The 109,896-nt window shown below is 67.7% G+C and carries 112 protein-coding genes and 3 tRNA genes (1 of these 115 only partly in view); 61 read left to right on the top strand and 54 right to left on the bottom strand.

Annotated elements, in window-relative coordinates; all coding sequences use genetic code 11:
- The 6 genes from ACFFU4_RS04060 to ACFFU4_RS04035 all read right to left on the bottom strand — a co-directional run.
- Positions 1 to 377, bottom strand: partial view of a bifunctional riboflavin kinase/FAD synthetase gene (locus ACFFU4_RS04060; protein ID WP_377067313.1) — the 5' portion only. 562 nt of this gene lie to the left of the window's left edge; the window shows 377 of its 939 coding nt (coding positions 1-377); the start codon lies at positions 375 to 377; the stop codon falls past the left edge of the window.
- A gap of 20 nt (positions 378 to 397) precedes the next feature.
- Positions 398 to 3,769: an efflux RND transporter permease subunit gene (locus ACFFU4_RS04055; RefSeq protein WP_377067311.1), complete on the bottom strand. Its 3,372-nt coding sequence runs from the start codon at positions 3,767 to 3,769 to the stop codon at positions 398 to 400.
- A gap of 5 nt (positions 3,770 to 3,774) precedes the next feature.
- Positions 3,775 to 5,214, bottom strand: a complete 1,440-nt coding sequence (locus tag ACFFU4_RS04050) for an efflux RND transporter periplasmic adaptor subunit (protein WP_377067309.1) — start codon at positions 5,212 to 5,214, stop codon at positions 3,775 to 3,777.
- 105 nt (positions 5,215 to 5,319) lie between these two features.
- Positions 5,320 to 5,862: a molybdenum cofactor biosynthesis protein B gene (moaB, locus tag ACFFU4_RS04045; protein ID WP_377067307.1), complete on the bottom strand. Its 543-nt coding sequence runs from the start codon at positions 5,860 to 5,862 to the stop codon at positions 5,320 to 5,322.
- Positions 5,863 to 5,867: 5 nt separating this feature from the next.
- A complete protein-coding gene (locus ACFFU4_RS04040; RefSeq protein ID WP_377067305.1) occupies positions 5,868 to 6,488 on the bottom strand; it encodes a LysE family translocator in 621 nt (206 codons plus the stop codon).
- The gene (locus ACFFU4_RS04035) at positions 6,485 to 7,300 is read right to left on the bottom strand and encodes a uracil-DNA glycosylase (RefSeq protein ID WP_377067303.1); all 816 of its coding nucleotides are present in this window, start codon (positions 7,298 to 7,300) and stop codon (positions 6,485 to 6,487) included. The genes ACFFU4_RS04040 and ACFFU4_RS04035 overlap by 4 nt, the downstream gene beginning before the upstream one ends.
- Positions 7,301 to 7,457: 157 nt before the next feature.
- Here ACFFU4_RS04035 and ACFFU4_RS04030 point away from each other — a divergent pair, with 157 nt between their 5' ends.
- The 6 genes from ACFFU4_RS04030 (at position 7,458) to ACFFU4_RS04005 (ending at position 11,780) form a co-directional block, all read left to right on the top strand.
- Positions 7,458 to 8,399, top strand: coding sequence for an aspartate carbamoyltransferase catalytic subunit (locus ACFFU4_RS04030; RefSeq protein ID WP_377067301.1), 942 nt, complete (start codon positions 7,458 to 7,460; stop codon positions 8,397 to 8,399).
- Positions 8,396 to 8,929 carry a hypothetical protein gene (locus ACFFU4_RS04025; protein ID WP_377067299.1) on the top strand — a complete coding sequence of 178 codons (534 nt, stop codon included), beginning with the start codon at positions 8,396 to 8,398 and terminating at the stop codon, positions 8,927 to 8,929. Before ACFFU4_RS04030 ends, ACFFU4_RS04025 begins: the two co-directional genes overlap by 4 nt.
- The gene (locus tag ACFFU4_RS04020) at positions 8,926 to 9,378 is read left to right on the top strand and encodes a hypothetical protein (protein ID WP_377067297.1); all 453 of its coding nucleotides are present in this window, start codon (positions 8,926 to 8,928) and stop codon (positions 9,376 to 9,378) included. Before ACFFU4_RS04025 ends, ACFFU4_RS04020 begins: the two co-directional genes overlap by 4 nt.
- A gap of 133 nt (positions 9,379 to 9,511) precedes the next feature.
- Positions 9,512 to 10,792 (top strand): dihydroorotase, encoded by a 1,281-nt coding sequence (pyrC, locus tag ACFFU4_RS04015; RefSeq protein ID WP_377067295.1) that lies wholly within the window; start codon positions 9,512 to 9,514, stop codon positions 10,790 to 10,792.
- Positions 10,792 to 11,403: a glycerol-3-phosphate 1-O-acyltransferase PlsY gene (plsY, locus tag ACFFU4_RS04010; protein ID WP_377067293.1), complete on the top strand. Its 612-nt coding sequence runs from the start codon at positions 10,792 to 10,794 to the stop codon at positions 11,401 to 11,403. Before pyrC ends, plsY begins: the two co-directional genes overlap by 1 nt.
- Before the next feature lie 23 nt (positions 11,404 to 11,426).
- Positions 11,427 to 11,780: a DUF805 domain-containing protein gene (locus tag ACFFU4_RS04005; RefSeq protein WP_377067291.1), complete on the top strand. Its 354-nt coding sequence runs from the start codon at positions 11,427 to 11,429 to the stop codon at positions 11,778 to 11,780.
- On the opposite strand, the gene ACFFU4_RS04000 is transcribed toward ACFFU4_RS04005, so the two are convergent.
- Positions 11,771 to 13,162, bottom strand: coding sequence for a tetratricopeptide repeat protein (locus tag ACFFU4_RS04000; protein WP_377067811.1), 1,392 nt, complete (start codon positions 13,160 to 13,162; stop codon positions 11,771 to 11,773). The two genes, ACFFU4_RS04005 and ACFFU4_RS04000, sit on opposite strands and share 10 nt — an antisense overlap.
- A gap of 198 nt (positions 13,163 to 13,360) precedes the next feature.
- Here ACFFU4_RS04000 and ACFFU4_RS03995 point away from each other — a divergent pair, with 198 nt between their 5' ends.
- The 8 genes from ACFFU4_RS03995 (at position 13,361) to ACFFU4_RS03960 (ending at position 19,555) form a co-directional block, all read left to right on the top strand.
- Positions 13,361 to 13,738 carry a nuclear transport factor 2 family protein gene (locus ACFFU4_RS03995; RefSeq protein ID WP_377067289.1) on the top strand — a complete coding sequence of 126 codons (378 nt, stop codon included), beginning with the start codon at positions 13,361 to 13,363 and terminating at the stop codon, positions 13,736 to 13,738.
- A gap of 219 nt (positions 13,739 to 13,957) precedes the next feature.
- Positions 13,958 to 14,578, top strand: coding sequence for a 30S ribosomal protein S4 (rpsD, locus tag ACFFU4_RS03990; RefSeq protein ID WP_377067287.1), 621 nt, complete (start codon positions 13,958 to 13,960; stop codon positions 14,576 to 14,578).
- Between the two features lie 112 nt (positions 14,579 to 14,690).
- The gene (gene hisC, locus ACFFU4_RS03985; protein WP_377067285.1) at positions 14,691 to 15,776 is read left to right on the top strand and encodes a histidinol-phosphate transaminase; all 1,086 of its coding nucleotides are present in this window, start codon (positions 14,691 to 14,693) and stop codon (positions 15,774 to 15,776) included.
- On the top strand, positions 15,773 to 16,690 hold the full coding sequence (locus tag ACFFU4_RS03980) for a prephenate/arogenate dehydrogenase family protein (protein WP_377067283.1): 918 nt from the start codon (positions 15,773 to 15,775) through the stop codon (positions 16,688 to 16,690). The genes hisC and ACFFU4_RS03980 overlap by 4 nt, the downstream gene beginning before the upstream one ends.
- 137 nt (positions 16,691 to 16,827) lie before the next feature.
- Positions 16,828 to 17,160, top strand: a complete 333-nt coding sequence (locus ACFFU4_RS03975; protein ID WP_377067281.1) for a hypothetical protein — start codon at positions 16,828 to 16,830, stop codon at positions 17,158 to 17,160.
- A gap of 337 nt (positions 17,161 to 17,497) precedes the next feature.
- Complete coding sequence (locus tag ACFFU4_RS03970; RefSeq protein ID WP_377067279.1) at positions 17,498 to 18,202, top strand: TetR/AcrR family transcriptional regulator; 705 nt, start codon at positions 17,498 to 17,500, stop codon at positions 18,200 to 18,202.
- A gap of 10 nt (positions 18,203 to 18,212) precedes the next feature.
- Positions 18,213 to 19,088, top strand: a complete 876-nt coding sequence (locus tag ACFFU4_RS03965; RefSeq protein WP_377067277.1) for an N-acyl homoserine lactonase family protein — start codon at positions 18,213 to 18,215, stop codon at positions 19,086 to 19,088.
- Positions 19,085 to 19,555: an SRPBCC family protein gene (locus tag ACFFU4_RS03960; RefSeq protein ID WP_377067275.1), complete on the top strand. Its 471-nt coding sequence runs from the start codon at positions 19,085 to 19,087 to the stop codon at positions 19,553 to 19,555. Before ACFFU4_RS03965 ends, ACFFU4_RS03960 begins: the two co-directional genes overlap by 4 nt.
- Before the next feature lie 389 nt (positions 19,556 to 19,944).
- On the opposite strand, the gene ACFFU4_RS03955 is transcribed toward ACFFU4_RS03960, so the two are convergent.
- Complete coding sequence (locus ACFFU4_RS03955; protein WP_377067273.1) at positions 19,945 to 20,712, bottom strand: COG3904 family protein; 768 nt, start codon at positions 20,710 to 20,712, stop codon at positions 19,945 to 19,947.
- Positions 20,709 to 21,992, bottom strand: a complete 1,284-nt coding sequence (locus tag ACFFU4_RS03950; protein ID WP_377067271.1) for a hypothetical protein — start codon at positions 21,990 to 21,992, stop codon at positions 20,709 to 20,711. Before ACFFU4_RS03950 ends, ACFFU4_RS03955 begins: the two co-directional genes overlap by 4 nt.
- Positions 21,993 to 22,135: 143 nt before the next feature.
- Between ACFFU4_RS03950 and ACFFU4_RS03945 the strand changes: the two genes are divergently transcribed.
- Positions 22,136 to 22,585, top strand: a complete 450-nt coding sequence (locus ACFFU4_RS03945) for an MmcB family DNA repair protein (RefSeq protein WP_377067269.1) — start codon at positions 22,136 to 22,138, stop codon at positions 22,583 to 22,585.
- Here the strand turns inward: ACFFU4_RS03945 and ACFFU4_RS03940 are convergent.
- On the bottom strand, positions 22,580 to 22,768 hold the full coding sequence (locus ACFFU4_RS03940) for a DUF6324 family protein (RefSeq protein ID WP_377067267.1): 189 nt from the start codon (positions 22,766 to 22,768) through the stop codon (positions 22,580 to 22,582). The two genes, ACFFU4_RS03945 and ACFFU4_RS03940, sit on opposite strands and share 6 nt — an antisense overlap.
- A gap of 77 nt (positions 22,769 to 22,845) precedes the next feature.
- Between ACFFU4_RS03940 and ACFFU4_RS03935 the strand changes: the two genes are divergently transcribed.
- A complete protein-coding gene (locus ACFFU4_RS03935; RefSeq protein WP_377067265.1) occupies positions 22,846 to 23,331 on the top strand; it encodes a GNAT family N-acetyltransferase in 486 nt (161 codons plus the stop codon).
- A 41-nt stretch (positions 23,332 to 23,372) separates the two neighbouring features.
- Positions 23,373 to 23,449, top strand: a tRNA-His gene (locus ACFFU4_RS03930).
- A 6-nt stretch (positions 23,450 to 23,455) separates the two neighbouring features.
- Here ACFFU4_RS03930 and ACFFU4_RS03925 read toward each other — a convergent pair.
- The 4 genes from ACFFU4_RS03925 to ACFFU4_RS03910 all read right to left on the bottom strand — a co-directional run bounded on the left by ACFFU4_RS03925 (position 23,456) and on the right by ACFFU4_RS03910 (position 26,721).
- Positions 23,456 to 24,448, bottom strand: a complete 993-nt coding sequence (locus ACFFU4_RS03925) for a hypothetical protein (RefSeq protein WP_377067263.1) — start codon at positions 24,446 to 24,448, stop codon at positions 23,456 to 23,458.
- Positions 24,441 to 24,824, bottom strand: coding sequence for a hypothetical protein (locus ACFFU4_RS03920; protein ID WP_377067261.1), 384 nt, complete (start codon positions 24,822 to 24,824; stop codon positions 24,441 to 24,443). Before ACFFU4_RS03920 ends, ACFFU4_RS03925 begins: the two co-directional genes overlap by 8 nt.
- Positions 24,825 to 24,855: 31 nt before the next feature.
- The gene (locus ACFFU4_RS03915) at positions 24,856 to 26,130 is read right to left on the bottom strand and encodes a hypothetical protein (protein WP_377067259.1); all 1,275 of its coding nucleotides are present in this window, start codon (positions 26,128 to 26,130) and stop codon (positions 24,856 to 24,858) included.
- 288 nt (positions 26,131 to 26,418) lie between these two features.
- Positions 26,419 to 26,721, bottom strand: a complete 303-nt coding sequence (locus tag ACFFU4_RS03910; protein WP_377067257.1) for a DUF6476 family protein — start codon at positions 26,719 to 26,721, stop codon at positions 26,419 to 26,421.
- Between ACFFU4_RS03910 and ACFFU4_RS03905 the strand changes: the two genes are divergently transcribed.
- The 4 genes from ACFFU4_RS03905 (at position 26,720) to ACFFU4_RS03890 (ending at position 30,243) form a co-directional block, all read left to right on the top strand.
- The gene (locus ACFFU4_RS03905; RefSeq protein ID WP_377067255.1) at positions 26,720 to 27,766 is read left to right on the top strand and encodes an RluA family pseudouridine synthase; all 1,047 of its coding nucleotides are present in this window, start codon (positions 26,720 to 26,722) and stop codon (positions 27,764 to 27,766) included. The two genes, ACFFU4_RS03910 and ACFFU4_RS03905, sit on opposite strands and share 2 nt — an antisense overlap.
- Before the next feature lie 130 nt (positions 27,767 to 27,896).
- Positions 27,897 to 28,793 (top strand): RNA polymerase sigma factor RpoH, encoded by an 897-nt coding sequence (rpoH, locus tag ACFFU4_RS03900; protein ID WP_377067253.1) that lies wholly within the window; start codon positions 27,897 to 27,899, stop codon positions 28,791 to 28,793.
- Between the two features lie 63 nt (positions 28,794 to 28,856).
- Positions 28,857 to 29,909: an alpha/beta hydrolase gene (locus ACFFU4_RS03895; protein WP_377067251.1), complete on the top strand. Its 1,053-nt coding sequence runs from the start codon at positions 28,857 to 28,859 to the stop codon at positions 29,907 to 29,909.
- Positions 29,910 to 29,973: 64 nt separating this feature from the next.
- A complete protein-coding gene (locus tag ACFFU4_RS03890) occupies positions 29,974 to 30,243 on the top strand; it encodes a DksA/TraR family C4-type zinc finger protein (protein WP_377067249.1) in 270 nt (89 codons plus the stop codon).
- On the opposite strand, the gene ACFFU4_RS03885 is transcribed toward ACFFU4_RS03890, so the two are convergent.
- The 4 genes from ACFFU4_RS03885 to ACFFU4_RS03870 all read right to left on the bottom strand — a co-directional run bounded on the left by ACFFU4_RS03885 (position 30,221) and on the right by ACFFU4_RS03870 (position 35,129).
- A complete protein-coding gene (locus ACFFU4_RS03885) occupies positions 30,221 to 30,592 on the bottom strand; it encodes a YigZ family protein (RefSeq protein ID WP_377067247.1) in 372 nt (123 codons plus the stop codon). The two genes, ACFFU4_RS03890 and ACFFU4_RS03885, sit on opposite strands and share 23 nt — an antisense overlap.
- Positions 30,593 to 30,644: 52 nt before the next feature.
- Complete coding sequence (locus tag ACFFU4_RS03880) at positions 30,645 to 32,465, bottom strand: M3 family oligoendopeptidase (RefSeq protein ID WP_377067245.1); 1,821 nt, start codon at positions 32,463 to 32,465, stop codon at positions 30,645 to 30,647.
- A 73-nt stretch (positions 32,466 to 32,538) separates the two neighbouring features.
- The gene (locus ACFFU4_RS03875; protein ID WP_377067243.1) at positions 32,539 to 34,131 is read right to left on the bottom strand and encodes an ATP-dependent DNA ligase; all 1,593 of its coding nucleotides are present in this window, start codon (positions 34,129 to 34,131) and stop codon (positions 32,539 to 32,541) included.
- Entirely contained in the window at positions 34,128 to 35,129 is a 1,002-nt protein-coding gene (locus ACFFU4_RS03870; RefSeq protein ID WP_377067809.1) for a ligase-associated DNA damage response exonuclease, read from the bottom strand. Before ACFFU4_RS03870 ends, ACFFU4_RS03875 begins: the two co-directional genes overlap by 4 nt.
- A gap of 84 nt (positions 35,130 to 35,213) precedes the next feature.
- Between ACFFU4_RS03870 and ACFFU4_RS03865 the strand changes: the two genes are divergently transcribed.
- Positions 35,214 to 36,044, top strand: a complete 831-nt coding sequence (locus tag ACFFU4_RS03865; RefSeq protein WP_377067241.1) for a fumarylacetoacetate hydrolase family protein — start codon at positions 35,214 to 35,216, stop codon at positions 36,042 to 36,044.
- Positions 36,045 to 36,331: 287 nt separating this feature from the next.
- Here the strand turns inward: ACFFU4_RS03865 and ACFFU4_RS03860 are convergent, their stop codons facing one another.
- Positions 36,332 to 37,285, bottom strand: coding sequence for an alpha/beta fold hydrolase (locus ACFFU4_RS03860; RefSeq protein WP_377067239.1), 954 nt, complete (start codon positions 37,283 to 37,285; stop codon positions 36,332 to 36,334).
- On the bottom strand, positions 37,285 to 37,575 hold the full coding sequence (locus tag ACFFU4_RS03855; RefSeq protein ID WP_377067237.1) for an SCP2 sterol-binding domain-containing protein: 291 nt from the start codon (positions 37,573 to 37,575) through the stop codon (positions 37,285 to 37,287). The genes ACFFU4_RS03860 and ACFFU4_RS03855 overlap by 1 nt, the downstream gene beginning before the upstream one ends.
- 71 nt (positions 37,576 to 37,646) lie before the next feature.
- On the opposite strand from ACFFU4_RS03855, the gene ACFFU4_RS03850 reads away from it, so the two are divergent.
- From ACFFU4_RS03850 to ACFFU4_RS03830, 5 genes are all read left to right on the top strand, one after another.
- Positions 37,647 to 38,207, top strand: coding sequence for a tetratricopeptide repeat protein (locus ACFFU4_RS03850; protein WP_377067235.1), 561 nt, complete (start codon positions 37,647 to 37,649; stop codon positions 38,205 to 38,207).
- A gap of 32 nt (positions 38,208 to 38,239) precedes the next feature.
- Positions 38,240 to 41,083, top strand: coding sequence for a helicase-related protein (locus tag ACFFU4_RS03845; protein WP_377067233.1), 2,844 nt, complete (start codon positions 38,240 to 38,242; stop codon positions 41,081 to 41,083).
- 2 nt (positions 41,084 to 41,085) lie between these two features.
- Positions 41,086 to 41,466, top strand: a complete 381-nt coding sequence (locus ACFFU4_RS03840) for an Hsp15 family ribosome-associated heat shock protein (RefSeq protein WP_377067231.1) — start codon at positions 41,086 to 41,088, stop codon at positions 41,464 to 41,466.
- Positions 41,467 to 41,529: 63 nt separating this feature from the next.
- Entirely contained in the window at positions 41,530 to 41,868 is a 339-nt protein-coding gene (fdxA, locus tag ACFFU4_RS03835) for a ferredoxin FdxA (RefSeq protein ID WP_377067229.1), read from the top strand.
- 292 nt (positions 41,869 to 42,160) lie between these two features.
- Entirely contained in the window at positions 42,161 to 42,670 is a 510-nt protein-coding gene (locus ACFFU4_RS03830; RefSeq protein ID WP_377067227.1) for a CarD family transcriptional regulator, read from the top strand.
- A 69-nt stretch (positions 42,671 to 42,739) separates the two neighbouring features.
- Here ACFFU4_RS03830 and cobS read toward each other — a convergent pair whose 3' ends face one another.
- Positions 42,740 to 43,504 (bottom strand): adenosylcobinamide-GDP ribazoletransferase, encoded by a 765-nt coding sequence (cobS, locus tag ACFFU4_RS03825; RefSeq protein WP_377067225.1) that lies wholly within the window; start codon positions 43,502 to 43,504, stop codon positions 42,740 to 42,742.
- A 76-nt stretch (positions 43,505 to 43,580) separates the two neighbouring features.
- On the opposite strand from cobS, the gene cobT reads away from it, so the two are divergent.
- Positions 43,581 to 44,606, top strand: coding sequence for a nicotinate-nucleotide--dimethylbenzimidazole phosphoribosyltransferase (gene cobT, locus ACFFU4_RS03820; protein WP_377067223.1), 1,026 nt, complete (start codon positions 43,581 to 43,583; stop codon positions 44,604 to 44,606).
- A gap of 92 nt (positions 44,607 to 44,698) precedes the next feature.
- On the opposite strand, the gene ACFFU4_RS03815 is transcribed toward cobT, so the two are convergent.
- On the bottom strand, positions 44,699 to 45,265 hold the full coding sequence (locus tag ACFFU4_RS03815; RefSeq protein WP_377067221.1) for a TlpA family protein disulfide reductase: 567 nt from the start codon (positions 45,263 to 45,265) through the stop codon (positions 44,699 to 44,701).
- A gap of 25 nt (positions 45,266 to 45,290) precedes the next feature.
- Here ACFFU4_RS03815 and argH point away from each other — a divergent pair, with 25 nt between their 5' ends.
- The 6 genes from argH (at position 45,291) to ACFFU4_RS03785 (ending at position 52,386) form a co-directional block, all read left to right on the top strand.
- Entirely contained in the window at positions 45,291 to 46,682 is a 1,392-nt protein-coding gene (gene argH / locus ACFFU4_RS03810) for an argininosuccinate lyase (protein WP_377067219.1), read from the top strand.
- On the top strand, positions 46,679 to 46,861 hold the full coding sequence (locus ACFFU4_RS03805) for an argininosuccinate lyase (protein ID WP_377067217.1): 183 nt from the start codon (positions 46,679 to 46,681) through the stop codon (positions 46,859 to 46,861). Before argH ends, ACFFU4_RS03805 begins: the two co-directional genes overlap by 4 nt.
- Positions 46,858 to 47,166, top strand: coding sequence for a DUF2834 domain-containing protein (locus tag ACFFU4_RS03800; RefSeq protein ID WP_377067215.1), 309 nt, complete (start codon positions 46,858 to 46,860; stop codon positions 47,164 to 47,166). Before ACFFU4_RS03805 ends, ACFFU4_RS03800 begins: the two co-directional genes overlap by 4 nt.
- Positions 47,167 to 47,265: 99 nt before the next feature.
- The gene (locus ACFFU4_RS03795; RefSeq protein ID WP_377067213.1) at positions 47,266 to 48,444 is read left to right on the top strand and encodes a sugar-transfer associated ATP-grasp domain-containing protein; all 1,179 of its coding nucleotides are present in this window, start codon (positions 47,266 to 47,268) and stop codon (positions 48,442 to 48,444) included.
- 37 nt (positions 48,445 to 48,481) lie between these two features.
- Entirely contained in the window at positions 48,482 to 49,747 is a 1,266-nt protein-coding gene (gene lysA / locus ACFFU4_RS03790; RefSeq protein WP_377067211.1) for a diaminopimelate decarboxylase, read from the top strand.
- A gap of 41 nt (positions 49,748 to 49,788) precedes the next feature.
- On the top strand, positions 49,789 to 52,386 hold the full coding sequence (locus tag ACFFU4_RS03785; RefSeq protein ID WP_377067209.1) for a TIGR02302 family protein: 2,598 nt from the start codon (positions 49,789 to 49,791) through the stop codon (positions 52,384 to 52,386).
- A 6-nt stretch (positions 52,387 to 52,392) separates the two neighbouring features.
- Here ACFFU4_RS03785 and ACFFU4_RS03780 read toward each other — a convergent pair whose 3' ends face one another.
- The gene (locus ACFFU4_RS03780; protein ID WP_377067207.1) at positions 52,393 to 53,226 is read right to left on the bottom strand and encodes a zinc-ribbon domain-containing protein; all 834 of its coding nucleotides are present in this window, start codon (positions 53,224 to 53,226) and stop codon (positions 52,393 to 52,395) included.
- A gap of 171 nt (positions 53,227 to 53,397) precedes the next feature.
- Between ACFFU4_RS03780 and ACFFU4_RS03775 the strand changes: the two genes are divergently transcribed.
- The 5 genes from ACFFU4_RS03775 (at position 53,398) to ACFFU4_RS03755 (ending at position 56,939) form a co-directional block, all read left to right on the top strand.
- Positions 53,398 to 54,075, top strand: coding sequence for a cell division ATP-binding protein FtsE (locus ACFFU4_RS03775; RefSeq protein WP_377067205.1), 678 nt, complete (start codon positions 53,398 to 53,400; stop codon positions 54,073 to 54,075).
- Positions 54,072 to 54,977, top strand: coding sequence for a cell division protein FtsX (locus tag ACFFU4_RS03770; RefSeq protein ID WP_377067203.1), 906 nt, complete (start codon positions 54,072 to 54,074; stop codon positions 54,975 to 54,977). The genes ACFFU4_RS03775 and ACFFU4_RS03770 overlap by 4 nt, the downstream gene beginning before the upstream one ends.
- The gene (locus tag ACFFU4_RS03765; protein ID WP_377067201.1) at positions 54,974 to 55,711 is read left to right on the top strand and encodes a lysophospholipid acyltransferase family protein; all 738 of its coding nucleotides are present in this window, start codon (positions 54,974 to 54,976) and stop codon (positions 55,709 to 55,711) included. The genes ACFFU4_RS03770 and ACFFU4_RS03765 overlap by 4 nt, the downstream gene beginning before the upstream one ends.
- Positions 55,712 to 55,867: 156 nt before the next feature.
- Positions 55,868 to 56,020: a hypothetical protein gene (locus tag ACFFU4_RS03760; protein WP_377067199.1), complete on the top strand. Its 153-nt coding sequence runs from the start codon at positions 55,868 to 55,870 to the stop codon at positions 56,018 to 56,020.
- A gap of 178 nt (positions 56,021 to 56,198) precedes the next feature.
- Positions 56,199 to 56,939, top strand: coding sequence for a Hint domain-containing protein (locus ACFFU4_RS03755; RefSeq protein WP_377067197.1), 741 nt, complete (start codon positions 56,199 to 56,201; stop codon positions 56,937 to 56,939).
- Between the two features lie 14 nt (positions 56,940 to 56,953).
- Here ACFFU4_RS03755 and ACFFU4_RS03750 read toward each other — a convergent pair whose 3' ends face one another.
- Positions 56,954 to 57,454, bottom strand: coding sequence for an Lrp/AsnC family transcriptional regulator (locus ACFFU4_RS03750; protein ID WP_377067195.1), 501 nt, complete (start codon positions 57,452 to 57,454; stop codon positions 56,954 to 56,956).
- Between the two features lie 194 nt (positions 57,455 to 57,648).
- On the opposite strand from ACFFU4_RS03750, the gene trxB reads away from it, so the two are divergent.
- From trxB to ACFFU4_RS03735, 3 genes are all read left to right on the top strand, one after another.
- The gene (gene trxB / locus ACFFU4_RS03745; protein WP_377067193.1) at positions 57,649 to 58,593 is read left to right on the top strand and encodes a thioredoxin-disulfide reductase; all 945 of its coding nucleotides are present in this window, start codon (positions 57,649 to 57,651) and stop codon (positions 58,591 to 58,593) included.
- A 147-nt stretch (positions 58,594 to 58,740) separates the two neighbouring features.
- Complete coding sequence (locus ACFFU4_RS03740) at positions 58,741 to 59,805, top strand: flagellar motor switch protein FliG (protein WP_377067191.1); 1,065 nt, start codon at positions 58,741 to 58,743, stop codon at positions 59,803 to 59,805.
- 70 nt (positions 59,806 to 59,875) lie between these two features.
- The gene (locus ACFFU4_RS03735; RefSeq protein ID WP_377067189.1) at positions 59,876 to 60,136 is read left to right on the top strand and encodes a DUF167 domain-containing protein; all 261 of its coding nucleotides are present in this window, start codon (positions 59,876 to 59,878) and stop codon (positions 60,134 to 60,136) included.
- A gap of 15 nt (positions 60,137 to 60,151) precedes the next feature.
- Here ACFFU4_RS03735 and trhO read toward each other — a convergent pair whose 3' ends face one another.
- Positions 60,152 to 61,066 carry an oxygen-dependent tRNA uridine(34) hydroxylase TrhO gene (gene trhO / locus ACFFU4_RS03730; protein ID WP_377067187.1) on the bottom strand — a complete coding sequence of 305 codons (915 nt, stop codon included), beginning with the start codon at positions 61,064 to 61,066 and terminating at the stop codon, positions 60,152 to 60,154.
- A gap of 95 nt (positions 61,067 to 61,161) precedes the next feature.
- Between trhO and pncA the strand changes: the two genes are divergently transcribed.
- The 3 genes from pncA to ACFFU4_RS03715 are packed head-to-tail and all read left to right on the top strand — an operon-like array spanning position 61,162 to position 63,161.
- A complete protein-coding gene (gene pncA / locus ACFFU4_RS03725; RefSeq protein WP_377067185.1) occupies positions 61,162 to 61,758 on the top strand; it encodes a bifunctional nicotinamidase/pyrazinamidase in 597 nt (198 codons plus the stop codon).
- Positions 61,751 to 62,383 carry a uracil-DNA glycosylase family protein gene (locus ACFFU4_RS03720; RefSeq protein ID WP_377067183.1) on the top strand — a complete coding sequence of 211 codons (633 nt, stop codon included), beginning with the start codon at positions 61,751 to 61,753 and terminating at the stop codon, positions 62,381 to 62,383. Before pncA ends, ACFFU4_RS03720 begins: the two co-directional genes overlap by 8 nt.
- Complete coding sequence (locus tag ACFFU4_RS03715; protein WP_377067181.1) at positions 62,376 to 63,161, top strand: SseB family protein; 786 nt, start codon at positions 62,376 to 62,378, stop codon at positions 63,159 to 63,161. The genes ACFFU4_RS03720 and ACFFU4_RS03715 overlap by 8 nt, the downstream gene beginning before the upstream one ends.
- Before the next feature lie 448 nt (positions 63,162 to 63,609).
- On the opposite strand, the gene ACFFU4_RS03710 is transcribed toward ACFFU4_RS03715, so the two are convergent.
- The 10 genes from ACFFU4_RS03710 to ACFFU4_RS03665 form a co-directional block, all read right to left on the bottom strand.
- On the bottom strand, positions 63,610 to 64,542 hold the full coding sequence (locus tag ACFFU4_RS03710) for a 2-hydroxyacid dehydrogenase (protein WP_377067179.1): 933 nt from the start codon (positions 64,540 to 64,542) through the stop codon (positions 63,610 to 63,612).
- A 3-nt stretch (positions 64,543 to 64,545) separates the two neighbouring features.
- A complete protein-coding gene (gene rodA, locus ACFFU4_RS03705) occupies positions 64,546 to 65,685 on the bottom strand; it encodes a rod shape-determining protein RodA (RefSeq protein ID WP_377067177.1) in 1,140 nt (379 codons plus the stop codon).
- Positions 65,682 to 67,625 (bottom strand): penicillin-binding protein 2, encoded by a 1,944-nt coding sequence (mrdA, locus tag ACFFU4_RS03700; RefSeq protein ID WP_377067175.1) that lies wholly within the window; start codon positions 67,623 to 67,625, stop codon positions 65,682 to 65,684. Before mrdA ends, rodA begins: the two co-directional genes overlap by 4 nt.
- Positions 67,622 to 68,161: a rod shape-determining protein MreD gene (locus ACFFU4_RS03695; protein WP_377067173.1), complete on the bottom strand. Its 540-nt coding sequence runs from the start codon at positions 68,159 to 68,161 to the stop codon at positions 67,622 to 67,624. The genes mrdA and ACFFU4_RS03695 overlap by 4 nt, the downstream gene beginning before the upstream one ends.
- Positions 68,154 to 69,071 carry a rod shape-determining protein MreC gene (gene mreC, locus ACFFU4_RS03690; protein WP_377067171.1) on the bottom strand — a complete coding sequence of 306 codons (918 nt, stop codon included), beginning with the start codon at positions 69,069 to 69,071 and terminating at the stop codon, positions 68,154 to 68,156. The genes ACFFU4_RS03695 and mreC overlap by 8 nt, the downstream gene beginning before the upstream one ends.
- A gap of 32 nt (positions 69,072 to 69,103) precedes the next feature.
- Positions 69,104 to 70,150 carry a rod shape-determining protein gene (locus ACFFU4_RS03685; RefSeq protein WP_377067169.1) on the bottom strand — a complete coding sequence of 349 codons (1,047 nt, stop codon included), beginning with the start codon at positions 70,148 to 70,150 and terminating at the stop codon, positions 69,104 to 69,106.
- A 135-nt stretch (positions 70,151 to 70,285) separates the two neighbouring features.
- A complete protein-coding gene (gene hisD / locus ACFFU4_RS03680; protein ID WP_377067167.1) occupies positions 70,286 to 71,587 on the bottom strand; it encodes a histidinol dehydrogenase in 1,302 nt (433 codons plus the stop codon).
- Positions 71,588 to 71,687: 100 nt separating this feature from the next.
- Positions 71,688 to 72,158: a DUF2948 family protein gene (locus ACFFU4_RS03675; protein WP_377067165.1), complete on the bottom strand. Its 471-nt coding sequence runs from the start codon at positions 72,156 to 72,158 to the stop codon at positions 71,688 to 71,690.
- Complete coding sequence (gene murA / locus ACFFU4_RS03670; protein ID WP_377067163.1) at positions 72,155 to 73,423, bottom strand: UDP-N-acetylglucosamine 1-carboxyvinyltransferase; 1,269 nt, start codon at positions 73,421 to 73,423, stop codon at positions 72,155 to 72,157. The genes ACFFU4_RS03675 and murA overlap by 4 nt, the downstream gene beginning before the upstream one ends.
- 7 nt (positions 73,424 to 73,430) lie before the next feature.
- The gene (locus tag ACFFU4_RS03665) at positions 73,431 to 73,604 is read right to left on the bottom strand and encodes a hypothetical protein (RefSeq protein WP_377067161.1); all 174 of its coding nucleotides are present in this window, start codon (positions 73,602 to 73,604) and stop codon (positions 73,431 to 73,433) included.
- Positions 73,605 to 73,691: 87 nt separating this feature from the next.
- Between ACFFU4_RS03665 and ACFFU4_RS03660 the strand changes: the two genes are divergently transcribed.
- A tRNA-Thr gene (locus ACFFU4_RS03660) sits at positions 73,692 to 73,766 on the top strand.
- Positions 73,767 to 74,275: 509 nt separating this feature from the next.
- On the opposite strand, the gene ACFFU4_RS03655 is transcribed toward ACFFU4_RS03660, so the two are convergent.
- The 6 genes from ACFFU4_RS03655 to ACFFU4_RS03630 all read right to left on the bottom strand — a co-directional run bounded on the left by ACFFU4_RS03655 (position 74,276) and on the right by ACFFU4_RS03630 (position 79,519).
- On the bottom strand, positions 74,276 to 75,253 hold the full coding sequence (locus ACFFU4_RS03655) for an FAD:protein FMN transferase (RefSeq protein WP_377067159.1): 978 nt from the start codon (positions 75,251 to 75,253) through the stop codon (positions 74,276 to 74,278).
- Positions 75,234 to 77,441, bottom strand: a complete 2,208-nt coding sequence (locus ACFFU4_RS03650) for a PepSY domain-containing protein (protein ID WP_377067157.1) — start codon at positions 77,439 to 77,441, stop codon at positions 75,234 to 75,236. The genes ACFFU4_RS03655 and ACFFU4_RS03650 overlap by 20 nt, the downstream gene beginning before the upstream one ends.
- 12 nt (positions 77,442 to 77,453) lie before the next feature.
- Positions 77,454 to 77,924, bottom strand: a complete 471-nt coding sequence (locus ACFFU4_RS03645; protein WP_377067155.1) for a DUF2271 domain-containing protein — start codon at positions 77,922 to 77,924, stop codon at positions 77,454 to 77,456.
- 38 nt (positions 77,925 to 77,962) lie between these two features.
- On the bottom strand, positions 77,963 to 78,352 hold the full coding sequence (locus ACFFU4_RS03640; RefSeq protein WP_377067153.1) for a PepSY domain-containing protein: 390 nt from the start codon (positions 78,350 to 78,352) through the stop codon (positions 77,963 to 77,965).
- A gap of 167 nt (positions 78,353 to 78,519) precedes the next feature.
- Positions 78,520 to 79,185 (bottom strand): cytochrome b/b6 domain-containing protein, encoded by a 666-nt coding sequence (locus tag ACFFU4_RS03635; protein WP_377067151.1) that lies wholly within the window; start codon positions 79,183 to 79,185, stop codon positions 78,520 to 78,522.
- On the bottom strand, positions 79,178 to 79,519 hold the full coding sequence (locus tag ACFFU4_RS03630) for a PepSY domain-containing protein (RefSeq protein ID WP_377067149.1): 342 nt from the start codon (positions 79,517 to 79,519) through the stop codon (positions 79,178 to 79,180). The genes ACFFU4_RS03635 and ACFFU4_RS03630 overlap by 8 nt, the downstream gene beginning before the upstream one ends.
- Positions 79,520 to 79,667: 148 nt before the next feature.
- Here ACFFU4_RS03630 and ACFFU4_RS03625 point away from each other — a divergent pair, with 148 nt between their 5' ends.
- Positions 79,668 to 80,327, top strand: a complete 660-nt coding sequence (locus tag ACFFU4_RS03625; protein WP_377067147.1) for a response regulator transcription factor — start codon at positions 79,668 to 79,670, stop codon at positions 80,325 to 80,327.
- Positions 80,324 to 81,664, top strand: coding sequence for a sensor histidine kinase (locus tag ACFFU4_RS03620; protein WP_377067145.1), 1,341 nt, complete (start codon positions 80,324 to 80,326; stop codon positions 81,662 to 81,664). Before ACFFU4_RS03625 ends, ACFFU4_RS03620 begins: the two co-directional genes overlap by 4 nt.
- 128 nt (positions 81,665 to 81,792) lie before the next feature.
- On the opposite strand, the gene ACFFU4_RS03615 is transcribed toward ACFFU4_RS03620, so the two are convergent.
- The 5 genes from ACFFU4_RS03615 to ACFFU4_RS03595 all read right to left on the bottom strand — a co-directional run bounded on the left by ACFFU4_RS03615 (position 81,793) and on the right by ACFFU4_RS03595 (position 85,134).
- Positions 81,793 to 83,316, bottom strand: a complete 1,524-nt coding sequence (locus ACFFU4_RS03615; protein WP_377067143.1) for an aldehyde dehydrogenase (NADP(+)) — start codon at positions 83,314 to 83,316, stop codon at positions 81,793 to 81,795.
- Positions 83,317 to 83,368: 52 nt separating this feature from the next.
- Positions 83,369 to 83,503, bottom strand: coding sequence for a hypothetical protein (locus ACFFU4_RS03610; RefSeq protein WP_377067141.1), 135 nt, complete (start codon positions 83,501 to 83,503; stop codon positions 83,369 to 83,371).
- Positions 83,504 to 83,604: 101 nt separating this feature from the next.
- On the bottom strand, positions 83,605 to 83,814 hold the full coding sequence (locus tag ACFFU4_RS03605) for a TRAP transporter large permease subunit (protein ID WP_377067139.1): 210 nt from the start codon (positions 83,812 to 83,814) through the stop codon (positions 83,605 to 83,607).
- Entirely contained in the window at positions 83,799 to 84,623 is an 825-nt protein-coding gene (locus tag ACFFU4_RS03600) for a TRAP transporter large permease subunit (protein WP_377067137.1), read from the bottom strand. The genes ACFFU4_RS03605 and ACFFU4_RS03600 overlap by 16 nt, the downstream gene beginning before the upstream one ends.
- Positions 84,613 to 85,134 carry a TRAP transporter small permease subunit gene (locus tag ACFFU4_RS03595; RefSeq protein ID WP_377067135.1) on the bottom strand — a complete coding sequence of 174 codons (522 nt, stop codon included), beginning with the start codon at positions 85,132 to 85,134 and terminating at the stop codon, positions 84,613 to 84,615. Before ACFFU4_RS03595 ends, ACFFU4_RS03600 begins: the two co-directional genes overlap by 11 nt.
- A gap of 115 nt (positions 85,135 to 85,249) precedes the next feature.
- On the opposite strand from ACFFU4_RS03595, the gene ACFFU4_RS03590 reads away from it, so the two are divergent.
- The 10 genes from ACFFU4_RS03590 (at position 85,250) to ACFFU4_RS03545 (ending at position 95,627) form a co-directional block, all read left to right on the top strand.
- A complete protein-coding gene (locus ACFFU4_RS03590) occupies positions 85,250 to 85,696 on the top strand; it encodes a GntR family transcriptional regulator (RefSeq protein WP_377067133.1) in 447 nt (148 codons plus the stop codon).
- Positions 85,697 to 86,172: 476 nt separating this feature from the next.
- A complete protein-coding gene (locus tag ACFFU4_RS03585; protein ID WP_377067131.1) occupies positions 86,173 to 86,691 on the top strand; it encodes a MarR family winged helix-turn-helix transcriptional regulator in 519 nt (172 codons plus the stop codon).
- The gene (locus ACFFU4_RS03580) at positions 86,688 to 87,377 is read left to right on the top strand and encodes an SDR family NAD(P)-dependent oxidoreductase (RefSeq protein WP_377067129.1); all 690 of its coding nucleotides are present in this window, start codon (positions 86,688 to 86,690) and stop codon (positions 87,375 to 87,377) included. The genes ACFFU4_RS03585 and ACFFU4_RS03580 overlap by 4 nt, the downstream gene beginning before the upstream one ends.
- Positions 87,377 to 88,711, top strand: a complete 1,335-nt coding sequence (locus ACFFU4_RS03575) for an NAD(P)/FAD-dependent oxidoreductase (RefSeq protein ID WP_377067127.1) — start codon at positions 87,377 to 87,379, stop codon at positions 88,709 to 88,711. Before ACFFU4_RS03580 ends, ACFFU4_RS03575 begins: the two co-directional genes overlap by 1 nt.
- Before the next feature lie 49 nt (positions 88,712 to 88,760).
- On the top strand, positions 88,761 to 90,404 hold the full coding sequence (locus ACFFU4_RS03570) for a peptide ABC transporter substrate-binding protein (RefSeq protein WP_377067125.1): 1,644 nt from the start codon (positions 88,761 to 88,763) through the stop codon (positions 90,402 to 90,404).
- A 61-nt stretch (positions 90,405 to 90,465) separates the two neighbouring features.
- Complete coding sequence (locus ACFFU4_RS03565; protein ID WP_377067123.1) at positions 90,466 to 91,416, top strand: ABC transporter permease; 951 nt, start codon at positions 90,466 to 90,468, stop codon at positions 91,414 to 91,416.
- Positions 91,416 to 92,306, top strand: a complete 891-nt coding sequence (locus ACFFU4_RS03560; RefSeq protein ID WP_377067121.1) for an ABC transporter permease — start codon at positions 91,416 to 91,418, stop codon at positions 92,304 to 92,306. Before ACFFU4_RS03565 ends, ACFFU4_RS03560 begins: the two co-directional genes overlap by 1 nt.
- Positions 92,303 to 93,316, top strand: a complete 1,014-nt coding sequence (locus ACFFU4_RS03555; protein WP_377067119.1) for an ABC transporter ATP-binding protein — start codon at positions 92,303 to 92,305, stop codon at positions 93,314 to 93,316. Before ACFFU4_RS03560 ends, ACFFU4_RS03555 begins: the two co-directional genes overlap by 4 nt.
- Positions 93,313 to 94,317 (top strand): ABC transporter ATP-binding protein, encoded by a 1,005-nt coding sequence (locus tag ACFFU4_RS03550; RefSeq protein ID WP_377067117.1) that lies wholly within the window; start codon positions 93,313 to 93,315, stop codon positions 94,315 to 94,317. Before ACFFU4_RS03555 ends, ACFFU4_RS03550 begins: the two co-directional genes overlap by 4 nt.
- Before the next feature lie 5 nt (positions 94,318 to 94,322).
- The gene (locus tag ACFFU4_RS03545; RefSeq protein WP_377067115.1) at positions 94,323 to 95,627 is read left to right on the top strand and encodes an NAD(P)/FAD-dependent oxidoreductase; all 1,305 of its coding nucleotides are present in this window, start codon (positions 94,323 to 94,325) and stop codon (positions 95,625 to 95,627) included.
- Positions 95,628 to 95,959: 332 nt separating this feature from the next.
- On the opposite strand, the gene ACFFU4_RS03540 is transcribed toward ACFFU4_RS03545, so the two are convergent.
- The 5 genes from ACFFU4_RS03540 to hemE form a co-directional block, all read right to left on the bottom strand.
- On the bottom strand, positions 95,960 to 96,592 hold the full coding sequence (locus ACFFU4_RS03540; RefSeq protein ID WP_377067113.1) for an ABC-type transport auxiliary lipoprotein family protein: 633 nt from the start codon (positions 96,590 to 96,592) through the stop codon (positions 95,960 to 95,962).
- Positions 96,589 to 98,322, bottom strand: a complete 1,734-nt coding sequence (locus tag ACFFU4_RS03535; protein WP_377067111.1) for an MlaD family protein — start codon at positions 98,320 to 98,322, stop codon at positions 96,589 to 96,591. Before ACFFU4_RS03535 ends, ACFFU4_RS03540 begins: the two co-directional genes overlap by 4 nt.
- A gap of 4 nt (positions 98,323 to 98,326) precedes the next feature.
- Positions 98,327 to 99,106, bottom strand: a complete 780-nt coding sequence (locus ACFFU4_RS03530; RefSeq protein ID WP_377067109.1) for an ABC transporter ATP-binding protein — start codon at positions 99,104 to 99,106, stop codon at positions 98,327 to 98,329.
- A complete protein-coding gene (locus ACFFU4_RS03525) occupies positions 99,106 to 100,239 on the bottom strand; it encodes an ABC transporter permease (RefSeq protein WP_377067107.1) in 1,134 nt (377 codons plus the stop codon). The genes ACFFU4_RS03530 and ACFFU4_RS03525 overlap by 1 nt, the downstream gene beginning before the upstream one ends.
- 97 nt (positions 100,240 to 100,336) lie before the next feature.
- On the bottom strand, positions 100,337 to 101,398 hold the full coding sequence (hemE, locus tag ACFFU4_RS03520; RefSeq protein ID WP_377067105.1) for a uroporphyrinogen decarboxylase: 1,062 nt from the start codon (positions 101,396 to 101,398) through the stop codon (positions 100,337 to 100,339).
- Between the two features lie 96 nt (positions 101,399 to 101,494).
- Here hemE and hemC point away from each other — a divergent pair, with 96 nt between their 5' ends.
- Positions 101,495 to 102,442 (top strand): hydroxymethylbilane synthase, encoded by a 948-nt coding sequence (gene hemC, locus ACFFU4_RS03515; protein WP_377067103.1) that lies wholly within the window; start codon positions 101,495 to 101,497, stop codon positions 102,440 to 102,442.
- Between the two features lie 6 nt (positions 102,443 to 102,448).
- Here the strand turns inward: hemC and ACFFU4_RS03510 are convergent, their stop codons facing one another.
- The gene (locus ACFFU4_RS03510) at positions 102,449 to 103,894 is read right to left on the bottom strand and encodes an FAD-binding oxidoreductase (protein ID WP_377067101.1); all 1,446 of its coding nucleotides are present in this window, start codon (positions 103,892 to 103,894) and stop codon (positions 102,449 to 102,451) included.
- Between the two features lie 81 nt (positions 103,895 to 103,975).
- Here ACFFU4_RS03510 and ACFFU4_RS03505 point away from each other — a divergent pair.
- A tRNA-Met gene (locus ACFFU4_RS03505) sits at positions 103,976 to 104,052 on the top strand.
- Positions 104,053 to 104,239: 187 nt separating this feature from the next.
- On the opposite strand, the gene ACFFU4_RS03500 is transcribed toward ACFFU4_RS03505, so the two are convergent.
- Positions 104,240 to 106,723: an O-linked N-acetylglucosamine transferase family protein gene (locus ACFFU4_RS03500; RefSeq protein WP_377067099.1), complete on the bottom strand. Its 2,484-nt coding sequence runs from the start codon at positions 106,721 to 106,723 to the stop codon at positions 104,240 to 104,242.
- A gap of 343 nt (positions 106,724 to 107,066) precedes the next feature.
- A complete protein-coding gene (locus ACFFU4_RS03495) occupies positions 107,067 to 108,233 on the bottom strand; it encodes an NAD-dependent epimerase/dehydratase family protein (protein ID WP_377067097.1) in 1,167 nt (388 codons plus the stop codon).
- Positions 108,234 to 108,778: 545 nt separating this feature from the next.
- Here ACFFU4_RS03495 and ACFFU4_RS03490 point away from each other — a divergent pair.
- A partial coding sequence (locus ACFFU4_RS03490; protein WP_377067095.1) for a hypothetical protein occupies positions 108,779 to 109,896 on the top strand: 1,118 nt, incomplete at its 3' end.

Below are 109,896 nucleotides of genomic sequence, written 5' to 3'. Positions count from 1 at the left end.
AAATCCGCCCCCACCACGACGTGGCGCAGCCCCAGCCCGCCGGCCAGCACCTCTGCCGCGAAGGCGCGGGGGCTGAGCCCCGCAAGGGCGGCGTTGAAGGGCAGTTCATAGAGCCGCTCGACCCCGATCTTTTCCAGCCGGTGGGTGCGCGCCTCGGCGCTCATCAGGCGAAAGGGCGGGGCGTCGGGGGCAAAGAATTCACGCGGGTGCGGCTCGAAGGTCAACACGCCGAGCGGCGCGCCGATCCGCGCGCCCGCGTCGCGGGCGATGTCGATGACGTGGCGGTGGCCCAGGTGGACGCCGTCGAAATTGCCGATGGCCACCGACGCGCCCCGGTCCGCCTCGGTGGCAAAGCTATGGTCCCGCACGATCCGCATGGCGCAGGCGTAGCGCCGGATCAGGGGCGGCGCAAGCCGCTTTGGCGGTGCCTGCGTGTCGTCGCCACGGCCCCGATCCAGGCCATTGCCACGAGCGCGGCGGTCCCGCCCGCCTGCAACACCAGCGCCGCCTGCATCGGCGCGAGCGGCACCAGCCCCGCCAGCGGAGCGGGCAGCGCGCCGGTGGCCAGCACCCAGCCCATCGTGGCCGCGAACCACAGGGCCAGAGCCGCGCCCGTGCCCCGCATCAGCACCGCCACGCCGCCGCGCCGCGCCCGCCAGCCGCGCGCCAGCGCCGTGAAGGGCCGCCCCATGTCGCGCCCGATGGCCAGCAGCGCGGGCATGAGGATCAGCACCAGCACCATGCCGAAGCCGAGGCCGTAGACCAGCGTGATGACCGTGGGCTTGAGGAACTGCGCCTGTGTCGAGCGTTCGAACAGCAACGGCGCGAGGCCGAGGACGGTGGTGAGCGTGGTCAGCACCACCGCGCGCAACCGGTCCGCGGTGCCTTCGATGATTGCCGGGAGGAGGCCGCGCCCGCGCGCGTGGCCGTCGATGGCGGTCACCAGCACGATGGAATCGTTGATGATGATGCCGGTCATGCCCAACAGTCCCACCACCGAGAACATCGACAGCGGCACGTCCCAATGCGCGTGCCCCCAGATCGCGCCGACGAGGCCGAACGGGATCACCGCCATCACCGCGAGGGGCCGCGCCCAGCTTGCGAACACCAGCGCCAGCACGAGGTAGATGCCCAGCAGCGTCAGCATCAGCCCCAGCCGCGCGTCGGCGAGGAAATCGTCCTCCTGCTCGCTGAGGCCGCCCATGCGGTATTCGACGCGATACTCGCCCGCGATGCGTGGCAGGATCTCGTCCCCGAGCGCGCGGGTGATCGCGGCGGCGCGGGCGGGATCGTCGCCCGAGATGTCGCCCGTCACCGTCACCAGCCGCAGCCCGTTCTCGCGCCGCACGGTGGAAAACCCGGTGCGCGTGGTGACGGTGACGATGTCGGCCACCGGCACGTAGTGGCCGGTGGCACCGCGCACCATCGTGGTGTCGAGGAAATCCGCCGACAGGTCCGCCTCGGGCAGCTCCACCCGTATCGTGGCCGAGCGCGGGCCGTCGGGATAGGTCGCCGCCTCGATACCGCTCACCCGGTTGCGAAGGGTGCGGCCGAGCGCGTCGATGTCGAAGCCGAGTGCCTGTCCGTGGGGGGTGAGTTCGAGCACCAGTTCGGCCTTGTCCCAGGCGAGTGTGTCCTCCAGCGCCGAGACCTCGGGCTCTTGCGCCAGCCGGGTCTTGAGCGCCTCGGCGGCGGCTTTGAGCGTCTCGGCCGTGGCGCCGTAGAGGGCGATGTCGATGGCGTCGCCGCCGGGGCCCGAGCGCGACCCGCGAAAGCTCAGCGCTTCGGTCATCGGCAGACGCGGCGCGCGGTCCTGAAGGTCGGCGAGGAAGGCGAAGCTGGAATAGGGGCGCAGGTCGGCGTCGATCAGTTCGATGGAGATGCCGCCCTTGAGGTCGTCGTCGCGGGTCTCGGACCCGGCCATGCCGCGCCCGGCATGGCCGCCGACCTGTGCCAGCACATGGCTCACCGGGTTTGTCCCGTGGCGCGCGGCATAGTCCTTGCCCAGGTCCTCTACCGCCTGCTGTACCGCGCGCATCTGCGCCAGCGCATCGGCGCGGGTGGCCCCGGGGGCCATCGCGAAATTGCCGGTGACGCTGCCGCGTTCGGGCGCGTTGAAAAAGCGCCATGTCACGTCGCCGCGCACCACGCTCGCGACCTGCGTGGCCAGCAGCAGCACCGCCCCCGCCAGCACCGCGTAGCGCGCCCGGATCACCAGCGCGATCAGCGGGCGGAAGCCGCGGTCGCGAAAGGCGGTGAAGGCGCGGTTCACCACCCGGCTGGGCACGTCGTACCACCGCTCGCGCGCCGAGCGCGCCAGCGCGTGGGCCATGTGGTTGGGCAGGATGAGGAAGCATTCCACCAGGCTCGCCGCCAGCACGGCGATGACGGTGAAGGGGATGTCGTAGATCAGGTCGCCGAACCGCCCGCCGATGATCGCCAGCCCGAAGAAGGCGATGAGCGTGGTGAGCGTGGCCGAGAACACCGGCAGCGCCATGCGCCCGGCGGCGCGTTCGGCGGCGACGGCGGGCGGTTCGCCCAGCCGCCGGTGGCGGGCGTCGGCGTGTTCGCCCACGACGATGGCATCGTCCACCACGATCCCCAGCGTGATGATGATGGCGAAGAGCGAGATCATGTTGAGCGTGAGCCCCGCCGCGTACATCAGCGCCAGCGCCGCCAGCATCGCCACGGGAATGCCCGCCGCCACCCAGAAGGCGGTGCGCGCGTTGAGAAACAGGAACAGCAGCCCGACCACCAGCGCCAGGCCGGTGGCGGCGTTGTCGAGCAGCATGGTCAGCCGGCTGGAAATGGCCTCGGACCGGGTGCGCACGAGATCGAGCGTCACGCCCTCTGGCAGGTTTTGCAGCATCCCGTCCGCAATCTGTTCCACCGTGGCCTGCACGTCGAGGGCGTCGCCCTCGGCGGGGCGGTCCACCCGCACGGCGACGGCGGGGGCACCGCCCACGTAATAGGCGAGGCCACGGTCGAGACCGCCTGCCTGCACGGTGGCCAGGTCGCCGATCTCCAGCGCGGTGCCGTCGGGGCGCAGGCGCAGCGGGATGGCGGCGATCTCGGCGGGGCTGCGCGCTTCGGTGCCGGTGCGCAGGCGGGCGTTGGCCCCGGTCACGTCGCCCGCGGGGTCGGCATCGACGCGCGCGGCGATGGCGGCGGCGATGTCGGCCATGGTCAGGTCATGGGCGACGAGCGCCTGCGCGGGCACCTCGACCCGTGTTTCGGGCACCGCGACCCCCGAGACCGTGGCGCGCGTCACCCCGGCGGCGAACAGCCGGGCGACGAATTCGTCGCCGGTGCGGGCGAGTTGCCCGGCCCCGACCGGCCCGGAGATGATCACGTCGGTCACCCGGTCATGCCACGCGCCGCGGCGCACCACCGGCTCCTCGGCGTCGTCGGGCAGGTCGGTGATCTGGTCGAGCGCGGACTCGACCTCGTCGGCGGCGCGGCCCATGTCCCAGCCCGGCTCGAATTCGAGCACCATCGCGGCGCTGTTCTCGCGGCTGGTGGCGCGGGCCTCGGTCACGCCTTCGACGGCGAGCAGAGCGGGCTCGACAAGCTGCACGATGCCGGCGTCGACGTCCTCGGCGCTCGCGCCGTCCCAGGCGACCGAGACGGTGACGTTGTCGATGACGATGTCGGGAAAGAATTGCGCGCGCATGTTGGGCGCGGCCATCAGCCCGAGCGCCACCAGCAGGATCAGGAGCAGGTTGGCCGCCGTGCGGTGGCGGGTGAAGAAAGAGATAATCCCGCCCAACGGCCTCAGCCCCCGACCCGCGATTCGATCCGCGCGACGGTGCGGGCGGGCACGCGGGCGCGGTCGAGATCGGCCAGCAGGCGGCGGCGCTCGTCCTCGGGCAGCGCGGTGTCGGCCTCGACCTGCGCGCGCAGCCGCGCGCGCCGTTCGTCGCTGAGCGACATGGTTTGCCCGGCACCGTCCCGGATGCGGCGCACCTTGAGGCCGGGGCCAAGCGCCGGGCTGCGCCCGGTGACGATCTCGCGGCCCGCCACGCCGGGCGCGCGGAGCAGCACGTCGTTGCCCTGCCGCCGCAACAACGTGACCGGCAGCACCTCGAGCCGATCGCCGTCCCCCACCGCCAGCACCGTGCCATCCCCGCCCAGCGCCGAGGCGGGAAGCCGCGCTACCCTCTCCAGCGGCGTCTCTTCGACGCTGACGCGCACGAAATCGCCCGGTTTCAACGCCGGGGCCCGGTCCAGCGCGGCAAAGATCATGCGCCCGCTCTCGCCCTCGGCCAGCGCGGCGGCCTCGCGCGCGATGCGGCCCGTGGCGCGGATCGTGGTGCCGCCGCTGTCGAGCGTGGCGGTGACCGGCAGGGGCAGCAGCGCGCCGTCGGAATCCAGCAGCCGCGCGTATTGCGCCGTGGAGACGCGGAACGCCACTTCGAGCGCGCCCCCGTCCACCAGCCGGGCAATCTGCTCGCCGACCGCGACGATGCCGCCCTCGATCGCGCTCACCTCGCTCAGCCGACCGGAGAACCCGGCGGTGATGCGCGTCTCGTCCAGCCGCCGCTCGGCCTCGGCCAGCGCCAGTTCGGCGCGCGACACCGCCGTGGCGGAGCGGTCGACGCGGGCCTCGGCCACCGCCAGCGCCTGTCGGCTGGCCAGCACCGCCTGCCGCGCCTGCATGACGTTGTACTCGGCGCTCTCGATGGCGGTGAGGGTGCCGACGCCGCGCTCTTCGAGATCGCGCTGCCGCGCCAGCGCGCGGGACTGAAGCGCCACCTGATCCTTGCGCGCGGCAAGCTCGTCGCGGGCCAGCAGCAGCGCGCGGTCGGCCTCGCGCGCCTCGGCGCGGGCATCGGCAAGGTCGATCCTTGCGCGTTCGCGGGCGTCCTCGGCCTCTGCCGGGTCGATCCGCGCGAGGAATTGCGCCGCCTCGACGGTGCCGCCCTCGACAAAGCCGGGGGCCAGTTCGACGATCTCGCCGGCCACCTGCGCGCGGATATCGAGGGTGCGGCGGCTCTCGATCCGGCCGAACGCCGCGAGCCGGGGGGTAACGGTTTCGGCTTCGGGCGTGACGGTGCGCACGGCGAACACGCGCTCACGCCGCTCGGGGGCGGTGGTGTCGCGCGCCATGCGCGCCCCGACCGCGTCCCGGATCACTTGCCCGGCATAGCCGAGCAGCCCCGCCGTCAGCGACAGGATGAAAAGCCCCAGTAAACCCTGGCGCAGAAACCGCATGGCGCGCCCTCTCGTGCGACCGGTCCGGCTGGCGTGCGGACCCCGTTGAATCTAGCCATCGCCGGGCAAAAGCCAAGCCACGGGACCGTTACACGCGCGGTGCGCTCATTTCCGGCGCTGGTGCTCGTCGAGACGCGGCATGATCTCGACGAAATTGCAGGGGCGGTGGCGGTAGTCGAACTGGTGGCACAGGATCTCGTCCCAGGCGTCCTTGCAGGCGCCGGGGCTGCCGGGCAGGGCGAAGAGATAGGTGCCGCCCGCCACGCCGCCGGTGGCGCGGCTCTGGACCGCCGATGTGCCGATCTTCTGCATCGAGACGATGGTAAAGACCGTGCCGAAGGCGTCGATCTCTTTCTCATAGACGTCGCGATGCGCCTCGACGGTGACATCGCGCCCGGTGAGCCCGGTGCCGCCGGTGGAGAGCACCACGTCGATCCCGGGGTCGGCGATCCATTCGCGCAACTGCCCGGCGATCTGGTCGCGTTCGTCGCGGACCACCATGCGATCGGCCAGCGTGTGGCCCGCCGCCTCGATCCGCTCGGCCAGCACGTCGCCCGAGCGGTCCTGCGTCAGGTCGCGCGTGTCCGACACGGTCAGCAGCGCGATGCGAACGGGGATGAAATCCCTGGTCTCGTCGATGGGCGGCATGCGTGTCAGCTCCTTGGCATGAGGGCGAGGCGAGCGGCGAGGGTGGCGAAGATCCCCGCCGAGACAAGGCCCAGCCCGCGCGCGAGCCGGGGCGAGGCGGCGAGGCGGCGGCCAAGCCCGCCGGCGAACACCCCGACCGCGCCGTTGATGACGAACCCGCCCAGCGCCAGCACGAGGCCGTAGACGAGGAATTGCGGCAGGATGGCGCGGGCGGGATCGACGAATTGCGGCACGAAGGCGAGCACGAAGAGGATCACCTTGGGATTGAGCAGGTTGACCACCATCCCCTCGCGAAAGGCGCGGGCCGCGCCCATGGCGCGGGCCTCTGCCCGGACCGGCCCTTGCCGCAGCGCGCCACGGGCCAGCCACAGCAGGTAGGCCACGCCCAGCCAGCGGATCACGTCTAGCGCCAGCGGAAACGCGGCGATGGCGGCGGCGAGGCCGAGGCCCGCCGCCGTGACGTGCACCATGCCGCCCGCCGAGATGCCCGCGCTCGCGGCGGTGGCCGGTCGCGGGCCGCTGCGCAGGCCGAGGCCGAGGCAGAACATCATGTCCGCCCCCGGCGTGAGGTTGAGCGCCAGCGCGGCGGGGACGAAGGCCAAGAGCGTGAGCGGCTCGACGATCATGCGCCGCCCCCGTCGAGCCGCGCGCGGAGCGCCAGCAGGTCGGCCCATGCCTCGCGCTTGGCCGCCGGGTTGCGCAGCAGGTAGGCGGGGTGGAACATCGGCAGGGCGGGCTTGCCATACGCCTCGGCCCATTGCCCGCGCAGCCGCGTGATGCCGCGCCGCCCCAGACCGGCCTCGCAGCTAATGTTGCCCATCAGCACCACGAGATCGGGCGCGGCGAGCGCGACGTGCCGCTCCATGAAGGGGCGCAGCATGGCGATTTCCTCTCGACCGGGATCGCGGTTCTGCGGCGGGCGCCAGGGCGAGATATTGGTGATGTAGAGCGCCGAGCCGGCGTCCGCATCGCCGCGCGACAGGCCGATGGCGGCGAACATCCGGTCGAGAAGCTGCCCGGCACGGCCCACGAAGGGGCGGCCTTGCAGGTCCTCGTCGCGGCCCGGGGCCTCGCCGATGATCATCACCCGCGCCGCCGGGTCGCCATCGGCAAAGACGAGGTTGCGCGCGCCATGCCGGAGGTCGCAATGCGAATAGGCCCCGAGCGCCGCGCGCAAGCCGTCGAGCGTGGCCGCAGAGGCGGCGGCGGCCTGCGCCGCGGACACGGCATCGCCGTCGCGGGCGGGGCCGGGCGCGGCAGCCGCTTGTGCAGCGGCGGGGGTTGCCGCCGGTGCCGCCGGTGCTGCCGGGGGGCGGGCCGTCTTGTCCGGCAATTCGTAGCGGTTGACCGGCGCATCGCCGATTGCCTCGGTCGCGCCAAGCTCGATTTGCCAGGCGAGGCTTGCCAGCGCCGTCTCGGGGGTGAGTGCCGAATCCATGCGGTCAGGCTACCGTGCGGCAGTGGCGGGGGAAAGGGGCGGGCGGCGGTGCGGCGGCAAGGTCGAATGAGTATTTGTACCATGAAGAAGCCCGGTGCCGCCGCTTGCCCCTGCGACAGCGGCTTTCTATAAGCGGGGAAACGGCATCGGAGGCGGCATGGCATTTCCGCACGCGCATCTTCTCGGGATCGAGCCGCTCGCCCCCGGCGACATCACTGCCATCCTCGACCTTGCCGAGGACTATGTCGCGCTCAACCGCAGCGCGGCCAAGCACCGCGACGTGCTGGCGGGGCTGACTCAGATCAACATGTTCTTCGAGGCCTCGACCCGGACGCAGGCCAGCTTCGAGCTGGCCGGCAAGCGGCTCGGCGCGGATGTCATGAACATGGCGATGCAGGCCAGTTCCCTCAAGAAGGGCGAGACGCTGATCGACACCGCGCTGACGCTCAACGCCATGCATCCCGATCTGCTGGTGGTGCGCCACCCGCATTCCGGCGCCGTGGACCTGCTGGCGCAGAAGGTGCGCTGCGCCGTGCTCAACGCCGGCGACGGGCGTCACGAGCACCCGACGCAGGCGCTTCTGGATGCGCTGACCATCCGGTATGCCAAGGGGCGGCTGCACCGGCTCAACATCGCGATTTGCGGCGATATCGCGCATAGCCGCGTGGCGCGGTCGAACATCCTTTTGCTGGGCAAGATGGAGAATCGCGTGCGCCTGGTCGGGCCGCCGACGCTCATGCCCTCGGGGATTGCCGAATTCGGCGTCGAGGTGTTCGACGACATGAAGGCGGGGCTGGAGGGCGCGGACGTGGTGATGATGCTGCGGCTGCAGCGCGAGCGGATGGATGGCGGCTTTATCCCCAGCGAGCGCGAGTATTACCACCGGTTCGGCCTCGATGCCGGGAAGCTGGCCTATGCCAGGGAGGATGCCATCGTGATGCATCCCGGCCCGATGAACCGCGGCGTCGAGATCGACGGCGAGATCGCCGACGACATCAACCGCTCGGTGATCCGGGACCAGGTGGAGATGGGCGTGGCGGTGCGCATGGCGGCGATGGAACTGCTGGCGCAGGGCCTGCGGGCGCGCCGCGCGGCATGAGCACGCAGATTTCCATCCCGGCGCAGGAAGCGCATGTGGTGCGTGTCTTTTCGGTGATCGAGGAGGCGGGCGCTCCGATGGATGACGCGGCGGTGATGGCGGCGCTGGGGGCCGACCGCGATCTGGAGGCGGGCGAGATCGAGCTTTTCGGCCTCGGCGACCTTGGGTCGATGCCGCTGTCGGAGTATCTGGCGGAGGGGCACGGGATCGCGGAGGCGGACCTGGCCCCGATGCGCGGGCAGATCGACGGGTTGCGGGGCCGGGTGCTGATCGTGCCGTCGCGGGCCTTCGGGGGGCGGGCGACGGTGCTGCGCCCGGGGCGGGGCCTGCGCCTCGTGGCCCGGTTCGAGGAGGATGTGGCCCCGGTGAGTTTCGATCCGCTGCCCGCGGGCGGGGCGGCGGGCAGCGTCGCGCCCGCCACCCGATCCGCGCGGCCCGTGCGCCGCCCGGCGTGGCTGGCGGCGCTGGTGTTCTTTGCCGGGATTGCGGTGCTGCTGGCGCTGGCGGTCTGGCTGATGGTGACGCGATGACCGAGGGGCCCGTCCATTCCATGGTGCCGACCACACCGCTTGCTGAGGGCGAGCGCGTCGTTGTGAGCTTTCACCCCGACCGGGCGGCCTATCTGCGCGATCACGCGTGGCTTGCGGCGGGCGCGATGGCGCTGGGCATGGCAATTCTCTGGGCCATCGGCAACAGCCATGTCTGGACCGGGGCCGTGGGCGGGCTCGCGGCGGTCATGGTGCGGGGGGGCTACCTCGCCTCCGAGGAGTTGCAAGCCCGCTGGGACCTGACCGACCGCCGCCTTCTCGGCCCGTCGACGCGGGCGGTGCGGCTGGCTGAGATCGCGACGGTGCGGGGGTTGGGCAGCGCGGTGCAGGTGGTCACGCGGACCGGTGACAAGCACCTCATCAAGTATCAGGCCGACCGGGCGGGCGTGGAGGCACGCCTGCGCGCCGCCGCCGGTCTGCGGGAGGGCTGAGCCATGCAGGAGCCGAAGGACCCGCGCATGTCCGGCAGGATCGCGATGGCCGCGCTCGCGGTGATCGCGGCGCTGACGGTGGTGATGGTATGGGTGGCGGGATGAGCGACATATGAGGCAAGGACCGGATGGCATGACCACGACCCTCTTTACCAACGCCCGCCTGATCGACCCCGAGGCGGGGACGGATGCGCCCGGCTGGCTCCTGATCGACGGGGGTGTGATCGCCGGGCGGGGCTGTGGCGAGGACAGGCCGCAGGCCGAGATCGTGGTCGATTGCAGTGGGCAGTGTCTGGCCCCCGGTATCGTCGATATCGGGGTCAAGGTCTGCGAGCCGGGCGAGCGGCACAAGGAGAGCTATCGCTCTGCCGGGCTGGCGGCGGCGGCGGGGGGCGTCACCACGATGGCCACAAGGCCCGACACGGCCCCCGCGATCGACAGCCCCGAGGTGCTCGAATTCGTGGCGCGCCGCGCCAATGAGGCCGCGCCCGTCAACGTCCTGCCCATGGCCGCGCTGACCAAGGGGCGCGAGGGGCGCGAGATGGTCGAGATCGGGTTCCTGATGGATGCGGGGGCCGTGGCCTTCACCGATTGCGACCATGTGGTGCGCGACACCAAGGTGCTGGTCCGGGCGCTGAGCTATGCGCGCAGCCTCGGCGCGCTGGTGATCGGGCACTGCCAGGAGCCGGGGCTGAGCGCCGGGGCGGCGGCGACGAGCGGCAAGTTCGCCAGTCTGCGTGGTCTGCCCGCCGTGTCGCCGATGGCCGAGCGGATGGGGCTCGACCGCGACATCGCGCTGCTGGAGATGACGCAGGCGCGCTATCACGCCGACCAGATCACCACCGCGCGCGCGCTGCCCGCGCTGCAGCGGGCCAAGCGAAACGGGCTGGACATCACCGCGGGCACCTCGATCCATCACCTGACGTTGAACGAACTCGACGTGTCGGACTATCGCACCTTCTTCAAGGTCAAGCCGCCGCTCAGGTCCGAGGAGGACCGGCAGGCGGTCACGGAGGCGGTGCGCGAGGGGCTGATCGACATCATCAGTTCCATGCACACGCCGCAGGACGAGGAGAGCAAGCGCCTGCCCTTCGAGGCGGCGGCGAGCGGGGCGGTGGCGCTGGAGACGCTGTTGCCCGCCGCGCTGCGGCTCTACCATGCCGAGGCGCTGGACCTGCCGACGCTGTGGCGCGCGATGTCGCTGGGCCCGGCGCGACGGCTGGGGCTGGAGGCGGGGCGGCTTGCCACGGGCGCGCCTGCCGATCTTGTGCTGTTCGACCCCGGCAAGCCCTTCATCCTCGACCGGTTCGCGCTGCGCTCGAAATCCAAGAACACGCCGTTTGACGGGGCGCGCCTGCAAGGCAGGGTCAGCGCCACCTATGTTGCCGGCACCCGCGTCTACGAGGCCCCCTGATGCCCCATGTCGAGAGCACCGCAAGCATCCTGATCCTGTGGGCCGGGCTTGGCTACCTGCTCGGCTCCATCCCGTTCGGCATGGTGCTGGCGCGGGTGATTGGGCTGGGCAACCTGCGCGAGATCGGCTCGGGCAATATCGGGGCCACCAACGTGCTGCGCACCGGCAACAAGGCGGCCGCTGCGCTGACGCTGCTGCTCGACGGCGGCAAGGGGGCGGCGGCGGTGCTTTTGGCGCGGGCGATGGCGGGCGAGGACGCGGCGCAGGTGGCGGGTCTCGCGGCCTTTGCCGGGCATTGCTATCCGGTCTGGCTGCGGTTTCAGGGCGGCAAGGGAGTGGCGACGTTCCTCGGGCTGCTGCTGGCGCTCGCGTGGCCGGTGGGGATCGCTGCCTGCCTGACATGGCTGGCCACGGCGGTTGTGGCGCGCATCTCGTCGCTGGCCGCATTGGTGGCGGCGGTACTGGCGCCGGTCTGGGCGCTGATGCTGGGACACGGCGCGGCGGTGGTGCTGGCGGTCTGCCTCGCGGCGCTGATCCTGTGGCGGCACCGCGGCAACATGGCGCGGCTGCGCGCGGGCACCGAGCCGCGCATCGGGCAGAAGGACAGCTAACCGGAGAAACGGAGTTTCGAGACATGGATTTCATGACGGCGGTCAAGACGGTTCTCGCGGAGAACTATGTCAATTTCGAGGGGCGCGCGCAGCGCTCCGAATTCTGGTGGTTCACACTTTTCATCATCATCGTAAACGCCGTGTTGCAACTGCTCCTGGGCGAGATCGTCGCGTTGATCTTTGCGCTGGCCGTGCTGTTGCCGGGCCTCGGCGTTGCGGTGCGCCGTCTGCATGATGTGGACCGCTCGGGCTGGTGGTATCTACTGGTGCTGATCCCGGTGATCGGGGCGCTGATCCTGATCTTTGCCTTCTTCATGCATCGCGGCACGGCAGGCGACAACCGCTTCGGCCCCGATCCGCTGGCCGGTCAGGGCTGAGGCGGGGCCGCCCCGCCGCCTGGAAGCCCGGCACGCCGCAGGCACGCGCGCAGCCCCTCCATCCGCTCTGCATCGCGGTAGGGCACGCGGTCGAGATCCGCGCGCGAGAGGCCGGGGAGAACGACGCGTGCGGCGCGCACCGTGTCTGCCGCGGTCTCTTGCCGTCCGGTTTGCGCCTGGCTTGCGGCCAGCAGGAGGTGGCCCAGATACCAGCGCGGCATCCGGTGTACGGCGCGCCCGGCCCACCCGGCGGCCTCGTCGAATCGGCCGGCGGCGTAATGCGCCAGGGCGAGTCCGGTGAAGCGGAAGAAGATGCTGGGATCGCGCGGGTTGGAGCGCATGGCAATCTGCTGGCGGGCAATGGCCTCGTCGCTGCGGCCCACGAGCGCCAGGGCCGTTCCGAGACTGCCATGGGCCAGCGAACAGTTGGGGTTGAGTTCGACCGCGCGTTCGAGGGCGGCGATCGAGGCGTCGTGGCGATGCAGGCCCCATGCGCTGATGCCATAGGCCCAGTGCGCATATTCGTTGGTCCCGTCCAGTTCGGTTGCGCGGCGCGCGAGGCCATGGGCGCGGGTCATCGTCTTGCGGTAATCGGCGGCAAAGCCCATCAGCGCATCGTGATGGTGGATGAGCGACAGCACCATGGTTGCCTCGGCGCTTTCGGGATCGCGGTCGAGCGCGCGGTCCAGCAGCCATCGCGCGGTGGCAAAGCTGTCGGGTGTGAAATCGTAGAGCAGGTGCCAGCCGCGCATGGTCAGGTCCCATACCGTGAGATCGGGGCGCGCGGCGCGTTCGACAGGCTCGGCGATGGTGGTCAGGTGCAGGCGGGTCAGGATCGAGGCCACCACGTTGCGGGTGATCTCGTCCTGGAGCGTGAACACATCCGCCAGGTCGCCGTCGTAGCGCTCGGACCAGACATGTCCGCCGCTCGTCCCGTCGAGGAGTTGCGCTGTGACGCGGACCCGCGCGCCCGCGCGGCGCACGCTTCCCTGAAGAATGAAGCGCACGCCGAGATCGGCGGCGATACGCCGGGTGTCCACGGCCTGACCGCGATAGGTGAAGCTTGTGTTGCGTGCGATCACGAACAGCCAGGGCGAGCGCGACAGCGCGGTGATGATATCGTCGGTGATCCCGTCCGAGAAATACCGCTGCCCGGGATCGTCGGACATGTTGTCGAAGGCCAGCACCGCGATCGAGGGTTTCTCGGGCAGCGGCGGGGCGGAGCCGGGCGCGGGAAGCAGGTGTCGGTGCAGGTCGAGCTTCGAGGACACGCCGAGCTTGCGATAGATCGTCGAGAGATGGGTGCGCACGGTGGAGGGCGCGATGTTCAGCCGCGCGGCGATCTCCTGATAGGTCTCGCCCGCGGCATAGGCGCACGCGATCTCGGCCTCTCGCCCGCTCAGCGGCTGCGGTGTTTCGTCTGCCCCGTGCAGGATCCTGCCCCCGTTGTCGCGCCACCCGGTGCGGTGCGTGCCGCATGATACTGCATCTGGACGGGGAGAAATACAGCATCTGCCGGATGTCCCCGCACCCCCGGCGCGGCTAGTCTGATGGTACGAACTCTGGGAAGGGAGATCATAATGGACGTGACAGGGATTTCGACGGCGGCCATCGTGGCGCGCGGCTGGGACGCGGTGGCGCGCGGCGACTGGGATGCGCTGGTGGCGGACTATACCGAGGACATGGTGTTCGTGATGCCCGGGCAGGACGACGTGCTCGCCGGGCGGGCGGCGTTTCGGGCCGCGCTCGACGGGCTCGGCGCGCTGTTGCCCGGCGGGTTCGCCATCGACCGGATCCGCCAGATCGGTGACGGTGCGGAGGTGGTCTCGGTGCTCGACTGGCATTGCGACCGCCTCCCCGGCGGCAGCCAGCTTGCCGTTCTGTTCCGCTTTGATGGCGGCAAGGTGGCCGAGGAGCGCTGGTTCGTCGATACCGAGCAGTGGAAAGCGGCGTTCTGAAACCGGGGACGGGCGGGGGCGCTGCCCCCGTCGCGCGTCCGCGCGACTCCCCCGGAGGTATTTGGACCAGGAAGAAACCGGGGCTGCGCGGGTGGTTGACAGCGCGGGCGCTGGGTATATAAGCGCGGCTTCATTGGTGTTGGCGGCCCCCGCAAGGGGATGCCTGTCGGGAGCAATCCAGAGGACAACGCCCTTCGACATATCAGAAGGAGATCAGCCGTGACCAAACGCACGTCTGCCAAGTACAAGATCGACCGCCGCATGGGCGAAAACATCTGGGGCCGCCCCAAGTCGCCGGTCAACCGCCGCGAATACGGCCCCGGCCAGCATGGTCAGCGCCGCAAGCAGAAGATGTCCGATTTCGGCCTGCAACTGCGCGCCAAGCAGAAGCTCAAGGGCTATTACGGCGATCTGACCGAGAAGCAGTTTCGCCGCATCTATGCCGAGGCCGAGCGCGTGCGCGGCGACACCGGCGAGCTTCTGATCGGCCTGCTGGAGCGCCGTCTCGACGCGGTGGTGTACCGCGCCAAGTTCGTGCCCACCGTCTTTGCCGCGCGGCAATTCGTGAACCATGGCCACGTGATGGTGAACGGCAAGCGGGTCAACATCCCCTCCTACCGCGTCAGGGAGGGCGACGTGATCGAGGTGCGCGAGAAGTCCAAGCAGCTTGTCTCGGTGCTCGAAGCCGTGCAACTCGCCGAGCGCGACGTGCCCGATTACATCGAGGCCGACCATTCCAAGATGACCGCGACATTCGTGCGCACCCCGGGCCTCGGCGACGTGCCCTACCCGGTGATGATGGAACCCAACCTGGTCATCGAATTCTACGCGCAGAACTGATCGCGCCCTGACAAGAGATTCGGGCCGCGACGGGAAACCGCCGCGGCCCTTTTCGTTCTGGTCAAGCCCCGGTGCCAAAGCTAGAACCGCGCCAACAGGAAAGGCACCGGACATGACCAGGATCACGCCGCAGCCCGGCATCATGCGGATCGCCCCCTACCAGGGCGGCGCGAGCCATGTCGCGGGCGTGGCCGACGTGGTCAAGCTCAGCTCCAACGAGAACCCGTTCGGCGCGCCCGAGGCCGCCCGCGAGGCGGTGCGGCGCAGCGCGCGCGATCTGCACCGCTACCCGTCCACCGATCACGGCGCGCTGCGCACCGCAATCGGCGATGTCCACGGGCTTGATCCCGCGCGCCTCGTTTGCGGGGTGGGCAGCGACGAGATCCTGCACCTGCTGTGCCAGGCCTATGCCGGGCCGGGGGATGAGGTCATCCATACCGAGCACGGCTTTGCCATCTACCGCATCGGGGCGCTGGCCGCCGGGGCCACGCCGGTGGAGGTGCCCGAGACGCGGCGCACCACGGACGTGGACGCGATCCTCGCGGCCTGCACCCCGGCCACGCGTCTGGTGTTCATCGCCAATCCCAACAACCCCACCGGCACGATGATCGCGCCGGACGAGGTGCGGCGGCTGGCCGACGGCCTCCCCGAGGCCGCGCTGCTGGTGCTCGACGCGGCCTATATCGAGTATGTCGAGGGTCACGACGGCGGTGCCGCGCTGGTGGAGGGGCGCGACAACGTGGTGATGACGCGCACGTTCTCGAAGATTTACGGGCTGGGCGGGCTGCGCGTGGGCTGGGGCTATGCGCCCGCCCATGTGGTCGATGTGCTGAACCGCATCCGCGGGCCGTTCAACCTGTCGACCCCGGCGCTCGCCGCCGCCGAGGCGGCGGTGCGCGATGCCGACTGGCTGGCGCGCTGCCGCGACGCCAACACCCGGATGCGCGCGTGGCTGGCCGAGGCGCTTGCCGCGCATGGCGTGCCGTCGGACCCGAGCCACGGCAATTTCATCCTTGCCCGTCTCGGGGATCGTGCCGAGGCGGAAGCCTGCGATGATTACCTGAAGTCGCAGGGGCTGATCGTGCGGCGGGTGGCGGGGTACAACCTGCCGGACTGCCTGCGCATCACCGTCGGCGACGAGGCCGCCTGCCGCCGCGTGGCCCATGCCGTTGGGCAGTTCAGGGACGGCGCGCGATGAGCGTGATCTACGACCGTGTGGCCCTGATCGGCCTTGGCCTCATCGCCTCGTCGATGTTCCATGCCATCCGCCGCGCCGGGGTGGCGCGCGAGGTGACCGGCCATGCCCGCAGCCCCGAGACCCGCGCCATCGCGCGCGAGACCGGTCTCTGCGACCGGGTGTGCGACAGTGCCGCCGAGGCCGCCGAGGGCGCCGATCTGGTGGTGCTCTGTGTGCCGGTGGGGGCAATGGGGGAGGTGGCCGCCGGGATCGGCCCGGTGCTCAAACCCGGGGCCACGGTCAGCGACGTGGGGTCCGTCAAGAAGGCGGTGATCGAGGCGGTCGCGCCCAATCTGCCCGAGGGTGTGCATTTCGTCCCCGCCCATCCGCTGGCCGGGACCGAGCATTCCGGGCCGCGCTCGGGCTTTGCCGAGCTGTTCGACAACCGCTGGTGTCTGATCGTGCCGCAACCGGGCAGCGACCGCGCCGCTGTCGAGCGGCTGGAGACGTTCTGGCAGGCGCTGGGCAGCCACACCGACGAGATGGACGCCGAGCATCACGATCTGGTGCTGGCCGTGACAAGCCACGCGCCGCATCTCATCGCCTATACGATGGTGGGCGTGGCCGACGATCTGCGCCGTGTGACCGACACCGAGGTGATCAAGTACTCTGCCGCCGGGTTCCGCGATTTCACGCGAATCGCGGCATCGGACCCGACCATGTGGCGCGACGTGTTCCTCAACAATCGCGAGGCGACGCTGGAGATTCTCGGGCGGTTCACCGAGGAGCTTTTCGCGCTGCAACGCGCCATCCGCACCGGCGACGGCGATCACCTGCACGCCTATTTCACCCGCACCCGCGCCATCCGGCGCGGCATCATCGAGGCCGGGCAAGACACCGATGCGCCCGATTTCGGGCGGGTGAAGAAGGAGTGAGGCGCGCGGCGGCCCGCGCCGGCGGTGGTTGCACGCCGCAGGGGCAATTTGTCGCCGCCGCCGGACATGACCGGGCAGGGGCCTTGCAATCCGCTTCCGGCCACGTAGATTTGAGGTGACGGCAACGGAGGCTGACCATGCCCAAGCTCATCAAGCTCTACATCACGCAGGTCGCCATCGGTTTCGGTATTGCGGGCGTTTTCGTGGCGCTGCTGCTGTGGTTCGACATCGCCAACCTGTGGCACCTCGTCACCCATAGCAGCGACGGGCCGCTTGCCGTCCTGATCCTTTGGGTGGCCAACGGGATCGTCTTTGCCGGGGTGCAGTTTGCCATCGCGGTGATGCGCATGAAGGACGACGATGACGACGATCATCACGGCGGTCTGGGTCAGCACGTGATGCGGCAGGAATACGCGACGATCCCCGCGCGTGTCGACGCGACGCGCCAACCGCGCCGGCCACGGGCCTGAACGCCGCGATTGCGCCGCTCGACCGGGGAGCCGTGACCCGATCCCTGCCAGCCCGATCGTTGATGTGAACGGGGCAACCGTCGGAGACCGTCTTCGGCGGTTGTTTTCTTTTTGCGCGGGGATGTTTCGCGCGGATATTCTCCACCGACTGCCCCGGTCACGACACCGGGGCGTCTTGGCCTGACGGGACCACGTTGCGTGAAGCGGATCAGGTCGGCGTGACGCCCTGCCTCTCGGTGCTCCCTGAACGTCGCGGCTCCCGGTCTTGACAGGCGCTCGGCATGTCCGTTAAGTTAACACCGTTAAATAAAGTGAATAACGTTATACGGATGACGAGATGCAACCGGACCGACGCGACCGACGCCGCCTTGAGACCCGCGAAGAGATCAAGGACACCGCCCGCGCGCTCCTGGCCGAACAGGGGGCGGCGGGGTTGTCGCTGCGCGCCATCGCGAAGCGGATGGGCATGACCGCGCCGGGGCTCTACCACTACTTCGGCAGCATCAACGACCTGATCACGGCCCTGATCCTCGACGCCTTCACCCGGCTTGCCGAGGCGGTCGAGACAGCGGATGCGGACGCCGCCTCGCGAGGCGGGGCGGAGAGGCTGGCGGCGGTCGCCCATGCGTGGCGGCGCTGGGCGCTCGATCATCCGACCGACTTCCAGCTTCTCTACGGCAGCCCGATTCCCACCTACGAACAGCCCACCGACACCACGTACCCGGCGGCGCGGCGCAGCTTCCTCGTCACCGCCAACATCTTTGCGCAGGCGATCGAGCGCGGCGAGATCGCGCTGCCCGCGGAGTATCAGCAGTTGCCCCCGGAAATCGATCGCGCGCTCGACGCGCTGACCGGGGTGGAGGGGCACGACCTGCCGCCGCAGGCATTGTATCTCGCCGCGATTTCCTGGGCGCGGCTGCACGGGCACATCATGCTCGAGCTCTTTCACCTCATCCAGCCGGTCATCGGCGATGTCGACGCGCTCTTCGCCCACGAGGTGGGCGCGCTCATCCGGCAGGTCGGCTTCACACCAACCGAGTAGGAGGACAGCCATGAAAATCCATGCCATCGAGACAGGACGGGTCCGCGTCACCGAACGCTGGCGCGAGGGCGAGGGCGACGGACTGCGCCGCCTCTTGAACGCATGGTTCGACAAGGCGACGACCGGCTGGCTGCCGGTCCATGTCTGGGTGATCGAGCATCCCGAGGGGCTGATCGTCGTCGATACCGGCATTCCGGCGGACGCCAACAGGCCGCGCTACTTCCCGCCCTTCATGCCGCTCATCCAGCGGGCGGCCGTCTTCGACATCGCGCCGGAGGAGGAGATCGGCCCGCAGATGCGGGCGCTTGGCTTGGAGCCGAGAGACGTGCGTTGGGTCGTCATGACGCATTTGCATCAGGATCACGATGGTGGGCTGCACCACTTTCCTAGCGCCGAGGTTCTTGTCTCGCGGGATGAGTGGAGCTTCGCGTGCGGGCTCAGGGGCCGCATGAACGGCTATCTCAACCAGCGCTGGCCGCGCGGTTTCGCGCCCACGCCGGTGGATTTCGAGGACGGCCCCCTCGGGCCTTTCCCGCGCCATGCCAGCCTGACCCGTGCGGGCGACGTGACGCTTGTGCCGACGCCGGGCCATTCGCCCGGGCACCTCTCGGTGCTGCTGGAGGAGGGCGAGCCCACTATCATGTTCGCCGGCGACACATCCTATACCGAGGACCACCTCCTCCGGATGGTGGCCGACGGCATCGGCACCGACCTCGAGGCCGAGATCGAGACGCATCGCCGGATCCTGGCCCATGCCGCGCAGCGCCCGACGGTCTACCTGCCCAGCCACGATCCCGACTCCGCCGGGCGTCTGGCTCATCGGATCACGCTTGACCCGCATGGCACGGCTGCCGCGCGCGTCGGGCGGTTGGGGAAAGTCGCATGAAGTTCGAGAACCGGATCGACATCGCGGTGGCCACGGATGCCGTCTTTGCGTTCGTGGCCGACCAGCGCAACATTCCGCTGTGGAACTACTACGTGGTGGATGTGGTGCAGGAGACCGGCAACGGTCCTGCAGTTGGCGCCCGCTATCTCCAGACGCGGAAGATCGACAGTCAACATACGGCGATCACGCAGATGGAAACCGGAAAGAGCCTCACCGTGGAGACCGTGGCGGGCGCGCCGGTCGTCCGCCGGCGCATCGCGTTCCGACAGACCCGGGGCGGCACCCGTCTCTTCGACAGGTGGGGTATCGAAACCGGATACCCGCGCGTGCTCGAGCTTGTCGCTGTCCGCAGGATCAGGCGCGCCGTCGCGTCGAACCTGGAAAAGCTGAAGTGCTTGCTCGAGGAGGGCGCGGTGCAGCTTCAGGATGGTCGGGCCGTCTCGGTCAACCGACGCGCCGAGGTGTGACGGGCAGGCACCGGCCGTTCAGAGACCGGTTCGTCCCGGCACCCCGTCCGGGCGGACGCCAGGCTCTTTCCTTGCGGCTGTCGGAGGTTCGGACGGCGCGAGAGGCGTTTTGACCGGCAGGCTGACCTCTTGGGCCGACGGCTCCCGGCCACGTCTTCGGGACCGATTGCCGGGGTTGGCAGTGTGACGGGCCCGCACGCAACCGTTTGGTTCTCTCATTCCCGAGGACCTGTGTATACAGGTGGGCGCCGGGTAACCGGACCACGATCCGGACAGAGCCAGCTCCCTCGGAATTGCTTAAGGCCACCGGAATGCAACCGTTCACGGGAAGGGCAGCACCCGCCACACGCCAGAGGTAACCCCTTGCAGGGCGCGCGGCAAGGGGCGGCTCAGTCATCCGCGGAAACAAAGCCGTAGTCGCGCAGTTCGCGCGGCAGGAGGATGTAGATCTCGTCGGGCGGCGTGGTCAGGGCGTGGCGCATCACCAGCGGGTCGATGCCCATCTCGTCGAGATAGGCCATCACCGCGCCCTGACCGGCCTGAATGTCCTCCACGGCGAGGGAGGCGGGCAGGAGCGTGCTCTCGCCGAAATAGTGCTGATGCACGCCGACGAGCGCGTCATCGGCAATGTCGCGCCGCGCCCCGCCGACGAGGATATAGGGGCAGGCCGAGAAGCAGTATTCGCCCGCAAGCATGCGGGTGTCGATCCCTTCGGCACGCAGGTGCCGTCCCAGCGTCAGCGCGTCACCGACCGAGCCGCCGGATGATTGCAGGACGAGCCGTTCGGGGCGCGGGCGCGCCTCCTGCAGCAGCCTGGTGACGCGCGCGCCATCGCCCTCGGCCACGGTGCCCTCGAGCCGGTAGGTGGTGCCCTCGATGGCGGTGAGAACGAGCCGCGGCGGCAGGTCGCCGGGATCGCGGGCGGGGCGCGTCGCGGGGCGGTCACGATCGGGCCGGAAGAGGCGGCGCTGATCGCCGGGGCCGACCGGCTCGGTCAGGCGGGGGGCCTTGGGGCCGAAGCCGGGCCAGTCGAACCGGGCGTGCTGCATGTCGCCCAGCACCAGCAGGACCGCGATCCCCACCTGGAAGGCCAGCGCGCCGGTCAGTACGCGCGCCACAAGGCTACGGGCCCGCGCGGGCGGTTCCGGGTCGCTCATGGCTTGGCGTCTCCGAAGCGCTTGATGTTGCGATCCTGCGGCGGATCATCGGCGTGGTCGCCGTGCCCCTCCTCGATGTCGCGCGCGAGCGCCAGCGCGGCGCGGAACTCGGCCACGGTCATTGTCTGCTCGACCGCTGCGCCGTCGCGCATGTCGCGGATCACGCCGTGGGTGATGGCGAGGATCAGCACCAGAACCGCCGGCAACAGGTCGATGGCGATGGCCCCGGCCCAGGAGGGCACGAAATTGCCGGCGTAGAGGATCACCGCGTCCGCCGCCGAAACCGGCGTGTAGGTGACCTCGGGCGCGGGGGCCAGCGCGGCCACCTCCTGCGCCGCCTGTTCCAGCGTCGCCGCCCGCTGGCCCAGCACCTCGAGCACCGAGGTGATCGTCGCGGCCTGGTCGTTGCGCCCCTGCGCGGTGCGGCTGTCGAGCTCGGGCAGGACCACCGAGGCCGCGAGATCCTGCGCCGCGCGCGCCACCAGTGGCGCGACGGTCAGTTGCCGCATCTGCGTGATCAGCCCCTGAAGCCGCACGGCGGCCTCGGAGAACTCGACCGAGCGCGCCTCGACCGGGCCGGGCTCGACGGTGAGGGCGCGCATCCGGCTGAGGATGCCGTTGCCCTCGGAGAACGCGGCCTCGACCAGCGGGGTCTGTTCGGCGATCTGGCTCTCCAGCGCCGCAAGCTCGGCGGCCTTCTGGCGCAGCACGCGGAACACCGCGCCGCGCCCCGCGAGCCCCGACAGGTTGCCGGTGGCCTCCTGCTTGCTCAGGTCCTCGAAGGATTGCCGGACGCGGGCGACGTCACGCTCCAGCGCCTGCCCGGTGAGGGCGCGTTCATGCGCCGTCTCAAGGCTGTGCTGATAGTCCTGCACGGTCCGGGCGAGGTGTTGCTCGACCGCCGCCGACCCCGCCAGCGCCGCCGCGTTCAGCCAGCTTGACATGGCGACGATGGCCACCGAGCCGAGCGCCATCGCCCCCATGAGCCCGACCCGCGCGCGCGCCGAGGTGATAGCGGGAAAGAGCCGCAGCAGGTAGGACCAGAACACGAAGATGCCCACCGACACCGCCACCGAATAGGCCAGCGCCGCGAAGGTCGACATCGCGCCGGTATCGTCCAGCAGCGACGACACCCCGAGATAGGTATAGATGCCCGACGCCACCGCCAACACGCCGAGTGCTGTGCCCGAGAAGGTATCGAGCCAGTCGAGATGACCTTGCAGGTCGCGCGCATGGCGCAGGTTCTTGTCGTCGGAGGGCGCGCGGGGGGAGGACGTCATCGGCAGGTCCTTTCGGTTGGCAGGCCGGGGCCGCGCGCCCGAGTATGAGCCTGTGACCGGAAACATCAAGACGGGGGGTGCGGTGTGTCGCGAACTGCGCCGGGGCTTGCCAATGTTCGTGCAATGTTCGTATGATCGGGGGCATGTGGGATCACGCCGCCCCCTCTCGTCCGCTGCAGCCCGGCCAGGTTCTGGCGCGCGGCGTGTGTCGTCACCTGCTGGGGCACGATTTCGTTCCGGTGACGGAATTCTCGCCCGAGCGCGGCAAGCGCGTGGATGTCATCGCGCTGGGCCCCAAGGGCGAGATCTGGGTGGTGGAGTGCAAGTCGGGCCGCGCCGATTTCACCTCGGACGCCAAGTGGACCGGCTATCTCGATTGGTGCGACCGCTATTTCTGGGCGGTGGATGCGGGCTTTCCCATCGAATTGCTGCCCGACGACACCGGCCTCATCATCGCCGACGGCTATGACGCAGAGATCGTCCGCATGGTCCCCGAGACCCGGCTGGCGCCGGCGCGGCGCGCCGCGCTCACCCGCCGCATCGCGCGGGATGCGGCACGCCGGCTGCAGCGGATCAGCGATCCGCCGCTATGATCCGCGCGCCCGGGCCGCCGCGGCCGCGGCGCGGATTTCCTCGGCGATGTCCTCGGCCTCGTCGGGCTCGAAATCCATCGGCACCTCGATGCCCTGCGACTCGATGAACAGGCGCACCATGCCGTGCTCCGTCGGCCCGATCCGCAGATTGGCCTCGATATCGCGTTCGTCGTTGATGCCCATGACCGTCTCCTGAAACTGGCGGTCTGCTACGCTCTTCGTGGTTGATTGGCAAGCCTGCGCGCGGTTTGATAGCGCGCATGATTGAGGCCGCGATCCGCCCCTTCCGCCCCGATGACGCGCCCTGGCTGGTGGAGCGGCACGCCACGCTCTATGCGCGCGACGAGGGGTTCGACGCGACATTCGGGCCGCTGGTGGCGGGCATCCTCGACGATTTCACCGCGGAGCATGATCCGGCCTGCGAGGCGGGGTGGATCGCCCATGCAGGCGATCTGCGGCTCGGCTCGATCTTTTGCGTGCGCCAATCGAGAGGGATCGCCAAGCTGCGGCTCTTTCTGCTGGTGCCCGAGGCGCGCGGTCGGGGGCTCGGGCAGCGGCTGCTGGAGACCTGTACCGGCTTTGCCCGCGAGCGCGGTTATCGCGGCATGGCGCTCTGGACGCATGAGAGCCACCGCGCCGCCTGCGCGCTCTATTCGCGCAACGGCTGGCGGCTCGTGGGGTCGCAGCCTGTGCGTTCCTTTGGTTGCGATCTGGTCGAACAAAGCTGGGAAATCGCATTTCGTTAGGCTTGCAATCGGAAGTCGGCATAGGTAAATCCCCCGTCAGTGCCGCCTTAGCTCAGTTGGTTAGAGCGCTGGATTGTGGATCCAGAGGTCCCCTGTTCAAGCCAGGGAGGCGGTACCACCGCGATCATTCCCCCGTCACCAGCCGGTACACCTGTTGCGCGCGCCATTCGCCGCCCTCCCGGTAGACGAGGTGGAGCGATTTCTCGATCCGCTCCAGCGCGATGAGGTCGCCCTCGGCCACCGGCCAGGGCGGTTCGTCCACGTAGCCCAGCGGGCCGTGATCGCGCGGCAGGCTGCGCCACGCCTCGATCGCCGGCAGGAGACCGCCCGGCAGCGGGGCGGGGTCCAGCACATCGAGCCACGTTCCCGCCCGGCAGATCGCCAGCGCCGCCGCGCCCTCGGAATCGCGGACCATCGCCGCGTGGTCATGCGCGCCGTCGCCGTCGAAATCGCCGCCGAGGAGGCGCGGCGCGGGGGCGTCCGACAGGTGCCAGCGCCCGAGGTCGAGGCCGCAGGCCCCCATGATCTCGCGATCCTCGGGCGCGGGGGTGGCGGCGGTTGGCCATGTCAGGCAGACCTCCACCCGTGCCGCGCGCATCGCCGCCCGCGCCCCCGCCTCGGGCGGGCTGAGCACGATGTCGCCGATGCGCAGCCAGCCGCGCCCGTCCTCGGGGTCGGGGGCCGGGTACGCGGGCGCGCCGGGGGTGGGCTTGTATCCGCCGGTGCCTGCGAGCGCGGTGGAAAAGAAGAAGCGGCGCAGGTGCTGCGGCGCGTTCACGTCGCCGGTATTGGGGCCGGTATTGGCAATATTGCGGAAATGCCAGCCAAAGAGGTCGCGCGGGTTGGGCAGGCTGGCGGCATGGGGCGGGGTGACGGCGCTCAGGTCGCGGGCATCCCCCGGACCCGGGCCGTCATGGAGCCTGACCTGCCAGCCATGCGGGTGGGGCGCGAAGACGAGGTGCCAGCCGGTGCCCGTCACCGGCTGGCTGTGAGGGGCACCATCCGCGAGGGCCACCACCTCGAAGACCGCCGCGCGGGTCGCCGTTGCCGTGCAGTCCTGCGCCGCTGCCGCCATCGGCAGCAGGGCGAGGAGGGCGGCGCGCGCGAGCCTAGTCATTGGCTCCCGGCTGCACCGGCATCGCCGGGGCGGCCACCGGGCGATCCGGGTCTGGGACGTAATCGGTCGGGCCGGGCCGTTGCATGTTGGACACCACGATCACCCCCACCACCAACAGCAACAGCCCTATTGCCAGCAGCGCCGGCATCCGGCTGAGCCACCGCTGCCAGCGCGGGATGAGCGCGTTGCCCATCCACCAGACGACCACCGACACTGCGGCCGCTGCCAGTTGATACTTGAAGAATAGCTCCACACGGTTCATCCCGCGCGTGAAGCCGAAATCGGTGGGTGCCGTGAAATACGGCACGAGAAAGGACGCCGCGTAAAGCGCCGCCCATGTCCCGCTGAGAATGAAGACGCCGTGAAGGCGGCTCACCGGACCGGTCCCTTCATGGCCATACCCCTTGTCAGAACTTCAACCTGATTCCGGCGCTGATGTTCGCGGACCAGTCCCCGCCGATGTCGATCACCGGATCAAGCGCACCGTTGATGTCGGAATCGGGGCGGTGATAATCGAGCACCGGCACGCCGCCGTAATTGAGGCCAAGCGAGAAACCGCCGCTGACATTTCCGTTGGTGCGGCTGATCCCGGCCTCGATGGTGGCGGTCTCCATGCCGTCGCTCTCGTGGATCCGGTTGCTGTTGTCGATGTTGACCGCGCCGCCAAGACCGCTGGCCCGGATGCTGTCATATGCGTCGACTTCGACGTAGCTGTAGCCGACCGTGCCGCGCAGGTAGGCCGAGGTGAATGTGCCGTTGCCGTTCACCGCGTGGCGCTCGTGCTGGAGGCCGAGCTTGAGGTTGTAGTTGTTGATGTCGAAGGAGGTGTCATAGCGGATGTGCGCGCCGGAGTTTACCCCGAAGGCGGGGGTATTGGTCGTGAATTCGGTGGTTTCGTCCTGGTCCGCCGCGCCGAAATCGAGGCCCATGATAAGGCTGTTGATCCTGGCGAGTTCCACGCCGAAGATCTTCGCGCTGAGCGCCGCGCGATTTCTGTCGCTCATCCTGATTCCAAGCGGCTGCGAGTATTCAAGCCCGCCACCGAACGCGGTCCGGTCAAGGTCGAAAGTGCCGTGCTCGATATCCGTGGGCGAATTGATGAACACCCCCGGCGCATAGCCCACCCCGGTGATCCCGAGACCGTAGGGCAGCGCAATGTTCGAGACCGAGTCGGTGGCCCCGAGTTGGGAATAGTTGAAGGATGCCGAGAGCGTCGATGGGAGCAGGCGCCCGGTGTCGAGACAATACGCGACCGCGGCGTCGAAGCGCGCACCGCCGAGACGGTAGTCGAAATCGACGGCGGGGTTGACGAGATTAGCGTTAATATCGTTGCTATCCTCGGTGGCCAGCGCCCCGCGGGAGTTGTCGTCGAGAAAGCCCGTGTAGCCGACGGACAGCCCCAGCCCTTTCAAGCTGAAGGGGACATGCGCCCCGAGTTGCCCGTCCGCACCGAATTGGGCGCAGCCGCCGGCGGTGAAATCCTCAGGCCGCCGGGCATTGCGATAGCTGTCGTCGTCACTGTCCAGGAGGATCCTTCCAAAGCTGCCGCGAACAAAGAGAAACTCCTCGTCAATTACGTCGAGTTGCTCGGAGATCGGGCCATCTTCGAAATCGACACGGGAGCCGAACGTGAGGCCATTGTCGAGCGTGATGCCGTTATCCAGCGTTTGGCTGAGCGTCACATCCAAGTCGACATCCGCGTAAATGCCGCCTTCGATGCGGTCACCTGAGCCTGACGACAAAGGAGTTACGGAACTCCATGATATATCGCCTGCGGCCTGCGTCGCGAGAACAGTGGACATGAGCAGGGCAGGCAGCCCGGGTCTGATGGCAGTCATGGCGGATTTCCCCGAAGCGATGAGCAGAATTCAGTATCTCATCTTTACGCCACGTAAGGAGTGGACAAAGCGATTCGGGCCGTTTCGTGCCGAGAATGCACCGGACTGTTGCCGGATAGTGACAAAATGTCCCTATTCGCGTATAGTCACCTCCTGCCGCAGCGCCCCGCTGGCGCGATCGTAGATCAGGATGCGCCTGTCATCGGTCACCACCGCGTACCATCCCTCGCCCTGCGTGAAGGCGGTGGCGTGCGCGCCCTCGGGCAGGGTGATGGCGCCGGGCAGCGCGGGCAGGTCCGGTTCGGACCAGAAGCGGGTGACAAGCAGCCCGACGATCACTAGAAGCCCGAGGATCATCGTGGCGGTCAGCACCGTGACCAGCCGCGCGAGGAATTTCAGCGTGGCCGGGCTTACCGGCTGAGGGCTCTCGGACATGGCGCAGGACCTGCTCGGCTTTGTCATCGGGGCGGCACCGCCCCCCCGCCTTGATAAGGCGCTTGCCCGCGATGTGCCAGAGGCGGCGGCGCTGTCGCGGACGCGGCTGGCGCGGCTGATCGAGGAGGACGCGGTGCGCGTCAACGGTGAGGTGGTCCACGACGCCAAGGCGCGCGTGGTGGAGGGCGACCGCATCGACATCGCCCTGCCGGCGCCACGCGAGAGCCACATGGAGCCCGAGGCCATCGCGCTCAAGATCGCGTTCGAGGATGACGACCTCATCGTGATCGACAAGCCCGCGGGGATGGTCGTCCACCCCGCGCCTGGCACGCCGTCGGGCACGCTCGTGAACGCGCTGCTGCACCATTGCGGTGATCGGCTCTCGGGCGTCGGCGGCGCGCGGCGGCCCGGCATCGTGCACCGCATCGACAAGGACACCAGCGGCCTTCTGGTTGTGGCGAAGAGCGACGCCGCGCATCAGGGCCTTGCCGCGCAATTCGCCGCGCACACGGTCGAGCGCGCCTATCTTGCCGTGGCGCACGGTGTCCCCGATCCGGGCGATCCGCGCCTTGCCGGGCTCGCGGGGCTGCGGTTCGATGCGGGGGGCGTGCTCGTCATCCGCACGCAGCTTGCCCGCCACCGCACCGACCGGCAGCGGCAGGCGGTGGTGACCAGCGGCGGGCGGCACGCGGTGACCCGCGTGCGGCTGTGCGAGACGTTCGGGCAACCACCGGCGGCGTCGCTGGTGGAGTGCCGGCTGGAGACCGGGCGCACCCACCAGATTCGCGTGCACATGGCTTATGCGGGACTCGGGCTGATTGGCGATCCGGTCTATGGCGGGGCGCGCCGCCTGCCCGCGCGCGCCCTGCCGGAGGGCGGCTCCGAGGCCGCGCGCCGCTTTCCCCGTCAGGCGCTTCATGCGGGCGTCCTGGGCTTCACGCATCCGCTGAGCGGCACGGCGCTGCGGTTTTCCTCGCCGTTGCCCGCAGACATGACGGCGCTGCTCGACCGCCTGCGCGGAACCGACGACAGCGAAACAGGATGACGTGAAGTTTCGACATATTCGACGGAAACGCGTTGGCGATCCGTTAAGATCGACACGGTTACGGACTTGATCTCGCGCAAACGGCACTTAGATCAATGTTAAACCATTATACATGAGGAGGGACGTCCGTATGGGCAATTACGCAAATCTCCCGGCCCCCACCCCCGAAGGCGGGCTCAATCGCTACATGCAGGAGATTCGCAAATTCCCGCTGCTCGAGCCGGAAGAGGAGTACATGCTGGCCAAGCGCTGGGCCGAGAAGCAGGATACCGAGGCCGCGCATCGCATGGTCACCAGCCACCTGCGCCTCGCCGCCAAGATCGCCATGGGCTATCGGGGCTACGGCCTGCCGCAGGCCGAGGTGATTTCCGAGGCCAATGTCGGCCTGATGCAGGCCGTGAAACGCTTTGACCCGGAGCGCGGCTTTCGCCTGTCGACCTACGCGATGTGGTGGATCCGGGCGAGCATCCAGGAATACATCCTGCGCTCTTGGAGCCTGGTGAAGCTGGGCACCACCAGCGCACAGAAGAAGCTGTTCTTCAACCTGCGCAAGGCCAAGGCGCGCATCGGTGCGCTGGAAGAGGGGGACATGCGGTCCGACACGGTCAAGAAGATCGCCCACGACCTCGGCGTGACCGAGGACGAGGTGATCTCGATGAACCGCCGGATGGCCGGCTCCGACGCCTCGCTCAACGCCACCGTCGGCAGCGAGGGCGAGGGCACGATGCAATGGCAGGACTGGCTCGAGGACGAGGATGCCGACCAGGCCGGTGCCTATGAGGAACAGGACGAGCTGAAGGCCCGGCGCGAATTGCTGGCCAAGGCGATGGACGTGCTCAACGACCGCGAGCGCGACATCCTCACCCAGCGGCGCCTGAGCGACGAGGCGGTGACGCTGGAGGAGTTGAGCACGCAGTATGACGTCAGTCGCGAGCGCATCCGCCAGATCGAGGTGCGCGCCTTCGAGAAGCTCCAGAAACGGATGCGCAGCCTCGCGCAGGAGAAGGGGATGCTGCCCGCAAGCTGAACCTTGGATGACGCGTCGCGCTCGTCCAGAAAGGAGGGGGCGGAGCCAGAGGGGATTCGGGACATGGGCAGGCTGCGAAGCGGCGCTCTTCTGGCGATGGTAGCGCTGGCAGCCTGCGCGCCGCGACCCACCGCCATGCGGGCGGCCCCCGACCCGGCGGCGCAGGTGCAACCCGTCCACGTCGCGACGGGGCGGAGGTTCGACCGCACCGGGCCGATCTTCGGCTATGAGCGCGCCCGTGGACTGCGTTATTTCCGCGCCGACATCTCGGTGCCACCGACGCATGAGCCGGGCCGCATCGAATGGCCCGATGGTCCGCCCGATGCCGCCACCGATTTCGTCGTCACCGGCACCGAGGTGCATGACGGCGCGGCGGACCTCATCTCGCGGATGCGCGAGGGAGCGGCGGGGCGCGAGACGCTGCTCTACGTGCACGGCTACAACAACACGCTGTCCGAGGCGATGTTCCGGCTGGCGCAGATCCGCACGGATTTCGATGTCACCATGCCGACGCTGCTGTTCTCCTGGCCCTCGGCGGGCGATCCGCGCGGCTATGTCTATGACCGTGACAGCGTGCTCTTCGCGCGAGACGACCTCGTGGCGCTGCTCCATCGGCTCACCGCCGACCCCGGCGAGCGGGTGTTCATCCTCGGCCATTCCATGGGCTCGCAGCTTGTGATGGAGGCGCTGCGCCAGCTTGCCATCTCCGGCGACCGCCGGGCGCTTGCGCGACTGAGCGGCGTGGTGCTGATGTCGCCGGATATCGACCCGGACCTGTTCGCCCGGCAAGCCGAGGCGATCGGCGACCTGCCGCAGCCGTTCTTCATCTTCATCACCCGCGCCGACCGGGCGCTGACGCTGTCGGGCTTCATCACCGGGCGCAAGCCGCGGCTTGGGGTGATCGACGCCGCCGACGAGGTCGCGCGCCCCGACGTGCAGGTGGTGGACTTTACCGATCTGGCCAACGGCGACGACTACAATCACTATGTCCCCGTCACCTCGCCCGCCGCCATCGAAATGCTCAAGCGGTTCCTGTCGGAGACGGGCAACCCCGAAACCGGGGCGCTGGGCGCGCTGAGCCTCGACCTGCCCGCCGCAGACGCGCTGCCGCGCTGAGCCACGGGGTTGACCTGCGCCGCGCCCGTGCCAACATGGGAGCCGCAGCCGAAAGGAGCGGATCATGGCCGGCGGATGGGCGCGCGACGGCGCGGTGAGCGAACAGATCGAAGCCTCGATTTCCGACGAACTGGCGCGGCTCAAGGCCCGCGCGCAGCCACAGGGCGAGAGCCTCACGCATTGCGCCGAGTGCGACGAGCCGATCCCCGAGGCGCGGCGGGAGGCCATCCCCGGCGTCAAGCTGTGCATCGATTGTGCGTCGGATGTGCAGGCGCAGAACCAGCCACGCGGCGGCATCAACCGGCGCGGGTCTAAGGACAGTCAGTTGAAGTGAGGTCGGCCGCGTCGAGATAGGCGCGGACCGCCGTCTGCACATGGCGGAACCGATCGCCGCCCAAATGCTTTCCACCATACCAGCGGGTCACGATGACGAGGTGATCGCGGATTTCGTCGCGCTCGAGCATCCGCAGGATCACATTGCCCGCGCCGGTTTCGCCATCGTCATTCTTGATCGGACCGGACCCGAGCAGCAAGCCCCATGTATTATGCGTGGCCTTGGCGAACTTCTTTTGTTTCTTGAGGGTTTTCAATAGGCTTTTCGCCTCTGTCTCCGACGCGCAGGGCGCGCCGGAGACGGCGTATCTGGAGCCGCGATCGGTAAGGATATTGTCCAGCGTCAGCATTGCGGCGTTGTGCGGGGTTTCGGCAGTGTCCGCAATCCTCGCGACGGCACGGTCAGCCCTCCATCGCCTCCAGCTCGTCGATCATGCCCTCGATCATCGACAGTCCCTTGTTCCAGAACGCCGGGTCGCTGGCGTCGAGGCCGAAGGGGGCGAGCAGATCCTTGTGGTGTTTCGAGCCGCCCGCCTTGAGCATGTCGAAATACTTTTCCTCGAACCCGTCGGGGTTTTCCTCGTAGACGGCATAAAGCGCGTTCACCAGCCCGTCGCCGAAGGCATAGGCATAGACGTAGAAGGGCGAGTGGACGAAATGCGGGATATAGGCCCAGAAGGTCTCGTATCCGTCCATGAAATCGAACGCCGGCCCGAGGCTTTCCGCCTGCACAGACATCCACAGCGCGTTGATGTCGTCGGGGGTCAGTTCGCCCTCGCGGCGCGCGGCGTGCAGCTTGCATTCGAAATCGTAGAACGCGATCTGGCGAACCACGGTGTTGATCATGTCCTCGACCTTGCCGGCGAGCAGCACCTTGCGCTCGGCGTCGGTCTTGGCCCCGTCGAGCATCCGGCGGAAGGTGAGCATCTCGCCGAACACGCTGGCGGTCTCGGCCAATGTGAGGGGGGTGGAGGCCAGAAGCTCGCCCTGTTCCGCCGCCAGCCGCTGGTGCACGCCGTGGCCAAGCTCGTGCGCGAGCGTCATCACGTCGCGCGGCTTGCCCAGGTAGTTGAGCATCACGTAGGGGTGCGCGTCGGTCACGGTGGGGTGGGCGAAGGCACCCGGTGCCTTGCCCGGCTTCACGCCCGCGTCGATCCAGCCCTTGTCAAAGAATGGCTCGGCAAGCTCTGCCATGCGCGGATCGAAGCCGTCGTAGGCCGCCGTCACCGTCTCGCGCGCCTCGTCCCAGGGGATGGTGCGCGGCTCGGCCAGCGGCAGCGGCGCGTTGCGGTCCCAGACCTGCATGCGGTCGAGCCCCAGCCACTTGCGCTTGAGCTCGTAATAGCGGTGCGATAGCTGCGGATAGGCCGCCACCACCGCTTCGCGCAGCGCCTCGACCACCTCGGGCTCCACATCGTTGCCGAGGTGCCGCCCGGTCTGCGCCGTGGGCATCCCGCGCCAGCGATCGATCACTTCCTTTTCCTTGGCGGTGGTGTTGTGGACGCGGGCGAAGGTGCGCAGGTTCTCGCCAAGCACGCGCGCCAGTTCCCGGGCCGCCGCCTCGCGGTTGGTGCGGTCGTGATCGGTGAGCAGGGTGAGCGTGGCCTCGATCCCCATCTCCTCGCCCTCGACGGTGAAGATCAGCCCCGCGATGGTCTCGTCGAAAAGCCGCTCCCACGCGTCGCCCACCACGCCCAGATCGTGGAGGAACTTTTCCAGCTCGTCGGAGAGCTGGTACGGCTTCATCGCGCGGATACGGCGCAGCACGGGGGCGTAGCGGGCAAGCTCGGAATTGTCGGCATACATCGCCTTGAGCGCGTCCTCGTCCAGCCGGTTGAGTTCCAGCGAGAAGAACACCAGCGGCGTGGTGAAGCGGGTGATCTTCTCCTGGCAGTCGGAGAGGAACTTGGCGCGGCCCGAGTCGGTGGTCTGCTGGTAATAGCGCAGCCCGGCAAAGGACATGATGCGCCCCGCCACCCGGCTGATCGCCTCGTCGCGGCGGATGCACGCGAGCAGCCCGGCGGCGTCGAGATCGGCCAGCCGACCCTCGTAATCGGCGGCAAAGCACGCGCATTCCGATTCGAGCCACTCCAGATCGCGGGCAAGCTCGGGCGCGTCCGCGCCGGTGTAGAGATCGCTCAGGTCCCAGTCCGGCAGCGTGCCCAGATCCTCGCCTCCCGAAGAGGTCTCGGCGTCGTGGACGGGGTGGGGAAGCGTGACCATGCGGGAACCTCTTTGTTTTGCTGTCGCCCAGACATAGGCGGGCGGGCAGGCGGCCTCAAGCCTCGATCACCTCTCAGCCGTATCGCGCCAGCATGGCGCGCAGGTCGGCGAGGCTGTTGGCCTCATGGGTCGGTTTGTCGTGCCGCCAGCGGGCCATGCGGGGAAAGCGCAATGCGACGCCGGATTTGTGGCGCGGGCTGGCCTGGATGCCCTCGAAGGCGATCTCGAACACGTGTTCGGGGCGGACCTGCCGGACCGGGCCAAAGCGCTCGGTCGTGTTGCGACGCACCCAGGCGGTGATCTGGCGGAACTCGGCATCGGTGAGGCCGGAATAGGCCTTGGTGAAGGGCACGAGCGTGTCGCCGTCCCAGACCGCGAAGGTGAAATCGGTAAAGAGGTTGGCGCGCCGCCCGTGGCCCGCTTGGGCGTAGATCATCACTGCGTCGAGGGTCAGCGGATCGAGTTTCCATTTCCACCAGTCTCCCTTCTTGCGGCCCGCGTGATAGGGGCCGCTGCCGCGCTTGAGCATCAGCCCCTCGGCCCGGTGGGCGCGGGCGGTGGTGCGAGTGGTGGCCAGATCGTCCCATGTGGTGAAGGGGATCGGGGGCGAGGGTCGCAGGGGGGCGTCTGCGGGCAGGTCGGCCAACAGGGTTTCCAGCCGGGCGCGGCGCTTGGCGAAGGGGGTGTCGCGCAGGTCACAGCCGTCTTGTTCCAAGAGGTCATAGGCCATGAGGATCACCGGGGCCTCGGTCAGCAGCTTTTTCGGCACGGTCTTGCGCGTGATCCGTTTTTGCAGCGCGGCGAAGGTCAGGGGGTCATCGCCGTCATGGGCCAGCAATTCGCCGTCGATCACGGTGCCGTCGGGCAGCAGATCGCGCAGGGGGGCGAGATCCGGGAAGCGGTCGGTCATCAGTTCCTCGCCGCGTGACCAGATGAAGATCTGCCCGCCGCGCACGATCACCTGCCCGCGGATGCCGTCCCATTTCCATTCCGCCAACCAGTCGGCGGGGGAGCCGAGGCTCTCGGGGCCGTCCTCCAGCCCGTGGGCGAGGCAGAAGGGATAGGGGCGCGAGAGGGTGTCGGTGGGGTCTTGGCTCTCGATCAGGTCGGCCCATGTGGTGCTGTCGGGGGTCCAGTCGCCCATCAGGCGGTGGGCAATCTCGGCCTCGTCGCGGTTGAGGGCCTGGGCGAGCGCGCGGGTCATCAGCTTGCGGCTGATGCCGATGCGAAAGCCACCGGTGAGCAGCTTGTTTAAGACCAGCCGTTCCAGCGGCGTCAGCCCCTCCCATGCCGCCAGCACCTGTGCCTTGCGGGTGGCGTCTTTGGCGTCTTTCAAGGCGCGCAGGTGGTCGATCCAGTCCGCAAGACTGGCGTCGTGGGTGGTGGAGGGCGGCGGCAGGACGAGGGCGATGGTCTCGGCCAGATCGCCGACGATTGCGTAGCTTTCCTCGAACAGCCAGAGCGGGATGCCCGCGTGCTCGGCGGCCCATTCGCGCAGCCGGGTGGTGGTGACCGCGCGTTTCGGGCGGCGGCCCGAGAAGAGCGCGATGGTCCAAAGGCGGTCGGGTTCGGGGGCGATGCGAAAATACTCGGCCAGCGCGGCGACCTTGGTGTTGGTTCGGGTGGTCTGGTCGAGCGTGGCGAAGAGCGCGGCGAACTGCTTCATGCCTCTCCCCCGTCATCCAGCGTCTCGCCGGTGAACTCGGTGCGCAGCACGCGCGCGTCATAGCCCTGCTCGGTCAGCCAGCGGGCGAAGATCTCGGTATAGCCGTGGGTGACGTGGATTGTCTCGGCCCCGGTCCCGGCGATGGCACGGTTGAGGCCCGCCCAGTCGGCGTGATCCGACAGCACGAAACCGCGATCCGCCGCGCGCCTGCGGCGCACGCCGCGCAGGCGCATCCAGCCGCTGGCGAACCCGGTCGACGCGGGGCGGAACCGCCGCGCCCACGGCCCCGCAAGCGCGCCGGGAGGGGCGAGGACCAGCGCGCCGCGCAGCGCGCGCAGATCGGTCTCGGGGGTGACGTGGTGGGTCTCGGGCAGGGGGACGCCTTGCCCGCGCATCACCGCGTTGGTGGCCTCGATCGCGCCATGCGTCAGGATCGGGCCGATGGTCGGATCGAGCATGCCGAGCACGCGCTGCGCCTTGCCAAGCGCGTAGGCGCCGAGCAGCGAGAACCGCCCTTCGGCAGCGTTTGCAGACCACCACGTGTTGATCTCGCGCGCCACATCCTCGGGGTCGGGCCAGTCGAAAACCGGCAGGCCAAAGGTGCACTCGGTGATGAAATGGTGACAGCGCACCGGTTCGAACGGGGTGGAGAGGGGATCGGCCTCCAGCTTGTAATCGCCCGAGACGACCCAGACCTCGCCGCCCACCTCGACCCTGATCTGCGCCGAGCCGGGGACGTGGCCCGCCGGGTGGAACGACACCCGCGCGCCGCCGATCTGACGCGCCTCGCCGTAGCGGATGGTGTCGAGCGTGATCGCCCCCAGCCGGTGGCGCATCACCGGGGCGGCGAGATCGGTGGCGAGGTAGGCACCATGCCCGCCCCTCGCGTGATCGGCATGGCCGTGCGTGATGAGCGCTCGCGCGACGGGACGCCACGGGTCGATGTGGAAATCGCCCGCTGCGCAGTAGAGGCCGTTGGATGTGACGCGCAGCACCATACGGCGATGATAGGCCGCAGCGCGCCCTTGCACAGCCCCGAGCGGTGGCTATTGTGCCGGCAACGGCGAAAGGGGAGGGATGACATGCGGTTTGCACGCTTTGGGGATCGGGGGCAGGAGCGCCCCGCCGTTCTCGACGCCGGGGGACGGCTGAGGGACCTGTCGGGCGTGGTGCCCGATCTCGCGGGCGAGGTGCTCGGGTCGCTGCCCCGGCTCAATCCCGAGGCGCTGCCGCTGGTGCCGGGCGCGCCGCGGCTTGGGCCGCCGGTGGGCGGGATCGGCAAGCTCGTCGCGATCGGGCTCAACTACAGTGACCACGCCGCCGAACTTGGGGCCGAGCCGCCGGATGAGCCGGTGGTGTTTCTCAAGGCGACGACTGCACTTGGCGGGCCCAACGACCCGGTGGTGATGCCGCGCGGTTCGGTCAAGACCGATTGGGAGGTAGAGCTTGGCATCGTCATCGGGCGGCGCGCGAAATACGTGGGGGTGGCGCAGGCGCTTGGCCATGTGGCGGGTTATACCATCGTCAACGATGTCTCCGAGCGCGCACTGCAGCTCGAAGGGTCGGGGCAGTGGACCAAGGGCAAGAGCTGCGACACTTTCGCGCCGGTTGGGCCGTGGCTTGTCACCCCCGACGAGGTGGGCGACGTGCAGGCGCTTGACCTTGCCACCGAGGTGAATGGCGAGCGGGTGCAGACCGGCAGCACGTCGCGCATGATTTTCGGCGTGGCCGGGATCGTGTCCTACCTGAGCGGCATCATGACGCTGGAGCCCGGCGACGTGATTGCCACCGGCACGCCGCCGGGCGTCGGCGTGGGCCACAAGCCGCCGCGTTTCCTGCAGGCCGGCGACGAGATGGTGCTGCGCATCACCGGTCTGGGCGAGCAGCGGGTGACGGTGCAGGCGGAGGGGTAAGGCGGGGTGCGCAGGGCGTGCGATGCTGGCCTGAAGGAGACATTGGGCACAACGCTTGAGGAGCCGCGCGAGGGCCCGACCGCGGGTGGGCGCTCCGACGATGGAACGGCGCGCTTTATGGTGCCATATACTCTCACGTTATCAATAACTTGAGACGTAGAAAAGCGCCCGCCCGATGGGGCGGTCGGGCGCTCGCGCGGCGGTGCCTTGCGGCACCTTGATTCCGCGCGGGGGCCAAGCACCGAACGGCAGATATACGCCAGACTGCCGCCCCGATCATGCCCGCCTCACGCCGCTGCTGCGCCGTTTCCCGGGCCGTGGTAGAAATCGCAGATCATTGCAAACAGGCGGCTCTGCACGGCGGGCGTGTCCATCAGCGTCTCGTGCCGCCCGCCGGGAACGATCTCGAGTCGGCCGCCGGGCCAGCGCGCCATGCGGTCGTGGATGCGGGGCGGATCGACGATGTCCTCGTCACTGCCAAGGATTGTCAGGCAGGGCAGTGCGGGCGAGGGCCGCGCCGACAGCGTGCGCATTTCGCGCAACGCCTCGTGCAGCCATCGCAGGCTCGGGCCACCGATGCCCAGTTCGGGATGCGCCGCGAGTTGCCTGCTCATATAGCCCCACATCTCGCGGTCATTGGTGAGCTTGTTGGTCGCGAACGGCTCGCTCAGGACGTAATGGTCGGCGCCTGTGCTCGGGGCATAGAGATGGCCGAGGCCGAGGTTTCGCAGCCCCCAGGCCAGCGACCAAGCGAAGGGGCGCAGGCCCGCGCCCATGCGGATGCCCCACATCGGACCGGAAAACACCACGCTCGCGACGTCGAGTCCCTCCATTGCCGCGCGCAGCCCGATGCAGCCGCCCATCGAATGCGCCAGCAGGTGCCAGGGCCGCGGCAGATCAAGCGCGCGTGCCGCCTCGACCATCGCCGCCACGTCGTGCTGGTAGTCGGTGAAATGCAGCACATGCCCCGACATCGTGTCGCCGGTGAGCCGGTCGGCGAGCCCCTGTCCGCGCCAGTCCACCGCTAGGGTCGCGAACCCGCGCGCCGCGAAGTGGCGCGCCGCACGGCCGTATTTCTCGACATACTCGGTGCGCCCCGGAAACAGCAGCACCGTGCCCGCCTCTGCCTCGCGATTCCAAAGCCCGGCGCGGATGCGCACGCCGTCCCCGGTTGTCAGCCACCATGCGGCGCCGTCATCCGGGCCCTCGGCCACCTCCGCAAAGAGCGGGGCCGACTCCATCAGGCGAGGACGCTGCCGAGCTTCATCGCCATCCCCATGTCGCCATCCACCGACAGCCGCCCGGACATGAACGCGGCGGTGGGATCGAGATCGCCCGACAGGATCGATTCGAACGTGTCGGCATCGGCGCTCAGCGTCACGTCGGTGTCATCATCGGCGGCGCGCGCGCCGTCCTTGTCGATGACGATGTTACCCTCGCCCTCGATCACGAACTTGGCCGCGCCGTCGAATCCGTCGCTGCCCATCTTGTCGTTGAGGGCCTTGACCGCGGCTTCAATCACGTCGCTCATCTGGTTCATCCTTTCACGATTGCGATGACGGGGCTTTCGCCCCCGCCAATCCGCGCTACACTGGTTCCGTTATGAGAGACGCATTCCGATATCTCAACCGTACCGTTGCGGCACTGCTTGCGCTGGTCATGTTTTCCTTACCCGTGATTGCGGCCGAGACCCGGCTCGACACGCTGTTTACGCAGCTTGAAGGGGCGCCGCCCGAAGAGGCGCGGCGCATCGCCTCGGAGATAGAGATGGAGTGGGCGAAATCCGGCTCGCCCGCGATGGACCTGCTGTTGCGGCGCGGCAAGGACGCGCTCGAGGCGGGCGACATGAAGATGGCGGTCGAGCATCTGAGCGCGGCGATCGACCACGCGCCGGGCTTTGCCGAAGCCTGGCATCTGCGGTCCGTCGCATTTTTCCGGCAGGAGCGCCACGGTCTCGCCCTGAGCGACCTCGCGCAGGTGATCATCCTTGAACCGCGCCATTTCAACGCGCTTTTCGGTATGGGCCGGGTGCTGGAAGAGACCGGTCGCCTGGCGCTCGCGCACGATGCTTTCGCGCGTGCGCAGGCTATACATCCGCATCACGAGGCCGTAAGCGAGGCGCTGGAACGGGTGTCGCGCGAGATGGGCGGAACCGACCTCTGAACGGCGATCCAAGGCGATAGAACGGGGGGCGCATGTCCGGGCAGTCGAGAACCGTCGCGGTTCTGGGACCCACCAACACCGGCAAGACCCACTACGCGATCGAGCGGATGCTGGGCTACCGGACCGGGATCATCGGCCTGCCGCTGCGCCTGCTGGCGCGCGAGGTCTATGAACGAATCGTCGCCGTGCGCGGCCCGTCTGTGGTGGCGCTCGTCACCGGCGAAGAGCGCATCGTGCCGCCGCGCGCGCAATACTGGGTTTGCACGGTCGAGGCGATGCCCGAGGGGATGGGCACCGATTTCGTCGCGGTGGACGAAATCCAGCTTTGCGCCGATCCCGAGCGCGGTCATGTCTTTACCGACCGCCTTCTGCGGATGCGCGGCACCCTTGAGACGCAGTTTCTCGGCAGTCACACAATGCGCGGCGTCATCGCCGAGCTTGTGCCGGGGGTGGAATTCCTCAGCCGCTCGCGCATGTCACAGCTTGCATATACCGGTCCGCGCAAGGTTTCGCGCCTGCCTGCACGCAGCGCCATCGTCGGCTTCTCGGTTGAAAACGTCTATGCCATCGCCGAGTTGATCCGGCGGCAAAAGGGCGGCGCGGCGGTGGTGATGGGCGCACTCAGCCCCCGCACCCGCAACGCGCAGGTCGAACTCTACCAGAACGGCGATGTGGATTACCTCGTGGCCACCGACGCCATCGGCATGGGGCTCAACCTCGATATCGACCACGTCGCCTTTTCCGCACTGTCGAAATTCGACGGGCGGCGGATGCGGGCGCTGTTTCCGCACGAACTGGGTCAGATCGCCGGGCGCGCGGGGCGGGGGATGCGCGACGGCAGTTTCGGCGTCACCGGCGAGGCACCCGATCTCGAACCCGATCTCGCGGAGGCGATCACCGATCACCGCTTCGCGCCGGTGCGCCGCCTCGAATGGCGCAATGCGCGGCTGGCCTTCGGCTCGGCGCAGGCGCTTATCGGCTCGCTCGAGGCGCGCCCCGAGCACACGCTGCTGGCGCGTGGGCGCGAAGCCGATGACCTCGCGGCGCTCCGGGCGCTCGCCGAGGTGCCGGAGGTGCGCGCCCGCGCCACGGATGCGCCCGCCGTGCGGCTGCTCTGGGATGTCTGCCGCATCCCCGATTTCCGCGGCATCAGCGGGACCGAGCACGCCAGCCTACTGGAGCGCATTTTTTGCGACCTGCACGAGCTTGGCCGCGTGCCCGATGACTGGCTGGCCGCGCAGATCCGGCGAATCGACCGCACCGATGGCGATATCGACACGCTTTCCAAGCGCCTGGCGCATATCCGGACATGGACCTATGTGGCGCAGCGCAAGGGCTGGGTCGATGACGAAACCCATTGGCGCGCGGCCACTCGCGCGGTAGAAGACCGCCTGTCGGACGCGCTCCACGGCGCGCTGACGCAGAGATTCGTGGACCGGCGCACATCTGTATTGATGCGGCGGCTCAAGCAGAAGGAGGCCATGGTGGCCGAAGTGAACGATCAGGGCGCGGTCAGCGTCGAGGGTGAATTCGTCGGGCGGCTCGAAGGGTTCCGCTTCATCCGTGACAAGGCGGCCGCCGGGCAGGAGGCGCGCACGCTGCAACAGGCAAGCCTCGCGGCCCTCGCGCCGCATTTTCATCTCAAGGCGGATCAGTTCTACAACGCGCCCGATACCATGATCGACTTTACCGAGCAGGGCGGATTGATGTGGGGCAACGAGGCGGTGGGCAAACTCGCCTCCGGCTCCGACCCGCTCAAGCCGCAGGCCGTGGCCTTTGTCGATGACGAGGCGGGGCCGGACGTGGCCACCAAGGTACAGCGCCGCCTGCAGCATTTCATCGACCGCAAGGTCGCCACCCTGTTCGAGCCGCTGCTGGCCATGAGCCGCGACGAGGCGCTTACGGGGCTGGCGCGCGGCTTCGGCTTCCGGCTGGTCGAGGCGATGGGCGTGCTGCCGCGCGGCGATGTGGCCGATGAGGTCAAGGCCCTCGATCAGGAGGCGCGGGGCGCGCTGCGCAAGCACGGCGTGCGCTTCGGGCAGTTCACCGTGTTCCTGCCCGCGCTGCTCAAGCCCGCGCCGACGCGGTTGCGGCTGGTACTCTGGTCGCTCGGCAACGGGCTCGAGACCTTTCCCGAGGCGCCGCCGCCGGGGCTGGTGACGGTGCCCGCCGACACCGGCGCACCGCAGGGCTACTTTGCGATGGCGGGATACCGCGCAGCGGGCGAGCGGGCGATTCGCATCGACATGCTGGAGCGGCTCGCCGACATGCTGCGCAGCGCCGATACGCGCGGTGGCTTCGAGGCGACGGCGGACATGTTGTCGATCACCGGCATGACGCTCGAGCAGTTCGCCGGGCTGATGCAGGGGCTGGGCTATCGCGCCGAGCGTGGCGAGCGCGAGAAGGTCAAGCCGGTGGACAAGGCTGTGGCCGAGGCCCCCGCCGATGCCGCGACCGCCGCCGAGGAGGCACCGGCAGACCCCGCTGCCGATGCCGTGGAGCAGATCGCCGACGAGGGCGAGGCCCCGGTTGCCGCCGAGCCGCCGCAGCCCGAGCCCGAGGTGACCGCCGACATCGCCGAGACCCCCGAGGAAGAGATCGTGCCGGGCGAGACGCCCGAGGTCGTCGAACCGGAGATCGAGGTCTGTTACACGTTCACCTGGGCCCCGCGCGGCCGCAAGGCCGGGGCCGATGGCCGCACCCGCCCGCGTCAGGGACAGGGCAAGCCCGGCAAGCCCCGGGGTAAGGGCGGCCCCAAGGGCAAGCCCCGCGACGAGCGCGCCAAGTCCTTCAGCGCGAAGCCCGAGAAAAAGGACCGCATCGACCCTGACAACCCCTTCGCCGCGGCGCTGATGGGGCTCAAGGACAAGAGCTGAGCGTGGCCCCAAGCGCCGAGCGCATACGCCTCGACAAGTGGTTGTGGCACGCGCGGTTCTTCAAGACGCGCGGCCTTGCCGCGGGGCAGGTCACGGGCGGGCACGTCCGCGTCAACGGCAGCCGTGCCGTCAAACCCGCACAGCAGGTGGGCCCCGGTGACGTGCTCACCTTTGCCCAAGGCGCGCAGGTGCGGGTGGTGCGCGTTACCGCCATCGGCACGCGCCGCGGCCCCGCCACAGAGGCGCGCACGCTCTACGAGGACATGACGCCCCCCGCGCCGCAGGATGCACCCCCGCCCAACCCGCGCTATGAGGGCAAGGGACGCCCCACCAAGCGCGACAGGCGCAAACTCTTCCCCGGTGGCTCCGGCCCGCTTGAATGATCCCGCGCTGTGGACTAGGTCTCGTCCGAACCGCTGCACCCCCGGCTAGCACGTGAGACGCCCATGACCTATATCGTCAACGACAACTGCATCGCCTGCAAGTACACGGACTGCGTCGAGGTCTGCCCAGTGGACTGTTTCTACGAGGGCGAGAACATGCTGGTGATTCATCCCGACGAATGCATCGATTGCGGTGTGTGCGAGCCCGAATGCCCCGCCGACGCGATCCGTCCGGATACCGAGCCGGATATGGAGAAATGGGTCGAGTTCAATCGCAAGTACTCGGAGCAATGGCCGGTCATCGTCACCAAGAAGGACCCGCTGCCCGAGGCAGAGGAGCGCGATGGCGAGACCGGCAAGCTCGACAAGTATTTCTCCGAAGCCCCCGGCGAGGGCGGGTGACGGGGCGATTCGCTGTGGGTGGCGCGACCGGGACGGCGCGTTCCGGGCTCAGGCCCGGTCAAGCCTTTGACTAATAATGCCAAAACCACGCCGAGAGGCGCGCGCCCTTTCATGGGGGCGGTTTTTGTGTTATATTGTGTTCACGAAAAACAAGATGCGCTTGAAACCGGTTCCACCTCACCTGCTGCCGGGGTGGATAATCCATGACAAAGGACACATAAACCCGATCCGGGAAGGGTCGCGGCGTGTGCCCTTTGCTGTGCCGGATGGCGCGCTGCAAGGAAAGAACCGCATGTCGAAAGCCAGGAAGACCGAGTTTCGCCCCGATGATTACGTCGTCTACCCCGCGCATGGCGTGGGCCAGATCATCTCGATCGAGCAACAGGAGGTCGCGGGCCTCACGCTCGAGCTGTTCGTGATCTCCTTCGAGAAGGACAAGATGACGCTGCGGGTGCCCACCAACAAGGCCACCGAGATCGGTATGCGCAGCCTGTCGAGCCCAGATGTCATCTCCAGGGCGATGACCACACTCAGGGGCAAGGCGCGGGTCAAGCGCGCGATGTGGTCGCGCCGCGCGCAGGAATATGAGCAAAAGATCAATTCCGGCGATCTCATCGCCATCGCCGAAGTGGTGCGCGACCTGCACCGCAGCGACGATCAGCGCGAACAGAGCTATTCCGAGCGCCAGCTCTACGAGGCCGCGCTCGAGCGGCTGACCCGCGAGGTCGCGGCGGCGTCCGGCGGGGACGAGGTGCAGGCCGCCCGCCAGGTGGACGAGGTGCTCATCTCGCGCGCCGCCTGAGCGGCATCGCATCCGGGTTTTTGCCGCGTCCGCAAGGGCGCGGCCTTTTTCGTGGGCGTCAGCGCCGACTCAGGGCAGCAGGCACAGAAGCGCCGCGATCTCGGCCACCTGCTGCGCCGCGCCGAGGATGTCGCCGGTCTGGCCGCCGATCCGGGTGTGAGCCACCCATGCCACTCCCAGAGCCGCCAGCGCCGCTGCGGCCACCGCCGCGAGGCCGGACGCGCCACCCAGGCCTGCCGCCGCCGCGAGGGTCAGCGCCATCGCCAGCAGCACCGTTGCGCGGGGCGGGTGGCCCTGGGCCTGCGCCAGGCCATCGGCGCGGGCGTGGGGCAGCGTGGCCATCACCCCTGCCATCGCCGCGCGTGACACCATCGCCGCGATGACCAGCGCCGCCGCGCCCGCCAGCGCCCCGGCGGCAAATATCAGCGCCAGCGCCACGCCCCGCAGCCCGAGGACCAGCACCAGCGCGATCACCCCGTAGCTGCCGACCCGGCTGTCGCGCATGATCTCCAGCCGCCTCTGCTGCGTCCAGCCGCCCCAGAGCCCGTCGGCGGTATCGGCGACCCCGTCCTCGTGCAGCCCGCCGCTGAGCATCACCAGCGCCCCGAGCGCCAGCAGCGCCGCCACCGGCGCTGGCAGGCCCAGCATCAGCGCCGCGCCGCCCGAGAGTGCCGACAGCCCGCCCAGCACCGCGCCCGCCACGGGCCAGGCCCACGCCGCCCGCGCCCCGCGCGCGGTGTCGTGAATCTTTACCGGCAAGCGCGTGAGCAGTGCCAGCGCCAGCGTCAGGTCGCTCGGGTGCAAGAGCGCGGTGCCGCGGTCGGTCTCGGGCATGGTCGTGGCCTTTCGGGCTGGGGGCGGGGCCGCATTCGCGATACAGACACGCAAGCAGACTTGCAACGAGGCCGCCATGCCCACCCCCTTTGTCACGCTATCCGACTTTTCAGCCCTGCTGCGCGATCTGCCTGGCCCGGATGCAGGCAGCATCGCCACGGCGCGGGCACGCGACGCGACGCTGACCAAGCCGCCCGGCGCGCTCGGTCGGCTCGAGGAGGTGGCGGCGTGGTATTGCGGCTGGCGCGGCGATGCGCGCGCGCGGGTCTGTGCCCCGCAGGTGGTGGTCTTTGCCGGCAATCACGGGGTGGTGGCGCAGGGCGTCTCGGCCTTCCCGTCAGAGGTGACGGCGCAGATGGTCGCCAATTTCGAGGCGGGTGGCGCGGCGGTCAATCAACTCGCCGGTGTGGCGGGCGCGCGGCTCGACGTGCGCGCGCTCGATCTTGACCGGCCCACCGGCGATATCGCCACCGGCCCGGCGATGTCAGAGGCCGGGTGCGTCGCCGCGCTAACAGCGGGGTGGGAGGCGGTCGATCCCGGAGCGGATCTGTTCGTCGCGGGCGAGATGGGGATCGGTAACACCACCTCCGCCGCCGCCATCGCGTTGGCCATCCATGGCGGCACGGCGGCGGATTGGGTCGGGCGTGGCACCGGGCTCGACGATGCCGGGCTCGCACACAAGGCGCAGGTGGTGGCGCGCGCGGTGGCGGCCAACCCGGCGCGCGGCGGGCTCGCGGTGCTGGCGGCGCTCGGGGGGCGGGAGCTGGCGGCGATGGCCGGAGCGATCGCGCGGGCACGGAGCCAGCGCATCCCGGTGCTGCTCGACGGGTTCATCTGCACCGCCGCCGCCGCCTGCCTCGAGGCCGAGGTGCCCGGCGCGCTCGACCATGCGCTTGCCGCCCATGTCAGCGCCGAGCCGGGCCACGCGCGGCTGCTCGACCGGCTGGGCAAGGCACCGCTCCTGTCGCTTGGCCTACGGCTGGGCGAGGGTTCGGGCGCGGTGCTGGGCATCGGCGTGGTGCAATCGGCGCTGGCCTGTCATTCCGGGATGGCGAGCTTCTCGGAGGCCGGGATCAGCGGGGCACCCGGCCCCGAAGCCTGAGTGAGGGTGATCGCGGAGGCGGACCCTTTCAAAGGGTCCGGGACGTTTTCCTTTCAGGAAAACGGTGACAGCGCGATCTCCGACGGGGCCACTCAGCTTCCGGTGTCGCCCTCAATCAACGCCCCGATAATCGCCTTCGCGCTCTCGCTATCCCAATGCGCATCCCCTTGCAGGCGGGCGATCTCGTTTCCCTCGGGATCGAGGATCACCGTGATGGGCAGGCCGAAGATGCCCATCTGGCGCGCCAATGCGCTCTTGGGGTCGCGGTGGAGCGGCAGGTTGCTCACCCCGATCTCGTCGAAGAACGCCTTCATCGCCGGGGGCGGGTTGCGCCCGGTGGCGATGGTGACGACTTCGAAATCCTCGCCGCCCATCTCGGCCTGCAAATTCGACAGCATCGGCATTTCCACCCGGCAGGGTGCGCACCATGTGGCCCAGAAATTGACCACGACATGGCGGCCCTCATAGTCGGCGAGCGTGGCCGCCGATCCGTCCTCGCGCTCGAATTCCACCTGCGGGACAGGCGTGGGGGCGGAATGGAACATGAGCTTCTTCATGTCCCCCTCGCGCAGCGCCTCGAGCGCGGCGGTATCGGCCATCGCGGTATTTGCACCAAGCGCGAGGGCCATATAAAGGACGATCCCGAGACAACGTTTCATACTTCCCTCCAAAGGGCCGGATATCATGACCGACACGACCTCGAACCAGATGTGGGGCGGCCGCTTTGCCGCCGGGCCGGATGCGATCATGGAGGCAATTAATGCCTCGATCACGTTCGACAAGCGGCTCGCGGCGCAGGACATCGCCGGATCGCGCGCCCATGCCGCCATGCTGGCCGCCACGGGCATCGTCAGTGATAAGGATGCAAGCGCGATGAGGGAAGGGCTTCTCACGGTGTTGTCAGAGATCGAGGCCGGAGATTTCACCTTTTCCGCCGCGCTCGAGGATATTCACATGAATGTCGAGGCGCGGCTCAAGGAAATCGCGGGCCCCGCCGCCGGGCGTCTGCACACGGGCCGGAGCCGCAACGATCAGGTGGCGACGGATTTCCGGCTCTGGGTGCGCGATCAACTGGATGCCGCCGACGGGGCCTTGGTGGCGCTGATGCGCGCGCTGCTGGCGCAGGCCGAGGCGGGGGCGGATTGGGTGATGCCCGGCTTCACCCATCTGCAGACCGCGCAGCCGGTAACGTGGGGCCATCACATGATGGCCTATGTCGAGATGTTCGGGCGCGATCTGAGCCGGGTGCGGGATGCGCGCGCGCGGATGAACGAATGCCCGCTGGGCGCGGCGGCGCTGGCGGGCACATCCTTTCCCATCGACCGGGAGATGACGGCGGGGGCGTTGGGGTTTGACGCGCCCTGTGCCAATTCCCTTGATGCCGTCAGCGACCGGGACTTCGCGCTTGAATTCCTCGGAGCGGCAAGCATCTGTGCGATGCATCTCAGCCGCTTTGCCGAGGAATTGGTGATCTGGTCCTCGGCGCAGTTCCGGTTTGTGGCACTCAGCGACCGGTTCTCGACCGGGTCGAGCATCATGCCGCAGAAGAAGAACCCCGATGCGGCGGAGTTGATCCGCGCCAAGGTGGGGAGGATTTTCGGGGCCAACGTGGCGCTGATGATGGTGATGAAGGGGCTGCCCTTGGCCTATTCCAAGGACATGCAGGAGGACAAGGAACAGGTCTTCGACGCCGCCGACAACCTGATGCTGGCGCTCGCCGCGATGGAGGGCATGGTGCGCGACATGGCCGCGCAAAAGGCCAATCTGGAGGCCGCCGCCGGGTCGGGCTTCTCGACCGCGACGGATCTGGCCGATTGGCTGGTGCGGGTACTCGACATGCCGTTCCGCGAGGCGCATCACGTCACCGGCAGTCTTGTGGCCCGCGCCGAGGCAAAGGGCTGCGACCTGCCGGACCTGAGCCTTGAGGAGATGCAGGCGGTGCATGGCGAAATCGACGCGACGGTCTATGATGTGCTGGGCGTGCATAATTCGGTGGCGTCAAGGATGAGCTATGGCGGCACCGCCCCCGAACAGGTGCGCGCGCAGGTGGCACGGTGGAAGGAGCGTCTGGAATGACAAGAGCGGTTCTGACGGGGCTGGCGCTGATCGCGCTCGCAGGCTGTGGCGCGGATGGCGCGCCGGTGCGCCCCTCGGTCAACACCACGGTGAGCGCGGGCACCGGCGGCGTGCATACGGGCGTCAGCACGGGCGTGCGCGTCGGCGGCGTGAATATGGGCGTCGGTCTGGGCCTATGAGATGGGTCTTTGCCGCACTGGCGCTCTGGGGCGCGGTGCATCCGATGTATTACTTTCTCACGTGGTTTCGCGAGAACGGCTTTGATCTTGGCGGCATGATCGAGGCGTGGCATGCCAACGCGGCAAGTTCGGGGCTTGTCTGGGACCTGACCATCGCGGCGGTCGCGCTCACGGTCTGGGTGCTGGTCGAGGTGGTGCGACACCGGCATTGGGCGGGGCTGATCGCGATTCCCGCGACCTTCTGCATCGGGGTGAGCTGCGGCTTGCCGCTCTATCTGATGCTGCGATCTACCCCACGGCGCTGAACGTCGGGTCTGCATCTCAGACTTTCCAGAATTGGCCCCAACTTGGCCACAATCCAGAGTCAAAAACGGGATTGTTTACATTTTGAGTATGGGGCGGAGATGACCGACGCGCAGACAAAGATCCTGGTGGACCGTCGCACAATCAAATTGCCGGCGATTGCCGACCTCGTGAAGAAAGCCGCCGCCCGCGAAGGGATCGGCGCTGGGCGGATCATGAGTGAAATGTTCCGGCTTGCAGTGCGGCGCGGCGGGCTAACCCAACGCGAATATTTCGCACATCATCTTTATCGCACGTCGCTGTCATGGGACCAGAAACGCGAATTCATCGGGGAGATGGAAAGCTATCGGCTGAATCTGCGCCTTTCACCGCCCGGATTGACACGGATGCGTGGATTTCTGAACGACAAGATCACTCACACGGCGCTCTGGCGCGCCTGGGGCATTCCGACCACGCGCACCCAGGCGATGTTCTCGCGCGACCGCTGGCTGGGTCCGGTCCCGACGTTGCGCGACAGTGACGCGATCGTTGATTTTTTGAAACGCGATGCGGTCTGTCCGCTGTTCGGCAAGCCGGTCGAGGGGCTTCAGTCGCTGGGCGCGGTCTATATCGAAGCGGTGGATGCGGCGGCGGGAACCGCAACGCTGTTGACTGGCGAAACAGTCGGGATCGACGCGCTGGCGGACGAGATCGTGCGTGAATTCCCGGATGGCTACATGTTCCAGGACGCCGAGCTGCAGCATCCGGAGATTTCCGAAATCCTGGGTCCGGCGCTGAGCTGCCCGCGATTGGTCACGATCATCGAGGATGACACGCCGACAGTACTTTATGCCTACTGGAAGATCGCAGCGTATGATGGTGTTTCCGATAATTTCTGGCAAAACGATACGATGCTTGCGGGAATTGATGTCGCAACCGGAACCGTGACCAATTGCATCACCGGCAAGGGTCCGGACGAGACGGAGGTCGAGACGCATCCGGTCTCGGGTAAGCCGGTGACAGGCTATCGCATTCCGTACTGGGCCGAGGCCGTCGAGATGGTTCAAAACGCCCATGCGATCTTTCCAATCAACGGTTGCCTGGGCTGGGATGTGGCGTTCGGCCCAAAAGGTCCGGTGCTGATCGAATGCAACGACAATACCGGGCACGACACTTATCAGTTGGTCGCCGGACATGGCGCGCGGCACCCGAGCCTGAAGGCGCGCTTTGATCGGGTGATCGCGCGAAACAAGCGCATTCTGGCGGATCGAAAGGCCCGGGTCTACAAGGTGGAGACTTAAGGCTTGATTGGTCTGAACCCTTTGTTATTAGCGCCGAATGGATCATTTTCTCTATCGTGACGGTGTCTTGCACGCCGAGGATGTGCCTCTGCCCGAGATCGCGGCTGAGGTGGGCACGCCGTTCTATTGCTATTCCACCGCGACGCTCACACGGCATTTCCGGCTGTTCGACGAGGCACTCGACGGGGTGGACCACCTCGTCTGCTATGCCATGAAGGCAGCGAGCAATCAGGCGATCCTGCGCACGCTGGCGGGGCTTGGCGCGGGGATGGATGTGGTCTCGGGCGGTGAATACACGCGCGCCCGCGCGGCAGGCGTCGCGGGCGAACGGATCGTTTTTTCCGGCGTCGGCAAGACCCGGGACGAGATGCGGCTGGCTCTGGAAGGCGGCGTCCGGCAGATCAATGTCGAGAGCGAGCCGGAACTGCGCGCGCTGAGCGAGGTGGCAGCACATCTCGGGGTGGTGGCCCCGATCACCATCCGGGTGAACCCGGACGTGGACGCAAAGACCCACGCCAAGATCGCCACCGGCAAGAGCGAGAACAAGTTCGGCATCCCGATTTCGCGCGCCCGCGGCGTCTATGCCGAGGCGGCCCGCCTGCCGGGGATCGAGGTGGTGGGGATCGACGTGCATATCGGTAGCCAGCTCACCGATCTGGAGCCGTTCCGGCTGGCCTATCGCAAGGTGGCGGAGCTGACCGGCACCCTGCGCGCCGATGGCCATGATATCCGCCGGCTCGATCTGGGCGGTGGCCTCGGCATCCCCTATACCCGGTCGAACGAGGCACCACCGCTGCCGGTGGAATACGGCGCGATGATCCGCGAGGAGCTGGGGCATCTGGGCTGCGAGATCGAGATCGAGCCGGGGCGACTGATTGTCGGCAATGCCGGGATACTGGTGAGCCGGGTGATCTATCTCAAGCACGGGGAGGGGCGTGATTTCCTGATCCTCGACGCGGCGATGAACGATCTCATCCGCCCGGCGATGTATGACGCGCATCACGATATCGTGCCGGTGATCGAGCCTGCGCCGGGCGCGACGCAGGTGCCGCATGACGTGGTCGGGCCGGTCTGCGAATCGGGGGATACCTTTGCGAGGGGGCGGATGCTGCCGTCGCTGGCAGAGGGCGACCTGGTGGCGTTCCGCAGCGCCGGTGCCTATGGTGCGGTGATGTCGGGCGAGTACAACACCCGGCCCCTGATCCCCGAGGTTCTGGTCAATGAGCGTGACTTTGCCGTGATCCGCGCGCGCCCGACCTTTGACGAAATGATAAATCGCGATACCATTCCCGAATGGCTCTGACGCGACGGTCGCGTCATGGCCCGAAAGGAGCGGTTTCGCGGATGTCCCGACCCGGCGATCCCCTGGTACAGACGATGGCGCGGCTGCGCCCGGCCGTCGCGCTGACATGGGCCGGCCTTGTGGCCGAGCGGGTCACGCGGGCGTTCTGGCCGCTGTTGAGCCTGTTGGCGGCGGTGGCGGGCGCGGCGTTTCTCGGCTTGCACGACCATGCCTCGCCCGTGGTGTTGCGTGTGGCGGGGGCGGCGCTTGGGGTGATCGCTTTGGCGCTCGCGGCTCATGGTCTGTTGCGGCTGCGCTGGCCGCGCCGGGCCGATGCGGTGGCCCGGCTCGATGCGTCGCTTGACGGGCATCCGCTCGCCGCGCTCGGGGATGCGCAGGCGATCGGCACCGGAGACGACGCATCCGCCGCGGTGTGGCGCGCGCATCAGGCGCGCATGGCCACCCGCGCGGCCGGGGCGCGCCACGTGCCGCCCGACCTGCGGCTGGCGCGCCTCGACCCCTATGGCCTGCGCCATGTCGCGCTTCTGGTGCTTGTGATCGGCCTTGTTTTCGGTTCGGTCTGGCGCGCGGGGACGGTAACGCAGATGGGCGCCGGCGGCGGGGCCGGCGCGGCGCTGGCGCAGGGCCCCGCCTGGGAAGGCTGGATCGAGCCGCCGCGCCATACCGGCCTGCCGAGTCTCTACCTCGCCGATCAGGAGGGCGTGATCCGCGCCCCGGTGGGTAGCGAGGTGACGCTGCGGTTTTACGGCGCGGAGGGCGCGCTCAGCCTGTACGAGACGGCGTCGGGCGGCGGCATTGATGCACAGCATGCAACGGCCCCCGAGCAGAGCTTTGACATTATCCGCGACGGGGTGCTGCGCATCGACGGCCCCGGCGGGCGCGACTGGCAGGTCGAGGCCATGGCCGACGCCGCGCCGAGTGTGGCGGTGCTGGAGGCGGAGGCGCGGACGAGTTTTGAGGGGCAGATGAGCCAGCCCTTCGAGGTGCGTGACGACCACGGTGTGACCGGTGGGCATGCGGTGATCACGCTCGATATGGAGCGCATTGCACGCCGTCACGGCCTCGCCGCCGAGCCCGAGCCGCGCGAGCCCATCCGGCTCGATCTGCCGCTGCCGATGATGGGGGACCGAGCCGAGTTCACCGAGACGCTCATCGCCAACCTGTCGCAGCACGCTTGGGCGCATCTTCCGGTGACGCTGAGGATGACGGTGACGGACGCGATCGGGCAGGACGGAAAATCCGACCCGGTGGAGATGACTCTGCCAGCGCGACGTTTCTTCGACCCGCTCGCGGCGGCGGTGATCGAGCAGCGGCGTGACCTGCTGTGGAGCCGCGAGAACGCCACGCGCGTGACGCAAGTGCTGCGCGCGATCTCTTACAAACCGTCGGAAGGGCTGTTCCGGTCAAGCGGGGCCTACCTGCAACTGCGGACCATCCTGCGGCGGCTCGAGTCGATGGTCGCGGCGGGCGGACCGGACAAGGCCGGGCGCGACGAGATCGCAAAGGCGCTGTGGAATCTGGGCGTGCTGATCGAGGATGGCGACGTGGGCGACGCGCTCGAACGGATGCGCGCCGCGCAGGAGCGTCTGAGCGAGGCTATGAAGAACGGCGCGAGCGAAGATGAGATCGCCCGCCTGATGCAGGAATTGCGCGACGCCACGCAGGATTACCTGCGCCAGAAGATGCAGCAGGCGCAGCGCGAGGACGAAAACGGCGGCGATCAGCAGAGCGCCGAGAATTCCATGCGCATGTCCCAGCAGGACTTGCAGGACATGATGGACCGCATCCAGGAACTGATGGAGCAGGGCCGCTTTGCCGAGGCGCAGAGGGCGCTGGAGGAATTCCAGCGCATGATGGAGAACATGCAGGTCACGGAGGGGCAGAGCGGCTCGGAGGGCCAGCAGGCGATGGAAGGGCTGGCCGACACGCTGCGCGGCCAGCAGGGCCTGTCGGATCAGGCGTTCCGGGATCTGCAGGAACAATTCAACCCGAATGCGCAATCCGGTCAGTCGCAGCAGAACGAGGGCAGTTCGGGCGGCGAAGGGCGCGGCGAGAGCCATGATGGCCAACAGGGGCAGGGCGGCGGCGAGGGTGGCACGCGTCCCGGCGGTCAGGGCCAGGACGGGCGCGAGCAGGCCGGGGAGAGCGAGGGTGGATCGCTCGCCGAACGGCAGGAGGCGCTGCGCCGCCAGCTTGAGCAGCAGCGCAGGGGGCTGCCGCAGCTTGGCGGCGAGGCCGGGGATGCGGCGCGCGACTCGCTCGAACGCGCCGAGCGGTCGATGGAAGGGGCCGAGGAGGCGCTGCGCAATGACGATCTCGCCGGCGCGCTGGAGGATCAGGCCGACGCGATGGAGGCGTTGCGCGAGGGCATGCGCAGCATGGGCGAGGCGATGGCGCGGGACAGCAGTCCCGGCAGCCCCGGGGGCGCGCAGGGCGAGTCCGGTCGCGCGCAGGCCGATCCGCTGGGCCGCGAGTCGGGTCAGGGCCGCCACGCGGGAACGCAGGACAGCCTGTTGCAGGGTGAGGATGTCTATCGCCGCGCGCGCGACCTTCTCGACGAGATACGACGCCGCTCTGGCGAGGGCGCGCGCCCGGATATCGAACTCGATTACCTGCGCCGCCTGCTTGACCGCTTCTGACCTGCGTCAGATCCGGGTGATCAGATCCTTGACCGTCGCCGAAAGCATTGCGCGCATATTGTCCACGACCTGAACGTACTGCGCGAGCGGTGCCTCTGCGGCGGGCCAGATTGCCGCGATCCGCGGGGCCATCAGGTAAACCACCAGCGCCGCCACGCAGCTCACCACCGCAAGGCGGAAGCCGGCGCGGAACCCGCCGCCACCATTCCGGTCGGGCGGTGTGTGCTTGGACATCGTCGGCGCGAGCGGGCCCGTGACGTCGTCGGAGGCGCTCAGCGAGGAATTGATCTCGTCGATATCGGGAAACAGGTTGCGCCGCGACCCCGGGTCGAGACGCTCGTCTTCCTCTTCGTCGAACATGTCGTCAGGGTCATCGGTGCGGGCACCATTGCCGGGCGGCGCGGCGGAGGGGTCGGTGGACCGGTCGCCACGCAGCCGCTGCATTCGGTCGCGCGCCTCTCGTGCACGCCGCGCGTCTTCGGGTTCGGGCTCTCCGATGCCGAGATCGGGTTGCGTCTCGATCCGCCCATCGGCCTCGGCGGCGCGGGCGGCGCGCTCGCGGTCGGCTTCCTCGCGCAGGATGTCGGCCACCGACGGGTCGATCCGCCGAGCCGCCGACGGCTGTGGATCGGTTTTCGGTTCCGGGTCGGCTGCGGTTTCGGTCGCTGCCATCGGGTCCGGATCCGCAGCGGGCATGTCAGGCTCTGCGGGGGTGTGATCGGGGTGGTTCTGAAACCACGTCGTGCCGCAATTGGAACACTGCACATCGCGCCCTGGCACGGGGATCACCGCATCCGGCACCTCGTACTGCGCACCGCAGTTGGGACATGTCAGCCTCATGGGGTCACCCGCTGCCTGCTCCTTGCCACCGTTTCCCGGCTCTTGCGACCGTGTGCAAGCATAGGCCCTTATCCGGGAAGCGAAAAGAGCAAAGCGAATCATGCGGGCAGTGATTGCACATGTGTGACCTCTGGGGCATGAAGGGGGCCGCGGCAGAAAAGGGCGCTGGCGGTGATCGAACTCGAGGGCGTGGGATATTCCTATGGCGGCGGGGAGTTGCTGGGCGATGTGTCGCTCAGCCTCGCGCCGGGCTCGTTCCATTTTCTAACCGGACCGTCCGGCGCGGGCAAGACGACGCTGCTCAAGCTGTGCTACGGTGCCCTCGTTCCGACGGCGGGGCAGGTGCGGCTCTTTGGACAGGATCGGCGCGAGATGGGCCGCGACGACATCGCGATGGCGCGGCGGCGCATCGGTGTGGTGCATCAGGATTGCCAGTTTCTCGACCATCTCGATGTCGCCGAGAACATCGCCCTGCCGCTCGCGGTGTCGGGGCGCGACCTGCTGGCCGAGGAGGCCAACCTGCGCGAACTGATCGGCTGGGTCGGGCTGCGCGCGCGGGCGCAGGCGCGCCCGCCGGAGCTATCGGGCGGCGAGCGGCAGCGCGCCGCTCTGGCGCGCGCGGTCATCATGTCGCCCGACGCGGTGCTGGCGGACGAGCCCACCGGCAATATCGACTGGGAGATGTCCGAGCGCCTGATGCGCTTGCTCATTGAACTCAACCGCATGGGCAAGACGATTCTCATCGCCACCCACGATCTCGCCCTCATCCGTGCGGCCAAGACGCATGTGCAGGCCCGGGTGCTGCGCATCGCCGGGCGGCGGCTTCAGCTTGCGGGGGCGGATCTGTGACGGCCCTCTCCGGTCTGCTCTCGCAGCTTCTGCCCGGCGACACGCAGGCCGACCGGGTCGTGCCACCGAGTGGGTTCACTGCCACGCTGACGCTGTTCACTGCGGCGGCGATGGCGTTCCTCGCGGTGTTCGCGCTGGCGCTGTCGCTGGCCACCGGGCGGCTGGCGGACCGTTGGGGCAACGAGCTAGCCCGCACGGCGACGGTGCGCATCTCGGCCCCCGAGGGGCAGATGGCGGCGCAGACGGTGGCGGCGCTGCGCGTGCTCGAGACCACCACTGGTGTCGCGCGCGCTCGCGCGCTCGACGATGCCGAGCAGGCGGCGCTGCTGGCACCATGGTTCGGCCCCGACTTGCCGCTCGATCAACTGCCTGTCCCGCGGCTCATCGAAGTGACCGAGACCGGGGCGGGATTTGACGCGCAGGGGTTGCGGCTGCGGCTGGCCGCCGAGGTGCCCGGTGCCGTGCTCGACGATCACACCCGCTGGCGCCGGCCGCTGGTGCAGGCCGCCTCGCGGCTGCGGCTGCTGGGCTGGCTGTCGCTGGCGCTCATCGGGGCGGCGATGGCCGCGATGATCACACTGGCGGCACAGGCGGCGCTGGCGGCCAACGCGCAAGTCATCACCGTGCTTCGCCTCGTCGGTGCGCAGGACGGCTTTATCGTGCGCGCCTTTGTTCGCCGCTTTGCCTTGCGGGGCCTCGGGGGCGCGGCTATCGGCACCGGTCTTGGGTGCCTCGCCATCCTCGCGCTGCCCGCCGCGCGGATCGAGGGCGGGTTTCTCGCCGGACTCGGCTTTCAGGGCTGGCACTGGCTCTGGCCGCTGGCTGTTCCGCCGCTGGCAGGGCTGGTGGCCTTTGCCGCAACCCGCGCCGCCGCGCGGCGCAGATTGGAGAAGATGCCATGAGATACGCCCTGCAATGGCTTCGGTCGCTGGTATTCGTGGGTCAGATGTACCTCGCGATGGCGGTGCTGGGCATCGTTTTCCTGCCCTGGGCCCTGTTCAGCACGCGCGGCGCGCGTATGGCCTGCAAAACCTATTGCCGCTGGGTGCGCTGGACGGCCCGCTGGATGGTGGGCTTGCGCACCGAGGTGCGCGGCACGCCGCCCGCGGACGAGGTGCTGATCGCCGCCAAGCACCAGAGTTTTCTCGATATCATCCTGATCTTCGGCAGCGTGCCGGCGGGCAAGTTCATCATGAAGCGAGAGCTGATGTGGGCCCCGGTGATCGGGCAATACGCGCTGCGCATCGGCTGCGTGCCCGTGGATCGCGGCAAGCGCAGCCAGGCCATCGGCAGGATGGTGGAGGACGTGGCAAAGGGGCGGCAGGAGCCGGGGCAGCTCATTATCTACGCGCAGGGCACCCGTGTCGCGCCAGGAGTAAAGAGGCCCTACAAGGTCGGTGCCGGTGTGCTCTACAATGAGACGGGTCAGACCTGCGTGCCGGCGGCGACCAATGTCGGCGTGTTCTGGCCGCGCAAGGGCATCTATCGCAAACCTGGTCTCGCGGTCGTGGAGTTCCTGCCCGAGATCCCGCCGGGGCTGAGCAGGCAGGCGTTCATGCAGCGGCTCGAACGGGATGTCGAAGAGGCGTCCGACAGGCTGATGCGCGAGGCGGGGTTCGAGCCGGGCGGGTGCTGATCGGCAACAGCCGCGCGCTATCATATCTGTCCCCGGCATCGCCCCGGTATTGCCCGGATTTCAACCCTTTCCGCCAAAACTTGGCCGCAAACCGCGGGCATCGTTGCGAGTGAGGCAACAATGCCGCACGGCGGCACAGGCAAGAGGATGGGAAAGATGAAGGCACGTTGGCTGAAATCCGTGGTCGAGCACAGCAAGGAGGCCGCGCCCGCGCTGCCCTATCAGCGGCAGGTGCGGCGGCGGGGGCGGCGGCAGGGCCCGGGCGATGCGAACGACGTCGCATCGCCGCGCAGTCTCAAGTCCGCCTGAGCCACGCCGCATCCCGCAGTGGCGTGATCGTGTTCCCGGTCCGCATGGTGCCCCCGAGACCTCGGTCGCCGGGACCGCAAAGGCACGAATTCCACGCCAAGCGGCACATGCCATATCGCGGCTGCCGCCGACGCGTGCGCAGGCAGTCATGCCGGTCCTGATCATGAAGCAAGTTGACATGAGCCTTCCTTGTTTCGGTGCCGACCTTCCGCCCTCGATCCCGGTCGCCCGGTCGCAGTCGGCCACCCGCCTCTATTCCTGCCTGTGGCGCGATGCCGGGGGGCGGCTCATGGCACAGGAGCGCCGCTTGCCGGCGATGCCGCTGCTTGACGCGGCCCATGCCGCCTTTGCGCGGGGCGCGCTCGTCTCGACGCCGGGCGGTCCGGTGGCGGTCGAGGACCTGTCGCCGGGGGACATGATCGCCACCGCTGCGGGTGGCGCGGTCCCGGTGGTCTGGATCGGGCTGGTCACGCTCTGGCCCGGTCCGTCCGGCGAGGGGGTGCCCCTCACGCGGGTGATGGCCGACGCCTTCGGTCCCGGGCGTCCGCTTGCCGATCTCGTTGCAGGGCCGGGCGCGCGGCTCCTCAGCCGCCCGCGAAACTTGCGCGCGCGGATTGGTGCGGGTGGCGTGCTGTCCCCGGTGCACGCGATGGCCGACGGGGCGCACGCGATCCGAATGGCCGCGCGACAGCCGGCGACATTCTTCCACCTCGCCTTGCGCCGACATGCTCTCATCGTGGTGAACGGCCTGGAGACCGAGAGCTATCACCCCGGTGCCGGGTTCGAGCGCGGCCTCGACGAGGTCACCTTGCGGCAGGTCATGGCGGCCTTTCCCCATCTCGGCGCACCGCAGGACTTCGGCCCGCTGGCGCGGATGCGCCTGCCGCTCGACGCGCCCGAGACCCCGGACCTCGTCTGACCGCGCGGCACCGCTCAGGCGGGCCGCTCCAGCCGTTTTTCCAGGATGTCGAAGGGCACGCCGGGCTCGTCCTTGGCCCCGCGAATGACCAATGAGGTCTTGACGCTCGCCACGTTGTCGGCGGCGGTCAGCTCTTCCGTCAGGAACCGTTGAAAGGTCGACAGATCCGGGGCCACGCATTTGAGGATGAAATCCACCTCGCCGTTGAGCATGTGGCATTCGCGCACGAGGGGCCACGACCGGCAGCGCGCCTCGAAGGCCGACAGGTCGGCCTCGGCCTGGCTCTGCAGGCCGACCATGGCAAAGACCTGAACCTCGAACCCCAGTTCGCGCGCGTCGATATCGGCATGATAGCCGCGGATGTAGCCCTGTTCCTCAAGTACCCGCACCCGCCGCAGACAGGGCGGTGCGGAAATGCCGACGCGCTTGGCCAGTTCGACATTGGTCATCCGGCCATCGGCCTGCAATTCCGCCAGTATCCTTCGGTCGATCGGATCGAGACGCGTGCCCGCCATCGCATTCTCCTGTTGATTTTCGCGGATGTTATACCAACCCTGCGGCTGCGCGCAATTATCTTTCGTTTGCGCGCAAGATAATTTCGGATGTCCGGATTGTTCGGTGGCGCATAGCCGGTCTGCAAGGGGTTACATGCCCCGGCCCGCGCAGCTATATCTCCGCGCGATACGAGGTCTTCAGCGAAAGAGCAGCCATGTCACAGACCACCCATACCAAGTGCCTGATCATCGGCTCCGGCCCGGCGGGCTATACCGCCGGGGTCTATGCCGCGCGCGCCATGCTTGAACCGGTGCTCGTGCAGGGAATCGAGCCGGGCGGGCAGTTGACCACCACCACCGAGGTCGAGAACTGGCCCGGCGATACCGAGGTGCAGGGCCCCGACCTGATGGTGCGGATGGAGGCGCATGCCAAGGCCATGGGCTGCGCCATCGTGGGCGACATTATCACCGAGCTTGACGTGGACAGCCGCCCCTTTGTGGCGAGAGGCGACAGCGGCGCGACCTACACGGCGGATGCCGTGATCCTCGCCACCGGCGCGCGCGCCAAGTGGCTGGGGCTGGACAGCGAGGAGGCGTTCAAGGGCTTTGGCGTTTCGGCCTGCGCCACTTGCGACGGGTTCTTCTATCGCGGGCAGGAGATCGTGGTGATCGGCGGCGGCAACACCGCCGTCGAAGAGGCGCTGTTTCTGACCAATTTCGCCTCCAAGGTGACGCTGATCCACCGCCGCGACGAACTGCGCGCCGAGAAGATCCTGCAGGACCGGCTGTTCAAGAACCCGAAGATCGAACCGCTTTGGTTCCACACGCTGGAGGAGGTCACGGGCGCCGACAACCCCAAGGGCGTCGAGGGCGTGCGCGTGCGCCATGTCGAGACCGGCGAGATCACCGACATCCCCTGCAAGGGCGTGTTCATCGCCATCGGCCATGCGCCCGCGAGCGAGCTTGTGAAGGGCAAGGTCGAGATGCACCACGGCGACTATGTGCGTGTCGAGCCGGGCAGCACCCGCAGCTCGGTGCCGGGGCTGTTTGCCGCCGGCGACCTCACCGATCACGTCTATCGGCAGGCCGTGACGAGCGCCGGGATGGGCTGCATGGCGGCGCTCGACGCCGAGAAATTCCTTGCGGAGCAAGAAGCCTGACGGGGGCGGGGGCGCTGCCCCCGTCGCCCGTGCCGGGCGACTCCCCCGGAGTATTTCCGGCCAGGAAGAAATTGGGCTTTCGTTCAGGCTTTGTTGACGGGTCGTGGCCTATGGTCGTGCGAGGACCAGGGCAACGGGGATCAAGGCATGAACGCACCACCCGCACGGATCGGGCAGGCGCACCCGCGCGGCGCGGCGGCGCATCTCTCTCGCGCGCAGAAGGCGGCAATCATCGTGCGTTTCCTGATGAACGAGGGCGCGGATGTGTCGCTCTCGGAGTTACCGGACGAATTGCAGGCGCGGCTGACCACGCAAATGGGGTCGATGCGCTATGTCGACCGCGGCACGCTGGCCGAGGTGGTGGCCGAATTCGCCAATGAACTCGAGGGGATGGGCCTGACCTTTCCGCGTGGCCTGCCCGGCGCGCTGTCGGCACTCGACGGACGGATCAGCCCGCAGACCGCGGCGCGCCTGCGCAAGGAGGCGGGCGTGCGCCAATACGGCGACCCGTGGGAGCTGGTGAAAGCCACCGATCCCGATACGCTCGCCGCCATCCTCGAAGAGGAAAGCGCCGAGGTCGCCGCTGTGATCCTCTCCAAGCTCGATGTCGCGCGTGCCGCCGACCTTCTCGGGCGGCTGCCCGGTGCGGTGGCGCGGCGCATCACCTATGCCATCTCGCAGACCGGCTCGGTCTCGCCCGAGGCGGTGGACCGGATCGGCCTCGCAATCGCCGCGCAGATCCAGGACGTGCCGCAAACCGCCTTTGCCGACGGGGCCGTGGAGCGGGTGGGTGCGATCCTGAACTACTCGGCCGCCGCCATCCGCGACGAGGTGCTCGAGGGGCTGGAAGAGACCGACGAGGATTTCGCCGCGCTTGTGCGGCGCGCGATCTTTACCTTCGCGCACCTGCCTGACCGCGTCAAACCGCCGGATATGCCGCGCATCCTGCGCGAGGTGGAGCCGTCGGTGCAGGTCGATGCGCTGGCCGGGGCTCTCGATGGCGCGCTTGCACCGGTGGCCGAATTCCTTTTATCCAATATGTCCAGCAGGATGGCCGATGCACTGCGCGAGGACATCGCCGCGCGTGGCCGCGTGCGTGCCCGCGAGGCCGAGGCCGCGCAGACCGAGATCGTGAATGCCGTGCGGCGACTCGAAGCCGCGGGTGAGATCAGCCTCGTGCAACCAGAGGAGGACGATGAGGGCGGCGGGTAGGGCCTCTCGACCGCAGGGGCAGGGCGTGCCATCGTGGCCGCCTATGGCGACCGGTTGAAGGGAGGCGCGTGTGAGCAGGGACGTTCCGGACCTCGGGCATCTCGCGGTGCGGGGCACGCGCATCGCGCTTCGGGTGACGCCGCGGGCCTCAAGGGCGCGGATCGCGGTCGAGGGGGATGTCTTGCGCATCTACGTCACCGCGCCGCCCGAGGCGGGCAAGGCCAATGACGCGGTGCAGGTGCTGCTGGCAAAGGCGGTCGGGGTGCCTAAGACACGGCTCCGGCTGGTGCGCGGGCAGACCGCGCGCGACAAGGTTTTCGAGGTTTTGTGAACGAATTCAGACCGTTCAGCCCTCGGCCATCCAGCGGACATGCCGCGCGCCGCGGGCGGCAGCTAGGGTGATCTGTCTTTGGCGCTCGCGAAAGCGGGCCTTGTCCCCGGGGCTGGTCTCGTGGGCGCAGTGGTGGCAGGCGACCCCGGCCTCGTATTCGGGGCGGGCGCGGTCCGCGGGCAGGATCGGGCGGCGGCAGGCGTGGCAGAGCACGTGCGGCCCGGCGCGCAGCCCGTGTTCCACCGATACGCGCCCGTCGAAAACGAAGCACGTCCCGTGCCACAGGCTGTCTTCCTCGGGCACCTCCTCAAGGTATTTCAGGATGCCGCCCTTGAGGTGAAAGACCTCCTCCACCCCCTGGCTCAGCAGGTAATTCGTTGATTTCTCGCACCGAATCCCGCCGGTGCAGAACATCGCCACGCGCTTGCCCGTGAACCGCTCCTTGTTGGCCTGCCACCACGCGGGGAAATCGCGGAAGCTGTCGGTGCCGGGATCGACCGCGCCCTCGAAGCTGCCGATGGCGACCTCGTAGGCGTTGCGGGTGTCGATCACCGCGACGTCGGGGGCCGAGATCAGGGCGTTCCAATCGGTCGGGGCGACGTAATGACCGGTCGCGGCGCGGGGATCGGCATCCGCAACGCCCATGGTCACGATCTCGCGCTTGAGGCGCACCTTCATGCGGCCGAAGGGCGGGGTGGTGCTGTGGCTGTCCTTCCACTCCAGACCGCCGCAGCCGGGCAGGGCGCGGACGTGGTCGAGAACGCGGGCAACGCCATTGTAACCACCTGCAATCGTTCCATTAATTCCTTCGCGCGCCAGCAGGAGCGTGCCGCGCACGCCCTCGGCCTCGCACAGGTCGAGAAGCGGCGCGCGCAGGGCGTCGGGGTCGTCAAAGCGGGTGAAATGGTAGAGGGCAGCGATGCGGTACATGGGGCGGCATTTACGCGCGCGGGGGCGTGCGGGCAAGGGGCGGGATTGACGCGGCAGGGCCTGCGTCCTAGCCATGTGGCGCAAAGGAGACGGGCATGAATGCTGCATTACTGGTGATCGACGTTCAGAACGATTTCTGCCCCGGCGGCGCGCTGGCGGTGCCGGGGGGCGACGAAATCGTGCCGGAGATCAACAATTTAATGAGTGATTTCAAGGATGTAATCCTGACGCAGGATTGGCATCCCGCAGGCCATTCCTCGTTCGCGTCGGGGCATCCCGGCAAGGCGCCGTTCGAGACGGTGGAGATGGAGTACGGCACTCAGGTGCTGTGGCCGGACCATTGCGTGCAGGGCAGCCATGGCGGGGCGTTTCATCCGGGGCTGGATACGACCCCGGCGCATCTTATCATCCGCAAGGGTATGTCATTGAATATAGACAGTTATTCGGCTTTCTTCGAGAATGACCGGTCGACGGCGACGGGGCTGGATGGCTATTTGCAGAAGCGCGACGTGACCGAGCTGGTCATGGTCGGGCTGGCCACCGATTTTTGCGTGCAATTCTCGGCACTTGATGCCGCAAGGCTGGGCTACAAGGTGGTCGTGCGGCGCGATTTGTGCCGGGCGATCGACCTCGACGGGTCGCGCGCGCAGGCCGAGGCGGCGATGCGCGAGGCGGGGGTCGCACTTGAGTGAACCGCGAGGTTCGGCGCGCGAACCGCACGGTTCGGGCGAAACGGCGCTCGGTGCCGAAATCCGGTCTTGTCGTCTGTGTGCCGAGCGATTCGCCGAAACGCAGACGGCGCACGCGCCGCGCCCGGTGGTCTGGTTCCGCCCCCCGGCGCGCATCCTGATCGCGGGGCAGGCACCGGGGCTGCGGGTGCACCGCTCGGGGCGGCCCTTCGACGATCCGTCGGGCGAGCGGCTGCGCGATTGGCTGGGGATCGGTGCGGAGACGTTCTACGACCGCGAGCGGGTGGCGATCGTGCCGATGGCGTTCTGTTTCCCCGGCTATAACGCGAAAGGGTCGGATTTGCCGCCGCCGGCGATCTGCGGGCGTACATGGCATGACCGGGTAATGGCGGAGCTGGGCGCGGTGCGGCTGACGGTGCTGGTGGGGGGCCACGCGCACCGCTATCACCTGGGCACGTGCAAGGGCGTGACCGAGGTGGTGCGCGGCTGGCGCGATCATGCGCCGCGCACGTTTCCCTTGCCGCACCCGTCCTGGCGCAATAGCGCGTGGCTGAAGCGCAACCCGTGGTTCGGCGACGAGGTGCTCCCGGCGCTGAGGGCCGCGGTGAAAGAGGTGCTGGATGGCTGAGATGACCCCGCTCGATACCGCGCACGCGGCGATGGAGGCCGCGCCGGAGGACGAGGGGGCGCGGCTGCGGTTCTACGAGCGGCTGGCGGCGAGCGAGCTGTGCCTGTTGCTGACATGCGAGCCCGAGGGCGACCGCATCGACCCGGTGGTGATCGCGCCGGAGGGCGGCGATTGCGTGCTGGCGTTTGACGGCGAGGCGCGGCTGGCGGCGTTCTCGGACGGGCCCGCGCCCTATGCCGCGCTATCGGGACGGGCGCTGGCGGCGATGCTGGCGGGGCAGGGGATGGGGCTGGCTCTCAACCTCGGGGTGGCCCCTTCGGCGATCCTTCTGCCCGCCGCGGCGATGGAGTGGCTGGCGGAGGTGCTGGCCGATGCGCCCGAACAGGTGGCCGCGCGCCCGGTGGAATTCCGTGTGCCCGGCGGGCTGCCCGAAGCGGTGCTGCACGCGCTGGATGCGCGGCTGGCGGGGATGACCGGGATGGCGCGGGCCGCGTGGCTGGTGGCGGTGCGCTACGAGGATGGTGCGCAGGGGCATCTGCTGGGCTTTGTCGGGGCCGCACCGGGCGCGGAGGGCGCGCTGGCGCGGGCGGTGTCGGAGGTGCTGGCATTTTCCGGGCTGGAGGCGGCGGCGCTCGATGTCGGGTTCTTCGCGGCGGGCGACCCGGTGCTGGCGCGGATGGCCGGGTGCGGCCTGCGGTTCGACCTGCCGGAGCCGGAGGCGCGGGCCGCCCCGGCGGCACCGGGGTCCGATCCCGAGAGGCCGCCCCGGTTAAGGTAGGGGGTGGGGGAGACCGTTATTGGCCAATTGTGTTGAAAAAGTCGGTGTGCTGCGAAGAAGAAGTAAATCTGCAGAACATCCCCCCGCCGAAGCTCCGCCGCGCAAACACAGTTTGCCCAAGGGTGACATGAAGGAACGCTGTTCCAAAATTTTGAGGCGAATTTCAGGTTGCAGAGTTTTTCAACACAATCGGCCTTGAGGGGACATTGGGCATGATGCGATGAGCCGCGCGAGAGCCCGACCGCCGGGTGGGCGCAGATCGGTCTGTGCTGTGCGATTTATGGTGCAAAATACATCAATGATCACAGCTATTTGCAGCGTTGCAAAAGCGCCCGCCCGATGGGGCGGTCGGGCGCTCGCGCGGCGGCGTGCAAGCACGCCTTGACTCCGCGCGGGGTGGGTGGCGAATGGCAGCTTCAGGCCATTTCCGTCCCGGCCGCGCTCCCCCTCAATACCCTGCGTCGCGGTCCACGAGGTGCAGGAGCGGCTCACCCGCCTCGCCGCGGCGGATGTTCTCGGCGATGACCTGCGCCGCCGTCTCGGGCCGCGTCTCGGAGGCGATATGCGGCGTCACCGTCACCCGCGGATGCGCCCAGAAGGGATGCTCGGGCGGCAGCGGTTCCTCGCGGAACACGTCGAGCGTGGCGTGGCCGAGCGCGCCGCTGTCGAGCGCGGCGAGAAGGGCGGCGTCGTCGATCAGCGGCCCGCGCCCGGGGTTGAGGATCACCGCCCCGGAGGGCAGCGTTGCCAGCCGCGCGGCGTCGAGCAGGTTCTCCGTCTCGGGCGTGAGCGGCAGCAGCAGGACGAGGATGTCGGCCTGCGCGAGGGCGGTGCGCAGACCGTCCTCGCCGGAGAGGCAGCGCAGGGTGCCGATCTCCTTGGGTGAGCGGCTCCAGCCGGTGACGGGAAAGCCGAGATGGCTCAGCATCCGCGCGCATTCGCTGCCGAGCGCGCCGAGGCCCAGCACGCTGACCCGGCGGTCCGGGGCGAGGGGCGGCACGTCGGGCCGCCACACCCCGTCCTGGTGCAGGATATGGGTATCCATCCCGAGATGATGGCGCAGGACGTGGCCGGTGACCCATTCCACCATTCCTCTCGTCAGCCCGTGATCGACCATGCGCGCTAGGGGGATACGGAGCGTGGGGTTGCCGACGATCTTTTCCACCCCGGCCCAGAGGTTGAGCACGGCGCGGGCGCGGGTGAAGGGGGTGAAATCCTGCACCGCGCTGCCGGGGGCGTAGACGATGTAATCCACCTCTGCGGGCGCGAGGTCGGTGGCGAGGGTCGCTGTCACGCCGGCGCGTGCGAGCGCGCGGCGCAGCGGCGCCTCGTAGACGCGCCATTGCGCCTCACCGGCGGCGAAGAGGATGTTCGCGGTCATGGATTACCTCGGTCTGTGGACATGCGCGCTCTGCACCAGGCCGAAGCCCAGCATCAGCACCAGCATCGCCGAGCCGCCATAGCTTACCAGCGGCAGCGGCACGCCGACGACCGGCATCAGCCCCATCACCATCGCCATGTTGACGGCGAAGTAGAGGAAGAAGGCCACCGCCACCCCCAGCGTCAGGAGCGCGGAGAAGCGGTCGCGGTTGGAGAGCGCGGAGGCGACGCAGAACAGGATGACGAGCGCGTAGAGTCCAAGCAGCGATACCGCGCCGACGAAGCCGAATTCCTCGGCGAGGGTGACGAAGATGAAATCGGTATGCTTTTCCGGCAGGAAGTTGAGCCGCGATTGCGTGCCCTGCATGAAGCCGCGCCCCGTCCAGCCGCCCGAGCCCAGCGCGATCTTGGACTGGGTGATGTGATAGCCCGCGCCCAGCGGGTCGCTGTCGGGGTCGAGGAAGGTGTCGATGCGGCGGTACTGGTAGTTCTCCAGCAATTGCCAGCCGGTGCCGCGGCTGCTGAAGACGGCGGCGACAGCCCCCGCGCCCAGCGCGATCACGGTGGCGAAATAGGCCCAGTGGACACCGGCGAGGAACATCATCGCGCCGCCGCCCAGCACCAGCAGGATCGAGGTGCCGAGATCGGGCTGGCGCAGCACCATGCCCACCGGCACGAGGATGATCGCAAGCGGGATGAGCACCCAGACGGGGCGCGAGATGCGCGACATGGGCAGCCAGTCGTAATAGGCGGCGAGCACCATCACGAGCGTGATCTTGACCAGTTCCGAGGGCTGGATGCGCATCACGCCGAGGTCGAGCCAGCGCTGCGCGCCCTTGCCCTCGATGCCTATGAGCGCCACCGCCACGAGCAGCGCGAGCGAGGCGAGGTAGGCCAGCAGCGAGACGTTGCGCCAGAACCAGATCGGCACCATCGCCACGACGATCATCCCGGCGAAGCCCAGGGCGAAGCGCTTCATCTGCGGCTCGGCCCATGTCGAGAGCGTGCCGCCGGCCACCGAGTAGAGCATCAGGAAGCCGATGGCCGCCACGCTGGCCAGCAGGATCGCCAGCGGCCAGTTGAGATGGAGGATCTTGCGCGGGCCTGCGGGGACAGTCTTGACGGTATGTTCGAGATAGCTCATGCGCGGTCGTTCGCCTCCGGCGTCGGGCGCTCGCGCTCGCGCTTCAGCTCTTCCTGGAGGGTGCGGATGCGCGGGCGGTCGGCGGCGGGGTAGGCGGAGAGCGGCGGGTCGCCGCCGTAGAGCGCCTGAAGCATGATGTCGCGCGCGATGGGGGCCGCGGCGGTGGAGCCGCCGCCGCCATGCTCGACCACCACCGACAGGGCAAAGCGCGGCGCGTCATGCGGCGCGAAAGCGACGAACAGCGCGTGGTCGCGCTGTTCGCGGGGCAGGTCGCGGTTGTCGCGCACGCCGTCCGCGCGCTCGGTGGCGGAGATGTTGCGCACCTGGCTGGTGCCGGTCTTGCCCGCGAGGCGCAGGCTGTCCTCGACGATGCGGCTGCGAAAGGCGGTGCCGCGCTGGTTGTTGCTGACGGCGAACATGGCGCGGCGGATCTCGCGCAGGTGGTTCTCGTTCAGCCCGAGGCTGTCGCCGTGGCCGGTGGGCTGATCCACCCCGGCGATGGATTTCACCAGCCGCGGCACGATCGCGCGCGAGGTGGCCAGCCGCGCCGTCATCACCGCGAGTTGCAGCGGCGAGGCGAGCACGAAGCCCTGCCCGATCGCGGTGTTGGCGCTGTCGCCGACCATCCACGCCTCGCCGCGATAGGCGAGCTTCCACTGCCGCGAGGGGGCGAGCCCCTCGGCGACGCTGGTCATCGGCAGGTCGAACTGTTCCCCGATCCCGAGCCGCCGGGCCATTGCGGAGATGCCCTCGATGCCAACGCGCATCGCCATCTCGTAGTAATAGACGTCGCAACTGTTGCGCAGCGAGCGGTGCAGGTCCACGTTGCCGTGGCCGCCGCGTTTCCAGCAGTGGAAGCGCCGCCCGCTGACCTCCTTGAAGCCGGGGCAGTAGACGGTCTCGTTGAAATCCACGAGGCCCGCGTCGAGCGCGGCCAGCGCCGTCACCATCTTGAAGGTGGAGCCGGGCGGGTAGATGCCCTGCACCGCCTTGTTGGGCAGCGGACGCAGCGGGTCCTCGAGCAGCGCGCGGTAATCGGCCGAGGAGATGCCGCGCACGAAGAGGTTGGGATCGTAGCCGGGGCTGGAGGCGCAGACCAGGATGTCGCCGGTCTCGCAGTCGAGCATCACCGCCGCCGCGCCCTCGCCGCGAAGCCGGGCGTGGGCATAGGTCTGGAGCGCGTTGTCGCAGGTGACCTGGATGTCGGCACCGGGGCTGCCCTCCTGGCGTTCGAGCTCGCGCATGATGCGCCCGGCGGCGTTGACCTCGACGCGGCGGGTGCCCGCCTCGCCGCGCAGAATGTCCTCGTGCCGGGCCTCGAGCCCGATCTTGCCGATCTGGAACCGCGGTAGCCGCAGCAGCGCCTCGGGCGCGTCGAGACGGTCGAGGTCGCGCTCGCTGACGGCGCCGACATAGCCGATGGCATGGGCATAGGCCGCGCCCAGCGGGTAGCGTCGCGACAGCCCCACTTCGGGCGTCACGCCGGGCAGGGCGGGGGCGTTGACGGCGACGCGGCTGATCGCCTCCCAGTCGACGCGGTCGGCCACCGTCACCGGCGTGTCGCCGCGCAGTTCGGCGAGGTCGCGGCGCGCCTTTTCAAGCTCGCCTGTCTTGAGCTCGACCAGCCGGGCGAGGCGGTCGAGCACGGCCTCGGTATCGCCCGCCTGTTCGCGCGTGACGGTGATGCGGTAGCTGGGCACGTTCTCGGCGATGACCCTGCCCTCGCGGTCGAAGATGCGGCCGCGCGCGGGGGCGATGAGCTGAAGGTTGATGCGGTTCTCGTCCGCCAGCAGGCGGAACTCGTCGGCCTGGTCCACCTGAAGGTGGCGCATGCGGAAGAGCAGCGCGCCCAGTACCGCCACCTGCGCACCGCCCAGGACCAGCGCGCGCCGCGTGATGCGGCGCTGACCTTCGGCGCGGTCGCGGGCCGGGCGTCTCATGGCACATGCCTTTCCGGGGTCAGGTCGCCGGGGACGCGCTTGCGCACGCCGAAAAAGAGGTGCGACAGCGCCGCCACCAGCGGGTAGGCGACAAGCGTTGAGAGAAGCTGCATCAGGCTGAGCCCGAGCGGCGCCTGATCGACGATGAGCACGGTCAGCACCAGCCGACAGGCGAGCGTCATCGCCACCAGCGTGCCCGCCACCGCCGCCCATTCCGCGACGAAGGTCAGATCGCGCAGCGCCGGCGCGCGGCGGCGCAGCGTCTCGCAGCCAATGAGCGTCAGCGCCGCCCAGAGGCCGGGCGGACGCTGCAACAGCAGGTCCATCGCCAGCGCCAGCCCGGCCACCAGCAGGGGCGGCACGTATTCGGGCCGACGCACCGCCCAGGCGAAGGTCAGCGCGAGGAACAGATCCGGCCCCGCCCAGCCCGGCGGCAGCGTATCGAGCGGCAGCAGCCGCGCGAAGACGAGCGCCCCCGCGAGCGCCGCGAAGAGCGCCCGCATGAGCCACAGGTGAAGCGTGCCGGTCTCAGCCATTTCCGGCCTCCACCGCCGCGCGCGGTGCCGGGTCCGCCGATTCGGTTTCGGCTGCGGGGGCGATCAGGCCGCCGGGATCGTCGATCCGCTCGTGGTCGTAGCTGCGCAGCACGCGCAGGAATTCGAGCCGCTCGTAATCGGCGGCGATGCGCACGCGCATCCGCCCGCCGGGATCGGCGACCACCTGGCCGACCGCGAGCCCCGCCGGGAACACCCCGCCATCGCCCGAGCTCAGCACCCGGTCGCCGGGGCGGACCTGCTCGGGGTCCTCGATGAAATCCAGCAGCGGCGCGGGCGAATTGTCGCCGATCACCAGCGCGCGCTGCCCGGTGGGCTGGATCGTGACCGGCACGCGGCTGGAGGTATCGGTGAGCAGGATGACCCGCGCCGTGTTCTGCCCCAGACCCGAGATGCGCCCGACGAGGCCCAGCCCGTCCATCGCCGCCCAGCCCTCCATGATGCCGTCGCGCGCCCCCACGTTGAGCAGCACCGATTGCCGGAAGGGCGAGCCGCTGTCGGCCATCACCACGCCGGTGACATAGGTCAGGCGCGGGTCGAGCTGCACGTTGTTGAGGTCGAGCAGGCGGGCGTTTTCCCGCTCAAGCTGCAGCGCCGCCTCCTTCCAGGCCTTCATCTGCTGCAATTCGCGGCGCAGCTCGCGGTTTTTCTCGTGCATGCGCTGGTAGGACTGGAAATCGCGCAGGATATTGACCGCGCCGGTCACCGGCGCCATCGCCCAGTCCATCGAGGGCACGACCCGGTCCACGACCTGCGCACGGAACCGTTCCACCCGCGGGCTGTCGATGCGCCACAGCAGGAAGATGCCGACCAGGCAGACAAGCAGGATGCCGAGGAGCAATCGCCGCAGCGGGCCCCGGTAATCGTCGCTCTGTCCGCGGTCGCTGGCCACTGGCAACCTCTTTTGCTCAAAAGGTGGGCCGGTTAACTGTCGTAGTCAATCGCGTGCCGCAACTGTTTCTCGAATTCGAGCGCCTTGCCGGTGCCCAGCGCCACGCAGTTGAGGCTGTCATCGGCGATCGAAACGGCGAGGCCGGTCTGTTCGCGCAGCGCCAGGTCGAGATCGCCCAGCAGCGCGCCGCCGCCGGTCAGCATCACGCCGCGATCGACGATGTCGGCGGCGAGGTCCGGCGGCGTGGCTTCGAGCGCCGTCATCACCGCCTCGGTGATCTGCTGCACTGGTTCGGAGAGCGCCTCGGCGACCTGCGCCTGGCTGATCTCGGTCTCCTTGGGGACGCCGTTCAGGAGGTCGCGCCCGCGCACCCGGATCGAGGTGCCGCGCCCGTCATCGGGCATCCGCGCGGTGCCGATGGTGGTCTTGATCCGCTCGGCGGTGGATTCGCCAACCAGCAGGTTCTGCTGGCGGCGCAGGTAGTTGATGATCGCCTCGTCCATGCGGTCGCCGCCCACCCGGACCGAGCGGGCATAGACGATGTCGCCGAGGCTCAGCACCGCCACCTCGGTGGTGCCGCCGCCGATATCGACGACCATCGAGCCGGTGGGATCGGTGATCGGCATGCCCGCGCCGATGGCCGCCGCGATCGGCTCGGCGATGAGCCCGGCGCGGCGGGCACCGGCCGACAGCACGGATTGGCGGATGGCGCGTTTCTCGACCGGGGTGGCGCCGTGCGGTACGCAGACGATGATCTTGGGCTTGGAGAAGGTCGAGCGCTTGTGCACCTTGCGGATGAAGTGCTTGATCATCGCCTCGGCGGTGTCGAAATCGGCGATCACGCCCTCGCGCATCGGCCGGATCGCCTCGATGCTGCCGGGCGTGCGGCCCAGCATCAGCTTGGCATCCTCGCCCACCGCGAGCACACGCTTGACGCCGTCCTTGACGTGGTACGCCACCACCGACGGCTCGCTCAGGATGATGCCGCGGCCCTTGACGTATACGAGCGTGTTGGCGGTGCCGAGGTCGATTGCCATGTCCGAGGAAAAGAAGCTCGGAATCTTGTCAAACATCGCCATTTGCGCCCGTATCCTGTTGCCCCATAGGTGAAAGCCCCCGCGACTCGGGGGTGCCCCGGGGCCACGCGCCGTTATAGGGGGCGTTTCGCCCGTGCGAAAGGGCTGTTTCGGGGCGGATCGGCGGGGGATCGCCGCCTAGCCGTTGAGATGATCCAGCCGCGCGCGCACCGACAGGCCATGCGCCCCGAGGCTCTCGGCGTTTGCCAGCGTCTCGGCGGCGGGGCCGATGGCGCGCAGCGACTCGGGGGTCATTTTCGCCAGCGTCGTGCGCTTGAGGAAATCCACCACCGACAGGCCGGACGAGAACCGCGCCGAACGCGCGGTGGGCAGGACGTGGTTGGGCCCGCCGACGTAATCGCCGATCGCCTCGGGGGTCCACGCCCCGAGGAAAATCGCCCCGGCATGGGTGATCCGTTGGCTCAGCGCGTCGGGGTCGGCGACGCACAGCTCCAGGTGCTCGGGGGCGATGCGATTGCTGAGGGCTGCGGCGGTGGCGAGGTCGGGCACGGTGATGATGGCGCCGAAGTCGCGCCAGCTCGCCCCGGCGATGGCGCGGCGCTCCAGCGTCTCCAGCCGCGCCGCGACGGCGGCGGCGACGTCGCGGGCGAGCGCTGGATCATCGGTGATCAGGATGGCCTGCGCGCTCTCGTCATGCTCGGCCTGGCTCAGCATGTCGAGCGCGATCCAGTCGGGGTTCTGGCCCTTGTCGGCGATCACCAGGATCTCCGACGGCCCGGCGATCATGTCGATGCCGACGCGCCCGAACACCCGCCGTTTGGCCGCCGCCACATAGGCGTTGCCCGGCCCGGTGATCTTGTCCACCGGGGCGATGCTCGCGGTGCCGTAGGCCAGCGCCGCGATGGCCTGCGCGCCGCCGACGCGGTAGATTTCGTCCACCCCGGCGATCCGCGCGGCCAGCAGCACCAGCGGATTGGCCTTGTTGTCGGGCGTGGGCACGGTGATGGCGAGCCGCTCCACCCCCGCCACCTTGGCCGGGATCGCATTCATCAGCACCGAGGACGGGTAGGAGGCGAGCCCGCCGGGCACATAGAGCCCCGCCGCGCCAACGGGCGTCCAGCGCCAGCCGAGGGTGGCACCGCTCTCCTCGGTCCAGCTTGCATCCTGCGGCATCTGGCGTTCGTGATAGGCGCGGATGCGCTCGGCGGCCAGTTCCAGCGCGTCGCGCTCGGCCTGCGGCACCTGCGCCACCAGCGCGTCGATCTCGGCGCTGGAGAATCGCAGGGTGCGCGGCGAGAGCGCCACCCGGTCGAATTTCGCGGTCAACTCGATCAGTGCCGCGTCGCCGCGCGCGCGGATATCGGCAATGATCGCGGCGACGGTGTCGTCCACGTCGGGGCTGTCCTCGCGCTTGGCCGACAGCAGCGCGGTGAAGCGGGTCTCGAAATCGGCGGCGGTGGCATCGAGCATGACGGGCATGGGCAGGTCCTTTCCGGCGGGGCGGGTAGCGGGCGGGGGAATATGTCTCAAGCCCCGGTTTTCTTCTTGGAAAAAATACTCATGCCCCGCCCGGCGGCAATCAGGTGTCGTGGCGGGGCACCTTGCCCGAGGGGGCGCGGTAGGGGCGGGTGACGTCGCGCAGCCCGACCTCGAGCGCCTCGATCTCGAGCCGGATCGCGCCGTCGCCGGCCAGCGTCAGGATCAGGTGGCCGGTGCCTTCCTCGCCCGGCTCGAACGTCACCGACAGCAGCGACAGCACGGTGTCGGGATCGCCCCGGTCGATGCCCTGGCTGGCCACGCCGAGCACGTTCTCGACCACCAGCAGCGATTGCGCGCGCTCCGGCCCGTGGCGGTCGCGGCCCTCGTCCTCCCAGCGGAAGCGGTTGAGCAAAAGCGCGAAGCGGTGGCGGCGCGCCTGCCAGCGCATCTCGGTGATGGGAAACACCGCGTCCTGCGCCAGCGCCGAGATCACCTTCAGATCGTCGGGGTCGGCGGCGACGAGGTTGAGCGGCGTCTCGCGCCCCTCCTCGAAAGTGGCATCGTCGCTCATTGGCTGGTGATCCTCTCGATTTTCGCGCCCACGCCGCTCAGCTTGTCCTCGACGCTCTCGTAGCCGCGGTCAAGGTGGTAGACGCGGTTGACGACCGTTTCGCCCTCGGCCGCGAGCCCGGCGAGGATCAGCGACACGGAGGCGCGCAGGTCGGTGGCCATGACCGGCGCGCCCTTGAGGGTCTCGACGCCCGTCACGGTGGCGGTCCCGCCCTGCACGTCGATCCTTGCGCCCATCCGCATGAGTTCCGGCGCGTGCATGAACCGGTTCTCGAAGATGCGCTCCTCGAGCACCGAGCTGCCCTCGGCGATGCACATCAGCGCCATCATCTGCGCCTGCAGGTCGGTGGGAAAGCCGGGGAACGGTTCGGTCACCACGTCGACGGCGCGCACCCGGCCGTTGCGGCGCGCCACGGTCAGGCCGGCCTCGGTCTCGGTCACGTCGATGCCCGCCGCGTCGAGCCGCTCGCAGAACGCCGCCACGAGGTCGATGCGCCCGCCGAGGCAGGTCACCTCGCCGCCGCAGATCGCCGGGGCGAGCATGTAGGTGCCAAGCTCGATCCGGTCGGGCACCACGGCGTGGGTGGCACCATGGAGGCGGTCCACCCCCTCGATGGTGATGGTGTGCGTGCCCTCGCCCTCGATCCGCGCGCCCATCTTGCGCAGGCATTGCGCGAGATCGACGATCTCGGGCTCGCGCGCCGCGTTGCTGATCACCGTGGTGCCGCGCGCCAGCGTCGCGGCCATGAGCGCGTTTTCGGTGGCCCCGACCGAGACGATCGGAAAGTCCACCTTGCCGCCCCGGAGCCCGCCGGGCGCGCGCGCATGGACATAGCCGTCGCGCAGGTCGAGCTCGGCACCCATTGCCTCCAGCGCCTGCAAGTGCAGGTCGACGGGCCGCGCGCCGATCGCGCAGCCGCCCGGCAGCGACACCACCGCGTGCCCGTCGCGCGCCAGCATCGGCCCGAGCACCAGGATCGAGGCGCGCATCTTGCGCACGATGTCATAGTCGGCGCGGTGGTTGTCGATGCGGTGCGACGACAGCGACAGCACCTGTCCGCCCTGCATCTGCGCCACCTCTGCGCCGAGCGATTCCAGCAGCGTGCGCATGGTGCGGATATCCGACAGGCGCGGCGCGTTGGTGAGCGTCAGCGGCTCCTCGCTCAGCAGCGTGGCGGGCATCAGCGTGAGGCAGGCGTTCTTGGCCCCGGCGATGGGGATCTGCCCGTGAAGCGGGCCGTTGCCGGTGACGATGATGGAATCCATGACTGCTCTAGTCCTCGCGTTTTTCGCCTTGGCCTGACCCGGCGTGCCCGTCCTCTGTGGCGGCGCGCGCGCGCATCTGCGCCTTGCGCCGCGCGAGATTGGCCTTGAGGGCGGATTTGAGCCGCTCGCCGCGCTCCTGCGGCGCGGCTTTGCGGGTTTCCGGCTTGGGTTTGTCGTTCATGGACCCCTCTTACAGGAGGTGTGAAATAGCGTCCAGTTACCCCTTGCGCCCCCGGCGAGAAGCGTCTAATCACCGCGCCACATCGGCGCTGCTGTAGCTCAGAGGTAGAGCACTCCCTTGGTAAGGGAGAGGTCGAGAGTTCGATTCTCTCCAGCAGCACCATCTCGCCCGCCCTGCTCCGAATTCCCCCCTGAGTATTTGAAAGGGAGGGATAAATTCCGGGTTTCACAGCCGCCATTCCGACGGCACCGCAAAGGCCGTCCAAGGGCTCGTCCGAGCACCGTCCGACGCATGGCAAAATCGCGATTATTCCCGATATGCCAATGGCATGAGCGGAATTTTGCGGGACGTTCAATGCAATCGTCCAGCCGTCCCTTCCCGGGCAGAGAGTCCGCGATCTTTTCGCACAGGACATTGTTGTCGCGGTCCGGTCCTTCAATTCCGCCCTTGCAGGCTGCGACTGTGGAGGCGCTGTTCGCCTCGGCGATGTTCGGAAACCGTCGATTGCGCGAGGCCCGCCTCGTTCATGATGTCCCCGCTGATGCAGCCGGGGCAAGACTGACGGACGGCGATGATCCTGACCCGGGCCGGACGAGCCGGCGCCCTGGCGACGGAGGCGCTGACGACAGTCACGCTTGTGACCCGTGATTGTGCGGATACGTTGTGGACGGCTATTCCGAACGCACGGAAAACTTGGCCGGATTGCCAGAGAAAAGCTGCCCGACCCCTGCGCCGCTTGCGGTCCCGTCATCATCGCGCACGAGGAACAGAGCGTCGAGTCCCCGTTGTCTTGCGAGCGCCGCGCCCGCATCAGCGCCGAGCACCATGAGCGCCGTCGCCCAGGCATCGGCCTCGGCACAGGTGCCGGCCACCACGGTGACGGAGGCCGGCGAGGCAATCAGCGGCGCGCCGCGCCTGGGGTCCATCGTGTGCGACAGGCGCCGTCCCTGCACGTCGACCCAGTGGCGGTAATCACCCGAGGTCGCGACGGCGGCGTCCTGCAGCGCGAGGATCGAATGGGGAGTCCGGCGCTCTGCGTCCGGCGCTTCCACGGCGATGGTCCAGGCCTCCCGGTCCGGCCGGAGACCCGTCGCGCGCATTTCCCCATCGATGCCGACGAGGGTGTCCGCGATCCGGTGGTCGCGCAGGATCCCGGTCAGCCGGTCCACGCCATAGCCCTTGGCGATACCGTTGAGATCCAGTGCGATGGGCGCGGTCTTGCGCAGGTGGCCGCCGTCGAACTCCAGAACCTCATGCGCCGGGTGGCGCGGGGCGTTCATCGCGGCACGGATGCCATCTGGTGTCGCGTCCCCGGGCCCGAAGCCCCAGGCCGTCACCGCGTCCCCCATGCCGATGTCGAAGGCTCCGCCCGAGGCGCGCCCGATCCCGAGGCCGAGGCGCAGGACGTATCGAAGGTGCTCGGGAACCGCCACCCATTGGCCCACCGGCGCAGCGTTGATCCGCATCAGATCGCTGTCGGGCTTCCAGGTCGACATCTGGTCGTCCACGTCGTTCACTGCGGCTTGCAGCAGCGCCCGGATCGCAGCGCGATCAATGGTCGGGTCTGCGAAGAACGTGGCCTGCCAGCGCGTGCCCATCGTCGGGCCGTTCAGGGCGATGCGCGTGCGCTCAGTAGACATCCTCGACATACCGCCCCTCCGCCTTCAGGGCCGACGGGGTGAGCCCGGTCGGCGCGAGGATCCCGGTCAGCGCCTCCGCCACGCCGGTCGCCATGTCGCGTCCGCCGCAGACCATCACGCGCGCCCCGTCGCGGATGAGCTCCGCGACCTGAGTGGCCTCGCCCCGCAGGGCGTCCTGCACGTAATGGGGCCGCGCCCCGCGTGAAACGGCGCTGACCAGCCGGGTCAGACGCCCCTCGGTCTGCCAGCCGGGCATTTCCTCGCCGTAGAGGAAGTCGCTGCCGGGATCACGCATGCCGAAGAACAGGTGGACCGGCCTGCCGCTCCCGTTGCCGCGGATGAGGCCCGCGAGCGGTCCGATGCCGGTTCCCGCGCCGATCAGGATCAGCGGCGCCCGGCCCCGGCCCGGACGGAAACCGGGGTTGCGGCGGAGGAAGGCGGTCACGGTGTCGCCCGGCTCCAATGCGGCAAGCTGACCCGAGCAAAGGCCGCCCGGGTGCTTCTTCACGACAATCTCGACGAACCCGTCGCGACGTCCGGAGGCGAGCGAGTAGAGCCGCGGAACGGCGCTTGCCTCCGGCACGACGCCGACAAGGTCGCCTGCCTGAAACCGGGCAAAGCCCGACCCGGTGAGCCGCTGCCAGAGCGAGACGCGCGGAAGGGCGAAGCGGAGGATCGCGGTCGGGGCCTGCACCCCGGCGCCGTAGTCGCGGCGCGAGACGAGAGTCAGCGTGTCGGTTTTCGGCAGGACGGGCCGGTGCGACAATTCCAGGGGGATCCCAAGTGCCTCTCCCAGCGCGCGGCCCCAGCGCGTGAAATCCTGCGGCGATTGGCGGTCGATCGTATCGAGCGGCACGAGTTCGGGCCAGCCCTGCGCCTGCGCCGTTGTCGCAACCTCCCTGGCGAAGGCGCAATATGCCGGAAAGCCGCGGTCGCCGAAGCCGAGCACGGCCAGAGGAATGTCCGGCGCGCGGTCGAGGGCGTTCAGCCGATCGAGGAAACCCTTTGCCGTGGCGGGCGCAGCCCCGTCGCCATAGGTCGCGGCGAGCAGGATGATGCGCCCGGCACGGGTGTAACGCTCTGGCGCAAAGCCCGACATCGGGCCGACATGGACGCTCTGCCCGGCCTCGGTCAGCGCGGCGTGAAGGGTTGCGGCGAAGCCCCATGTGCTGCCGCCTTCGCTGCCGACGAGAATGATCGTCCCGGCGCGGCCGGCGGGCTGATTGCCCCGGATGCGCGGCCGCCCGCGCCGTCCGGCAAGCCAGACCATAACACCGGTGGCGCCCATGAGCGGCACGCCAAGCGCCATCAGCCCGAGAACCAGCCCCAGCGTCGCCGCACCCTGTCCCGTGTGCAGCATGTAGATGGTCTCCGAGACGCGCTGCCAGCCCGTCAGGCCGGCCCAGGCCAGCAGCGTGCCGGTGCCCTGGTCGATATACCCTGTGCCGCGATCGGTCTTGAGCGCGAACACGTCCGTCGCGTCGCCGGGATAGGGAAAGCTCAGGTCGCGCAGCTCTGCGACGGGCGTCTGCTGCAACGTGGCCATCTGACCCGGAGCGAACCCCGTCCCTTCGCTCACCTCGGTCGGCATGGCCGGGATGGCGCCACCGTCCGGCAGAAGATCGAAGGTGGAGGCCGTCATCCACAACGCCGTTGCGGACGACAGGAAAAGGCCGGTGACCGCGATGCGGGCGATCTCGACGTGGAGCCGGCCCGCGCGCGGCCCGCGCAACGGCGCGCACCAGTTCCGCCAGCCGCCTGCCCGGCGCGCGACCAGCGCGGTGCCGGAAAGCGACAGCACCAGCAGCGCCGCCGCCCCTGCCGCCATGGCGATGCGCCCGCCATCCCCGAGGAAGAGTGAGCGGTGAAGGTTGGTGAGCCAGCGAAGGGTCTGGTTCGGGTCGGCCGAGGCCACGCCTTGCCCCGTTGCCGGGTCGATCACGGCGGCACCGGGCGCGCCCTGATCGAACCAGTAGGCGGTGATCCGGCCCGAGGGCGACCGGCGGATCTGCTCGACGCCGGGATAAACCGCCCGGATGCGCTCCGCCAGGGTGGCGACGGTCAGGTCGGTCTGCGCCTGCGGCGCCGCAAGCCGCCCGGCCGCGGGAAAGACCGACAGCGCCGCGCCGCTCAGGCTCAGGATAGTGACCAGCGCAAGGGCCAGAAGACCCGGCCAGCGATGGAGTGCACGGATCATGGTCCTGCTCCCTCACATGTCGTAGGCGAAGCTGGCGATGTAGCGGCGGCCCCGCACCGGCGTCCCGGCGCCCGTCGTCGTGAGCGGCACCGCCACCTCGTTCGGGCTGTCGCGCATATCCTCGACCGCCGCGTCGATATGGAGCGTGTAACCCGCGTCGAAGAGCGCGTCGGCCAGGTCGAGCGTGATCTCAAGCGTGCGTCCGGCACCGACACTGGCGCCGGTGATGCCGTTCACCTGCTCCGTGTCGCCGCCCGTGGCGCGGTGCCAGTCGCTCAGATGCTTGTAGTATTTGGACTTGCCGCCGGCCATCCAGAGACTTCCGGCATAGGCCCCCGAGGCATCGGTAACATAGAGCGCGAGATAGGCACCGTCGCCACCGTAGTTGTTGAGGGTCGTGGCGAGCGTCACCGGCCTTGCCATGGCGAGGCCGGGAAGCGTGAGCGCGGTGGTGAGTGCGAGCATTGCAAGTGGCGATTTCATCTGATGTATCCTTTGTCGGGGCGGGGCTGCGGGGCGGCTCAGTTCACCTGAGCCTTGGGAGGCGCGCCGTTGCCGAAGAGGCCGTTCTGTGGCGGGGCGACGGTGCCGGCAGGCGCGGGATTGCGGGCATTGCCGCGATCGTCGTCGTCCTCCTCGTCGTCCTCGTACTCCATCTCGACCATCTGAAGCGTCGCCGGATCGAGTTTTGCTTCAATCTCCCGGCCAGTGCTGTCGCGGCCCTCGATCTCGTAGCAGCCGTCGTCGATCTTGAACCGGCGCACGGTCCAGCCGTGCTGTTCGGCCGCCTGCATGGCGGCCTCGCGTGATTTCCATTGGCCGCGGGGCGCGACGCAGTCGTCATCGTCCGCAACCGCCACGCCAGCGGGCAGGAGCGCGATAACGGAAAGGGCTATCAAGGTCTTTTTCATGGCAGGGTCTCCTGTTTGTCTGCTGGGACAAACCTGGAGACCGGACCTGAGGGCTTCCTGACGGCGCGGTGATTCCCGCTTCAGCTTGCCGTCAGGAAAAAAGGCCCCGCCGGTGACAGCGGGGCCAGGTCAGGCCGACGGGGCGGTCAGCCGGGGGGTAGGGGTGGTCAGGCGATGTCGCCCGGTCCCGCGGCGCGCTTGTCACCGGTGACCATGGCGCGGGCGAGGTTTTCATTGTGGCGGAACGAGGCCAGCACAACGCCAGCGACGTGCAGTGCCACGAGCAGCAGCATCAGGTTGGCAAGGACCTCGTGCGCCTCTTCCACGATCTCTCCACCGCCCTCGCCATATTCTCCATACTCACCATCCTCGTCGGCCCGCGCGGGTGCCACGATGGCAGGCATGGACGGCAGCATCGCGATTCGGTCCGGCTCTTCAAGGAGCCAGCCGGTGAAGGCGGTGCCCGAGAGCGCGACAAGCAGCGCCACGATCATCGCGGCCCCCGCCGGGTTGTGGCCGAGATAGCGCCGCTCCTTGCCGCGCGTCAGCTCGCCGAGATAGGCCAGCGTCGCGCGGGGGCCCTTGAGGAACTGTGCAAAGCGCGCATACCGGCTGCCCACCAGACCCCAGACCAGCCGGACTGCCACCAGGCCGGCGACCACGTAGCCCGCGATCTCGTGAACCGTGTCAAGGTCCTCGGCACTCAGCCAGGCCACCGCAAAGGCGGCGACCAGACTCCAGTGGAACACCCGCACCAGAGGATCCCAGACCCGGACCTTGCGATCCGTCCCGGCGTCCGGTCGCGACGTGTGCTGTGCGTTGGTTTCAGTCATCCTTCTCTCCTTCGCGATCGCGGCGTCGGCGATCGTCGTCCTTGTCCTTGTCCTCATCCTCATCCTCGTCCTCGTATTCGAACTCGATCACCTCCAGCGTGGCCGGATGGACCGTCACCTCGATCCGGCGCCCTTCGGCGTCGCGACCGTCGATTTCGTAGCAGCCGTCGTCGATCTTGATGCGGCGCACTGTCCAGCCGCTCTCCGTGGCCAGCCGCGCGACGGCATCGCGCGGCTGCCAATCGGCCATCGGCACAAAGCAGTCATCGTCCGCATGCGCGGCCCCGACCGGGAAGGCCGCGAGAAAGCCGAGAATTGTCAACGTCTTCTTCATGGGTCACACTCCTCATGGAACGCATCTTGATGCAGCTTATGCGCCGCGAAGCTGACGGCAGGCTGAAGAGGTTCACCCGAATGCGTCAGCTTTGCGTCAGCACAAACCGCCAAAAGCAGGTCGAACAGACAAGGAAAGATCAAACCCCATGCGCATCCTGCTGATCGAGGACGACACGACACTTGGGGCCGCGGTGCGTGACCAGATCGCGGCCGATGGCCAGTCGGTGGACTGGGTCACGCGCCTCGATGCTGCGGGCGATGCCGTGCGCGCCACCGCCTACGACCTGATGCTGCTCGACCTGATGCTGCCTGACGGGCGCGGCATCGGGTTTCTCAAATCCTTGCGCGCGAAGGGCGACGTGACGCCGGTCATCATCCTGACCGCGCTCGACCAGATATCGGACCGGATCGAGGGGCTGAACGCGGGTGCCGACGACTATCTTGTCAAACCCTTCGATCTGGCCGAACTGTCGGCCAGGATCGGGTCGGTCGCGCGGCGCTACAGCGGCAACCCGAACCCCATCCTCAGCCACGGCCCCCTGGATATCGACCTCGCCGCGCGAAACATCCACAAGGACGGCAAGCCGGTACCGCTGACGGCGCGCGAATGGGCCCTCTTCGAAGCCTTCCTGTCCCGCCCCGGTCAGCTCCTGTCCAAGGCGCAGCTCGAGGAAAAGCTCTACGCGTTCGACTCGGAAGTGGAGAGCAACACCATCGAGGTCCATGTCAGCCGCCTGCGCAAGAAGCTGGGGGCAAAGGTCATCGTGACAGAGCGCGGCATGGGCTACCGGCTGGGCAGGCCATGAGGTGGCCGGCCAGCCTTCAGGCGCGGCTCGGCCTGTCCCTCGGTCTCGTGCTGACGGTTCTGTGGCTGGTGGCCGCGGCAGTGACGGCGGTGATCGTCCGGGGCGAGCTTGACGAGGTGTTTGACAGCGCCTTGCGCGAGACGGCGGAACGCATCCTGCCGCTCGCCGTGACCGATATCGTCGGGCGTGAGACCCAGGGCGTGACCCAGCGGCTCGCGCCGATCCGGGCGCATGACGAGTTCTTCACCTACGTGGTCCGCGACGCGGACGGGCGTACCCTGTTGCAATCCCATGCCGCCGATCCCGCCGTGTTCCCGGGTTATGAGGGCCCCGGGTTTCGCGAGACCGCCACGCATCGCCTCTACAGCGACGCCGCCCTGCAGGGCACGATCCGCATCACCGTGGCCGAACCGCTGGCCCATCGTGCGGCGACTGCCCGCGAAATCCAGATGGGCCTTGGCCTGCCCCTGCTGGTCGTGCTGCCACTGGCACTTGCCGCTATCATACTCGCCGTCCGCTTCAGCCTGGACCCCCTTCGCCGCTTCCGCGCGCGGCTGGACGCGCGCGGTGCGCGTGACCTCTCGGAAGTCCCCGCAGAGGACCTGCCGACGGAGATAACCCCGCTGGCCGCGACATTGAACGGCTTGCTGACGCGGTTGGGCGGGGCGTTCGAGGCCGAGCGCAGCTTTGCTGCGAATGCCGCGCACGAATTGCGGACGCCGTTGGCGGGTGCCATCGCGCAGGCGCAACGCCTTCGGTCGGAAACCCGGGACAGCGCCGCCGCGCAGCGCGCCGGCGATATCGAGGAAACCTTGAAACGGCTGACCCGCCGCACCGAGCGCCTGATGCAACTGGCGCGCGCCGAGGGCGGATGCCTGCAATCGGAAACCGCCCACGATGCGCGGGCGGCCCTGCGTCTCGTCGTCGGGGACATGGCGCGCAGTCTGCAGTCACCCGACCTTGCACTCGACCTTCCCGATACCCCCGTCCTGTCGACCATCGATCCCGACGCGCTGGGCATCGTCTGTCGCAACCTGGTCGAGAACGCGCTTCGCCATGGCGCAGCCCATGGTCAGGTCGCGGTCTGCCTGACCAAGGCGGGCGACCTGATCGTATCGAACGCCGGACCGGTGGTTGCCCGTGATCGTCTGGCCAGCCTCACAGACCGGTTCCAGCGCGGCGCGCAGACCTCGGGTGGCAGCGGGCTCGGGCTGACCATCGTCGCGGCGATTGCGAACCGCACGGACGGCACGCTGACCTTGACCTCCCCGAGGCCGGGTGCGGTGGATGGTTTCGAGGCCCGCTTCCGTCTGCCGACCGCGCCCTCTGTGGGCTGATCTGTGGGCTGAGCGGTGCAAATCGTTTGAGATCAACGCGATGGATTTGCTCTGATTGCCCTTGGGTCATGGCCCCCGCCCTGCACCGGGCGGAGGTCAAGGAGAGCGCAGCGATGTCGGCCACCCCGTTACTCTGCCGGTTTCAGGTCGTCCGGCAGGATGGCCTCGGGCAGACCCTGATAGCAGACCGGGCGCAGGAAGCGGCGGATCGAGAGCGTGCCGACCGAGGTGGCACCGAAATTGGTCGAGGCGGGGTAGGGCCCGCCATGCACCATCGCATCGCAGACCTCCACGCCGGTCGGAAAGCCGTTGGCCACTAGCCGCCCCGCCTTGCGTTCGAGCACCGGCAAAAGCCTGCGCGCCGCGTTGGTATCGCCGTCGTCCATATGCAGCGTGCAGGTGAGCTGGCCCTTGAGGCTTGCCGCCACCTGCTCCATCCCGGTCAGGTCTGCCACCCGGACGATAAGGCCGAGCGGGCCGAACATCTCTTCGCCGAGGGCCTCGTTTGCGAGCCATGTCTTGCCGTCGGTCTCGTAGAGATAGGGTGTGGCGTTGCGCCGGTCGCAGGTGCTGCTCAGCACCTCCTGCACGCCGCTTGACGCCGCGACGCGGTCGCGCCCGTCGCGATAGGCCCGGGCGATGCCGTCGGTCAGCATGACCTGCGCGCCGGTCTTCGCGAGCGCGGCCCTGGCGGCCTCGGTGAATGTGTCGGCCTCGGGTCCGTCGATGACGATGGCAATACCGGGATTGGTGCAGAACTGGCCCGCGCCCATTGCCAGAGACCCGGCCCAGCCTTCACCGATGGCCGCGCCACGCGCCGCCACCGCCTCGGGCATCAGGAACATCGGGTTGACCGAGCCCAGCTCGCCGAAGAACGGGATCGGCTCGGGCCGCTGCGCGCAGAGATCGAATAGTGCGCGGCCCCCCGTAAGAGAGCCGGTGAAGCCGACGGCCTTGATCAGCGGGTGCTGCACCAGCGCCTGTCCGACCTGCCGGTAGCCGCCCTGCACGAGGCTGAAGACGCCCCTGTGAACACCGCATTTCTGGATCGCGGCATGGATCGCCTCGGCGACGATCTCGCCGGTGCCGGGATGCGCGCCGTGGCCCTTGACCACGACCGGGCATCCCGCCGCAAGGGCGGCGGCGGTGTCGCCCCCGGCGGTGGAGAAGGCCAGCGGAAAGTTTGACGCGCCAAAGACGGCGATGGGGCCGATGGGCCGCTGCATCGCCCGCAGATCGGGGCGCGGCAAGGGCTCATGGTCGGGCAGGGCCGCGTCATGGCGGCGGTCGAGGTAATCGCCCTTGCGGATATGCTCGGCAAAAAGCCGTAGCTGGCCGGTGGTGCGACCGCGCACGCCTTGCAGACGGGCCTCGGGCAGGCCGGTCTCGGACGTGCCGATCGCGGTGATCTCGTTCCCGCGCGCCTCGATCTCGTCGGCTATGGTGTCGAGGAACGCGGCGCGATCCGCGCGGCTGGCATAGCCATAGGAGAGAAATGCCTCTTCCGCCGCCTGCGCCGCTTTGTCGATGAGCGCGGGCGAACCGACGGAGACGTCATGCGCCGGGCCATTGGCGGGCTCGGAGGCGAACGTGTCGTCCGTGGCGATCCATGCTCCTGCGATCGGGTGCTTGCCATGCGGGGTGAATGTCATCGGGTATCCTCTGGGCTTTCCCGGTGAGTGGGTGGGAGCGAAAGCACCGTCCTCAGCGGCCGGTTTTCTCGCGCCATTTGTCGAACTTTTTCTGATTTTCCCCGGTGGTGCAGGGGTAGAGCCCGATGATCGCGGCGCCGTTCTCGACCTCTTCGAGAACGAAATCCTCGAACGTCTCCATAATCATGCGCGTCGCGCATCTCCTCGGTCGCGAAATGGGCCGAGTCGATGTCTTCGTCCTGTCGGGTCAGATCGTTGTCTTCGTCCTAGGACATTGAACCGTCCTCCTCAGTCAAGCAGATTTGGCAGCCACATCGCGATGTCCGGGATGAACAGGACAAGAGCGAGGCCGATGGCCTGCAACGCGATGAAGGGCAGCACGGCGACAAAGATGTCCTGAAGCTCCACGCCCTTGGGCGCGACGGATTTCAGGAAGAAGCAGGCTGGCCCGAACGGCGGCGACAGGTAATACATCTGGATGTTCATGGCGAAGAGCACGCCTCCTTGCGCACGCCCGCCACGACCAGCGCCCCGACCGCACCGATGGCGGCGGCCTCGGTCACCGTGGCGATGCCGGAATAGATCACGCCCAGCACGGTAAAGGTCAGCACGGCGGGCAGGATGATCCCCTTGAGGAACTTCAGCCGCTTGAAGAACGGATAACCGGTTTCGGGAATGTCATAGATCGGGGCCATCCCGGGGCGCAGACGCACCCGCACCAGGATGTAGGTGATATAGAGCGAGGCGAGCAGCAGCCCGGGCACGGCAGAGGCCGCGAAGAGCTTGGTGATCGACACCTGTGCGGCCAGCCCGTAGACGATGAGAACGACCGATGGCGGAATGAGCGTGGCCAGGGCACCGGCAGCGCAGATGATGCCGATCGACAGCTTCTTGTCATAGCCCAGCCGCAGCATCTGCGGCAGCGCGATCAGCCCCAGCATCACGATCTCGCCGCCCATGATCCCTGACATGGCGGCCAGCAGGACGGCCACGATACAGGTCTGCACGCCGACAGAGCCGCGAAACCGCCCCCCGGCGATGGCCATGGAATCAAACAGCGACTTGGCGATGCCCGAGCGTTCCAGCACATTCGCCATGAAAACGAAGAACGGCACCGCGATCAGCTCATACTTGTGCAGAACCTCGCTCACATTGGCGGCGACGATGAAGAACCCGGCGCGTTCGCCGAAACAGAGGATCGCCGTCACCAGCGAGACGGTCAGCGTGGTAATGCCGAGCGGCACGCCAAAGGCCATCAGGCCCAAGAGGGCGACGACGATCAGAAGGGTGATGAGTTCAATGCCCACCGGACAGGTCTCCCTCAGAGTTCTGGACCCACCGGATGATGTTGGCCACGAGTTGCGCGAGGCAGAGACCGCAGCCCACGACGATCAGCACCTTGAGATATGTCGGCTGGGGCGAGTTGAAGGCGGTTCCGCTATGCTCGGTCCGGCCAAGCACCTTCGCGGCCGGCCCCCAGAGCGCCATGGTCAGCACGAGGATCGCTCCGAAGGCGACCAGAAGCTGCACAAGGCGGAAATATCGCCACACGCGCGGGCTCACCAGCAGTTCCATCATGGTGATCGAGATGTGCCGGTTGCGTTGGGTCACGTAGCCCACCGACAGAACCCAGACGGTTGCGCAGAGCGTCATCGCCAGTTCGGTCGACCAGACGGTCGGGCTGTCAAAGCCGTAACGCAACACAACCTCCAGCGCCGAGATCACGATGCAGGCGAAGAACAGGGTGGAGCAGGCATGGCCGATGAACACGCTGAACCGGTCCATAATCTCGGCGTAGCCTGCGAGCAGGCGTTTCATGGGGTCTCTCCCACTGGCTTGGAATGGGGTCCGGGGCCGCCCCGGTCACATGGAACGGCCCCGGGCGGGAGGACGGTCACTCCTTGAAGAGGCCGATCTCGGTCATGTAGGCGAGATGCGCGTCGAGCGCCTCCTGCGCCAGATCGGATTTCTGGGCATAGCTTTCCCATTCCTGGCGAGCGACCTCGCGAAGCTGATCGCGGTCTTCCTGCGCCCAGTCGATCACCTCGATGTCGTCGGTCTTGTCGTCGCGCTCGACACAGGCGATCTGGACGCGTTTTCACGCCAAGACCGTGAGTATCACGCGTCGCTTTATCAGGCGGCGGGCGTGCCAAATCTCTGGACCATCGTCACCGCACGTTCGGGCCATATCGACCGGCTGCGCAAGCTCAACCTGCCGGAACCCGGCAAATCCGCGTCGATCCTGTCCTGTCACGAGCGTATTCTTGACGCGGTCGGTGCGGGTGACACCGCGGCGGCCGAAGCCGTCGTGCGCGAGCATTTGTCGGGAACGCTGGCGCAGGTCGACAAGATCATGCAGCGGAACCCGGAGTATTTCTGACCTCGGTCATGGATCGTGTTCGGGGCGTGACCGGCGCACTCGTAGCGCGCGTCAGCGGCGGAGCGGGACGCAACCGGCGGGTCGCGTCCGTCAGGATGGTGTCGTTCGCCGGATGGTCCGGGGTCACGATCAGGCGGCCCTGCTGGCTGGAAGCGGGTAAGCCTCTGCGTGGCCGGCCTGTGCAAGTGGCTTGCCCATCATGTCGCGGCTTGCGGTCCGCCATTCGTCGCCCCGCGCGGCCACGACAGCGCCGGTGGGGCGGATGATCGGGGCCGCGTCGGGAAGGATGGCGAAGACATTGGTGCGGCTCCGCTCAGGGTCAGCCCGATGCTGCCAAATCACGCCAGGAGCCAAATTTTTCAGAGATTTCCAGAATGACCGGTCCTGGTGCAACGAACGGCGGGGCGTGCGACGAGATGCCATGTTTTTCAAATTAATGATTGCGAATCACAACTAACCTGACGTTACCTTCTCCCATGTCCGGTTGTGATCCCTTGGAAGAAGGCGGACCCGCCGACGAGCGTGGTCGTACCTCGCTCGATGTCGATGATCTCGACTGCCTCGAGGGTCTGTTGAGTTTCTATGTGCGGTCTGCGAACTACGCGCTTTCGACAGATCTTGACGCGCGGCTTGGTGATCTGGCGGTGGCGCGGGGAACCGGCAAGATAACCGCGCTGTTGTTGATCGACTCTCACCCCGGCATCCGCGCCTCGGCCATTGCCGAGGCGACATTGCGCGACCGGCCAAGTATCAGCAGGATCATCACCCACCTTGTGGATCACGACCTGATCACCAAGCGCGAGATGCCGGCCGAACGGCGCGCGTTCGGTCTCTATATCACCGGCAAGGGCCACAGCCTCGCCGAAGAGGTGCGCAGCATCGTCAAGCGGCAGTCGGACGATTTCTTTGCGGATTTGCCCGAGAAAGACCGCGAGGATCTGCTCCGCATCACCCGCGACATCTATGTGAAAATCAGGAAGGGGCGGGCGGAATGACCGGGCGCACGGCGATCATTTCCGGCGCAAGCCGCGGAATCGGCAACGCGGTCGCGCGGCGGCTTCTCGACAACGGATGGCAGCTTTCGCTGGGAATGCGGCGGCCCGACGATGCCGACGCACGGTTTTCGCAATGCCACATTGCACGACACGATGCGTTTGAGCGCGATGAAGACGACTGGGTCGCGTCCGCGCTGGACAGGTTCGGGCGGATCGACGCGGTGATCTGCTGTGCCGGGATCATGGAGCCGGGGGATGTGATCGACGTCGGGGAAGACACGGTTGACCGGATGCTCGAGGTCAACCTGAGGTCTCCTCGCAGGCTGGTCAGGGCCGCGTGGCCCGCGCTCCGCGAGGCGGAAAACGGGCGCGTCATCCTGCTTGCGTCGCTTTCGGGTAAACGGGTGAAATCCGCCGGGAGCGGTGCCTACTCCATTACAAAGCACGCCGCCGTCGCCCTGGCGCATGGTATCCGCCAGAAAGGGTGGCATGACGGGATACGCGCGACCGCGGTCTGCCCCGGATTTGTGGATACCGACATGGCGCGTGCGATCACCGATATGCCGCCCGAAACCATGACACGTCCCGGGGATGTGGCCCGTCTCGTCGATCTCGTTCTCGATCTGCCGGACACGGCTTCGGTGGCGGAGCTTTGCGTCAACTGCCAGCCCGAGGAGTTCTACTGATGCCAGGTCCGACGCCCGTTCCGGTCCATGGCGACCAGAAATTGCCCGCGCGGGTCGATGTGGTGATCGTCGGCGGCGGCATCATCGGGTGCTCGACGGCGCTGGAACTGGCCGAGGCGGGCCACTCGGTCGCGATCTGCGAAAAGGGCGGTATCGGCCACGAGCAATCCAGCCGCAACTGGGGCTGGGTCCGCATCTCGCGCCGGGACCCGCGGGAAGTCCCGCTCATGGCCGAGGCGATCCGCCTGTGGCGCAATCTGGATGCGCGCACGGGACGATCGACGGGGTATCGCAGCGCCGGGATCATGTTCGTATGTGACGATGAGGACCGCTTTGAGAAGTACCGTCGCTGGCAACGCCATCTCGAACCGTTCCAGATAACGAGCCGGATGCTCGGCGCACGGGAACTTCACGGGATGACGCCAGAAGCCGACCGCATCGAGGGGGTCGGCGCGCTCTACACCCCCGAGGACGGCAGGGCCGAGCCGCAGAAGGCGGCCCCCGCCATTGCCGAGGCGGCGCGCGACAAGGGGGCCGCGATCCTGACTGGTTGTGCGGTGCGCGTGGTTGAGACGGAGGCCGGCCGGGTCAGCGGGGTCGTCACCGAGCGGGGCCGTATAGCGTGCGATGCCGTTGTCGTCGCGGGCGGGGCCTGGTCCAACCTGTTCCTGGGTAACATGGGCGTGGACCTTCCGTCGCTGGGCGTCGTGAGCCATGTGATCCGGACGGAACCGGCCGAAGGCGGGCCGGACCACGCGATCTGGACCGACGATTTCGCGATCCGCAAGCGTGAGGACGGCGGCTATACCGTGTCGCGCGGAGCGGGCACGACCGTCGATATCGTGCCGAACTCGATCCGGTATGGCCTGAAGTATCTCGCGGCTCTGCGGATGCAGCACCGGGAATTGCATTTTCGCCTTGGCAAACGGTTTCTGCACGAGGCGATGCGCGCGAAGTCATGGCGGGCCGACGAGGAAACCCCGTTCGAGCGCGACCGCGTCTTTGACCCGGCGCCTTCGCCACGCATGGTTGGACGGCTGATGGATCATGTCGGCAACGCTTTCCCGGCGCTGAGGAATGTGCCGGTCGCGCAAAGATGGGCGGGCTGCATCGACGTGACGCCCGATGCAATTCCGGTGATTTCGGCTGTTGAGTCCACGCCGGGTCTGCATATCGCAAGCGGGTTCTCGGGCCATGGCTTTGGTATCGGCCCGGCTGCGGGCGGGCTCATGGCCGACATCGTCCTGAACCGCACGCCGCGCGTCGATGCCAGGGAATTCCGGTTTTCGCGCTTCACCGATGGAAGCCGGATCGCCCCGGATGAAGGTTTCTGAGGGGCCAAGAAGCAGAAAAACAATCACCCACCCAACAAGGAGAGGTAAGATGACGATGAGGAATACAACCGTTATGAACCGCCGCACCCTGCTCAGGACCGGGGCCGCGGGTATGACACTCCTGATGTCCAATGCGGCGGCCGGGCGGCTTGCCGCGCAGGAAGCCTCGGGCCGGGTCGTGATCGGCTTTTCGCAGGAGCCCACGGTCATGCACCCGCACATGCCGCATATCGAGGTCGATGAAGGCATTCACTTCAACCTGTTCGATCCGCTCTTTATCGTGGACACCGACGGGAATTTCCAGCCTTCGCTGGCGCGCGAGGTGCCGACGGTGGAGAATGGCGGGATTTCCGAGGACGGGCTTAACTGGCGCGTCAAGCTGCGCGATGACGTGACCTGGCATGACGGCGAGCCGTTCACCGCCGAGGATGTCAAGTTCACCATCGAACTGAACCAGAACCCCGACTTCAATGCCATGCGCCGCAACGGGCACGAGCTTGTCCGGAACATCCGGGTCGTGAACGACCACGAGCTGACATGGGAGATGGCCGAGCCGTTTGCGCCCTATCCCGCAATCCTGTCGTGGACGTTCATCGTCCCCGCGCATGTATTGGCCGGTGCCGAGGATCCGAACCAGACGGATTTTCGCAACAAACCCATCGGCACCGGACCTTTCAGCTTCGGCGAACGGGTGGCAGGCAACTACATCCTGCTCAACGCGAACCAGGATTACTTTGGCGAAGGCCCGCACCTGGAACAGGCGATCTTCCGCTATATCCCGGACATGACGGTGCTCTACACGCAATTCCGGACCGGCGACATCGATGTGATCGGCCTTCAGGGCATCCAGCCGGACCGCTACGAGCAGGCCCAGCAGATCCCGGAACGGGAGATCGTGATCGCGCCCTCCTCCGCGGTCGAGTCGATCACCTTCAACATGGGCAAGCCGCAGTTCCAGGACCCCGAGGTGCGCCGTGCGCTGTCTCTGGCGCTTGACCGCGAAACCATCGTCGAAGCCCTCTACTACGGCATCCCCGAGCAGACCGAGAGCTTCCTGCCGAGGGAGTCGTACTACTACAACGAAAAGCTGCCCAGTGCCGCGTTCGACCCCGAAAAGGCGGCTCAGGTCCTCGACGAGGCAGGCTGGCTGCCCGGTGCCGACGGCGTGCGTGAAAAGGACGGGGTGCGTCTCGCCTTCAAGAACTCGACCACGGCGGGCAACAACGTGCGCGAGCAGGCACAGCAGTTGATCCAGCAGACCTATGCCGCGATCGGTGTCGAGATGGAGATTTCGAACCTGCCGCCGGCGGTGATGTGGGGTGAATACTGGATGATGTCGCAATTCGACAGCGTCATGGTCGGTATCACCTTCACCACCGGGCCCGACCCGGATGTCTCGAACTATCTGCATTCATCGAGCATCCCCGCTCAGGGCGGCGCGGGTCAGAACACCTGGCAGTACAAGAACGAAAGGGTGGACGAGCTTCTGGAGAAGGGCGGGCGCATGTTCGTGCCGAAAAAGCGCAAGGAGGTCTACGATGAAATCCAGCGCCTTGTCCACGAGGACATGCCGTTCCTGCCGATGTTCCAGTATGCCAACCTGCGGGGCCACAAGACCGGTCTGGAGGGGTTCGACCCGAACGTGAACGTCCGCATCGAGACGTGGAACCTGAACGAATGGCGCTGGGCCTGATCCCGGCGCACCGCGCGGCCCGGCCCCACGGCCCGGGCCGCGCAATCCGTAAGGTACGGCCATGCTGAGGTTTCTGACATACCGACTGGCTCACAGCCTGCTTTTGCTGTTCCTGGTGTCGGTGATCGGGTTCACGATCCTGCACCTCGCGCCCGGCGGGCCGCTGTCGCAATTCGCGCTCTCGCCGGGAATGAGCCAGGCCGAGCTTGAAAGGATTGCCGAGCGCATGGGTCTCAACCGTCCGTTGCCGGTGCAGTATCTGGACTGGGCGGCCCGGTTCGTCATGGGGGACTGGGGCGAAAGTTTTCGCGACGGGCGCGCCGTCCTCGACATCATTTTCGGGCATCTGTTCGCCACGCTGCTGCTGATCCTGACCTCGACCATACTGTCGGTGGGGCTGGGCACGCTGGTCGGTGTGCTGGGAGCGATGCGGCGGTACTCGGCCTATGACTACCTCGCGACCGTTGGCGCGATGGTCGCGCTGTCGATCCCGACATTCTGGTTCGGGCTTGTGGCGATCTACGTCTTTTCCCTGCGGCTGGGCTGGCTGCCTTCGGGCAACATGTACACCATCGGCGACGAGAGCGTTCTCGACTATGCCGAACACCTGATCATGCCCTCGGTGGTTCTTGCCCTCGTCCAGGTCGCGATCTGGTCGCGCTACATGCGGTCGTCGATCCTTGACGTGGTCGGCCAGGACTTCGTGCGTACGGCGCGGGCCAAGGGCCTGACGCGCCGACGCGTGCTCTATGTGCATATTCTGCGCAACGCGCTGATTCCGATGATCACGCTCACCGGTATCCAGCTTCCCACGCTGCTCTCGGGGGCGCTGGTGACGGAGACCGTTTTCACCTGGCCCGGTATCGGGCGCCTGTTTCTCGACAGTCTCGGTTACAACGACTACCCGGTCATAATGGGTGTGCTGATGTTCACGGCCATCTTCGTACTTCTGGGCAACCTGATCGCCGATCTTCTCGTGGCCGGCGTCGATCCGCGTGTGAGGCTCGAGTGATGTCGACGAACACGTCCCCCCCTGCCATTGCCGCAACGGACCGCCGCTGGATCACATCGCGGCCCGTCCGCCGCTTCGTCCGGCATCGGCTGGCGATCACCGGGCTGGTGATGATCAGTTTGATCGCGCTGCTTTGCGTGGTCGGACCCTGGATGCTGCCGCACGGCATGCTGGACATCCATATCCGTGACCGTTTTTCGCCGCCGGGCACGGAGACCTATCTGCTCGGCACCGACGAGATGGGGCGCGACCTGGCCGCACGGCTTTTCATGGCCGGGCGCGTGTCGCTCATGGTGGGTATCGCGGCCATGGTACTGTCGACGCTTCTGGGAGCGGTCATCGGCCTTGTCGCAGGGTATTTCGGCAAGGTCATCGGCACCGTGCTGATGCGCTTTACCGATGCGGTTCTGTGTTTCCCCCAGATATTTCTCCTGCTGGTGCTGGCCGCCTTCCTTGAGCCCAATGCCCTGATGATCACGATCATCATCGCCCTGACGAGCTGGATGGAGATCGCGCGCATCGTCTCGGCCGAGATACGGTCGCTGCGCGAGCGGGATTTCGTCACCGCCGCGAAGATCAGTGGTGCGTCGCACACATGGATCATGTTCCGCGAGCTTTTGCCGAACACGATCGGGCCGATCATCGTCGCCGCGACCCTGACCGTCGCGCGCGCCATCCTGATCGAAGCCTATGTCAGCTTCCTCGGATACGGCATTCAGCCGCCGCTCCCGAGCTGGGGCAACATGCTCAACAACGCGCAGCAATTCCTCGACACCGCGCCCTGGCTTGCCATCGTGCCGGGGGTGGCGATCACGCTGGCGGTGACCAGTTTCAACTTTATCGGTGACGGGCTGCGCGACGCGCTCGACGCCAGAAGTGACCTGCAATGAGCCGCGTTCTGAGCGTCGAAGACCTGGGGATAGGGTTCCGCTCCGAGGGGCAGGATTTCACCGTCGTGCGCGATGTCAGTTTTTCGCTCGAGGCGGGAGAGACGCTGGCCCTCGTGGGGGAAAGCGGTTCGGGAAAGTCGGTGACCAGCCTCGGCGTTATGGGCCTGCTCCCGCCGCCGCCGCAATCGCGCACAACCGGCCGGATCGTTCTGCACAGCGGCGACGGCGACATCGATCTTCTCGACCTGCCGGAATCCCGGATGCGGCGGCTCAGGGGCGACCGGATCGCGATGATATTTCAGGAGCCGCTCACCTCGCTCAACCCGGTCCACACCATTGGCGACCAGATCGTCGAAGCCATTCGAAGCCATCGCCGGGTGTCGCGCGCCAAGGCGCGGGCGCGCGCGGTCGAGTTGCTGGAGCAGGTGGGTATTCCCGATCCGCAGGATCGTCTGGGCACGTATCCGCACGAATTGTCGGGCGGGATGCGTCAGCGGATCATGATCGCCATCGCGCTTGCGCTGGAGCCGGACATCCTGATCGCGGACGAACCCACGACGGCGCTCGACGTGACGGTGCAAGCCCAGATCCTCGACCTCTTGCGCCGCCTGCAGAAAGACACGGGCATGGCCATGCTTTTCATCACCCATGATTTCGGCGTGGTGGCGGACATCGCCGACCGCACCATCGTCATGTATGCCGGCCAGACGGTCGAGGAGGGGCGAACCGAGACCGTCCTGAGCGATCCGCTCATGCCCTATACGATCGGCCTTATGAACGCGGTCCCGCGGCTTGAAACCGCGGGGCTGAAACTGGGTGACCTGAAGACCATCGAGGGTTTTGTGCCCGATCCCGCCGCCCTGCCGCAGGGCTGCTCTTTTCATCCGCGCTGTGCTTTCATGCAGGAGGGGCTGTGCGACACCTCGCCCCCGTCCATCGAGGACGCAGGCGGCGGGCACATGGTGCGCTGCAAGCGCTGGAGACAGATCGGCGAGGGACGCGAGACATGACCGCCGACACGCCACTCATTGAAACCATAGAACTCAAACAGCATTTTCCGCTTCGCCGGGGGCTGTTCGGCGGATCGGGCCTCGTGGTGCGGGCCGTCGACGGCATCACGATCGACATTGGCCGGCGTTCCGTTCTGGGGCTGGTGGGCGAGAGCGGATCGGGCAAGTCGACGTTCGGTCGCGCGGTCATGGGGCTCGAGACCCCGACCTCCGGCAGCCTGAAATTCGACGGCGTCGACATCGCGCGGGCAGGGTCCGAAGAGATGAAGGCGGTGCGCCGACGGATGCAGATGGTGTTCCAGGACCCGTTCAGCAGCCTCAATCCCCGCATGAGCGTGGCGAACACGCTCTCTGTTCCGCTGCGCTTTCACGAACCCGGTCTGTCGCGGCAGGCACGGCGCGACCGCGCGGGCGAGATGCTGGAAACCGTCGGCCTGCCGGCCCGCTACATCGACCGCTTCCCGCATGAATTTTCGGGCGGCCAGCGCCAGCGCATCGGCATCGCGCGCGCGCTGATGGTGCGCCCCGACTTCATCATGGCGGACGAGGTCGTATCGGCGCTCGACGTTTCCGTGCAGGCGCAGGTTCTCAACCTCTTCGCAAGGCTGCAACGCGAGATGCAGCTTACAATGCTTTTCATCACGCACGACCTGGCCGTGGTGGGGCATGTGTCCGACCATGTCGCTGTCATGTATCTTGGCCGCATTGTCGAGATCGCCCCGACCCGCGCGCTCTTTTCTCAGCCCCATCATCCCTATACCGAGGCTCTGTTGTCCGCGGCACCGACGCCCGCGGCGCGCGACCGGAAGAAGCGCATCGTTCTGGAGGGGGACATCCCCAGCGCGGTCAATCCACCCTCGGGCTGTCCGTTCCGCACACGATGCCCCTATGCGCTCGATGCCTGTGCCGAAGCCGTGCCAGAGCTGCGGCAGGTCGGCCCCGATCACCGCACTGCCTGCATTCGCGACGATCTGACGCTTGCCGCAGCGACAGGGACATGACCCGCATGGCACGATTTTCGCCGATCGGGGATGTGCTCTGGCCGCGTACCGCACCGGCATCGGAGATCACGCAGGCATTGCAGGGTGACGAGGATTGCGAGGTTTGCATCGTGGGAGGCGGATATTGCGGCTTGCACACCGCGCTCGACCTCGCGCAACAGGGCCGGAAGGTTGTGCTTCTCGAGGGTGAGGAAATCGGGTTCGGTGGTTCCGGGCGCAATGCGGGGCACTGCACGCCGACGTTCCACCATCACGCGCTCCAAAACCTCCGGGACATGCTCGGCGCGCGGCGGGCCGACCGGCTCATAGCGCTTCAGCTAGAGGCAGCGGACCGCATCGGCGAGATCGTGCGCCATCACCAAATCGATTGCGAATGGGTCCAGAACGGATACGTCATGTGCGCGTCCAGCCCCAGAAAACTGACAGCGCTCAAGGCCAGGCGGGACAGCTACAACGCTGCCGGCCAGTCCACCCGGCTCGCGGACACGGACGAGGTGCGCGCACTGACGGGAATGGAAGGGCAGTATGGCGGCTGGGTGCATCCCGGCGGCGCACATCTCAACCCGATGGGTCTCTCGCGTGGCCTGGCGCGGGCGGCGCGCGGACATGGCGCGCGCCTCTTCGTGAACACGCCGGTGACAGGGGCCGCACGGTCCGGCGCGCTCTGGCAGGTCACAACGCCGACGGGCCGGGTTCACGCCGATCGCGTGATCTTTGCCACCGGGGCCTATACGCGTGGCGGCTGGCCGGGGCTTGATCGCAGCTTCCGCATCATGCGCGTCATGGTGGCGGCGACCAGGCCCGTTCCCGAGGCGACCGACGTTCTGCCGGCGAATGTGACCGCCCATGACGGTCGCGGCAATATCCTGGTCTACAAACGCGATGAATTCGGCCGGATCGTCGCCTCGATGTTTCCCCGCCTGCGGCAGAGCCGCGCGAGTATGCTCGACCTGATGACGCGCCGGTTGCGGTTTCATCATCCGGGCTTGCCCGATCCGCTCGGATGGGAGTGTATCTGGACCGGAGAGCTCGACATGCAGCAGCGAACCATTCCGCGCCTCTACCGTCTGGACGAGGGCGCGGTCGCGGTCACGGGGCTCTCGGGGCGCGGGGTGCCCACGGGTTACACGGTGGGCAAAATCCTGGCCGACTGGGCGAACGACAAGGCCGAGGGGGATCTCGCGCTGCCACTCGAACCGCTGGCACCCGCTCCACCCTACATGGCGTTCGCCCCGCAAATTGCCCTTCGCGTCTATGAAATCGGCGACCGGATCATCGAGTGGCGCGATGGACAGCCGCGCCGTCCTTGAGGACGTCCAACCGGATGCGCCGCGACGCGCGCGCCCCGATGCCTTGCATGCCATCCGCGCGCGACGATTTCGGCGGGATCGGCAGGAACATCCCGCAAGCACGCCACGCACGATATGTCCGCGCATGTCTGGCTGATGATTCCCTGGGTGCGACACCTGCAAGACCCTGTCGCGGTCTTTCATGACCCGCAAGACGCGGGCCTGTGGCAACTCGCGTGTGCGCTTCAGCGAACCGCCCGGACGCCGGTGGTCTGTCTGCCTTGGGTTGAAAATCAACGGGCTGGACTGTTTTCCCCGGCAGGTTCGTGCCTGACGCAGCCGCTGCCGCGCTGTTATTCCGACACCGCCAGCCCCATGCGGCGCAGCGCCCATGCGGTGAGCTCGCGCAGGCCCGCCCGCGTGGCGGCATCGAGCCCGGCCACCACGTCCGCGGCTTCGGTGGAGGCGGCTGGCGCGGTGGTCTCGATGGTGCGGCTGCCGAGGATGGTGGCATCCGCCTCGCGCACCAGCCGCGCGGTCAGGCGCAGCCGCGTGGTCACCGTCTCGCCGTCGGGGGCCAGTTCGGCCTGGAAATCCGTAAGCTCCGACAGCAGCAGGTAATCCGCCGTCCCGCCGATCGGGCGGCGGCCGACATAGCGCAGCGCATCCGCGTCGCTGAAGCTGCGCAGCATCAGCCCTTGCAGCATGACCGGTGCGGTATCCGTCCAGCGCGCCTGCGGCAGGTAGGCGGCCTGGAACGGGTCGGGGCGGATGAGGATGCGGTCGGTATCGAGCGCGCCACCCGCCGTGGGCGTCTCGATCACCAGGTCGCGGCGCAGACTGCCGCGAATGTCGGGCGCTGCGGCGGGGGCACGCAGCCCGTAGGCTTGCAGGGGTGTCGTTGCGTCGGTGATCGAGGAGAGCGTCGCGCAGCCGCCCAGCACGAGGGCACACAGCAGCGGCAGGACGTGGCGCAAGCGGATCATCTGCGGAACTCCGGGGTCTGGCGGTTGAGAAAGAACCGCGCGGGATCGCGTTCGATCTGCCGCGCGAGGCTCTCGAGATTGGCGATGAGGTCGCGCGTTTCGCGCGCCAGCCGGGTGTATTGCGGCAGACCGGTGGTGGCGAATTCCTGCACCGGCGCGCCCGAGTCCGCCACCACCTGCGCGAATTCGTCGAAGGCGCGCCGCGCCGTCTCGGCGGCGCCGCGCAGATCGGCGGTGACTGCGGGGATGTCCTCGGAGACCGAGGCGATCGTGCCGTCGAGCCGCTTCATGACGCGGCGCAGGTCGGCGGTGATGGCTGCCACGTCCTCGTTGAGCACCCGGTCGGCCCCGTCGAAGGCGCGTTCGGCGGCCTCGAGGCTGCGCTCGCCCGTCACCAACGCCGCGTCGATGGCCGCAAGCGTCTGGTTGGCGTTGGCGAAGGTCCCGGTCACCTGTTCCATGGTCCGTGACGCATCATCGGCGAGCCCGTCGATGCGCCCGGTGGCGCCGCTCAGGTCCGTGCCCACCTCTGTCACCACCCGGTTCACCGTCTCGGTCGCGCCACGGATATCGGCGACGATGGCGGGCAGGTCAGTCTCGGCGACGGTGTTGATCGCGGCGATGGTGCGGTCGGCATTGGCGATCATCGCCCGCGTCTCGGCCACCAGCGCGGTGCCGTCGCCGGTCACGAACCCGTCGAAGGTGACCGCCGCCCTGTCGATGCTTTCGAGCGTCTCGGTCAGCCGCGCTATGGCCGCCTCGGTGGCCGCGATGGTGTCCTCGGCCTCGGTCAGCCGCTCGGTCGCGACGCGCCCGGTGGCCGCGAATTCGTCCAGCATGGTGCGTGCGTCGGTGACCAGCAATTCCGATTGTTCGCGCAGGAACAGCGTGGTCGCGGTCAGATCCTGCGAGATGGCGGGCAATTCGCCGGTCATGAACATCTCTGCCGCGTCGAGCGCCACCCGCCCGCTTTGCAGCGCCGCGTCGGCCTCGTCGAGCGAGGTCTCGATCCGGCCCGAGAGCGAGGTCAGCGCCTCCAGCGTGCCGTCGAGATTACCCAGCGTGTCCTCGACCGCCGCGACCACCGGGTTGAGCTGCTCGGCGAAACCGGCGATGTCCTCGGTCGCCCCGGCGATGGTCCGGCTGACGCCCGAGAATTCGGTCAGCGCGTCCGAGAGATCGCCGGAGGACCGCGCCAGATTGTCGAGAATCTGCTGCACCTTCCGCTGGTTCTCGTCGCTGAGCAACTCGCTGATGTTCTCCATCACGGCGAGGGCCTCGTCGATGATCTTCGGGGCGTCCTCGCTCAGGCTCTGGAGCACCGAGCGCCCGGCCTCGATCTCGGGGATGTCCCCCTCCGCCTCAAGCAGCGGAGAATCGCGGTCGCCCCGGCTGATCCCGACATAGGCGACCCCGGTCACCCCCATCGATTCGATGGTGGCGATGCTGTCGGTGCGCACCGGCGTGTCGCCCTTGACCTCGAGCCGCGCGGTCACCGTTCCGTCCCCTTCCGGCGAGAGCTGCACCGAGACGACCTGCCCCACGGGCAGCCCCGAGAACCGCACCTCGGACGCGCGCGACAGGCCGGAGACCGAGGAGAACCGCACGTCGTAATAGTCGAACTGCCGGTCGAGCTCAACCTGCGCGAACCACAGCAGAAAGCCCAGCAGCCCGAGGAACCCCGCCAGCGCGAAGGCCCCGATCAAGACGTAGTTTGCGCGCGTTTCCATGTCTTCAGCCGGTCCTGTCCCTGGTCTCGGTCGCCGCGCGGGCGCGGGGCCCGTGGAAATACTCGTGCACCCACGGATGATCCACTTCCAGCATCCCGGCCATGGTGCCGGTCACCAGCACGCGCCGTTCGGCGAGCACCGCGATCCGGTCGCAGGTGGCGTGAAGCGTATCAAGGTCATGCGTGACAAGAAAGACCGTCAGCCCCAGTTGACGCGACAGCCCGCGGATGAGCGTGTCGAACTCCGATGCGCCGATCGGGTCGAGCCCCGCCGTCGGCTCGTCGAGAAAGACGATCTCGGGGTCGAGCGCCAGCGCCCGCGCCAGCCCCGCGCGCTTGCGCATCCCGCCCGAAAGCTCGGACGGGTAATTGTCGCCCGCTTTCCACGGCAACCCCGCCATCGAGATCTTGAGATCGGCCAGCGCGCGGCGCAGGCGCGCGGGCAGGTCGGGCACGGCGCGCAGCGGCACCTCGACATTCTCGCGCACGGTGAGCGAGGAAAAGAGCGCGCCATCCTGGAACATCACGCCGGTGCGCCGGTCCAGGCCCGAGCGCGTCTCCTCGTCCGCCCCGAGCGCGTCGATGCCGAACAGCCGGATGCTGCCCGCCTGCGGCTGTCGCAGCCCCACGATGGTGCGCAAGAGCACCGACTTGCCGGTGCCCGAGCCGCCGACCACGCCCAGAACCTCGCCACGCCAAACGTCGAGATCGAGATCGTCGTGCACGATATGCGGCCCGAACTGGTTGCGGATGCCGCGCAGCGAGATGATCGGTTCCTCCGCCATCACACACCCAACTCCGCGAAGAAGACCGAAAACAGCGCGTCGGCCACGATCACCGCAAAGATCGCCGTCACCACCGCGCCCGAGGTCATCCGCCCGAGCGATTCCGCGTTGCTGCCCACCCTCATCCCCGCGTGGCAGCCCACCACGCCGATGATGAGCGCAAAGACCGGCGCCTTGACCATGCCCACCATGACGTGGTCGATGCTCGTACCCTCGATCAGCCGGGTGCGGAACATCGCGGGCGAGATTCCCAGCTCCAGCCAGGACATGATCGCGCCGCCCAGGAGGCCCATGACATTCGCGATCAACCCCAGGATCGGCAGCATCAGCAGCAGCGCCAGGATGCGCGGCACGAAGAGCGCCATCGCCGGGTCGATCCCCAGCGTGCGCATGGCGTCGATCTCCTCGCGCATCTTCATCGAGCCGATGGCGGCGGTAAAGGCCGACGCCGTGCGCCCGGCAACGATGATCGCGGTCAGCAGGATGCCCAGCTCGCGCAGGACCGAGATCGAGATGAGATCGACGACGAACACCTCGGCCCCGAATTGCCGCAGTTGCGCCGCCCCCTGAAACGCCAGCACCACGCCGATCAGGAACGCCATCAGCGACACGATGGGCACGGCGCGCCAGCCCACATCCTCGCAATGCGCCACCAGCGAGGTGAGGCGAAAGTCGCGCGGATGCAGGATGGACCGGCCCAGCCGGGCGAGGAACAGGCCGAGGTATCCGGCCAGTTCCGCCGCGAACACAGCCCCGGCGGCAACCGTGCGGCCCAAGCTCTCCAGCCGGTCGGTCAGGGTGGTTCGGCGGCTCTCCGTTTCGGGGGCCTCGGGCAGGGCGGCGACGACAGTCTCCAGGAGGTCCGCCTGCGACGGGTCGGCCCCGGTGATCTCGGTCTCGCAGCCCGCATCGGTCAGGCGCGCGCGCAGCGTGACGATGGCCCAGGCCCCGGCAGTGTCCAAACGGTCCACACCCGACAGGTCGATCCGCGTGTCGCCGGCGGTCAGCGTCTCAAGCTGTGCCTGAAGCCGCGCCAGAGTGTGCACCGTCAGCGCGCCAGACAGCGCAAGCTCGCGCCGCGCGCCATCCGCTGCCTCGCGGAGATCGGTCGAGACTGTCGCACTGTCCGGCATCAGGACCCCTCGGGCACATTCGGACCCGGCACGGCCCGGGACGAGTCTACACCCGCGCCGCCGCCGGGCAAAACCGGCAAAGGGCGCGTCCGGCGGCTCAGCCGCGCACCGCGTCGATCATGCGCTGCACGTTGTCGGGATCGGCGTCGGGGGTGATGCCATGCCCGAGGTTGAAGATATAGGGGCCATGGCGCAGCGCCTCGACGGTACGGCGGGTCTCGGAAACCAGCGCTTCACCGCCCGTCACCATGTGCGACGATTTGAGATTGCCCTGCACGCAGCCATCCACCTGCACGTTTTCGGCCACCCACTCGGCGCTCACCGCATCGTCCACCGCGACGCAATCGGCCCCGGAGCGCCCGTGAAAACCGACATATTTCTCTCCTGCCCCGCGGGGGAAGGCGATGACGGGGATGCCGGGGTGACGCTCCTTGAGCGCGGCGGTGATGCGGCGGGCGGGCTCGGTGGCATAGCGCTCGAAATCCGCGCCCGTGAGCGACCCGGCCCAACTGTCGAATATCTTGACCACCTCGGCACCCGCCGCGATCTGGGCCGAGAGGTACTCGATGGTCGCCTCGGTGATCCGCTCCATCAGCGCGTCGAACACCGCGCGGTCGCTGTCCTTGAGCGCATGCGCCGGCCCCTGATCGGGGGTGCCGCGCCCGGCGATCATGTAGGTGGCCACGGTCCAGGGCGCGCCGGCAAACCCGATGAGCGCCACCTCCGGCGGCAGCGCGCCGGAGAGGTTGCGCACCGTCTGGTAGATGGGGGCGAGCGTCTCGTGGATATCCGCCGCCTGCTTCAGCCGGTCCACGCCAGCGCGGTCGGTGATCGTCGAGAGGCGCGGCCCCTCGCCGGTGACGAACCAAAGGTCGGCCCCGAGCGCCTGCGGCACCAGCAGGATATCGGCGAACAGGATCGCCGCGTCGAAACCGTAGCGCCGGATCGGCTGCAACGTTACCTCGGTCGCCAGATCGCTGTTGTAGCACAGCGACAGGAAATCGCCCGCCCTGGCCCGCGTGGCGCGATACTCCGGCAGGTAGCGGCCCGCCTGCCGCATCATCCAGATCGGCGGGACGGGCAGGGTCTCGCCTGCGAGTGCGCGCAGGATCGGTTTGGTCTTGGGCGGGGTCGTGTCGGGCGGGGTCGTGTCGGGCATGGTGTCCTCCGTTTTGCGTGTGGTCCCCCTGACAGCCCGCGTTGTCAAGCTGCGGCCCGCTTGCCACGCCGGTTTGTCGCGTCTAAACCCGCTGGCATGACACAGGATCTGCCCTCCCCGACCCGCCCTCTCAAGATCGGCACGCGCGGCTCGCCGCTGGCGCTGGCGCAGGCACACGAGACGCGCTGTCGCCTGCAGGCGGCGTTCGACCTGCCCGAGGAGGCGTTCGAGATATCGGTGATCAAGACCACCGGTGACCGGGTGCAGGACCGCCCGCTGAAGGAGATCGGCGGCAAGGGGCTGTTTACCCGCGAGATCGAGGATGCGCTCCTGTCGGGGGCCATCGACATCGCGGTGCACTCGATGAAGGACATGCCGGTGTTGCAACCGGCGGGGCTCACGCTCGACACCTACCTGCCGCGCGAGGACGTGCGCGACGCGTTCGTCTCACCGGGGGCGGGGCACCTGTCCGACCTGCCCGGGGGCGCACGCGTCGGCACCTCGTCGCTGCGGCGTCGCGCGCAGGTTCTGGTGGCCTATCCGCATCTCGAGGTGGTGGAGTTCCGAGGCAACGTGCAGACGCGGCTGCGCAAGCTCGACGAGGGCGTGGCGACCTGCACCTTTCTCGCGATGGCGGGGCTCAATCGTCTGGGGCGGTCCGACGTGGCCACCGCCGCCATCGAGCCGGAGGTGATGCTGCCCGCCGTGGCGCAGGGGGCCATCGGCATCGAGCGGCGCGAGGGGGACACCCGCGTGGCGGCGCTGCTCGAGCCGCTCCACGACGCGCTCACCGGCCAGCGCCTCGCCGCCGAGCGCGCCTTTCTCGCCGCGCTCGACGGATCGTGCGAGACACCGATCGCCGCGCTGGCCGAGATCGGCGGCGGCACGCTGCGCCTGCGCGGCGAGATCCTGCGCCCCGACGGCAGCGAAGCCCATTCCGACGATTCCAGCGCGCCGGTCGAGGACGGCGCGGCGCTGGGGGCCGAGATGGCGGCAGGGCTGCTGGCGCGGGCCGGGCCCGGTTTCTTCGACTGGCGGGGCTGACCCGGCTCAGCCCTTTGGCAGCAGCTTGCCGGGGTTGAGGATGCCGTTCGGATCAAGCGCCGCCTTGATCGCGCGCATCGTTTCCAGCGCCACCGGGTCCTTGTGCGCCGTCATCGCCCCCAGCTTCGACAGCCCGATCCCGTGCTCGGCCGAGAAACTGCCGCCGAGCGCCACTGCTTCGGTCTCCACCGCGCGCGACAACTCCGCGCAGAGCGCGGCATCGGGGCGCGATGGCCAGCCCACGAAATGCAGGTTGCCATCGCCCAGATGCGCGACGCCGGTGATCTCGATGCCGGGATCGAGTGCGCGGCACGCCGCCCCGGTGCGCGCGACCAGCGTGGCCACCCGGTCGGTGGCCACCGCGATATCGCCCTCCACCACCGGGCTGCGCGCCCGCAGGACATGCGCCGACGCCTCGCGCCGCGCCCACATCTCCGCGCGCTGCGCCTCGCTCTTGGCGACAACGGCGTCGAGGACATGGCCCTCGTCCCACAGCGCGGCCAGCACCCCCTCCAGATGCGCGGCGAGCGGCACCTGCCCGGTGGCATCCGGCGTCACGTCGCGCGGTGCGCGCGCGCCCAGCTCCACCAGCACGTTGACCGCGTGCATGGTGTCAAACGGCGGGCGCATCTCGGGAAACTGACGCAGCAGCGCCCGCAGAAAGCTCGCGGGCATGTATTCGAACGCCTCGACCGCACCGCCGGTCTCGTCCTGAAGCCGGTTGAGCAGGCCAAGCGCCGCGTCAAGCGATGGCAGCGCCACCATCGCCGTGGCCTGCGCGCGCGGGCGCGGCACCAGCCGCAGCATCGCGGCGGTGATGATCCCCAGCGTGCCTTCCGCCCCGATCAGAAGGTGACGCAGATCGTAGCCTGAATTGTTCTTGTGCAGCGCGCCCATCAGGTGCATCACCTCGCCCGTGGGCGTCACCGCCTCGATCCCGAGACACAGATCGCGCGTGTTGCCATAGCGCAGCACGTTTGCCCCGCCCGCGTTGGTCGACAGCACGCCCCCCACCATCGCCGAGCCGCGTGCCCCGAAACTGAGCGGGAACATCAGGTCATGCGCGGCAAGCGCGGTATTCAGCGCCTCGATCACCACCCCTGCCCCCACCGCGGCCACCCGCGCCGCGGGGCGGATCTCGCGGATCTCCGACAGCCGGTCGAGCGACACCATCAGCGCCCCCTCCGCCACCGTGCCCTTGACCAGGTTGGTGTTGCCCGACACCGGCACCAGCGGCAGCCGATGCCGGTTGGCCAGCCGCACCAGCGCCGCCACCTCGCCGGTGTCCCCGGGCCGCGCCACCGCCAGCGGTTGCCAGCGCCTGTGCCCGGCCCAATCCCCCGACCATCGCGCCGCCGCCTCGCCGCGCAGCACATGCGTCACGCCGACCAGGCGCGCGATCTCGTCCATAGCTGATGAGAGCGCCTCCTCCATGCCCCGACTGTGCGCCATCCCCGTCAGCGCCACAAGGCACGGCCCGCGCATTTTCCGCCTTGACGCCTCGACCCGGCTGGCATACCTAGCCCGCGGTCCGGCGGAGTAGCTCAGGTGGTTAGAGCAGCGGAATCATAATCCGCGTGTCGGGGGTTCAAGTCCCTCCTCCGCTACCAACTTCAGTACCATGGTTTCAAAATCGCTGGTTTCCAGCGGGTCCTCGCTCTTGCGGGCTATCGAGATGATCCCTGCAAGGTCACCGTGCAGATCATTATCTGTGAGGGCAGGGCAGTCGTGTCCAGGATCTTTCGCACTTTCGTCATGCGACGGCGGCTTCTTGGGTTTGCTCCGCGAATAGCGGGGTCATGGATCGGTGACGCAATCCGCCTCTCTCACGCGAATATCCTGAGGTTGCTGGCCATCAAAGTAGCGATCGTATGCTTGCCGCAATCCGTTCTCGAGGTTGCGCGCGTAGCGCCGGGTATCGAATAACGGCTTTGTCACTCTGTTCTGTGACAGCCTCGCCCTGATTTCCGCCAGCTTCCCGGGGTTTGTCGCCAACTCGAGAATCAAGTCTTCGTAGTGTGCTTCGCTCTCCGTTATCAGGTCGGGGAGGCCAACTGCGGTCAGCAGACTTGCTGCAACTCGCGCTGCGAATTGCTCGCCCTGCTTTGTGACGACGGGCAATCCGGCCCACAGGGCATCACTCGCGGTCGTATGTGCGTTGTAATTGAATGTATCAATGAAAAGATCCGCGTGTCTGTGACGCGCTAGATGCTCTGACTGCGACAGCTTTTCGGCAAAGACGACACGGGAAGGGTCAATGCCGCGTTTCCCGGCTTCTTTACGCAAGTTCCGCTCTGACCATTCGTTCGATTTGACAAGCCACAGGACACTGCCATCGACCTTGCCCAGGAGTCGCATCCAGATGTCGAACTCACGTCGGCTGATCTTGTAGTTGTTGTTGAAGCAGCAGAACACGATGCCGTCTTCGGGCAAGCCGAAGTCACTGCGCGTCGTGTTCGTTTCCGCAATCTCACGCGTATTATCGCTGGGCTGGTAGGTATGCGGCAGATAGATCGCCTTTTCAGAATAAAACCGGCGCTGCTCCTCGGGAATAACGACAGAATCAGCGATGATATAATCGATGAAATCCGCCGCTAATGACCCGGGGTACCCGAGAAAGTTAACCTGGACAGGGGACAACCTGTATTGAAATATTTCGGTCCGCCCGTTTCTTGTATATCCGTTCAAATCGACTGATATGTCAATCTTCTTGTCACGGGCCATTTGGACGATTTCTCGTGTTGCCACCGCCCGTATGTCGATGAAGTGATCCACCGCGCCGCGAACACGGTTGCGCATGTCATCATTCTTGTCCGGACCGTAGGAAAAGGCAAAGATTTCGAAACGATCACGGTCATGGGTCGCAAGCAAACCCGATATCAGATGCATACACGGGTGATTATGCATGTCAGCGCTGAAATAGCCGATTTTCAGACGCTCTGGTCGCGTCTTCGGTCTTGCCGGGAGGGGTAAAGGTGACTGCTTGTATTTCTCAGATACCCAGGTTCTTGATCGAAGAAACTGCAGCTTCGCATCATCAGTCCACGAGAAAGCAAAGAAAGTGGACGCGGCCTCTGTCGAAATCCCGAGGCGCGCGGACGCCTCCGCAAGCCGGTCAGAAATCGAAAAATCGCAAACAGTCTCCTGCAGTCGAAGCAGATGTGTTTCTGCGCCCGCATGATCGGGCCTGATCGCTAATGCACGTTGATACGCGGCAATCGCTTCATCGAGTTTGCCCTGGACCATCAGAGCAGTGCCCATGTTGTTGCAAGCGTCGGCATGATTGGGCCTGATCGCTAGCGCGCGCTGACATGCGGTAATCGCCTCGTCAAGTTTACCCTGATCCATTAGGGCATTGCCCATGTTGTAATACGCATCGGCCTGATCAGGCTTGATTTCCAGCGCGCGTTGATACGCTTCAATCGCGTCATCGAGTTGCCCACGGCCTTTCAGAGCATTGCCCATGTTGTTGTAAGCATCGGCATGATCGGGCCTGATCGCCAGCGCGCGTTGATACGCTTCAATCGCGTCATCGAGTTGTCCATGGCCTTTCAGAGCATTGCCCACTCTGTAGTGCGCATCTGCATGCTCAGGTCTGATCGTCAGCGCGCGTTGATACGCTTCAATCGCGTCATCGAGTTTGCCCTGATCCATCAGGGCATTGCCAATGCTGTAATGGGCCTCAGCATGGTCAGGCCTGATCGCCAGCGCGCGTTGATAAGCTGCAATGGCGTTATCGAGTTTGCCCAGGCGCTTCAAAGTCACGCCCATGTTGTAGTGCGCCTCTGAATGGTCGGGATTGATTGTCAGCGCGCGCTCATACGATGCAATCGCGTCATCGAGTTTGTCCCGGCGTTTCAGGATATTTCCCATGTTGCTGTGTGCATCTGCAAAATCAGGGGCGATTTTTGCAGCTTTGGCAAATCCTTCCTCCGCCTTCTCAAGTTCATCGATTGCGACGTTCGCCGCTCCGTAAATGTTCCAAAGAACAAATGAGGAAGGATACTCATCCGTCAGGAGTTCGGCCTGCTTTGCGACCTGACCGAAACGACGTTGATTATAGAGCGCCACGAGAGCATCAACCTGTGCCTGTGGCGGATGCCTGACCCTTGGGTGATTGTGCCCTGTTGCCTCCAGCCTCGCAAGCTCGGAACGGGCGCGCGGGTTGCTCGGAAAGGCCTCAAGGACCGTTTGAAGCACGGACCGCGCCTGGTTGGTCTCACCCTTCCTGGCATGTGATCTCGCGCGTGCCAGGGCTTGTTCAACGTTCAGTTTCGCCACATCATCTCTCTCAAATTCAGCGCGTTTCGTGCGGTTTGCCTTGCATGGCGGAAGCGTCCCGACGCTCTCCGACTGGTCGACCGCCAATCGGCAGGGTTGCGTGGTTTTGTTGCCAGATCAAGTGGCTCGCATTTCAAGCGCCATCTGCGGGGATCGAAACGCCCGAACGGTGGCGAATCGGCTTGCAATGCCGTGTCACGCATCGGTGGCAGCACCGTTGTCCAACACGGACGGCGGAGTTTTCGCGCCGCATTCGATCCGTTTGGGTCCGGCTCGGCCCCGAGGATACATACCGACATCAGGGTCCGCGATAACGGGATGGCGTATTCCGGGTCGGCCCGTCTCAGCGCATGGCGGCAGGTTCAGGCACATCGACCGGAGAGGCATGACTGTCCGACGAATTGCGCCCATACAGATCAAAGTAGTAGGCAACCGTCTCTGTCAGAATATCTCTGAGCGCGGTTTTGGGCTCCCAGCCCAAGAGCGTCCGTGCAGCATCTATATTCGGCATCCGCCGATCACAATCTTCGTATCCTTCCCCGTAGAATTGCTGGCCGGAAACGTTTTCGACCGGGTGAGTTCTGTAGGTCTCGTCGCCGCTGACAGAAATGAAGGTCTCGATCATCAGATCTGCCAGTTGGGCCATTGATACTTCATTGTCACGATTGCCAATGTTGAAAATTCTGTTTTCGGCTTTGCCCCTGTTCCGGATCATGCTTTCGATCGCGTCGATCGCATCGTGAATGGAAACAATCGTTCGCCTTGCGTGTCCGCCGTCGACAAGCTGCAATGGTTTGCGGTCGAGTAATGCGGCCATGAAACAGGCCAGAACGCGCGGCACGCCATCTCCGTCCCGCTTGGGAATAAAATCCATGCGTGGACCAAAGAAATTCAGTGGTCTGACGATCGTAAATGGAAGTCCGTTTTGTTTATGGTGAGCATACACATACCGCTCCATCAACTGTTTGGAAGATGCATACGACCATCTTTGATTCCTGACAGGCCCCATGATGAGGGGCGTCGTGTCCTCCTCGAATTCAAACAACGAAGGGTCATCGTAGCTGGTGTCGTCCACATAGCTCTGCAACGTTCGACCGTAAACCTCGCTCGTTGAAAAATGAATCAGCCACGTGTTTTCCTCTGCACAGATATCAACGATCCTGGATGGCTCCATGAAGTTGCTGCGCATAACGCTGAGCGGATTCGTGTTGTATTCGGAAGGGTTGCATATGGCCGCTAGGTTGATGACCACATCTGACGAACGTGCTTCCTGACGAAAGGCGCGAAGCTCGTTCTCTGACGACAGCATTGTCTGATGCAGTCTGAAGTTGGGATTGGACAAGTGGTTCATGATTTTGGCAGTATTCGGATCCCACCCCGTCAGACGTATCTGTGGGTCGGCCAGCAGCCGGTCCAACAAATGACTGCCAATATATCCTCCGCAACCCACAATCAAAACGCGCATAACGTCGCCGGAAACGTGTTTGAAGTTCAATTCGGGAGTGCTCATTATTCGTCTCCAGGACCAACGCGGACTCGCGGTTCATTCAAAATGAGGGCACAGGCGGTGTGGTTCCGAATTGCCGGAGGACCGCCACCCCAGAATCTTGGTGCGGGCATACGTTACAAGTTTGCTGACTGTAATCAAAGGGGTTTTCGACAACGCCCGGCCATGCGGCGCCAGCGAGGGCCGTCGGGCGGCGCTGACACGGGCGCCGAGGTCTCCGCAGCCAGGAGGCCGGCGACCGATTCCCGCACATGTTCCGCACATGGGCGGCGTGTCGGATGACACGTTCACGATCGGACGGGGCCGCTGACTTGCCGCCCAGCCCGCAACCGGCAACCTGCTCGAAGCATCGAAGCATCGATGCCGCGGGTGGCGCCGTTGACGCGAATCTGCAGAACATCACCTGCGCCTTGGCGATATCGACAACAGACGCAAAGTTGACCAAACGGGAATTGTCGGACTGCCAATAACAAGCTATGGTTCCTCCAAGGTTTTCCCGGGAGGTGGCTATGCGCCTGCATTTAATAATTTTCGTTGTCATACTGCATATGCTGGCCCTGCCAGCCTCCGCCGATCGGTATGCGGTGGTGATGGGTAACTGCGGTCACGAAACGACCGGGGAAATCGACAACAATTACCCTTCGGCGCGGCTTTGCTGCGAGGCACTTGTGGAGACGGATATCGAGGCGATTTACCTCGGCGACTCCGTGGCCGATGCGGGGGCGGCCAAACTCAGGGACCTGGTCGACCGCGTGCAGCCCGGTGACGAGGTGATCCTGGTCTATCTGCGCCGAAGCGCGGCCCTGCGCGATGGTCTGGATCCCGAAGGCGTGTCCGGGACGGGCCGTGCGCCGGTTCTCAATCGCGCCGTCGCCGTGCGCGATTTCGGAGGCCCCGAGGTCATCGCGGAACTGGAGCGGGCCGGTGCGCGGATCACCGTCGAGGTTCTAGATGGATGCAGTGACGTCCTGTCTGGACCCGATGCGCGCGCGCGTTCAGCCACCGCGCTGCACGGGGACGCGCCGACTCCGGTGTCGGAGGGCACGCTCCCGATCTATACCATAGAGGCTTGGGAATACGCGCTCGACAACATTTACGATGTGTTGCCGGGCAACATGCATTCGGTTGTCTCGCGGCTCTTTCTGTCGCACCACCATATCATTACGGCCATCGGCCCGGAGACCTTTTCCCGTGGGCCCGCAGACGACATAATATCAAGGGCGTTTGTGTTCGTCGCGATCCGTGACAGAGATCAGGTTCCGGAGGAACTTGCCGGCATCACGATCAGGCAGAACATCAGGCAGAATGTTGTGCCCGAGATCATCATCGAGGGCACCGGCCCCACGGATCTGTTCTTTCCGATCGACTTTCCGCCGCGCCTCGGGCCTCCGCCACGACCAAACGAAAGCCAGGCGCTCGACACTCCGGCCCCGCTCGACCCCGCACGGCCCGGCACGCCGGGGACCGGCCCCGCCGCGTTCGACACCGCGCTCGGCACCGCACAGGATCCCGTGACGCCGGGCACGAGCCAGGCGCTCGACACCCCGGCCCCGCGCGACCCCGCACGGCCCGGCACGCCGGGGACCGGCCCCGCCGCGTTCGACACCGCGCTCGGCACCGCGCCGGACCCGCTGGCCCCGGGCACGAGCCAGGCGCTCGACACCCC

Origin of the sequence: Roseovarius ramblicola (genome assembly GCF_042430665.1) — a bacterium.
Classification (GTDB): Bacteria; Pseudomonadota; Alphaproteobacteria; order Rhodobacterales; family Rhodobacteraceae; genus Roseovarius; species Roseovarius ramblicola.
This window is presented reverse-complemented; position numbering and strand designations above follow the sequence as displayed.

Bases quoted from the DNA above. Each gene is read 5' to 3' on its own strand.
- ACFFU4_RS04050 (WP_377067309.1), bottom strand. From the start codon at position 5,214: ATGCGGTTTCTGCGCCAGGGTTTACTGGGGCTTTTCATCCTGTCGCTG.
- moaB (WP_377067307.1), bottom strand. From the start codon at position 5,862: ATGCCGCCCATCGACGAGACCAGGGATTTCATCCCCGTTCGCATCGCG.
- ACFFU4_RS04040 (WP_377067305.1), bottom strand. From the start codon at position 6,488: ATGATCGTCGAGCCGCTCACGCTCTTGGCCTTCGTCCCCGCCGCGCTG.
- ACFFU4_RS04035 (WP_377067303.1), bottom strand. From the start codon at position 7,300: ATGGATTCGGCACTCACCCCCGAGACGGCGCTGGCAAGCCTCGCCTGG.
- ACFFU4_RS04030 (WP_377067301.1), top strand. From the start codon at position 7,458: ATGGCATTTCCGCACGCGCATCTTCTCGGGATCGAGCCGCTCGCCCCC.
- ACFFU4_RS04025 (WP_377067299.1), top strand. From the start codon at position 8,396: ATGAGCACGCAGATTTCCATCCCGGCGCAGGAAGCGCATGTGGTGCGT.
- ACFFU4_RS04020 (WP_377067297.1), top strand. From the start codon at position 8,926: ATGACCGAGGGGCCCGTCCATTCCATGGTGCCGACCACACCGCTTGCT.
- pyrC (WP_377067295.1), top strand. From the start codon at position 9,512: ATGACCACGACCCTCTTTACCAACGCCCGCCTGATCGACCCCGAGGCG.
- plsY (WP_377067293.1), top strand. From the start codon at position 10,792: ATGCCCCATGTCGAGAGCACCGCAAGCATCCTGATCCTGTGGGCCGGG.
- ACFFU4_RS04005 (WP_377067291.1), top strand. From the start codon at position 11,427: ATGGATTTCATGACGGCGGTCAAGACGGTTCTCGCGGAGAACTATGTC.
- ACFFU4_RS03995 (WP_377067289.1), top strand. From the start codon at position 13,361: ATGGACGTGACAGGGATTTCGACGGCGGCCATCGTGGCGCGCGGCTGG.
- hisC (WP_377067285.1), top strand. From the start codon at position 14,691: ATGACCAGGATCACGCCGCAGCCCGGCATCATGCGGATCGCCCCCTAC.
- ACFFU4_RS03980 (WP_377067283.1), top strand. From the start codon at position 15,773: ATGAGCGTGATCTACGACCGTGTGGCCCTGATCGGCCTTGGCCTCATC.
- ACFFU4_RS03975 (WP_377067281.1), top strand. From the start codon at position 16,828: ATGCCCAAGCTCATCAAGCTCTACATCACGCAGGTCGCCATCGGTTTC.
- ACFFU4_RS03970 (WP_377067279.1), top strand. From the start codon at position 17,498: ATGCAACCGGACCGACGCGACCGACGCCGCCTTGAGACCCGCGAAGAG.
- ACFFU4_RS03965 (WP_377067277.1), top strand. From the start codon at position 18,213: ATGAAAATCCATGCCATCGAGACAGGACGGGTCCGCGTCACCGAACGC.
- ACFFU4_RS03960 (WP_377067275.1), top strand. From the start codon at position 19,085: ATGAAGTTCGAGAACCGGATCGACATCGCGGTGGCCACGGATGCCGTC.
- ACFFU4_RS03955 (WP_377067273.1), bottom strand. From the start codon at position 20,712: ATGAGCGACCCGGAACCGCCCGCGCGGGCCCGTAGCCTTGTGGCGCGC.
- ACFFU4_RS03950 (WP_377067271.1), bottom strand. From the start codon at position 21,992: ATGACGTCCTCCCCCCGCGCGCCCTCCGACGACAAGAACCTGCGCCAT.
- ACFFU4_RS03945 (WP_377067269.1), top strand. From the start codon at position 22,136: ATGTGGGATCACGCCGCCCCCTCTCGTCCGCTGCAGCCCGGCCAGGTT.
- ACFFU4_RS03940 (WP_377067267.1), bottom strand. From the start codon at position 22,768: ATGGGCATCAACGACGAACGCGATATCGAGGCCAATCTGCGGATCGGG.
- ACFFU4_RS03935 (WP_377067265.1), top strand. From the start codon at position 22,846: ATGATTGAGGCCGCGATCCGCCCCTTCCGCCCCGATGACGCGCCCTGG.
- ACFFU4_RS03925 (WP_377067263.1), bottom strand. From the start codon at position 24,448: ATGACTAGGCTCGCGCGCGCCGCCCTCCTCGCCCTGCTGCCGATGGCG.
- ACFFU4_RS03905 (WP_377067255.1), top strand. From the start codon at position 26,720: ATGGCGCAGGACCTGCTCGGCTTTGTCATCGGGGCGGCACCGCCCCCC.
- ACFFU4_RS03910 (WP_377067257.1), bottom strand. From the start codon at position 26,721: ATGTCCGAGAGCCCTCAGCCGGTAAGCCCGGCCACGCTGAAATTCCTC.
- rpoH (WP_377067253.1), top strand. From the start codon at position 27,897: ATGGGCAATTACGCAAATCTCCCGGCCCCCACCCCCGAAGGCGGGCTC.
- ACFFU4_RS03895 (WP_377067251.1), top strand. From the start codon at position 28,857: ATGGGCAGGCTGCGAAGCGGCGCTCTTCTGGCGATGGTAGCGCTGGCA.
- ACFFU4_RS03890 (WP_377067249.1), top strand. From the start codon at position 29,974: ATGGCCGGCGGATGGGCGCGCGACGGCGCGGTGAGCGAACAGATCGAA.
- ACFFU4_RS03885 (WP_377067247.1), bottom strand. From the start codon at position 30,592: ATGCTGACGCTGGACAATATCCTTACCGATCGCGGCTCCAGATACGCC.
- ACFFU4_RS03880 (WP_377067245.1), bottom strand. From the start codon at position 32,465: ATGGTCACGCTTCCCCACCCCGTCCACGACGCCGAGACCTCTTCGGGA.
- ACFFU4_RS03875 (WP_377067243.1), bottom strand. From the start codon at position 34,131: ATGAAGCAGTTCGCCGCGCTCTTCGCCACGCTCGACCAGACCACCCGA.
- ACFFU4_RS03870 (WP_377067809.1), bottom strand. From the start codon at position 35,129: ATGGTGCTGCGCGTCACATCCAACGGCCTCTACTGCGCAGCGGGCGAT.
- ACFFU4_RS03865 (WP_377067241.1), top strand. From the start codon at position 35,214: ATGCGGTTTGCACGCTTTGGGGATCGGGGGCAGGAGCGCCCCGCCGTT.
- ACFFU4_RS03860 (WP_377067239.1), bottom strand. From the start codon at position 37,285: ATGGAGTCGGCCCCGCTCTTTGCGGAGGTGGCCGAGGGCCCGGATGAC.
- ACFFU4_RS03855 (WP_377067237.1), bottom strand. From the start codon at position 37,575: ATGAGCGACGTGATTGAAGCCGCGGTCAAGGCCCTCAACGACAAGATG.
- ACFFU4_RS03850 (WP_377067235.1), top strand. From the start codon at position 37,647: ATGAGAGACGCATTCCGATATCTCAACCGTACCGTTGCGGCACTGCTT.
- ACFFU4_RS03845 (WP_377067233.1), top strand. From the start codon at position 38,240: ATGTCCGGGCAGTCGAGAACCGTCGCGGTTCTGGGACCCACCAACACC.
- fdxA (WP_377067229.1), top strand. From the start codon at position 41,530: ATGACCTATATCGTCAACGACAACTGCATCGCCTGCAAGTACACGGAC.
- ACFFU4_RS03830 (WP_377067227.1), top strand. From the start codon at position 42,161: ATGTCGAAAGCCAGGAAGACCGAGTTTCGCCCCGATGATTACGTCGTC.
- cobS (WP_377067225.1), bottom strand. From the start codon at position 43,504: ATGCCCGAGACCGACCGCGGCACCGCGCTCTTGCACCCGAGCGACCTG.
- cobT (WP_377067223.1), top strand. From the start codon at position 43,581: ATGCCCACCCCCTTTGTCACGCTATCCGACTTTTCAGCCCTGCTGCGC.
- ACFFU4_RS03815 (WP_377067221.1), bottom strand. From the start codon at position 45,265: ATGAAACGTTGTCTCGGGATCGTCCTTTATATGGCCCTCGCGCTTGGT.
- argH (WP_377067219.1), top strand. From the start codon at position 45,291: ATGACCGACACGACCTCGAACCAGATGTGGGGCGGCCGCTTTGCCGCC.
- ACFFU4_RS03805 (WP_377067217.1), top strand. From the start codon at position 46,679: ATGACAAGAGCGGTTCTGACGGGGCTGGCGCTGATCGCGCTCGCAGGC.
- ACFFU4_RS03800 (WP_377067215.1), top strand. From the start codon at position 46,858: ATGAGATGGGTCTTTGCCGCACTGGCGCTCTGGGGCGCGGTGCATCCG.
- ACFFU4_RS03795 (WP_377067213.1), top strand. From the start codon at position 47,266: ATGACCGACGCGCAGACAAAGATCCTGGTGGACCGTCGCACAATCAAA.
- lysA (WP_377067211.1), top strand. From the start codon at position 48,482: ATGGATCATTTTCTCTATCGTGACGGTGTCTTGCACGCCGAGGATGTG.
- ACFFU4_RS03785 (WP_377067209.1), top strand. From the start codon at position 49,789: ATGTCCCGACCCGGCGATCCCCTGGTACAGACGATGGCGCGGCTGCGC.
- ACFFU4_RS03780 (WP_377067207.1), bottom strand. From the start codon at position 53,226: ATGAGGCTGACATGTCCCAACTGCGGTGCGCAGTACGAGGTGCCGGAT.
- ACFFU4_RS03765 (WP_377067201.1), top strand. From the start codon at position 54,974: ATGAGATACGCCCTGCAATGGCTTCGGTCGCTGGTATTCGTGGGTCAG.
- ACFFU4_RS03760 (WP_377067199.1), top strand. From the start codon at position 55,868: ATGAAGGCACGTTGGCTGAAATCCGTGGTCGAGCACAGCAAGGAGGCC.
- ACFFU4_RS03755 (WP_377067197.1), top strand. From the start codon at position 56,199: ATGAGCCTTCCTTGTTTCGGTGCCGACCTTCCGCCCTCGATCCCGGTC.
- ACFFU4_RS03750 (WP_377067195.1), bottom strand. From the start codon at position 57,454: ATGGCGGGCACGCGTCTCGATCCGATCGACCGAAGGATACTGGCGGAA.
- trxB (WP_377067193.1), top strand. From the start codon at position 57,649: ATGTCACAGACCACCCATACCAAGTGCCTGATCATCGGCTCCGGCCCG.
- ACFFU4_RS03740 (WP_377067191.1), top strand. From the start codon at position 58,741: ATGAACGCACCACCCGCACGGATCGGGCAGGCGCACCCGCGCGGCGCG.
- trhO (WP_377067187.1), bottom strand. From the start codon at position 61,066: ATGTACCGCATCGCTGCCCTCTACCATTTCACCCGCTTTGACGACCCC.
- pncA (WP_377067185.1), top strand. From the start codon at position 61,162: ATGAATGCTGCATTACTGGTGATCGACGTTCAGAACGATTTCTGCCCC.
- ACFFU4_RS03715 (WP_377067181.1), top strand. From the start codon at position 62,376: ATGGCTGAGATGACCCCGCTCGATACCGCGCACGCGGCGATGGAGGCC.
- ACFFU4_RS03710 (WP_377067179.1), bottom strand. From the start codon at position 64,542: ATGACCGCGAACATCCTCTTCGCCGCCGGTGAGGCGCAATGGCGCGTC.
- rodA (WP_377067177.1), bottom strand. From the start codon at position 65,685: ATGAGCTATCTCGAACATACCGTCAAGACTGTCCCCGCAGGCCCGCGC.
- mrdA (WP_377067175.1), bottom strand. From the start codon at position 67,625: ATGAGACGCCCGGCCCGCGACCGCGCCGAAGGTCAGCGCCGCATCACG.
- ACFFU4_RS03695 (WP_377067173.1), bottom strand. From the start codon at position 68,161: ATGGCTGAGACCGGCACGCTTCACCTGTGGCTCATGCGGGCGCTCTTC.
- ACFFU4_RS03685 (WP_377067169.1), bottom strand. From the start codon at position 70,150: ATGGCGATGTTTGACAAGATTCCGAGCTTCTTTTCCTCGGACATGGCA.
- hisD (WP_377067167.1), bottom strand. From the start codon at position 71,587: ATGCCCGTCATGCTCGATGCCACCGCCGCCGATTTCGAGACCCGCTTC.
- ACFFU4_RS03675 (WP_377067165.1), bottom strand. From the start codon at position 72,158: ATGAGCGACGATGCCACTTTCGAGGAGGGGCGCGAGACGCCGCTCAAC.
- murA (WP_377067163.1), bottom strand. From the start codon at position 73,423: ATGGATTCCATCATCGTCACCGGCAACGGCCCGCTTCACGGGCAGATC.
- ACFFU4_RS03665 (WP_377067161.1), bottom strand. From the start codon at position 73,604: ATGAACGACAAACCCAAGCCGGAAACCCGCAAAGCCGCGCCGCAGGAG.
- ACFFU4_RS03655 (WP_377067159.1), bottom strand. From the start codon at position 75,253: ATGTCGAGGATGTCTACTGAGCGCACGCGCATCGCCCTGAACGGCCCG.
- ACFFU4_RS03650 (WP_377067157.1), bottom strand. From the start codon at position 77,441: ATGATCCGTGCACTCCATCGCTGGCCGGGTCTTCTGGCCCTTGCGCTG.
- ACFFU4_RS03645 (WP_377067155.1), bottom strand. From the start codon at position 77,924: ATGAAATCGCCACTTGCAATGCTCGCACTCACCACCGCGCTCACGCTT.
- ACFFU4_RS03640 (WP_377067153.1), bottom strand. From the start codon at position 78,352: ATGAAAAAGACCTTGATAGCCCTTTCCGTTATCGCGCTCCTGCCCGCT.
- ACFFU4_RS03635 (WP_377067151.1), bottom strand. From the start codon at position 79,185: ATGACTGAAACCAACGCACAGCACACGTCGCGACCGGACGCCGGGACG.
- ACFFU4_RS03630 (WP_377067149.1), bottom strand. From the start codon at position 79,519: ATGAAGAAGACGTTGACAATTCTCGGCTTTCTCGCGGCCTTCCCGGTC.
- ACFFU4_RS03625 (WP_377067147.1), top strand. From the start codon at position 79,668: ATGCGCATCCTGCTGATCGAGGACGACACGACACTTGGGGCCGCGGTG.
- ACFFU4_RS03620 (WP_377067145.1), top strand. From the start codon at position 80,324: ATGAGGTGGCCGGCCAGCCTTCAGGCGCGGCTCGGCCTGTCCCTCGGT.
- ACFFU4_RS03615 (WP_377067143.1), bottom strand. From the start codon at position 83,316: ATGACATTCACCCCGCATGGCAAGCACCCGATCGCAGGAGCATGGATC.
- ACFFU4_RS03610 (WP_377067141.1), bottom strand. From the start codon at position 83,503: ATGATTATGGAGACGTTCGAGGATTTCGTTCTCGAAGAGGTCGAGAAC.
- ACFFU4_RS03595 (WP_377067135.1), bottom strand. From the start codon at position 85,134: ATGAAACGCCTGCTCGCAGGCTACGCCGAGATTATGGACCGGTTCAGC.
- ACFFU4_RS03590 (WP_377067133.1), top strand. From the start codon at position 85,250: ATGCGCGTCGAGCGCCTCCTGCGCCAGATCGGATTTCTGGGCATAGCT.
- ACFFU4_RS03585 (WP_377067131.1), top strand. From the start codon at position 86,173: ATGTCCGGTTGTGATCCCTTGGAAGAAGGCGGACCCGCCGACGAGCGT.
- ACFFU4_RS03580 (WP_377067129.1), top strand. From the start codon at position 86,688: ATGACCGGGCGCACGGCGATCATTTCCGGCGCAAGCCGCGGAATCGGC.
- ACFFU4_RS03575 (WP_377067127.1), top strand. From the start codon at position 87,377: ATGCCAGGTCCGACGCCCGTTCCGGTCCATGGCGACCAGAAATTGCCC.
- ACFFU4_RS03570 (WP_377067125.1), top strand. From the start codon at position 88,761: ATGACGATGAGGAATACAACCGTTATGAACCGCCGCACCCTGCTCAGG.
- ACFFU4_RS03565 (WP_377067123.1), top strand. From the start codon at position 90,466: ATGCTGAGGTTTCTGACATACCGACTGGCTCACAGCCTGCTTTTGCTG.
- ACFFU4_RS03560 (WP_377067121.1), top strand. From the start codon at position 91,416: ATGTCGACGAACACGTCCCCCCCTGCCATTGCCGCAACGGACCGCCGC.
- ACFFU4_RS03555 (WP_377067119.1), top strand. From the start codon at position 92,303: ATGAGCCGCGTTCTGAGCGTCGAAGACCTGGGGATAGGGTTCCGCTCC.
- ACFFU4_RS03550 (WP_377067117.1), top strand. From the start codon at position 93,313: ATGACCGCCGACACGCCACTCATTGAAACCATAGAACTCAAACAGCAT.
- ACFFU4_RS03545 (WP_377067115.1), top strand. From the start codon at position 94,323: ATGGCACGATTTTCGCCGATCGGGGATGTGCTCTGGCCGCGTACCGCA.
- ACFFU4_RS03540 (WP_377067113.1), bottom strand. From the start codon at position 96,592: ATGATCCGCTTGCGCCACGTCCTGCCGCTGCTGTGTGCCCTCGTGCTG.
- ACFFU4_RS03535 (WP_377067111.1), bottom strand. From the start codon at position 98,322: ATGGAAACGCGCGCAAACTACGTCTTGATCGGGGCCTTCGCGCTGGCG.
- ACFFU4_RS03530 (WP_377067109.1), bottom strand. From the start codon at position 99,106: ATGGCGGAGGAACCGATCATCTCGCTGCGCGGCATCCGCAACCAGTTC.
- ACFFU4_RS03525 (WP_377067107.1), bottom strand. From the start codon at position 100,239: ATGCCGGACAGTGCGACAGTCTCGACCGATCTCCGCGAGGCAGCGGAT.
- hemE (WP_377067105.1), bottom strand. From the start codon at position 101,398: ATGCCCGACACGACCCCGCCCGACACGACCCCGCCCAAGACCAAACCG.
- hemC (WP_377067103.1), top strand. From the start codon at position 101,495: ATGACACAGGATCTGCCCTCCCCGACCCGCCCTCTCAAGATCGGCACG.
- ACFFU4_RS03510 (WP_377067101.1), bottom strand. From the start codon at position 103,894: ATGGCGCACAGTCGGGGCATGGAGGAGGCGCTCTCATCAGCTATGGAC.
- ACFFU4_RS03495 (WP_377067097.1), bottom strand. From the start codon at position 108,233: ATGAGCACTCCCGAATTGAACTTCAAACACGTTTCCGGCGACGTTATG.